Source organism: Uliginosibacterium sediminicola, assembly GCF_039631295.1.
In the GTDB taxonomy this organism is placed as follows: Bacteria; Pseudomonadota; Gammaproteobacteria; order Burkholderiales; family Rhodocyclaceae; genus Viridibacterium; species Viridibacterium sediminicola.
On record NZ_JBDIVE010000002.1, the window covers coordinates 394,913 to 507,928 of the forward strand.

The 113,016-nt window shown below is 61.7% G+C and carries 106 protein-coding genes and 4 tRNA genes (2 of these 110 only partly in view); 53 read left to right on the top strand and 57 right to left on the bottom strand.

Translation table 11 applies throughout. From position 1 onward, the window contains the following. From ABDB84_RS05695 to ABDB84_RS05710, 4 genes are all read left to right on the top strand, one after another. Positions 1–319: the 3' end of an amidohydrolase family protein gene (locus ABDB84_RS05695; RefSeq protein ID WP_345918729.1), read on the top strand. 1,205 nt of this gene lie to the left of the window's left edge; 319 of the gene's 1,524 nt are visible here — the last part of the coding sequence; its start codon lies beyond the left edge, outside the window; it ends in the stop codon at positions 317–319. A 61-nt stretch (positions 320–380) separates the two neighbouring features. Next, on the top strand, positions 381–1,439 hold the full coding sequence (locus tag ABDB84_RS05700; RefSeq protein WP_345918730.1) for a TRAP transporter substrate-binding protein: 1,059 nt from the start codon (positions 381–383) through the stop codon (positions 1,437–1,439). A 159-nt stretch (positions 1,440–1,598) separates the two neighbouring features. Then, positions 1,599–2,216 (top strand): TRAP transporter small permease subunit, encoded by a 618-nt coding sequence (locus ABDB84_RS05705; protein ID WP_345918731.1) that lies wholly within the window; start codon positions 1,599–1,601, stop codon positions 2,214–2,216. Beyond that, the gene (locus tag ABDB84_RS05710) at positions 2,213–3,517 is read left to right on the top strand and encodes a TRAP transporter large permease (protein ID WP_345918732.1); all 1,305 of its coding nucleotides are present in this window, start codon (positions 2,213–2,215) and stop codon (positions 3,515–3,517) included. Before ABDB84_RS05705 ends, ABDB84_RS05710 begins: the two co-directional genes overlap by 4 nt. A 51-nt stretch (positions 3,518–3,568) precedes the next feature. Here ABDB84_RS05710 and ABDB84_RS05715 read toward each other — a convergent pair whose 3' ends face one another. From ABDB84_RS05715 to ABDB84_RS05725, 3 genes are all read right to left on the bottom strand, one after another. Next, entirely contained in the window at positions 3,569–5,161 is a 1,593-nt protein-coding gene (locus tag ABDB84_RS05715; RefSeq protein WP_345918733.1) for a DUF4139 domain-containing protein, read from the bottom strand. Positions 5,162–5,209: 48 nt separating this feature from the next. Next, the gene (locus ABDB84_RS05720; RefSeq protein WP_345918734.1) at positions 5,210–6,283 is read right to left on the bottom strand and encodes a LacI family DNA-binding transcriptional regulator; all 1,074 of its coding nucleotides are present in this window, start codon (positions 6,281–6,283) and stop codon (positions 5,210–5,212) included. A gap of 247 nt (positions 6,284–6,530) precedes the next feature. Further along, a complete protein-coding gene (locus tag ABDB84_RS05725) occupies positions 6,531–9,080 on the bottom strand; it encodes a hypothetical protein (RefSeq protein WP_345918735.1) in 2,550 nt (849 codons plus the stop codon). Between the two features lie 383 nt (positions 9,081–9,463). On the opposite strand from ABDB84_RS05725, the gene ABDB84_RS05730 reads away from it, so the two are divergent. Further along, the gene (locus ABDB84_RS05730; RefSeq protein WP_345918736.1) at positions 9,464–10,219 is read left to right on the top strand and encodes a spermine/spermidine synthase domain-containing protein; all 756 of its coding nucleotides are present in this window, start codon (positions 9,464–9,466) and stop codon (positions 10,217–10,219) included. 24 nt (positions 10,220–10,243) lie between these two features. Here the strand turns inward: ABDB84_RS05730 and ABDB84_RS05735 are convergent, their stop codons facing one another. The 5 genes from ABDB84_RS05735 to ABDB84_RS05755 form a co-directional block, all read right to left on the bottom strand. After that, on the bottom strand, positions 10,244–11,362 hold the full coding sequence (locus tag ABDB84_RS05735) for an ROK family protein (protein ID WP_345918737.1): 1,119 nt from the start codon (positions 11,360–11,362) through the stop codon (positions 10,244–10,246). 322 nt (positions 11,363–11,684) lie between these two features. After that, on the bottom strand, positions 11,685–12,143 hold the full coding sequence (locus tag ABDB84_RS05740) for a 3TM-type holin (RefSeq protein WP_345918738.1): 459 nt from the start codon (positions 12,141–12,143) through the stop codon (positions 11,685–11,687). Further along, positions 12,140–12,655 (bottom strand): glycoside hydrolase family 108 protein, encoded by a 516-nt coding sequence (locus tag ABDB84_RS05745; RefSeq protein ID WP_345918739.1) that lies wholly within the window; start codon positions 12,653–12,655, stop codon positions 12,140–12,142. Before ABDB84_RS05745 ends, ABDB84_RS05740 begins: the two co-directional genes overlap by 4 nt. Before the next feature lie 114 nt (positions 12,656–12,769). Next, positions 12,770–14,560 carry a M61 family metallopeptidase gene (locus tag ABDB84_RS05750; RefSeq protein ID WP_345918740.1) on the bottom strand — a complete coding sequence of 597 codons (1,791 nt, stop codon included), beginning with the start codon at positions 14,558–14,560 and terminating at the stop codon, positions 12,770–12,772. Between the two features lie 52 nt (positions 14,561–14,612). Beyond that, positions 14,613–15,332 (bottom strand): ABC transporter ATP-binding protein, encoded by a 720-nt coding sequence (locus tag ABDB84_RS05755; protein ID WP_345918741.1) that lies wholly within the window; start codon positions 15,330–15,332, stop codon positions 14,613–14,615. Between ABDB84_RS05755 and ABDB84_RS05760 the strand changes: the two genes are divergently transcribed. From ABDB84_RS05760 to ABDB84_RS05770, 3 genes are all read left to right on the top strand, one after another. Further along, on the top strand, positions 15,331–15,936 hold the full coding sequence (locus ABDB84_RS05760; protein WP_345918742.1) for an arylesterase: 606 nt from the start codon (positions 15,331–15,333) through the stop codon (positions 15,934–15,936). The genes ABDB84_RS05755 and ABDB84_RS05760 overlap by 2 nt on opposite strands. A gap of 32 nt (positions 15,937–15,968) precedes the next feature. After that, a complete protein-coding gene (locus ABDB84_RS05765) occupies positions 15,969–17,612 on the top strand; it encodes an electron transfer flavoprotein-ubiquinone oxidoreductase (protein ID WP_345918743.1) in 1,644 nt (547 codons plus the stop codon). Positions 17,613–17,800: 188 nt separating this feature from the next. Then, positions 17,801–18,154, top strand: coding sequence for a hypothetical protein (locus ABDB84_RS05770; RefSeq protein ID WP_345918744.1), 354 nt, complete (start codon positions 17,801–17,803; stop codon positions 18,152–18,154). A 63-nt stretch (positions 18,155–18,217) separates the two neighbouring features. Here ABDB84_RS05770 and pnp read toward each other — a convergent pair whose 3' ends face one another. The 5 genes from pnp to ABDB84_RS05795 form a co-directional block, all read right to left on the bottom strand. Further along, positions 18,218–20,320, bottom strand: coding sequence for a polyribonucleotide nucleotidyltransferase (gene pnp, locus ABDB84_RS05775; protein WP_345918745.1), 2,103 nt, complete (start codon positions 20,318–20,320; stop codon positions 18,218–18,220). A gap of 233 nt (positions 20,321–20,553) precedes the next feature. Continuing rightward, positions 20,554–20,823: a 30S ribosomal protein S15 gene (gene rpsO, locus ABDB84_RS05780; protein WP_345918746.1), complete on the bottom strand. Its 270-nt coding sequence runs from the start codon at positions 20,821–20,823 to the stop codon at positions 20,554–20,556. A 101-nt stretch (positions 20,824–20,924) separates the two neighbouring features. Next, positions 20,925–21,458, bottom strand: coding sequence for a peptide deformylase (gene def, locus ABDB84_RS05785; RefSeq protein WP_345918747.1), 534 nt, complete (start codon positions 21,456–21,458; stop codon positions 20,925–20,927). Beyond that, positions 21,455–22,198, bottom strand: coding sequence for an S-methyl-5'-thioinosine phosphorylase (locus ABDB84_RS05790; protein WP_345918748.1), 744 nt, complete (start codon positions 22,196–22,198; stop codon positions 21,455–21,457). Before ABDB84_RS05790 ends, def begins: the two co-directional genes overlap by 4 nt. Before the next feature lie 529 nt (positions 22,199–22,727). Continuing rightward, positions 22,728–22,994, bottom strand: coding sequence for a hypothetical protein (locus tag ABDB84_RS05795; protein ID WP_345918749.1), 267 nt, complete (start codon positions 22,992–22,994; stop codon positions 22,728–22,730). Here ABDB84_RS05795 and ABDB84_RS05800 point away from each other — a divergent pair. Beyond that, the gene (locus ABDB84_RS05800) at positions 22,978–24,411 is read left to right on the top strand and encodes a pectate lyase family protein (protein WP_345918750.1); all 1,434 of its coding nucleotides are present in this window, start codon (positions 22,978–22,980) and stop codon (positions 24,409–24,411) included. The two genes, ABDB84_RS05795 and ABDB84_RS05800, sit on opposite strands and share 17 nt — an antisense overlap. A gap of 145 nt (positions 24,412–24,556) precedes the next feature. Here ABDB84_RS05800 and ABDB84_RS05805 read toward each other — a convergent pair whose 3' ends face one another. Genes ABDB84_RS05805 through ABDB84_RS05835 form a run of 7 tightly spaced genes read right to left on the bottom strand, consistent with a single transcriptional unit; the run spans position 24,557 to position 33,238 of the window. Then, positions 24,557–25,297, bottom strand: coding sequence for an energy transducer TonB (locus tag ABDB84_RS05805; protein ID WP_345918751.1), 741 nt, complete (start codon positions 25,295–25,297; stop codon positions 24,557–24,559). Further along, complete coding sequence (locus tag ABDB84_RS05810) at positions 25,297–29,607, bottom strand: pilus assembly protein (RefSeq protein WP_345918752.1); 4,311 nt, start codon at positions 29,605–29,607, stop codon at positions 25,297–25,299. Before ABDB84_RS05810 ends, ABDB84_RS05805 begins: the two co-directional genes overlap by 1 nt. Positions 29,608–29,653: 46 nt before the next feature. After that, positions 29,654–30,277 carry a hypothetical protein gene (locus ABDB84_RS05815; protein ID WP_345918753.1) on the bottom strand — a complete coding sequence of 208 codons (624 nt, stop codon included), beginning with the start codon at positions 30,275–30,277 and terminating at the stop codon, positions 29,654–29,656. A gap of 14 nt (positions 30,278–30,291) precedes the next feature. Continuing rightward, a complete protein-coding gene (locus ABDB84_RS05820; RefSeq protein WP_345918754.1) occupies positions 30,292–31,551 on the bottom strand; it encodes a PilW family protein in 1,260 nt (419 codons plus the stop codon). A gap of 53 nt (positions 31,552–31,604) precedes the next feature. Further along, the gene (locus ABDB84_RS05825; protein WP_345918755.1) at positions 31,605–32,087 is read right to left on the bottom strand and encodes a type IV pilus modification PilV family protein; all 483 of its coding nucleotides are present in this window, start codon (positions 32,085–32,087) and stop codon (positions 31,605–31,607) included. Beyond that, entirely contained in the window at positions 32,087–32,725 is a 639-nt protein-coding gene (locus ABDB84_RS05830; RefSeq protein ID WP_345918756.1) for a prepilin-type N-terminal cleavage/methylation domain-containing protein, read from the bottom strand. Before ABDB84_RS05830 ends, ABDB84_RS05825 begins: the two co-directional genes overlap by 1 nt. A gap of 9 nt (positions 32,726–32,734) precedes the next feature. Next, on the bottom strand, positions 32,735–33,238 hold the full coding sequence (locus ABDB84_RS05835; protein WP_345918757.1) for a type IV pilin protein: 504 nt from the start codon (positions 33,236–33,238) through the stop codon (positions 32,735–32,737). A gap of 319 nt (positions 33,239–33,557) precedes the next feature. Between ABDB84_RS05835 and ABDB84_RS05840 the strand changes: the two genes are divergently transcribed. Beyond that, positions 33,558–33,633 (top strand) — tRNA-Thr (locus ABDB84_RS05840). Positions 33,634–33,716: 83 nt separating this feature from the next. Here ABDB84_RS05840 and queF read toward each other — a convergent pair. Genes queF through yaaA form a run of 3 tightly spaced genes read right to left on the bottom strand, consistent with a single transcriptional unit; the run spans position 33,717 to position 36,483 of the window. Further along, positions 33,717–34,556 (bottom strand): NADPH-dependent 7-cyano-7-deazaguanine reductase QueF, encoded by an 840-nt coding sequence (queF, locus tag ABDB84_RS05845; RefSeq protein WP_345918758.1) that lies wholly within the window; start codon positions 34,554–34,556, stop codon positions 33,717–33,719. Beyond that, the gene (locus ABDB84_RS05850; RefSeq protein ID WP_345918759.1) at positions 34,553–35,698 is read right to left on the bottom strand and encodes a M14 family metallopeptidase; all 1,146 of its coding nucleotides are present in this window, start codon (positions 35,696–35,698) and stop codon (positions 34,553–34,555) included. Before ABDB84_RS05850 ends, queF begins: the two co-directional genes overlap by 4 nt. Next, entirely contained in the window at positions 35,695–36,483 is a 789-nt protein-coding gene (gene yaaA / locus ABDB84_RS05855; protein WP_345918760.1) for a peroxide stress protein YaaA, read from the bottom strand. Before yaaA ends, ABDB84_RS05850 begins: the two co-directional genes overlap by 4 nt. Before the next feature lie 124 nt (positions 36,484–36,607). On the opposite strand from yaaA, the gene bioA reads away from it, so the two are divergent. Next, positions 36,608–37,927 carry an adenosylmethionine--8-amino-7-oxononanoate transaminase gene (bioA, locus tag ABDB84_RS05860; RefSeq protein WP_345918761.1) on the top strand — a complete coding sequence of 440 codons (1,320 nt, stop codon included), beginning with the start codon at positions 36,608–36,610 and terminating at the stop codon, positions 37,925–37,927. A gap of 92 nt (positions 37,928–38,019) precedes the next feature. Further along, the gene (locus tag ABDB84_RS05865) at positions 38,020–38,208 is read left to right on the top strand and encodes a hypothetical protein (protein ID WP_345918762.1); all 189 of its coding nucleotides are present in this window, start codon (positions 38,020–38,022) and stop codon (positions 38,206–38,208) included. A 68-nt stretch (positions 38,209–38,276) separates the two neighbouring features. Here ABDB84_RS05865 and flgJ read toward each other — a convergent pair whose 3' ends face one another. Genes flgJ through flgB form a run of 9 tightly spaced genes read right to left on the bottom strand, consistent with a single transcriptional unit; the run spans position 38,277 to position 45,543 of the window. Then, positions 38,277–39,233: a flagellar assembly peptidoglycan hydrolase FlgJ gene (flgJ, locus tag ABDB84_RS05870; RefSeq protein WP_345918763.1), complete on the bottom strand. Its 957-nt coding sequence runs from the start codon at positions 39,231–39,233 to the stop codon at positions 38,277–38,279. A gap of 24 nt (positions 39,234–39,257) precedes the next feature. Continuing rightward, positions 39,258–40,361, bottom strand: coding sequence for a flagellar basal body P-ring protein FlgI (locus ABDB84_RS05875; RefSeq protein ID WP_345918764.1), 1,104 nt, complete (start codon positions 40,359–40,361; stop codon positions 39,258–39,260). 51 nt (positions 40,362–40,412) lie between these two features. Next, positions 40,413–41,078 carry a flagellar basal body L-ring protein FlgH gene (locus ABDB84_RS05880; RefSeq protein ID WP_345918765.1) on the bottom strand — a complete coding sequence of 222 codons (666 nt, stop codon included), beginning with the start codon at positions 41,076–41,078 and terminating at the stop codon, positions 40,413–40,415. Positions 41,079–41,096: 18 nt separating this feature from the next. Further along, complete coding sequence (gene flgG / locus ABDB84_RS05885; protein WP_345918766.1) at positions 41,097–41,879, bottom strand: flagellar basal-body rod protein FlgG; 783 nt, start codon at positions 41,877–41,879, stop codon at positions 41,097–41,099. A 30-nt stretch (positions 41,880–41,909) separates the two neighbouring features. Then, on the bottom strand, positions 41,910–42,641 hold the full coding sequence (flgF, locus tag ABDB84_RS05890) for a flagellar basal-body rod protein FlgF (protein WP_345918767.1): 732 nt from the start codon (positions 42,639–42,641) through the stop codon (positions 41,910–41,912). A 57-nt stretch (positions 42,642–42,698) separates the two neighbouring features. Beyond that, positions 42,699–43,973 carry a flagellar hook protein FlgE gene (gene flgE, locus ABDB84_RS05895; RefSeq protein WP_345918768.1) on the bottom strand — a complete coding sequence of 425 codons (1,275 nt, stop codon included), beginning with the start codon at positions 43,971–43,973 and terminating at the stop codon, positions 42,699–42,701. 15 nt (positions 43,974–43,988) lie between these two features. Further along, entirely contained in the window at positions 43,989–44,708 is a 720-nt protein-coding gene (locus tag ABDB84_RS05900) for a flagellar hook assembly protein FlgD (protein WP_345918769.1), read from the bottom strand. 14 nt (positions 44,709–44,722) lie between these two features. After that, complete coding sequence (flgC, locus tag ABDB84_RS05905; RefSeq protein WP_345918770.1) at positions 44,723–45,130, bottom strand: flagellar basal body rod protein FlgC; 408 nt, start codon at positions 45,128–45,130, stop codon at positions 44,723–44,725. Positions 45,131–45,141: 11 nt separating this feature from the next. Beyond that, positions 45,142–45,543, bottom strand: a complete 402-nt coding sequence (gene flgB / locus ABDB84_RS05910) for a flagellar basal body rod protein FlgB (protein WP_345918771.1) — start codon at positions 45,541–45,543, stop codon at positions 45,142–45,144. Between the two features lie 369 nt (positions 45,544–45,912). Between flgB and flgA the strand changes: the two genes are divergently transcribed. Further along, positions 45,913–46,593, top strand: coding sequence for a flagellar basal body P-ring formation chaperone FlgA (gene flgA, locus ABDB84_RS05915; protein WP_345918772.1), 681 nt, complete (start codon positions 45,913–45,915; stop codon positions 46,591–46,593). A gap of 30 nt (positions 46,594–46,623) precedes the next feature. On the opposite strand, the gene infA is transcribed toward flgA, so the two are convergent. The 3 genes from infA to ABDB84_RS05930 form a co-directional block, all read right to left on the bottom strand. Next, positions 46,624–46,890 (bottom strand): translation initiation factor IF-1, encoded by a 267-nt coding sequence (gene infA, locus ABDB84_RS05920; RefSeq protein ID WP_345918773.1) that lies wholly within the window; start codon positions 46,888–46,890, stop codon positions 46,624–46,626. Between the two features lie 99 nt (positions 46,891–46,989). Then, positions 46,990–47,193, bottom strand: a complete 204-nt coding sequence (locus ABDB84_RS05925; protein ID WP_345918774.1) for a cold-shock protein — start codon at positions 47,191–47,193, stop codon at positions 46,990–46,992. 236 nt (positions 47,194–47,429) lie between these two features. Further along, positions 47,430–48,479 (bottom strand): asparaginase, encoded by a 1,050-nt coding sequence (locus tag ABDB84_RS05930; RefSeq protein ID WP_345918775.1) that lies wholly within the window; start codon positions 48,477–48,479, stop codon positions 47,430–47,432. Positions 48,480–48,736: 257 nt separating this feature from the next. Between ABDB84_RS05930 and flgM the strand changes: the two genes are divergently transcribed. Continuing rightward, a complete protein-coding gene (flgM, locus tag ABDB84_RS05935; protein WP_345918776.1) occupies positions 48,737–49,045 on the top strand; it encodes a flagellar biosynthesis anti-sigma factor FlgM in 309 nt (102 codons plus the stop codon). After that, entirely contained in the window at positions 49,042–49,521 is a 480-nt protein-coding gene (locus ABDB84_RS05940; RefSeq protein WP_345918777.1) for a flagella synthesis protein FlgN, read from the top strand. The genes flgM and ABDB84_RS05940 overlap by 4 nt, the downstream gene beginning before the upstream one ends. A gap of 11 nt (positions 49,522–49,532) precedes the next feature. Here ABDB84_RS05940 and ABDB84_RS05945 read toward each other — a convergent pair whose 3' ends face one another. The 4 genes from ABDB84_RS05945 to ABDB84_RS05960 are packed head-to-tail and all read right to left on the bottom strand — an operon-like array spanning position 49,533 to position 53,174. Next, positions 49,533–50,897, bottom strand: coding sequence for a sigma-54-dependent transcriptional regulator (locus tag ABDB84_RS05945; protein WP_345918778.1), 1,365 nt, complete (start codon positions 50,895–50,897; stop codon positions 49,533–49,535). Next, on the bottom strand, positions 50,894–52,417 hold the full coding sequence (locus tag ABDB84_RS05950) for a sensor histidine kinase (protein ID WP_345918779.1): 1,524 nt from the start codon (positions 52,415–52,417) through the stop codon (positions 50,894–50,896). Before ABDB84_RS05950 ends, ABDB84_RS05945 begins: the two co-directional genes overlap by 4 nt. 14 nt (positions 52,418–52,431) lie before the next feature. After that, positions 52,432–52,677, bottom strand: coding sequence for a PP0621 family protein (locus ABDB84_RS05955; protein ID WP_345918780.1), 246 nt, complete (start codon positions 52,675–52,677; stop codon positions 52,432–52,434). 32 nt (positions 52,678–52,709) lie between these two features. Next, complete coding sequence (locus ABDB84_RS05960; protein ID WP_345918781.1) at positions 52,710–53,174, bottom strand: LEA/WHy family protein; 465 nt, start codon at positions 53,172–53,174, stop codon at positions 52,710–52,712. A gap of 57 nt (positions 53,175–53,231) precedes the next feature. Between ABDB84_RS05960 and ybiB the strand changes: the two genes are divergently transcribed. Then, positions 53,232–54,143 carry a DNA-binding protein YbiB gene (gene ybiB / locus ABDB84_RS05965; RefSeq protein ID WP_345918782.1) on the top strand — a complete coding sequence of 304 codons (912 nt, stop codon included), beginning with the start codon at positions 53,232–53,234 and terminating at the stop codon, positions 54,141–54,143. Here the strand turns inward: ybiB and ppa are convergent, their stop codons facing one another. Beyond that, the gene (gene ppa, locus ABDB84_RS05970; protein WP_345918783.1) at positions 54,144–54,692 is read right to left on the bottom strand and encodes an inorganic diphosphatase; all 549 of its coding nucleotides are present in this window, start codon (positions 54,690–54,692) and stop codon (positions 54,144–54,146) included. A 71-nt stretch (positions 54,693–54,763) separates the two neighbouring features. Further along, positions 54,764–54,976, bottom strand: a complete 213-nt coding sequence (locus tag ABDB84_RS05975) for a heavy-metal-associated domain-containing protein (RefSeq protein WP_345918784.1) — start codon at positions 54,974–54,976, stop codon at positions 54,764–54,766. Positions 54,977–55,089: 113 nt separating this feature from the next. Here ABDB84_RS05975 and ABDB84_RS05980 point away from each other — a divergent pair, with 113 nt between their 5' ends. After that, entirely contained in the window at positions 55,090–55,539 is a 450-nt protein-coding gene (locus tag ABDB84_RS05980) for a universal stress protein (protein WP_345918785.1), read from the top strand. A 199-nt stretch (positions 55,540–55,738) separates the two neighbouring features. On the opposite strand, the gene ABDB84_RS05985 is transcribed toward ABDB84_RS05980, so the two are convergent. After that, a complete protein-coding gene (locus ABDB84_RS05985; protein ID WP_345918786.1) occupies positions 55,739–56,056 on the bottom strand; it encodes a DUF2322 family protein in 318 nt (105 codons plus the stop codon). Positions 56,057–56,183: 127 nt separating this feature from the next. On the opposite strand from ABDB84_RS05985, the gene ABDB84_RS05990 reads away from it, so the two are divergent. Next, positions 56,184–56,864, top strand: coding sequence for a cytochrome b/b6 domain-containing protein (locus ABDB84_RS05990; protein WP_345918787.1), 681 nt, complete (start codon positions 56,184–56,186; stop codon positions 56,862–56,864). Between the two features lie 64 nt (positions 56,865–56,928). Here the strand turns inward: ABDB84_RS05990 and ABDB84_RS05995 are convergent, their stop codons facing one another. Both ABDB84_RS05995 and queG read right to left on the bottom strand, forming a co-directional pair. Continuing rightward, positions 56,929–57,381, bottom strand: a complete 453-nt coding sequence (locus ABDB84_RS05995) for a c-type cytochrome (protein ID WP_345918788.1) — start codon at positions 57,379–57,381, stop codon at positions 56,929–56,931. A gap of 114 nt (positions 57,382–57,495) precedes the next feature. Next, entirely contained in the window at positions 57,496–58,590 is a 1,095-nt protein-coding gene (gene queG, locus ABDB84_RS06000; protein WP_345918789.1) for a tRNA epoxyqueuosine(34) reductase QueG, read from the bottom strand. Positions 58,591–58,632: 42 nt separating this feature from the next. Here queG and tsaE point away from each other — a divergent pair, with 42 nt between their 5' ends. From tsaE to ABDB84_RS06030, 6 genes are all read left to right on the top strand, one after another. Continuing rightward, positions 58,633–59,100, top strand: coding sequence for a tRNA (adenosine(37)-N6)-threonylcarbamoyltransferase complex ATPase subunit type 1 TsaE (tsaE, locus tag ABDB84_RS06005; protein WP_345918790.1), 468 nt, complete (start codon positions 58,633–58,635; stop codon positions 59,098–59,100). Then, complete coding sequence (locus tag ABDB84_RS06010) at positions 59,067–60,449, top strand: N-acetylmuramoyl-L-alanine amidase (protein ID WP_345918791.1); 1,383 nt, start codon at positions 59,067–59,069, stop codon at positions 60,447–60,449. Before tsaE ends, ABDB84_RS06010 begins: the two co-directional genes overlap by 34 nt. Positions 60,450–60,553: 104 nt before the next feature. Next, a complete protein-coding gene (locus ABDB84_RS06015) occupies positions 60,554–61,390 on the top strand; it encodes a C13 family peptidase (protein ID WP_345918792.1) in 837 nt (278 codons plus the stop codon). Positions 61,391–61,497: 107 nt separating this feature from the next. Continuing rightward, the gene (locus ABDB84_RS06020; RefSeq protein ID WP_345918793.1) at positions 61,498–61,905 is read left to right on the top strand and encodes a GNAT family N-acetyltransferase; all 408 of its coding nucleotides are present in this window, start codon (positions 61,498–61,500) and stop codon (positions 61,903–61,905) included. A gap of 134 nt (positions 61,906–62,039) precedes the next feature. Beyond that, on the top strand, positions 62,040–62,960 hold the full coding sequence (locus tag ABDB84_RS06025; RefSeq protein ID WP_345918794.1) for an alpha/beta hydrolase: 921 nt from the start codon (positions 62,040–62,042) through the stop codon (positions 62,958–62,960). 3 nt (positions 62,961–62,963) lie between these two features. Next, positions 62,964–63,170 carry a hypothetical protein gene (locus ABDB84_RS06030; protein WP_345918795.1) on the top strand — a complete coding sequence of 69 codons (207 nt, stop codon included), beginning with the start codon at positions 62,964–62,966 and terminating at the stop codon, positions 63,168–63,170. Positions 63,171–63,454: 284 nt separating this feature from the next. Here ABDB84_RS06030 and ABDB84_RS06035 read toward each other — a convergent pair whose 3' ends face one another. The 3 genes from ABDB84_RS06035 to ABDB84_RS06045 form a co-directional block, all read right to left on the bottom strand. Beyond that, complete coding sequence (locus tag ABDB84_RS06035; protein ID WP_345918796.1) at positions 63,455–63,880, bottom strand: organic hydroperoxide resistance protein; 426 nt, start codon at positions 63,878–63,880, stop codon at positions 63,455–63,457. A 111-nt stretch (positions 63,881–63,991) separates the two neighbouring features. Then, positions 63,992–64,495: a MarR family winged helix-turn-helix transcriptional regulator gene (locus ABDB84_RS06040; RefSeq protein ID WP_345918797.1), complete on the bottom strand. Its 504-nt coding sequence runs from the start codon at positions 64,493–64,495 to the stop codon at positions 63,992–63,994. 89 nt (positions 64,496–64,584) lie between these two features. Then, positions 64,585–66,198 (bottom strand): methyl-accepting chemotaxis protein, encoded by a 1,614-nt coding sequence (locus ABDB84_RS06045; RefSeq protein WP_345918798.1) that lies wholly within the window; start codon positions 66,196–66,198, stop codon positions 64,585–64,587. Between the two features lie 229 nt (positions 66,199–66,427). On the opposite strand from ABDB84_RS06045, the gene ABDB84_RS06050 reads away from it, so the two are divergent. The 10 genes from ABDB84_RS06050 (at position 66,428) to ABDB84_RS06095 (ending at position 77,140) form a co-directional block, all read left to right on the top strand. Then, positions 66,428–66,559, top strand: coding sequence for a hypothetical protein (locus tag ABDB84_RS06050; RefSeq protein ID WP_345918799.1), 132 nt, complete (start codon positions 66,428–66,430; stop codon positions 66,557–66,559). A 159-nt stretch (positions 66,560–66,718) separates the two neighbouring features. Then, a complete protein-coding gene (locus tag ABDB84_RS06055) occupies positions 66,719–68,428 on the top strand; it encodes a tetratricopeptide repeat protein (RefSeq protein WP_345918800.1) in 1,710 nt (569 codons plus the stop codon). Between the two features lie 51 nt (positions 68,429–68,479). Beyond that, complete coding sequence (locus ABDB84_RS06060) at positions 68,480–69,613, top strand: metallophosphoesterase (RefSeq protein ID WP_345918801.1); 1,134 nt, start codon at positions 68,480–68,482, stop codon at positions 69,611–69,613. Between the two features lie 108 nt (positions 69,614–69,721). After that, positions 69,722–70,126: a PilZ domain-containing protein gene (locus ABDB84_RS06065; RefSeq protein WP_345918802.1), complete on the top strand. Its 405-nt coding sequence runs from the start codon at positions 69,722–69,724 to the stop codon at positions 70,124–70,126. A 212-nt stretch (positions 70,127–70,338) separates the two neighbouring features. Next, the gene (locus ABDB84_RS06070; RefSeq protein ID WP_345918803.1) at positions 70,339–71,844 is read left to right on the top strand and encodes a pectate lyase family protein; all 1,506 of its coding nucleotides are present in this window, start codon (positions 70,339–70,341) and stop codon (positions 71,842–71,844) included. 151 nt (positions 71,845–71,995) lie between these two features. Further along, positions 71,996–72,703, top strand: a complete 708-nt coding sequence (gene folE, locus ABDB84_RS06075; protein ID WP_345918804.1) for a GTP cyclohydrolase I — start codon at positions 71,996–71,998, stop codon at positions 72,701–72,703. Between the two features lie 14 nt (positions 72,704–72,717). Then, entirely contained in the window at positions 72,718–73,146 is a 429-nt protein-coding gene (locus tag ABDB84_RS06080) for a BLUF domain-containing protein (protein ID WP_345918805.1), read from the top strand. Between the two features lie 75 nt (positions 73,147–73,221). After that, positions 73,222–75,030, top strand: coding sequence for a DNA mismatch repair endonuclease MutL (gene mutL, locus ABDB84_RS06085; protein WP_345918806.1), 1,809 nt, complete (start codon positions 73,222–73,224; stop codon positions 75,028–75,030). A gap of 77 nt (positions 75,031–75,107) precedes the next feature. Beyond that, the gene (locus tag ABDB84_RS06090; RefSeq protein ID WP_345918807.1) at positions 75,108–75,845 is read left to right on the top strand and encodes a pseudouridine synthase; all 738 of its coding nucleotides are present in this window, start codon (positions 75,108–75,110) and stop codon (positions 75,843–75,845) included. Beyond that, on the top strand, positions 75,842–77,140 hold the full coding sequence (locus ABDB84_RS06095; protein ID WP_345918808.1) for a pseudouridine synthase: 1,299 nt from the start codon (positions 75,842–75,844) through the stop codon (positions 77,138–77,140). The genes ABDB84_RS06090 and ABDB84_RS06095 overlap by 4 nt, the downstream gene beginning before the upstream one ends. Positions 77,141–77,397: 257 nt before the next feature. Here the strand turns inward: ABDB84_RS06095 and ABDB84_RS06100 are convergent. From ABDB84_RS06100 to ABDB84_RS06110, 3 genes are all read right to left on the bottom strand, one after another. Then, positions 77,398–77,474: transfer RNA gene (locus ABDB84_RS06100), tRNA-Arg, on the bottom strand. 52 nt (positions 77,475–77,526) lie between these two features. Next, positions 77,527–77,619 (bottom strand) — tRNA-Ser (locus tag ABDB84_RS06105). A 59-nt stretch (positions 77,620–77,678) separates the two neighbouring features. Then, positions 77,679–78,908, bottom strand: coding sequence for an aspartate kinase (locus tag ABDB84_RS06110; protein WP_345918809.1), 1,230 nt, complete (start codon positions 78,906–78,908; stop codon positions 77,679–77,681). Positions 78,909–79,333: 425 nt separating this feature from the next. Between ABDB84_RS06110 and ABDB84_RS06115 the strand changes: the two genes are divergently transcribed. After that, entirely contained in the window at positions 79,334–79,627 is a 294-nt protein-coding gene (locus ABDB84_RS06115; protein ID WP_345918810.1) for a helix-turn-helix domain-containing protein, read from the top strand. A gap of 129 nt (positions 79,628–79,756) precedes the next feature. Beyond that, entirely contained in the window at positions 79,757–80,200 is a 444-nt protein-coding gene (gene queD, locus ABDB84_RS06120) for a 6-carboxytetrahydropterin synthase QueD (protein WP_345918811.1), read from the top strand. Positions 80,201–80,208: 8 nt separating this feature from the next. Here queD and ABDB84_RS06125 read toward each other — a convergent pair whose 3' ends face one another. Beyond that, a complete protein-coding gene (locus ABDB84_RS06125; protein WP_345918812.1) occupies positions 80,209–80,919 on the bottom strand; it encodes a winged helix-turn-helix domain-containing protein in 711 nt (236 codons plus the stop codon). Next, a complete protein-coding gene (locus ABDB84_RS06130; protein WP_345918813.1) occupies positions 80,916–82,316 on the bottom strand; it encodes an ATP-binding protein in 1,401 nt (466 codons plus the stop codon). The genes ABDB84_RS06125 and ABDB84_RS06130 overlap by 4 nt, the downstream gene beginning before the upstream one ends. A 152-nt stretch (positions 82,317–82,468) precedes the next feature. On the opposite strand from ABDB84_RS06130, the gene ABDB84_RS06135 reads away from it, so the two are divergent. The 4 genes from ABDB84_RS06135 to ABDB84_RS06150 all read left to right on the top strand — a co-directional run bounded on the left by ABDB84_RS06135 (position 82,469) and on the right by ABDB84_RS06150 (position 89,548). Further along, the gene (locus ABDB84_RS06135) at positions 82,469–83,614 is read left to right on the top strand and encodes an efflux RND transporter periplasmic adaptor subunit (protein WP_345918814.1); all 1,146 of its coding nucleotides are present in this window, start codon (positions 82,469–82,471) and stop codon (positions 83,612–83,614) included. A 12-nt stretch (positions 83,615–83,626) separates the two neighbouring features. Further along, positions 83,627–86,755 carry an efflux RND transporter permease subunit gene (locus tag ABDB84_RS06140; protein WP_345918815.1) on the top strand — a complete coding sequence of 1,043 codons (3,129 nt, stop codon included), beginning with the start codon at positions 83,627–83,629 and terminating at the stop codon, positions 86,753–86,755. Next, positions 86,752–88,206 (top strand): efflux transporter outer membrane subunit, encoded by a 1,455-nt coding sequence (locus ABDB84_RS06145; protein ID WP_345918816.1) that lies wholly within the window; start codon positions 86,752–86,754, stop codon positions 88,204–88,206. The genes ABDB84_RS06140 and ABDB84_RS06145 overlap by 4 nt, the downstream gene beginning before the upstream one ends. A 556-nt stretch (positions 88,207–88,762) precedes the next feature. Then, positions 88,763–89,548 carry an Arm DNA-binding domain-containing protein gene (locus ABDB84_RS06150; RefSeq protein ID WP_345918817.1) on the top strand — a complete coding sequence of 262 codons (786 nt, stop codon included), beginning with the start codon at positions 88,763–88,765 and terminating at the stop codon, positions 89,546–89,548. Between the two features lie 334 nt (positions 89,549–89,882). Here the strand turns inward: ABDB84_RS06150 and ABDB84_RS06155 are convergent, their stop codons facing one another. Further along, the gene (locus ABDB84_RS06155) at positions 89,883–91,187 is read right to left on the bottom strand and encodes a hypothetical protein (RefSeq protein ID WP_345918818.1); all 1,305 of its coding nucleotides are present in this window, start codon (positions 91,185–91,187) and stop codon (positions 89,883–89,885) included. Between the two features lie 222 nt (positions 91,188–91,409). Further along, positions 91,410–91,497: transfer RNA gene (locus ABDB84_RS06160), tRNA-Ser, on the bottom strand. Between the two features lie 202 nt (positions 91,498–91,699). Between ABDB84_RS06160 and ABDB84_RS06165 the strand changes: the two genes are divergently transcribed. The 4 genes from ABDB84_RS06165 (at position 91,700) to ABDB84_RS06180 (ending at position 96,343) form a co-directional block, all read left to right on the top strand. Continuing rightward, positions 91,700–92,392 (top strand): Bax inhibitor-1/YccA family protein, encoded by a 693-nt coding sequence (locus tag ABDB84_RS06165; RefSeq protein ID WP_345918819.1) that lies wholly within the window; start codon positions 91,700–91,702, stop codon positions 92,390–92,392. A gap of 156 nt (positions 92,393–92,548) precedes the next feature. Next, on the top strand, positions 92,549–93,571 hold the full coding sequence (locus tag ABDB84_RS06170) for an extracellular solute-binding protein (RefSeq protein WP_345918820.1): 1,023 nt from the start codon (positions 92,549–92,551) through the stop codon (positions 93,569–93,571). Beyond that, complete coding sequence (locus tag ABDB84_RS06175; RefSeq protein ID WP_345918821.1) at positions 93,561–95,285, top strand: ABC transporter permease; 1,725 nt, start codon at positions 93,561–93,563, stop codon at positions 95,283–95,285. Before ABDB84_RS06170 ends, ABDB84_RS06175 begins: the two co-directional genes overlap by 11 nt. Next, positions 95,282–96,343 carry an ABC transporter ATP-binding protein gene (locus ABDB84_RS06180; RefSeq protein ID WP_345918822.1) on the top strand — a complete coding sequence of 354 codons (1,062 nt, stop codon included), beginning with the start codon at positions 95,282–95,284 and terminating at the stop codon, positions 96,341–96,343. Before ABDB84_RS06175 ends, ABDB84_RS06180 begins: the two co-directional genes overlap by 4 nt. Here ABDB84_RS06180 and rlmD read toward each other — a convergent pair whose 3' ends face one another. Further along, complete coding sequence (gene rlmD, locus ABDB84_RS06185) at positions 96,344–97,639, bottom strand: 23S rRNA (uracil(1939)-C(5))-methyltransferase RlmD (protein ID WP_345918823.1); 1,296 nt, start codon at positions 97,637–97,639, stop codon at positions 96,344–96,346. Between the two features lie 54 nt (positions 97,640–97,693). Between rlmD and ABDB84_RS06190 the strand changes: the two genes are divergently transcribed. From ABDB84_RS06190 to ABDB84_RS06200, 3 genes are all read left to right on the top strand, one after another. After that, positions 97,694–98,815, top strand: a complete 1,122-nt coding sequence (locus ABDB84_RS06190; protein ID WP_345918824.1) for a JmjC domain-containing protein — start codon at positions 97,694–97,696, stop codon at positions 98,813–98,815. 390 nt (positions 98,816–99,205) lie between these two features. After that, a complete protein-coding gene (locus ABDB84_RS06195; protein WP_345918825.1) occupies positions 99,206–99,979 on the top strand; it encodes a FadR/GntR family transcriptional regulator in 774 nt (257 codons plus the stop codon). After that, positions 99,976–101,436: an NAD-dependent succinate-semialdehyde dehydrogenase gene (locus tag ABDB84_RS06200; RefSeq protein WP_345918826.1), complete on the top strand. Its 1,461-nt coding sequence runs from the start codon at positions 99,976–99,978 to the stop codon at positions 101,434–101,436. The genes ABDB84_RS06195 and ABDB84_RS06200 overlap by 4 nt, the downstream gene beginning before the upstream one ends. A 19-nt stretch (positions 101,437–101,455) precedes the next feature. On the opposite strand, the gene ABDB84_RS06205 is transcribed toward ABDB84_RS06200, so the two are convergent. After that, a complete protein-coding gene (locus ABDB84_RS06205; RefSeq protein WP_345918827.1) occupies positions 101,456–103,657 on the bottom strand; it encodes a 3'-5' exonuclease in 2,202 nt (733 codons plus the stop codon). A 173-nt stretch (positions 103,658–103,830) separates the two neighbouring features. On the opposite strand from ABDB84_RS06205, the gene ABDB84_RS06210 reads away from it, so the two are divergent. The 6 genes from ABDB84_RS06210 (at position 103,831) to ABDB84_RS06235 (ending at position 112,717) form a co-directional block, all read left to right on the top strand. Then, complete coding sequence (locus ABDB84_RS06210) at positions 103,831–106,644, top strand: ATP-binding protein (protein ID WP_345918828.1); 2,814 nt, start codon at positions 103,831–103,833, stop codon at positions 106,642–106,644. An 86-nt stretch (positions 106,645–106,730) separates the two neighbouring features. Then, positions 106,731–109,373, top strand: a complete 2,643-nt coding sequence (leuS, locus tag ABDB84_RS06215) for a leucine--tRNA ligase (protein ID WP_428715078.1) — start codon at positions 106,731–106,733, stop codon at positions 109,371–109,373. Between the two features lie 324 nt (positions 109,374–109,697). Beyond that, positions 109,698–109,988 (top strand): MerR family DNA-binding transcriptional regulator, encoded by a 291-nt coding sequence (locus ABDB84_RS06220; RefSeq protein WP_345918830.1) that lies wholly within the window; start codon positions 109,698–109,700, stop codon positions 109,986–109,988. An 84-nt stretch (positions 109,989–110,072) separates the two neighbouring features. Beyond that, positions 110,073–110,579, top strand: a complete 507-nt coding sequence (locus ABDB84_RS06225) for an LPS-assembly lipoprotein LptE (RefSeq protein ID WP_345918831.1) — start codon at positions 110,073–110,075, stop codon at positions 110,577–110,579. A gap of 18 nt (positions 110,580–110,597) precedes the next feature. Then, entirely contained in the window at positions 110,598–111,620 is a 1,023-nt protein-coding gene (gene holA, locus ABDB84_RS06230; RefSeq protein WP_345918832.1) for a DNA polymerase III subunit delta, read from the top strand. A gap of 65 nt (positions 111,621–111,685) precedes the next feature. After that, on the top strand, positions 111,686–112,717 hold the full coding sequence (locus ABDB84_RS06235; RefSeq protein WP_345918833.1) for an extracellular solute-binding protein: 1,032 nt from the start codon (positions 111,686–111,688) through the stop codon (positions 112,715–112,717). Between the two features lie 9 nt (positions 112,718–112,726). Here the strand turns inward: ABDB84_RS06235 and ABDB84_RS06240 are convergent, their stop codons facing one another. Next, a protein-coding gene (locus ABDB84_RS06240; protein WP_345918834.1) for an MFS transporter crosses the window boundary here: on the bottom strand, positions 112,727–113,016 show its final stretch. The gene runs 952 nt beyond the window's last position; only the last 290 of its 1,242 coding nucleotides appear in the window; its start codon lies beyond the right edge, outside the window — the gene reads right to left on this strand; its stop codon occupies positions 112,727–112,729.

Genomic DNA, 113,016 nt, shown 5'->3' on the forward strand with positions numbered 1-113,016 from the left:
CGCCGATTTGAATCTGCTCGACCTCGACACCCACGCCTTCACACCGCTCAACGACCTGCGTCGCCAACTGGTGTTCTGCGAAGACGGCAGCTCGGTGCGCGCCACCATCGTCAATGGCGAAGTGGTCTGCGAGGGCGGCGTCGCCACACAAGTGAATGCCAAGGCCCTGCGCGCCGAAGCACGCGCACTGATGGCCGACTACAGCACAAGTCTGCAACACGCCAGTGGCGAAGCGGCACAGCTGGCCCCCGCCTATCGCGAGATGTTCCTGCGCGCCGCACAACGCGACGTGGGCCTCAAGCGCCGCCTAGACAATTGAAAAGCGCCCTCTTCCTGCACCCGCGTTCACGCACCTCACCCCAGCCCTCAAGGAGTCATCGATGAAATTTCCGCTCGCCCCCCTCGCCTCACTCAGCATCGCCGCAGCGCTGAGCCTGGGCAGCAGCATCGCGCTTGCCAACCCGAATGCCATCCGCATCGCCGGCAACTTCTCGTCGAACACCAAGCATGTCGACAACATCGAGCGCCCCTTCTTCACCAATCTGCCCAAGATCCTCGGCCTGCCGCTGAGCGTGAACTACAACCCCATGGACGCCGTCGGCGTGCAGGCAGCTGACGCGCTGCGCATGCTGCGCTCGGGCACCTTTGACGTGATGAGCGTGCAGATCGGCATGGCCTCGCGTGACGACCCCTTCTTCGAAGGCGTAGACCTGATCGGCGTGTCGACCAATCTCAAGGATCTGCGCGCCGCCGTGGAGGCCTATCGACAGGTATTCGACGAGCGCCTGCAGAAGCGCTTCAACGCCAAGGTGATGACGCTGTGGCCCTTCGGCCCGCAGGTGTTCTATTGCAACAAGCCGATCAAGACCCTCGACGACATCAAGGGCCTCAAGGTGCGCAGCTTCACCCCGTCGATGGCCGCGCTGATCCAGAGCCTGGGCGCGACACCGGTGACCCTGCAGTTCTCCGAGGTTTACCCGGCCCTGCAGCGCGGCGTGGCTGACTGCGGTGTGACCTCGCCGACCTCGGGCAACGCCGGCAAATGGCCGGAAGTGACCAGCTACTTCCTGCCCCTGTCCGTCTCCGGCTCGGTACAGGGCCACTTCATGAACCTCGACTACTGGAACAAGCTCAGCCCCGAGGTGCAGAAGAAAACGCTGGCCGCTTTCAAGAACATGGAAGACCAGATGTGGGCGCTGGCTGAAACCGCCAATGCCGATGCCATGAACTGCAACGTCGGCGCCGAGCCCTGCAAGGAAGGCGTGAAGTTCAAGATGAACATGGTCAGCGTCTCGCCGGCCGATGCGCAGAAGGTCAAGAACGCCGTCGGTTCGGTGGTGCTGCCGCTGTGGAAGGAGAGCTGCAACAAGGTTGATCCCAAGTGTTCGGAAATCTGGAACAACACGGTCGGCAAGGCACGTGGCTACAAGATCAACTAGGCATGCCTAACAAGCGGGCAGCGCCCAGCGCTGACCTGGTTGGCCTGCTCGCCGTGCTTAAGCACTGCGCCAGGCGGGCCCACAGCTGACAACCGCCGTCAGCGGCGGGCTCGCCCCGCTTGTTAAGCATTCCGCTTCCGACCCACAACGAGAAAAGCCATGCCCCCCAATCTCTTATCCCGCTCCCTCACCCGCCTCGTCGACACGCTGGTCATCAGCGTCGGCTGGTGGCTGGTGCTCCTCTCCATCCTTAGCTGCATCGAGATGGTCACGCGCAAGCTGTTCAACTTCAGCCTGCAAGGCATTGACGAGGTTGGCGGCTACACCCTGGCCGTCACGGCTGCAATTGGCTATTCCTACACCCTGATCACGCGCGGCCACACGCGCATCGACTTCCTGGTCGGCAAGCTGCCCGCCAAGGCCCGTGCGCTGCTCAACACCTTGGCGATGCTCACGCTGGCCGCCATGGCGGTGTTCTGCATCCTGCGCGGCTGGGTCGTGCTGTCCGAGTCCATCGAGTTCCAGAGCCACTCGACCACGCCGCTGCAGACGCCGATGTGGATTCCGCAGAGCATCTGGTTCGTCGGCTGGGTGCTCTTTGCAGTGATCTGCATCTACCTGGCGCTGCACGCCCTGTGGCTGCTGCTGCGCGGCGAGACCGATGCACTGAACCGCGCCTATGGCCCGCAGACCCTGGAAGAGGAAATCGAGAGCGAGGCCGGCGAAGTACTGGAGCAGTTGCGCGAAGAGCAGAAGCACGAAGGAGTGAAAGCATGATCGGCCCTGTCGAAATCGCGATCGGATTCCTCATCATGCTGGTCCTGATGTTCATCGGCCTGCATGTCGCCACCACCATGTTCATCACGGCCATCCTTGGCGCGGTGCTGTACCTGGGCATGCCGGCGGTGAATGCTGTCGGCAACCAGCTGTGGGCGGCGAATGAAGACTACGTACTGCTGTCCATTCCGCTGTACATCCTGCTTGGCGAGATCCTCGTGCGCAGTGGCACCACCGACAAGATGTACAAGTCGCTGGCCGACTGGCTCAACTTCCTGCCTGGCGGCCTGTTGCACACCAATATCGGCGCGTCTGCACTGTTCTCGGCGGTGTCGGGTTCGTCGGTGGCAACGGCAGCAACCATCTCGACCGTTGCACTGCCGACCTTCAAGACGCGCAAGTACGACGTGCGCATGGTGCTCGGCTCCATCGCTGCGGGCGCCAGTCTGGGCAACCTGATCCCGCCGGGCATCGCCTTCCTGATCTATGGCGCGATGACCAATACCTCGGCCGGACGCCTGTATTCGGCTGGCATCATCCCCGGCGCACTGATGACCCTGATGTTCATGGGCACCATCCTCGCCATCAGCCTGTACAAACCGGAGCTGACCGGCGACAAGGAAGCCGAGGCGCCGCTGCGCGAAAAGCTCGGCCGCCTCAAGCACCTGCTGGCGCCCCTTATCGTCTTCGGCGTAGTCATGGGCTGCATCTACACCGGCTGGGCCACGGTGACCGAGAGTGCCGCGCTGGGCGTCGTCGTCGCCTTGCCGATTGCCTGGGCCTACGGCCAGCTGACGGTGAAGATGATGCATGAGGCCTTCCGCGCCACCCTGCGCCTGACCGCCATGAGCGTACTGATCCTGACCATGGCCTTCTACCTCAACTTCGTGCTGGGCCTGCTGGGCGTCACCCAGTCGCTGGCCTCGGTGGTACAAGCGCTGGATGTGTCGGCCGTGCAGCTGCTGTGGGTGCTGGCGGTGTTCTACCTGTTGCTGGGCATTTTCTTCGAGACCCTGCCGATGCTGGTCGGCACCGTGCCGCTGGTGTTCCCGCTGATCACGGCGGCGGGCATCGACCCGGTGTTCTTCGGCGTGTTCATGGTGCTGATGTGCGAGATCTCGCTGATCAGCCCACCGGTCGGCATGACGCTCTACGTGATTCAGGGCGTACGCGGCGAAGGCACGATCAAGGAAGTATTCGACGGCACGATTCCGTTCTTCCTCACCATGATCCTGATGACCGCGCTGCTGATTCACTTCCCGCAGATCGCGCTGTGGCTTCCCAATCTGTCGTTTGGTTGAGCTGCCATGCGGACGCCTCGCTCCTGCCAGAGCGAGGCGTCTTGCAGCGGCTCAGGGCAAGCCGATCACCGCGCTGTCCTTGGGCCAGCTGATGCGGTAGTCAACGCTGAACTTCTGCGTCGCGCCAGCCGCCAGACGCTGCTGCCAGGCGATCACGCCGGGCAGATCCTGCCAGTTCTCCTGTGCCGGCTTGGGTTCGAAGCGCTTGTCGACGCTGATCGATTCCGCCGTGCTGACTGGCGAGGCTTCGAGCAACAGCAGCTCAACCGCCTGCTTGTGCTGATTGCTGACGGTATAGACATCAAGAATCTGCCGCTCGCCACGTTGCGCGATGAAGCCCGACTCGCCCGACATGACTTTGGGATGCGTCACCGTGATGCGGACCAGATCGTCGCGGCCGAAAGGCAGTTCGAATTTTTCGCCCGCCTGCGCGTTCCAGCGCGTGGCGCCGACGTATGAACGGTCACGATAGAGCTGGATCTCGCCACTGAGCCACACACCCTGCGGCCGCTCCGCTTCGGCCACGACATAGGCAGTGCTGTCCTGGCGCGGCAGGGCCTGCACGCGCAGCTTGACCGGCAGATTCTCGCGACCGAGCAAGACTGTCAGTTTGCGGCCATCAGAGGGCACGCTGAGCCTGCCCGGCACCTCGAACTCGGTCGAAAAGGCCGTCTGCAGCGCGCTGACATCGAACAAGGGCGCCTCTTCGCGCGCATCGGCTTGTCGTATGGCGCGCAGCATCAGTTCGGGGGCTGCCTTGGCAGCTGGCGCGGGAGCCGGCGCTGCCGGCATGCGTACCGTCACCGGCGGCCGCAAGGAGAGCTGCCAGGGCCGCGGCGTGGCGCCCTGCGGCGTATTGCGCGGCTGATCGGTGGACAGGCGGATCAGCGCGCCCGTCCAGTCCTCACCAGTGTTCTGTGCAATCTGCGCCTGACGTTCCAGCTCGACCCTGGCATTGGCCGAATCCAGCGATGCGCGGTACAGCGGCTGCCAGCCCGGCCCCTTGATCTGGTAACTGACGCGGACTTCGCCCGCCCGCTCGGCGGCGAGCTGCACACTGAGTGTGCGCGTATCGCGCGAGCTGCTCGCCAGGCGTTCGATCTCGCGCTGCAGGGCGTCGCGCTGCGCCTGCAGGCTGCGCTTTTGCACCAGCACCCGCTGGATGCGCCCGTAGGCATCGCTGCCGCCACGGCGGATCGCTTCCAGCGCGGTGGCCAGCGTACGCGCATCCAGCGGCGCCGCCTGTGCGGCCGATTCGCCACCGCCCAGGCCCTGCAGATAATGCGTCACCAGTTCGGCGGACTGACGTTCGACATCGAGCATCGCCAGCTGATCATCCAGCGCCTGCAGCTTGGCTTCAAGCTCGGCCTGACGCGGATTGACCGCCTCGGCACTGCTCACGTCCTGCGTTGTGATGTCGCCGATGCGAATGCCCGGATCGCCCTCGACACGCAGGCTGCTGACATCGAGCCCGGCCGGCAGCCCCGCCAGCACCAGGCGCGTGGCGCCTGCAGCAAGGCTGGCGCTGCGCTCGACCATGGCACTACCGGGATAAAGTGTGACGCGCGCAATGCGCGAGGCGTTCTGCGCCTGCGCCACTCCGTTGATGAACAAGCCAGCAAGCAGGATATATGCGGATCTCATGGCAACTCATCGATCAGGACGGGCCACCATTGTAGCGAGACGCAGCCGTCAAGCGGTGCTTTTGCCGAGCGTGCTTTCGCGTGCGATGAGCTCGTGGGTGAGGACCGTCGCCTCGGCCTCGGCGCAGGCGGCCGGATAAGGCTCGTCGCGGCGCTCGCTGATCCGGCGCACCAGCAGGCGCAGCGCCACTTCAGCCATCAGCACGGTATTCTGGTGCATGGTGGTCAGCGGCGGCATGAAGTAAGCACTCTGCGGATCGTTGTCGATGCCCATCACGGCAATATCCTCCGGCACCCGCAAACCCATGCGGTGGGCTTCGTGCAAGACGCCCAGGGCCATGCGGTCGCTGCCGACGAACACCGCGTCAAGCTGCGGACAAACATCCAGCAGGCGACGCAGCGAAGGCCCGCCCGAAGTCACTTCCCAGTCACCCTCGACATAGCAGGACTGTTCCTCGGCCAGCCCGGCCTCTTCCAGCGCGGCCCGCCAGCCCGCCCAGCGCTGCTGGCTGACCCAGCGCTGCATCGGCCCGCTGATGTGGCCGATATGGCGCCGCTGCAAACTGAGCAAATGCCGCGTGGCATTCTTGCCGGCGAGAAAGTTGTCGAACCCCACGGTGTCCACACCGGCACGCGGATGCGCATTGATCACCACGATGGGCATGGGCAGATCGTCAATCGGGTAATCATTCATCCAGGCATGGCTGTCGCCGATCTCCGGCCCCGCCCAGATGATGCCATCCACATGCCGCTCGATCAGATGGTTAAGCATGATGTCCACGCTGGAACGCGAGAACTCGCGCATTTCCTTGCTCAGCAAGGCGTAGCCAAGCTGGTCGGCCTGGCGCACCATGCCGACATAGGCGGCGCCATTGGTGAGATAGCCGATCTCGGCATTGGCCACCACGCCCAGCGTATAGCTACGGCCGCTGTTGAGCTGGCGCGCCAGCGCACTGGGACGAAAGCCCAGCACCTCAATGCACTTGAGCACGCGCGCGCGCGTCTCTTCCGTCACCTGTGCACTGTCATTGACGACCCGTGAAGCCGTCTGCTTGGAGACGCCCGCCATCTTGGCGACGTCCGCCAGCGTCACCCGCTGGCCCTGTGTCTTTTTCCTGTCCAACTCATCCCCGCTTCGTTTTGGCCGATACGCCACGCGTGCAAAGCGGGTGACGCAGGCGAGATGTTACCGATGACATTGCATTTGAATTTGATTTTTCTATAGGTGCAATGTTGCCACGACAAGCAGGGCATGACGCCCACTCATGCGTAGCTTTGACAATAGTTTGTGTAAAAAAAAGGGTGGCTTGCGCCACCCTTTCAAAATGACCCGGAACATGGCTCCGGGCGCGATCAGACTCGTCCCCGGATCAGGGCACCGGCGACCAGCCTGCACCGCTATTGAAGGCGGAGAAGATGGCTGCACGGTTGGCGTAGCTGGCCGTGATTTCAGCATCTGTCATCTGACGGCTATTGCTGGAGCGCCCGCTGACATCGAGCAGATTGCCCGCCATATCGGTGCTCTTGTATTCACGCCAGCCGCTGCTTGCCGTTGCGGTTGAAGGATTCGGCGCAGGATTGCCGGAAATATTGGCAGCCCAGCCCAGTGCGGTGATATGCGTATCCATCTTGCAGCTGATGAACAGGATGTTATCCACCCAAGTGCCTGCCGCAGCACGCGCCAGGTAAGTGGACGCTGCCGTTCCCACCGCCACCGTATTGCCGCCAGGGCCTACGCCATAGGTCAGCGAGCTGTTGAGGAACACGAAGCCCTTGTCGCTTGCCGAGGTCGTACGCGATTGCAGGATGTAGCCACCGGACGGCGTGGTCCCGCTCTGCGAATCGCCAAGGGTACGGATTTCGCTGTTCTCGAACAGGGCAACACGGTTCTGGCCCCAGATGTAGTCAACGTTGCCGGCAACCAGCGTGTTGTAGAACCAGGTGTAGCCGCGCAGTTGCAGAGTGTCCTGCTCGCTGTAGAACTCGGCATTCTTGGCGATCAGGCGACCTGCGTCGTTGTTGAAGTAGATCGTCTCGGCCTGGTTCGAATACACCGTGGAACGAATATGCGTGTTCTTCAGCGTCAGCGTGTCGAGGGTCAGCAAATCGCTGCCTTCAACCAGGAACACGGCACGTCCACCACCCGAAGTCGAAGTTCCGGAGGCGCTGGCGCCACTGCCCGAGTTAAGGGTTTCGTAGTTGTCGTACTGAATCACCACACCGGTACGGCTCTCACCCTTGATCGTCAGATTGTCCTTGTTGCGCAGGAACATGAGCTCCTCGTAGGTTCCGTTCTTGACGTTGACCGTGAAGGCCGTTGTCTGCGCCACATTCTTCATGGCGTAGTTGAGCGCACCTTGCACGCTGCGGAAGTCCGCCGTGCCATCGTCATCGACCGTGACAGCCGTCAAACTGGTTGAAGGCGCCGCCTTGGTAGTGAAGTTCCAGTTTGCGGTCTTGCCCAGACCAACAAAGTCAGTCCCACCGATCTTGCCGGTCAGCACGCCATTGGCGATCGCCACATAGTAGTTCGTGCCATAAGCCAGAACATTGTTGTGCGGCGTGATCGTGACCGTGTTGCCGGAGATCTTGATCGGATTGGTGGCAACCCCACGCGTCTGGCTGGCCATGTTGAGACCGATGCTGTCGGTATTGCCCGATGTCTTGATGACATCAACCAGAGAGTTGTCGCTGGTCTTGAAGATGCGGATCGAACCCGAGCTCCCCAGTACCGGCGTCGCGTCAAAGGTAAGCGTCAGCTTGCCGTCGATGTACGCAGCCGTCTCACCCACCACAGGCGAAGTCTTACCGGTCAGCGTGTAGGTGGCCGTTGGCTGCACGAACTGCGCCGCGATGGTAGCGACAATCGTACGCGTCACGGTGGCATCCGAACCGCTGGTGAAGACGATATTGGCCGTCCCTGCACCAACCGGCGTAATGGTCACGACATTACCCGTCGTGCTCACGCTCACCACGTTCTTGTCACTCGACACGGCCGTAAAGGTGTCTGCCGTCACGCCGTCGTTCTTGGTCGCCGTGATAGTCACCGCATAGGCCGCATCGCCCGCCTCTGCCGAATAGGTCAGGGTAGAGGGAGACAGGGTCAGCTGCACCGGCTTGACCGAGGGGTCACCCACCTTGATGTCGTCGATGAGGAAGGACTTATTGGCGGTAAACAGACCGATCTTGCCGCTGGCAAAGGCCGAATCCGTCACCGTACCGATCTTCTCACCGTCCAGATAAACCACGCCTGTGCTGCCGATCATCTCGTAACGCACGGTGTACCACTGGCCATCGTTGCTGCCCTGGTTGCCCATGATGATGGCGCGCTTGGCCTGCACCGTACGCGAGATCGTGCCTGCCTTCATATAGCCGGCTTCGACCTGGGTGCTGCCGGTCGAGTTCTGCACATTGAGGCCGCCCAGATACCAGTTGGTGGCATCCTGATAACGACCGATCAGGAACAGTTGCTTGTTGCCGGTCGTCGAGTTGATTTGCGGCTTGATGCGGGCTTCAACGTAGTAATCAGCCTTGTTGGTGACCTTGGTCCATTCGCTGTCCTTGAGCAGGGCGATCACGTTGCCATTGGTCGAGCCTGCGGTGTATTGCAGCACCTTGTTGCCGCTCACACCGGGGTCATCGACCACAGCGAAAGAGCCGGTGCCCGGGGTCAGGTCCCATTTGTCGGAATTGCCGGCCTGGAAGTCGTCACAGAAATAAAGCCCGGTCGTCGGGCAGACGCTGGCCGTCGCACTTGAGCTGCTCGAACTGCTGGAGCTGGCTGCACTGCTTGTCGCACTGCTACTGCTGGCCGACGTGGTGCCGCTTGATGAATCTGACCCATTCCCGCCGCAGGCGGCGAGCATGGGCAGCAAAAAGGCCGACAGCACAATGCTGCGGACTGAAGTCCCTATTCTCATGTCTCACTCCTCGTTTTTACCCGCGATGCAAAAAAACGCATCACCCAGGCGCGCTGCCTCCTTCGAAACTTCTGTTTTCGGGCAGCGCTGTGCGAAGAATGTTACCGGTAACGATGCAGTCAGTGCAAACAAAATCTAACAAAACTAACCCGCATCAGACTTCTTTCTCTGCTCAGCAAGCAATGTCGGTCCTGACGAAGCAAAACCGTGCGGCTGATCGCGGGAGCATAGATATTATCGGCAACAGCGCAATAGGTAGAAACGGCAGTGGCGGCGACAAAATCAGCGCCTATGCCCCGCATGCTCTGTCGTCACCCGCCCGGCCACGTACAATCGCCGACCAGGCCCGCAAGCAGCGCGCGCCATAACTTGGACACAACGGCATGAGCAGTTCGATCGACATCAGCGAGGAAGCAGGCGTCCGCTACCTGCATTTCGGTTCAGAATGGGTACAGGGCGCCATGCGCATCCGCCGCCCGATTGATCTGGAGCTCGCCTATACGCGCGAGATGATGGCAGGCCTGCTGCTCCGTGACAGCGCACGCTGGCCGCGCCGCATCCTGCTGATCGGCCTTGGTGCCGCCTCGCTGAGCAAGTTCTGCTACTGGAAGCTGCCGCAATCGACCCAGCAGGTGGTGGAGATCAACCCCGGCGTAGTGGCTGCCGCGCGCCAGTTCTTCAAGCTGCCTGAAGAAGACGCACGGCTGTCGATCAAGATCGACGACGGCGCAGATTTCATTTGCAAGAAAGGCCCGCTCTACGACTACATCCTGGTCGATGGCTATGACGAGAACGCCCGCGTCGGCGCACTCGACACCCTGCCCTTCTACCAGGCTTGCCACGCGCGCCTGACCGAATCCGGCCTGCTGAGTGTCAATCTGTTTGGTCGCTCACGCCGTTACGGCCCCAGCTTGCAGCGCATCAGCGAAGCCTTCGATCAGCGCAGCCTGGCTTTTCCGTCCTGTGAGAGCGGCAATGTCGTCGCTTTTGCCGCGCGCGGCGAAGCCATCGATATCGATGCCGCCAGTCTGCAAGCGCGCGTGCTCGCGCTACGCAGCGAAACCGGCCTCGATCTGCGCGCCACGCTCAAGCGCCTGCAGCAATCGAGCCTGCTCAGCGAGGGACGCTTGCGGCTCTGAGGCTCCGCAGGGCAAGTCGACCAATCAAACCGGCCTGACCAGCTGATTGAAGACCAGGGCCGTCGCACCAATGGCCACTGCGCGTGTGCCGAAACGCGCCACGCTGACCGGTGGTGGCTGCAGACGACTATTGGCGGTGCGCTCCTGCAAAACTTGCAGGGCAAGGCCGACATAGTCACTGCCCAGGCGACTGGCAATCCCGCCCAGCACGATCTGCGCCGGATCGAAGGTCAGCCACAGCTGGTGGATCAGACTCGCCAGATAGGTGCCCCCCTCACGTGCTACCGCACAAGCAGCTTCGTCACCGGCCAGCACGCGTTCGACGAACTGCTCGTCGCTCACGCCAAGCCGTGCGGACATGGCGGACAGACTGGTCAGCGTATCGGCACAGCCACGACGTCCGCATATGCACTGCGGACCATCCGACACCAGCTGCAAATGGCCGACATCGCCGGCAAAACCGCCGTGGCCACTGAGCAGACGCCCGCCGACGAACACCCCGGCGCCAATGGTCTTGCCCAGGTGGATGAATAGCAGCGGCTCATCGACCGTGGTGGTCGCGAACTCCACTTCACCCAAGGCCGCCGAAGCTGCTCGCCGCTGCAGGAAAACAGGCAGCTCCGGCCAGCCCAGCTCGCCCAGCGCGTGCTGCAGCAAACTGCGCACCGGCACGTTATGCCAATCGAGATTCGCGGCATAGTGCAGCACGCCACTTCCCTCGTGCACCGGTCCCGGCACACCGATGCCCAGGCCCAGCACGCGCCGCCCCTGTCCTGCACTGACCTCGGCGATCACGCCAGCCGCACACTGCGCAACCGCTGCAATGACATCGGCCACCGCGCTGCTCGCCAGCTTCTGCTCACTGCTGGCGATCACCTCGCCGGTCAGCGCCGTCGCCACCACCTGAATCGAGCCCAGCGTGAGATCGACACCAATCATCGCCAGGCGCTTGTCGTCCAGACGCAGCGGCGTCGGACGGCGGCCGATGCTGCCGGTGACGAGCGCATCGTCCTCGGCCAGCCAGCCTTCATCGATCAGCTCTTGCACCAGCTGGCTGACCGTAGACTTCGTCAGCCCGGTGCATTCCGCCAGATCGGCACGCGACCAGCCCGGCCGCCCGCGAATCAGTCGGATCAATGCCATGCGGTTGATATGCTTCAAAAAACTTTGGTCGCCTGTAATGGCCATGGACTCCTCGCCCTCGTCATCTCAACACGTCTTGCCAAACCCTAGAGGGCATGCAGACGGAATTCTTATGGCACCCAACGCGCGCAACAAAAGATTGCTGCATCAAGACGTTAAGTGAATGTAGGCAAATTGTAACGCGCCGCAACACCAGTAAGCGTCCGTTTGGCGGAAAAGACCTTGATGGCAAACAAATGGCCACCAGCGAGCGCTGGTGGCCAGAGCTAAAACAACGCTGGCATTCCAACCACTTGGTGCGCCGCGCGGTGTGTCACCGCGCTCAGCCAGGCTCGGCCTGACTTGCCTTGCCGGCCATGCGCTGGGTCTGCGTGCCTTGCAGCTTGTCAAAGCTGCGCAAACCGGCAATCCCCAGCATGCCGGTGAGAATCACCCACAACTCCTGCGCATCCAGCACTGGCGGTGGCTGCAGGTCGGACGGCACCCAGCCTTTGGCCTGAAACAAGGCCCAGCCCCAGATCAGCAGCGGATAGAGCAGGAACTGGTAGGCCATCGCCGCCGCGCCAATCCAGCCGATGGCGGGCCGCCAGCCGGCAACGAAAAGGCTGGGGTGAGAGGCCTCGGCCTTGTTGACATCCAGTTGCCCTTTGACCAGATCCGCCTCGATCTGCTTTTCCTGTTGTGCAATTTTCAGGCGTTCTTCGTCCGAGGTGAACAAATCGTCTGCGACCTTGCCCACGCCTGTCACGATCTCGCCAATTCCCAGCAGATTGAAGCTCATGCCAGCCCCTTCATGGTCCGATTGATCCAGCCCAGCAGGAACTTGCTCTGGCTACGATCCTTGTTACAGATTTCGGCATAGCGTGCGACCTTGGCGATGGCGTACTTGAGCACGAACACGCCTTCTTCCAGCGCGTTGAGTGCGTCGAGCGTCTTGGGGCCGATGCGCCCATCCGGCACCGCGCCGACCACCAGCTGAGCGAGCTTGGCGGCTACCGCCGGGCCGGCATTCACCGCAAAGTCGAAGATGCTCTCGGCGATGGCCTGGCGACTGATGCCGTCGCCGCTCACGCGGTCCCAGTAGTTGGCCTTGTAGAAGTCGCGCACCAACTGCGAGAGTTCGAGATTGCCCATGTCACCACGATCAATGATGCGCCAGCCCGGCCACTCGGGGTGCATGTTGCGGGCGATGCCGGCATAGGTCTGGCCGCCACGGTCGCCGGCCACATTAGTGAGCTGGTAGCCCCCCTCGTTCCTGATCATGATGTCAAAAGCGGGATTGAAGTCCGCCATGCAGCACCTCCCTGTCTTGGCCGGCCAGTCAGCACGAAGCCCCGGCAAGCATAGACAGGCAAATGATCTGGCGCGAGCGTCCTTACGGGCAAGCGCAACCGAGAGGCGCGGCGCCTATTCTTGCCCCAGCCAGTCGTCACGCAGACGATTTGCGGTAGCGCTGCTCTTGGCATTGCGCACCAGCGCGCACTCGTCCATGCGCGGGGCAACAAAGCGCAGCTGGGTAGCCATCAGCTCGTCGCGCCGGAAATAGCTCAGCGCGAGCAGATCGCCCTCGCTGTAGCGCAGCAGCAAGCTCTCCAGATTGCTGGCGCTGACGCGCAAACCTTCGAGGGCGATCAGCTCATCGCCCGCCGACAGACCTGCCGCCTGTGCGCTGCCACCATCGAGCACATGGCTGATCTTCAGCGCGGCGCCCTCGGCCCGCGTGCGCAGCCCGAGGCCGGACAGCAGGTTGCCGCGTTTGCGCTCCAGGCTGATGCCGAAGGGCTTGAGCAGCTTGTCGAAGGGGACGTCAGCAAAGCCCTCGGCCCAGGCCGCAATTTCGCGCGACACATCGACGCCCGTAGCGGCCTTGATCAGCGCCGGCATTTCGCCCTCGGCAACGCCACGGCCGGCCTGGAAGCACACCTGCCACAGATGGCGCATCACATCGTCAAGCGAGCGCTTGCCATGCGTGGCGGCGCGGATCTGCAGATCGAGGCCGGCGGCGATCAGCGAGCCCTTGGTGTAATAGCTGACGATGGCATTCGGGCTGTTCTCGTCCTGGCGGTAATACTTGATCCAGGTATCGAAGGAGGACTCGGCCACGCTTTGCTTCAAACGCCCGCTCTGGCGCTCGACGCCGGCGATCGTCTTGGCGAGGATGGCGAGGTAATCGGCCTGCGAGATGCTGCCACTGCGCACCAGGGCGATGTCGTCGTAGTACGAGGTAAAGCCCTCAAACACCCACAACAGGCGTGTGTAATTCTCGCTTGTAAAGTCGTAGGGCAGAAAGGCTGCCGGCTTGATGCGCTTGACATTCCAGGCGTGAAAATACTCGTGGCTGCACAGTCCGAGAAAGCCGCGGTAGCGCTCGTCGATGCTGGTGGTGCCGGGCACCGGCAGATCATTGCGCGAGCACAGCAGCGCGGTCGAGGCACGGTGCTCCAGCCCGCCATAGCCCTCGCCGACCGCCATCACCAGAAACAGAAAGCGCTGGAACGGCGCCTTGCCACCGAACAGATCGATCTGCCATTGGCATATCCGCTGCAAATCATTGACCAGGCGCTTCTCGTCAAAGCGCGTGCGGCCGGTGACGGCGACCTGATGCGGCACGCCACCTGCAGTGAATTTGAGCAGCTTGAAAGTGCCCAGCTCAACCGGGTGATCGACCAGCTCATCGTAATCGGCGGCACGATAAACACCGAAACCGCCGAGTTTGGCGGCGCCCGCGACACCGCGTGCCGGACTCAAGCTCGTCGCAACCTTCCAGTCGACGAACGTCTCACCCGCCGGGCGGCGAATCTCCAGCTCGTGCGGCAACTGCTCACGCCCGGCCACGCGGAGGAACAACTGCGTCCCGTTGAAAAAGCCGTGGCTCTGATCCAGATGTGCGCAGCGCACCGAGAGATCCCAGGCGTAGATTTCGGCCACCACTTCGAGCGGCATATTGGCCGCCAGCTTGCCGGTCTGCCAGCTGTGCTTGTCGAGCTTGTCCAGCGCCACGCGCTGCTTGCCCTGCTGTGCGCTGAGGCTGACGATGTTCTTGGCGAATTCGCGGATCATGTAGCTGCCGGGAATCCAGGCCGGCAGGCTGAGCTGCATGCCGCCTGCATCAGGCTGCGGAATCTGCAGCGTGACGCGGAACAGATGTGCGGCGGCGTTGGCGATTTCGACGGTGTAACGCAAAGGTGCTGGCTTCATGCAGAACTGCCCATCAGTAAAAAAGGTGAGACGCTGGCTGGCACAGCGCGGATCAGGCGGCGCGCGCGAAATCCTCGACGATGCGCCCCTGCTGCAAACGTATCACGCGCTGGCAAGCCTTTGCGAGCTGTTCGTCGTGGGTCACCAGCAGCAAGGTGGTGCCGCTCTCGCGATTGAGTTCGAAAATCATTTCGATGATCTGTCGCCCGGTCGCCGCGTCGAGATTGCCGGTCGGCTCGTCGGCCAGCAAAATCGCCGGCTCTGCGGCGAAGGCACGTGCCAGTGCCACGCGCTGCTGCTCGCCGCCGGAGAGATGCTTGGGGTAGTGACCGAGCCGCGCGCCCAGACCCACGCGCTGCAGCCAGCGCTGCGCAGTCTCGCGCGCACCGGCCCGCCCTGCCAGCTCCAGCGGCATCATGACGTTTTCCTCAGCGGTGAGCGCTGGCAGCAGCTGGAAAGACTGGAACACGAAGCCAAGACTGGCGCCGCGTGCACGTGCGCGCTGGTCCTCATCGAGCGCGAAAATGTCCTGCCCGAGTAATTGAACCGAACCGCTGCTGGGCCGATCCAATCCGGCAAGCAGCGCCAGCAGGCTGGATTTGCCGGAGCCCGAAGCACCGACGATGGCGAGGGTTTCGCCACTGGCGACGGCAAAGGAAATGTCCTGCAGAATGTCGAGCTGTCCGCCCGATGCAAGCGCCACACTTTTGTTCAAGGCTCGCGCCTGCAACACCACTTTATCGCTCAAACCCTTGTCCTCATTGATGATCATGCTTCGCACACTGCTCCTGATCCCGTTTTTACTGCTCGCCTCGATCTGCCATGCCGAAGGCATTCTGGTGTTCGGCGACAGCCTCTCTGCCGGCTACGGCATCGATGCACAAAGTGCCTGGCCCAAACTGCTTGAACAACGCCTCCGTGAAGAAGGCTACCGCTACCCCGTGCACAACGCCAGCATCAGTGGCGAAACCACCGCCGGTGGCCGCGCTCGCCTCGATGAGGCACTCAAACGCACGCAACCGCAAATCCTGATCCTCGAACTGGGCGCCAACGATGGCCTGCGCGGTCTGCCGATCAGTGCCATGCGCGCCAATCTCGATGCCATGGTCAGCAGCGCACAGAAAGCCGGCGCCAAAGTCCTACTGCTGGGCATGCGCATGCCACCCAGCATGGGCCAGGCCTACACGGAAAAGTTCCGCAGCACCTTCGAGGACGTCGCCAAAACACACAAAACGGCACTGCTGCCCTTCTTTCTCGAAGGTGTCGCCACGCGTCGCGAGCTGATCCAGGCCGACGGCCTGCATCCGGTTGCCGCAGCGCAAAAGCTATTGCTCGATAACGTATGGCCACAGTTGAAACCGCTGCTGAAGAAGTAAAATCGCGCCTCTGAACAATGACCGGGAAGAGCATGGAACGCGAATCGATGGAGTTTGATGTGCTGATCGTCGGCGGTGGCCCTTCCGGGCTGGCTGCGGCGATCCGTCTCAAACAGCTGGCGGCCGCAGCAGCACGCGAAATCAGCGTATGTCTGATTGAAAAAGGCAGCGAGCTGGGCGCGCACATTCTCTCCGGCGCCGTCATCGACCCCAAGGGGCTGAGCGAATTGCTGCCCGACTGGCAGGCGCAGGGTGCGCCGCTGACGACCCCGGTGACGGAAGATCGCTTCATGTTCCTCAGCCGCGAAGGCAGCTTCCGCGTGCCGGATTTCGCCTTGCTGCCAGCGCTGCGCAATCACGGCAACTACATCGGCAGCCTGGGCCAGCTGGTCCGCTGGCTGGGCGAGCAAGCGGAAGCGCTGGGCGTGGAGATCTACCCCGGCTTTGCCGGCAGCGAAGTGCTCTACGATGAGGATGATCGCGTCATCGGCGTAGCCACCGGCGACATGGGTCGTCTGCACGATGGCAGCGAAGGCCCCAACTTCCAGCGTGGCATGGCGCTGCTGGCGCGCTACACCTTGTTTGCCGAGGGCTGCCGTGGCCAGCTGGGCAAGCAGCTGGAAGCGCATTTCAATCTGCGCGCGGGCGTCGATCCGCAAACCTACGGACTGGGCATCAAGGAATTGTGGGAAGTCCCCGCCGCCCAGCACCAGCCCGGCCTGGTGATGCACACCGCAGGCTGGCCACTGAGCAACGACACCTATGGCGGCAGCTTCCTCTATCACTACGGTGAAAACCGCGTGGCGGTGGGCTTCGTGCTTGGCCTCGGCTACAGCAATCCGCACCTCTCGGCCTTCGAGGAATTCCAGCGCTACAAAACGCATCCGGTGATCCGCCCTCATCTTCAAGGCGGCAAGCGTCTGGCATACGGTGCGCGCGCCCTCGCCGCTGGCGGCCTGCAATCGCTGCCCAAGCTGACTTTTCCGGGCGGCGCACTGATCGGCGACGATGCCGGCTTCCTGCATGCTGCGCGCATCAAGGGCACGCACACCGCGATCAAATCCGGCATGCTCGCGGCGGAGGCGGCTTTTGCAGCCATCGGCGCAGATCGCCGACAGGACGAACTAAGCGCCTACCCCGCAGCCTTCCGCAACAGCTGGCTGCATGCAGAGCTGCGCAGCACGCGGAATTTCAAACCCTGGATGAGCAAGGGCCTGGTGTGCGGCACACTCGCCTTCGGCATCGAACAAAAACTGTTCGGCGGCAAAGCGCCCTGGACCCTGCACAACCACGCCGATCACAGCCAGCTCAAGCCGGCAGCGCAGAGCAAGCCAATCGACTACCCCAAGCCGGACGGCGTTCTCAGCTTTGATCGCCTGTCTTCAGTCTTTCTCTCCAATACCCATCACGAGGAAGACCAGCCCTGCCACCTGCAGCTGCGCAATCCCGCCGTGCCGATCGGCATCAACTACGAACAGTTCGATGCGCCCGAGCAACGCTATTGCCCGGCCGGCGTCTATGAAATCGTGCGCGACGGTCAGCCGACGGCGCCGCGCCTGCAGATCAATGCGCAAAACTGCGTGCATTGCAAAAGCTGCGACATCAAGGACCCGACGCAGAACATCACCTGGGTCAGCCCGCAAGGCGGCGAAGGACCGATCTACAGCGAGATGTGAGAAGCGGGCGGACGCCGTGAGCAAGGCCCCAAGTTCATCAAATCCGTGAAATTCATCGCGGAACAGGCGATTCCCTGACTGCTCTTTTCCCCTGTTCGATGCAAGCATCCATAAGGACCGCGCGCGCCCAAGGCGCCGCAGGCTTGCTCTGTCTGGCGCAAGCCAAGCCTCAGGGAGCTGAAACAAGCATGGATCGGAAAGACGCGAGATTCTTCATCGAAGTAACCAGCCATTGCCGTGACGGCAAGTTCCCGCGCTGGTCATTCTGGGTGCAGTGTTTCGGCAGCAACACGCAGCAAGCGATGCTCGGCACCGACAAGCACGGCTGCGGGCTCTATCAGTACGCACGACAACTCGATCAGCTGAGTGCCAGCCGCGAGCTGCTCGCAGCCGATGCCTTCAGCATGCCTGATACGCTCAGCCGCCAGCAAGCCAATGCGCTGCTCAGCGCTGCGCTGGAACAACTGGGCTGGGGCAAGCCGGCGGTGCGCATGCCGAATCTGGCTGAGCCCGCCCTGCGCATGCGAGCCAACGCACGCTAGTACGTCCGAACGACAAAAAAAGAGGACGCCGCAGCGTCCTCTTTTTACATCCAGCCCGGCGACTTACTGCGCTGCGGCGGATTCGTCCAGCAGAGCCTTCATCGACAGCTTGATCTTGCCACGCTCGTCGGTCTCCAGCACCTTGACGCGCACGACCTGACCTTCCTTGAGGTAGTCGGACACGGCGTTGACGCGTTCCTTGGCGATCTGCGAGACGTGCAGCAGACCGTCACGACCCGGCATGATGTTCACGATGGCGCCGAAGTCGAGGATGCGCACCACCGGGCCTTCGTAGACCTTGCCGATTTCGACTTCAGCAGTGATCGCGTCGATGCGGCGGCGAGCTTCGTCCGACTTGGATTGGTCGGTCGAGGAGATCGTCACCGTGCCGTCGTCCTGGATGTCGATGACGCAGCCGGTCTCTTCGGTCAGCGCACGGATCACCGCGCCGCCCTTGCCGATCACGTCACGGATCTTTTCCGGATTGATCTTGAAGCTGGTCATGCGCGGGGCATAGGCCGACAGTTCAGCCGGAGCTTCCTGGGCTTGTTGCATCAGACCGAGGATGTGCAGACGACCTTCCTTGGCTTGCTCCAGTGCCTTGTGCATGATGGCCGGGCTGATCGAGTCGATCTTCAGGTCCATCTGCAGCGCGGTCACGCCGGTCGCGGTACCAGCCACCTTGAAGTCCATGTCGCCGAGGTGATCTTCATCACCGAGGATGTCGGTCAGCACGGCGAAACGGCCGCCGTCCTTGATCAGACCCATGGCGATACCGGCCACCGGCGCCTTGATCGGCACACCGGCGTCTTGCAGGGCCAGCGAGCCGCCGCAGACCGAGGCCATCGAGCTGGAACCGTTCGATTCCATGATTTCCGACACCACGCGAATGGTGTAGCCAAATTCCTTGGCGTCCGGCAGCACGGCAGCCAGGGCGCGCTTGGCCAGACGACCGTGGCCGATTTCGCGGCGCTTGGGCGAACCGACACGGCCGGTTTCACCGGTCGAGTACGGGGGGAAGTTGTAGTGCAGCATGTAGCGCTCTTTGTACTCACCCGTGATCGCGTCGATGATCTGCTCGTCACGACCGGTACCCAGCGTCGCCACCACCAGCGCCTGCGTTTCGCCACGCGTGAACAGCGCCGAACCGTGGGTACGCGGCAGCACGCCGGTACGGATGTCGATCGGGCGCACGGTACGCGTGTCGCGACCGTCGATGCGCGGCTCACCATTGAGGATGCGGCTGCGCACGATGGCCGATTCGAGTTCAAACAGCACGTTCTTGACGTCGTTATCCTTCGGCGCACCTTCTTCGCCAGTGACCAGCGTGGCAATCGCCTTCTTGGTCGCGTCCTTCAGCAGGCCGCTGCGCTCGGACTTGCTGGTGGTGCCGAAAGCGGCTTCCAGATCAGCCTGGGCAACTTCCTTGACGCGGGCCACGAAGGCTTCGTCCTTGGCCGGTGCGCTCCAGTCCCATTCCGGCTTGCCGGCGATCTCGACCAGCTCGTTGATCGCCTGGATGGCCAGCTGCATTTGTTGATGACCGAACACGACAGCGCCGAGCATCACGTCTTCCGGCAGTTGCTGGGCTTCGGATTCCACCATCAGCACGCCCACTTCGGTACCGGCCACCACCAGATCCATCTGGCTGCTTTGCAGCTGGGTGGTCGTCGGGTTGAGGATGTATTGACCGTCGATGTAGCCGATGCGCGCAGCGCCGATCGGGCCATTGAACGGGATGCCGGAGATCGCCAGCGCGGCCGAGGTGGCGAGCATGGCGGGGATGTCGCCATCGACTTCCGGGTTTTGCGACAGCACGGTCGCCACGACTTGCACTTCGTTATAGAAGCCATCCGGGAACAGCGGGCGGATCGGGCGGTCGATCAGGCGCGAGGTCAGCGTTTCCTTCTCGGTCGGACGGCCTTCACGCTTGAAGAAGCCACCGGGGATGCGGCCGGCTGCGTAGAACTTCTCCATGTAATCGACGGTCAGCGGGAAGAAATCCTGACCGGGCTTGGCATCCTTGGCGCCCACAACAGTGGCCAGCACAACGGTGTCGTCAATGCTGACGATCACAGCACCGTGCGCCTGGCGAGCGATCTCGCCGGTTTCAAAGGTGACGGTATGCTGACCGTACTGGAAGCTTTTCTTGATAGCTGTAGGCATTACAAATCCTTTCGTTCAGTTCAGACGTGCGCGGGCCACACATGCGGCAGGCGCAGGGACTGCAAAAACGAGCTGGGGGCTGTGCGAAGCAGGGAGGGTTGCCGAGGCAGGCCGGCGGAATCCGCAAATGCAAAAAGCCGGCGTACCCACACGGGCCGACGCCGGCTTGGCCTGCCTGATGGAGTGAGGCCCTGCTACGCGAGCAGCCAGGGCTTCACAACAGGCAACGAACATTACTTGCGCAGGCCCAGACGCTCGATGAGGCTGCGGTAACGGTCGTATTGCTTGCCCTTGAGGTAGTCCAGCAGCTTGCGGCGCTGGCTCACCATCTTGAGCAGACCACGACGGGAGTGGTGGTCCTTGGTATTGGCCTTGAAATGATCGGTCAGGCCATTGATGCGGGCCGTCAGCAGTGCAACTTGCACTTCGGGGGAACCGGTGTCGCCCTGGGCTTGTTGGAACTCGCCAACGATCTTCGCCTTGTCTGCAGCGGTGATTGCCATAATCTCTACTCGTGGTCTCACTTTGGTAAGTCCGCGATTGTAATACGTCATCGCGACTGGATGCAAGCCCGAGTATTCAGCAGGCTTGCAGAAACGGCGATTCAGTCGTCGGGCTGCCCAGCCAGCTCGGGAAACAGCACATCGGTGAAACCGAACTGGGTCAGATCACGGATGCGGCGCGGATAGAGGATGCCGTCCAGATGATCACACTCATGCTGAACCACACGCGCATGAAAGCCGCTGGCCTCGCGCACAATGGGCCGCCCCTGCAGGTCGAAACCGCTGTAGCGCAAAGCACGATAACGCGGCACCAGGCCACGCATGCCGGGCACCGAGAGGCAGCCTTCCCAGCCCTCTTCCAGCTCATCCGACAAGGGTTCGAGCACAGGATTGAGCAACACCGTCTCCGGCACTTCGGGCGCTTGCGGGTAGCGCGCATTGCTGCTGAAGCCAAAGATCACCAGGCGCAGGCCGACACCGATCTGCGGCGCAGCCAAACCCACGCCATGCTCGTGACGCATGGTGTCGAACATGTCATCGACCAGCGCATGCAGGGCGGGCGTATCGAATTCGCGCACTTCTTCGGCACGTTGCAAGAGGCGTGGGTCGCCCATGCGCAGCACTTGGCGAATCACACAGCCTCCGCCGGAATGTTCTGCAACACGGCGCGCACGCGGCCCATGGCCTGATGCAGTGTGTCTTCAATATCGTGCATGGCAATGCCGTGCAGGCTGGCGCCACGCCCGGCCGCATAATTGGCGACCACCGCAATCGCTGCGTAAGGCAGATCCAGCTCACGCGCCAGCACCGCCTCGGGCATGCCTGTCATGCCGACAATATCGACACCATCACGCTCCAGACGATTGATTTCAGCCGCCGTCTCCAGGCGCGGACCTTGTGTGGCGGCATACACGGCGCCATCAAAGACCGCTTCGCCAGCGCGTTGCGCCGCCGCCAGAATGCGCTGACGCAAGGGCGCGCTATAGGGATCGGTGAAATCGACGTGCACGACCTTGGAGTCATGGCCGTCAAAATAGGTCGCCGCGCGACCCCAGGTGTAATCGATGATCTGGTCCGGCACGACCAGCGCGCCCGGCACCAGATCGGCACGAATGCCGCCCACCGAGGCAACCGAAACGATACCTTCCGCCCCGACCTGCTTGAGCGCCCAGATATTGGCGCGGTAATTGACCTTGTGCGGCGGAATGGTGTGCCCATAACCGTGGCGCGCCAGAAACACCATGGGCTCGTTGCCGATCCGGCCAAACAGCAAGGCGCCGGAAGGATCGCCGTACGGCGTGCGCACGACCTCGCGACGTTCGATATCCAGACTCGAGAGCTGGCTCAGACCACTACCACCAATGATTGCAAGCATGTGAAGACGGCATTAAAAACGTGCATCGATCTTAGCACGCATGCGAGATCGCGCCACTGACCCCGCTTTGCCGCATCGCACCAGCGCTATAACACAGTGCAGACCTCAGACACCTCTGAAATGTGCCGAACAATGCGGCGGCGCACCATGCAAATCAAATACACGAAGCACGCCAATCAGCTAAAAATCAATATTTTAAGTGTGAATAAATCGCTGCAAATGTAAATTTCTACGCGTGCAAAAAACGCCGTCGTTGTAGTATCGCGTCGGCCGCAAGCGCATCCAATCGCCCGCAGAGGCGTCACGCTCGTCCATACGGCAGCCGCCGCGCTGCCACATCAAACCAATAACACAAGCAAGGAGACACCATGCTTCGCAACACAATAATCGTTGCAGCCATGGCGCTAGGCAGTGCCAGCGCTTTCGCTGCAGACGCACCTTCGGGCTGGACCAAGTGCGCCCAGCTGGGCAGCACCTGCACGATGACGGGCACGCATGAGGCGGCCATCGGTAAATCGGGGACCTTTGCCTACAAAACCTTCACCGGCAGCTTTGCCTGCACGCTTGCCAACTTCCCCGGCGCGCCGAGCAATTCAACCTGGTGCTCGTACAATCCGGCCGCCGCCAGCAGCGCTTCTTCGAGCAGCAGCGTCGCCTCGTCCTCCAGCAGCAAATCCAGCAGCTCTAGCGTAGCTGCCAGCAGCGCCGCATCGAGCAGCTCTTCAAAGTCCTCAACAGCCTCTAGCAGCAGCGTTGCGTCCAGCGCGGGCAGCAGCAGTGTGGCCAGCGGCACCATCGATGCCCGCACCCTGACTGGCGCCAGCACCCCGTTGCAAAACGTGACCGCCGCCGGCACCTATGGCGTGCGCACCTACTCGGCTCCGGTGACCATTGACGGCCTGCACAATCCTTCCAATTACAAGGCCGCTCCGGTCCTGCCAACCTGGCAATTTGCCACGTCCGACCCCACCGGCGGCAAGCTCACGTTTGAACGTGAAGTGGCGCCCGCCAATGGCTGGCACACCTGGTCGCGCAAGGGCAAGGTCACCGTCACCGGCGGTTCCGCCGCGACCGCCAGCCGCGTCTACACGGTGTTCAACGGACAGCAGCTGGTATCTGCGCTCGCCGATGCCGGTCTGGACCCGAAGATCGTGCGCATCGTCGGCCACATCGATCTGCGCTGGAGCAGCAACAACACGGTATTCAAGGAATACACCAGCTACCTCGACCAGAAGTACGGCGGCTCGATCATGATCCCGTCCAACACCACTCTGGTCGGCATCAATGATGCGCAAGGTCGTACGGCGCGCATCACCGGCACCTCGATCCTCATCGGTGGCGAACTGGCCAATGGCGCGGCGGATGCCGAGACCGGCTACAAAGCCTGGATTGCGGCAGGCAAGGACAGCGAGGACTACCCGACCTGGACGCGCAACATCATCATCCGCAACCTGCAGATCGATGCGCCCTGGGACGTCAATCCTGAAGACTCGGCCAATGCCTACGCTGACGGCATGACCCTATCGCGCGCGCAGAACATCTACATCGACCACATCTCGATGGGCGATGGCGATACGCCCGACTCGCTGGCAGGCGACACCCGCCACGACGGCCTGCTGGACATCGTGCGCGGCACCGACTACACGACGGTGACCAACAGCTACTTCTTCAAGCACCACAAGACCACGCTGATCGGCAACGGCGACTCGGGTCGCGCCTGGAGCGATGAAGGACGCTTGCACGTCACCCTGTCCAACAACTTCTATGACCGGCTCGAATCGCGCCTGCCGCTGAACCGTTTCGGCCAGGTACACATGTTCAACAACTACATCTATGGCCTGACCGACAGCAGTGTTTCAGCGGACCTCAAGTTTGGCAGCGGCGTCGACCCGCGCTACCAATCGAACATGCTGTTGGAAAACATGTTCTTCGAGATCACCGAGCTGGCTGAAAGCAGCTTCTGCAAGAAGGGCATTGATGGCGGCAACGGCACCAAGCCGCTGGGCTTCCGCTCATCCGGCCACCTGATGCTGTCGAACAAGAAGGTGAACAACGTCCCCAACACCACGCCCGTGGCATGGGACGGCCAGTGCGGCTACGCAGTCCCCACCGGCGCAAACGTCTGGACCCCGCCGTACAGCTACACCCTGCTGACCGCAGCGAACGCCAAGACATCGGTGCAAGCCAACGCGGGAGCGGGCAAACTGAAGTAATTCATCACTTCTACGCACGACATCAAAGCAGGCCTTCGGGCCTGCTTTTTTTGTTGCCCGGCAGGAGCCGCATGCTTTGGCGGTAAGCACGGAGAGCCACTACGCGCAAAAAAGCAAGGCGAGCCAAGGGTCTGGAACAGAGGACTCAGCGAAGCGGAGGGAAATCCTGCACGCCCTGAGTCGCCGGCTCATCCACGAAGGCAAACTCGATATCAATATAGGCAGCGACATCACGCCCCTGAAATCTTCCGGGAATAAACGCCGTGCGCAAAAACATCACACGAACCTGTTCTGCAAAGTCTCGATCTACGGGACTGGCACGCAGCACATCAGCACTTTGCACGTCTCCGCGCTCATCAACATACAGGCGCAAGCGGATGGGCTCACCACTGGGGGTTAGGCTTCTCAGCAGACTATAGTCGGGTGAGGACAGCGCAACCGGCTTGCGCTCAAGCAGTGAAGAAGCCATGTAACGCGAGGCGGGCAGCATCACGCCATGACCATCCTGGGCGCGCAACGCGCCTTGCGCATGTCCGGATGAAAGCCCGCCCCAGGGCGCAATCTGGCTCAATACTGGGTCAGGAGGGCGACTGATTTCGCGCCGCTCAAGCGACAGCCCAGCGAGCCAGAGGCCATCCCCAAGTGCAGATTTGGCAACTACACTCGTGTCTGACGCACGCAGCAGCCTGGCCTGCATCGGAGGCCGCAAGCCTGCGCCCGCGAATCCTGAAGTTTCGCCATTACGCGTGGCGGCATAATCCGCGCAGACCCAGAGCAACAAAAAGTGTGCCGCTGACGAAACCCCCAGCGCCCAGCGAATGCGTGGGCTCAGATGCAAACCATCGCAGCCCACACGAAGGCGGCCATACATCCGCAACCCGAACATCAGTCAGCCGATGGCACTTCTCGCCAATTGATCTGTTTAAGCCCCGCGGATGTTGAGAAATTCCCCGAGATATTACGCACAGGAGCGCTCACGCTCGTACTCCCGAGCAACAGGCGCAGTCTCCCGCCGACATTCAAGAATGAAATGCCTGTTGAAAAACCCGCCCCCCAGCCACTCGAAACGACGATATTCCCGGCGCCATCGGTCAACACACTCTGACCAGTCGAAAAGTTCAACGCAACGGAGATACTCTCGCCCAGAGAATTACAAGGATCTCCTGTCGTACGATCAATCGCCACCGCCACAATGCCATTATTGGAGGTCATATCTGTAATGATGCGCGGCGCATAATAGCTGGTCGCAGAGGATGAACTGGACGAACTGGAGCTGCTCGAACTACTCGAGTTACTCGCAGAGCTTGACGAACTTGACGCGTAAACCGAGCCAAGCGTCGTCGCATTCAAATTAACGTACCAGCCGCCCATGGATGACGCCGAGCTCGACACCCCTGTCGTCAGACTGGAAACCTGCAGCAGGTTTGAACTGGTCACAGGAAAGCCTGCGGGCGCTGTCGTAGAGGAGTAAAAAGTTCCGAAGCTCTGCGTTCCATCCAGAATCGCATACAGAGATTGGGTGTTCAAAGATGCGGAATCCGTGTCATCCAGCAAACGCCCGGTACCAACAAACACATAACGCTTGAGCGTATCTGGTGCCACTTCGATCATCGGCCGCACGGTGACGGGTTGGTACACCGTTCCAGCAACACTACTGCTACTACTGCTACTCGACGATGAATTACCCGGAATCTGGGAGTTGTTACTCAGACTGGCAATCTTGAGTATCGAATAAGCCGCCGACGTAGACGTGAGATCGACACGCCAGACATTGCCTTGCAAATCACCCGCATAGACAGCATCAGCTGTGCCGTCAGTGTAATCCGGCACAAAGGCCGTCTGACCGCCCAGATTGATAGGCGAGGTCGTTGAGCCACTCGTTGTAGCAACCGATTCATACAAAGCACCCGTTGCAGGGTTCAGAAAGTAGAAATAACCAATACCATTATCATTGTTGTAGCCGGACGTGACGATAACAGTCCAACCATATTTCTTGGTCTTGACAATCGAGGGTTGGGCATAGGTATAACCCATGTGCACATCAGTAAACTCCCAGAGCAAAACATTGCGTGAAAGCGTGCTCTCGGTGTCGGTCGCCCAAGTCGAGGGGTCCGTAATATTCAGGGCATAATAGCCCTTACCACCTTTGCCGAGCCCCCCGACCAGAATACTGCCCCAATTCCGAGTCGTCTGATTCGCCCAGGTCGTCCCCGTACGATTGAAATCAACGTCCGCATACTGCGGCGTGGCGTCCACAAGATAGTGATGCGAGAAGGTACTTGGCGTACCAAGCGATGCCAGCCCTGTTGTCGCGGCAGAAGAGCTGTTGCCATAGGCAAAGCTGGGGATATACGCAAACAGCTCGTAGCCACATTGACCGCCACTGGCGCAACTTGATACAGACGACGAGGCGCTGCTCACACTGCTGCTCGAAGAAGAGCCCGTGCTCGAAGACGAACTCGACACCGCCCCCTCGAAGACATGCAACATACCGTCATTCGCACCAACATAGACAATCGTTTGGCGGTCCTTTTTGTCCCGCTTGAATGCGGAATAACCCGGATTGGCTGAATCGTAATAAGGGAAGTTCGGTGCCGCAACCGGCACGGCCTGGCTATTCACCGAATCACCAAGCAGATAGGTCCGTTTGCGATACTTGCCCGAACTTGAACTAGCGGACAACTCCCTGCTACGGTCCCCACGCAGATAGGCCACATAATCCGTAAGGCTCTGTGCCGACGTACTCACACCGGAAATACTCGAAAACGAAGCATGATTTGTTCGCGCAAAGGTAGTGCCACTCAAATTCGTCGCGGTGAATGGCATGCCAGCCTGATTACCGGTCGTGCTCGATGCCGAGGCAGAAGTCACGCAACAGGTGATGACCTTTCGGTTGGTCGCAGTTCGCAACTCCAAACTATCTCGAGCGTTCCAGATCTGCGTATAGCTGGGGGCCCCAGTAGTCGCGTCGTAGCTAACCCGCGATGCAACGACACTCCCGGTCCAGGTTTTAGGATCGTATGTCGCTGAATAGCTGACATTATTGGAAACCTTTTGACGGGGAGATGGTACCGAAAATGCGGTGGAATTCCCGCTTTGAGCATCCGCCGCAATTTTGGCAAATGCCGTCTGAAGGCCGGACTTCATCTTCGCGGGCGTATTGCCAGGAAAGTAATTATCCGGCCGTGCATCGACCAAGTCCGTCTCGCCCGCGGATGTGTTGTTGGCAAAAGTCAAGCCTGCCGCACCACCATTTGGGTAGCTTGGGCTGGTTGGGCGAGGATCCTCAGTCAGCGTTCTGCGCGTCAGCGTATCGCTATTGGTGCGCCAAGTCGTAACATCCGTAGGAAATGAACTGGTATAGGGCGAAAATCCATCTGGCACGGTGAAGCCACCATACTTGGTTGCCAGCCAATACGGATTTTTGTGCCAGTATTTCTCACTCTCAAGCACATCAACCCAATAGGTATCTATCGTCTGTATTTTGGGAGTATTTGGCAAGTCAGGACGAATATCCTTGGTATGAGCCTCATAAGCCAAACCTGCAATGTAATACGTTGCGCAACCTTGGTCCGCATCCGCGCATGTTTTTTCGCCGGGGAATACGAATATATTGCCGAGCGTCTGAGAGTTACTCAGCCCTTCCAGCACACCTACCCTATCCGTCGCCGTTTTGACGTTCACTGTTGTATCGGCGGAAACCTGTGAATTCAAGGCGCCGGAGGGATAATCAAGAGAGCTGAGCTTGTTTGCCACGGTACCCGCGAGCGTACTGCCAGGCAAATCCGCATCGCGCCAAGTATTCACATCCCCAATACCCAGAATGTAATTTTTCTGACATGAATAAGCGATTGGGTCAGTCCACGTCAGCGCCGCAGGAAAACCATCAAGCCAAATTGTTTTCTCCGAGCTTGATCCACCCGACAGATCGGAATAAGCCGTAACGTTACCAAGATTGCGAAAATAGCGAGTTGCCGCGTAATACAGCTCTGAAACAGGATCCTTACTCTTGTAGTCTTGGGATGACAGACCAAATTTGTTGATGTAATTCATTGCCCCGCTATTGCTGATAGTCACTCCGGACGCACTCGTAATGCTTGTCGCCAGGGCACTATCCGGGTTGGAGACCATGGTCCCATCAGTACGGTATTCTGCGGAAGTATTAGTTACCGGCAAAGAGCCTGGCACTGGCTGTGTCGGCAAAATGTATTTCATCGGCGCCCTTAAAACCCCCCCGTCGCGCTGCTGCGTCGAGTCGCCGTCATGATTGTAATAACCAAAAACAGCGTAGCGAAGCTTGGACGCATAGGTCTGCATCAAGCCCTCTGGCTTATAGTAGTTGCCATATTTTACGCAATTTGACTCTTTATAGGTTTCATCCTTGCAGACCTGAACATTGATATAGATTCTGTACTTCCCATTACTGGTCGTACTGCCATCCCAATTGGTCGGCGCAGTCGGCACAGTCCCGTCTGTCCCTACCGAAAATGTCGCATTACTAAAATCCAGCGCTATCCCTCGCCCCCAGATGCCAGCATAAAAGCTGCTCCAGCCAAATGGTGTTGCATTCGCAATTGTTGTCGAGTTTGAAACGTTTTTAAGCGGGACACGGGACGTGCCATTCACAGCATAGGCATAGGTTTTTGTAAGAATCGTCGTGCCTGCTGTGTTGTAAGGCGCGCTACTAGGCACAGTTTCCGATGTCGGCTTAAGCGACTGATCTGATTTGTTGGTTCCTGATGCATCGTTATCAACGCGTCGATATCCACCCGTCAACACCCAGCGAAAGGTATCCAGAGTTTGCATCGAAATATAATTCAGGAAGTTTCCGCTCCACTCCGTGCTTCCTGAACAAGTACGGCTACTTGCGAAGCTGCTAGGCGAAAAATAACTGAACGTTGGCGCACCGGTAAGGTAGTTATAAACGTAACATTTATCAGGATCAAAATAACCAATAAACTCTGTGGTCGATGCGTAAGCTGTCGTACTGAGATAACCCGGCGTGGTGGCTGTCGGCCATTCCACCGAGAGCGTCAGCGCCAAATTGCCTGGCACGGTATAAGTCGAAAAAATCGGGGCGTCCGCCAGATTGATGTCGGCAGCCCTAACCACTCCGCCTGTCATGCATACCCCAAGCAGCATGCAGCACAGTAAGTTTCTGCTTTGGTGGATGATATTTTTCCGGATCGTGCTCATACGATATTCCCTCTCGACGGAAAAGCCAGGACAAGCCTCACGCCATTCATTTTGCTACGGTCGACTGCAGGTAAGCGACCGTGCCACGCGCACCTGTAACGCGCACACTGATACGATAAACCGGAACCATTTCAATCCCAGCGCGACGATTCAGCAAATAATCACTCCCGCCTGTTGCATTGGTGGAGTAGGAGTACATGACGCAATTTTCCAGCGATGGCTCGCCCGTAGCCGTGCACAAACGATCCACGATGTAGCGGACGGTGATATCTCGGTCCGTATAATCATTGGACGTTGAGCCGACCGTCGCAAAAGTCGTATCGTTCCCCATCAGAACCTTCGGTACGCCACTGACTGGGTCTGTTTCCAAACGTGTTGCTGAGTAATTTTTAGTGGTACTGCTTGTCAAACGATTCGCTGCCGAAGCAAGACCGCCCGCACTGGATGCAGTAGACGAAAAGGCTGCACGCGCAGTCTGCAAACCAATGTCTCCTCGATTGACGAGATCTCGCTTGAACGCAACGTTACCTGCAATGGCAAGCGTAGTTTCCAAAGAGCGGATCAGCGCCATGCCGGAAAACAAAAGGGCCAACAGTGCAATCAAGGCGATGACTATTGTCGCCCCACGCTCCCGCACGCCAATATATTGGACAATAGGCCGGTTTTTCATTGCAGCTCCATTGTTCATAGATTGCGCAAAGGCACTGTGAAGTCCAGCACTCGATAGCGATAGTTGCGCTCACTGGTACCCAGACAGCGCGTATAGCGCAAAGCGCCCGTAGAAGTCAGCACAGAACCATTTTGCGCGCTATCCGAACAAGTGCTATTACCGGCCGCCTCCAGATCAGAAAACAGTGTCAATGAAGCTGGAGCGACATAGGCTGAGCCCCCCGCGCTTGAGGCGGTCCGTTCTGGCAAAGATGTACGCATGATAATGCCGACCCGCACGGCACGGATCTGACGCAAGGTGTTTGTCGCGGCAGTAGTACCACCAGACAGTGACGAATACGAATAACTACTGGTCGTTGTATCTGGCGCGATCCAAGTATTTACCGCAGTACCCGCCCCGCCGGACGCCAAACCATATCGCGCATGGATTTCGAACACCCCATCAGCTATCGCCTGCTTTGGGCTCGCCGTTGTCTGCAGCAAATCATAAGAAAACAGTGTGTTATTCGCGCCAACCCCGATGACCAGAAAATTCGGCGCGCGACCAGCGCTGATATTACCAAGGTTAAATGCACCGCCTTGATCCGACATGTCGATCATGTTTCTCGATGCAATGGTCGCCGCTGCGTAACTTCCGCCGAGACTCAGCGTCGTACTGCCCGAACCATTGGACTGAACCTGCTGCACCATGCAAGGCAGGACATAGTTGGCGGAAGCAGTACTGCTACTGCTGGCCTGAGGCTGTATTTCGGATAGCAATACCAGATCATTCGCCGAAAAATCGACGGTATTGAGCAATTCGGCCGTGTTTGCTGTGGGGAAACCCGAAAAAGCCGTCGCCATTTCAGAAGCCCCTGCACTGCCCGCCATGATGACCAAAACATCAGACGGCTGGCCGCTGACACCGGGCGTTGTGCCATTAGGGATGATCAGCACAGGGGTCAGACGGAAGGTCTGACTAATACTCGCAAAAGGAGCCGGCAATTGATTGGCTGCCGGCAACAGCTGCCCTGCACTCGAATTGGCTGCGTAGAGTTTGCAACCGTAAGGATATACCGTTGACGAACCATTCATTGTCACGCCGGATGCGAAGCCACTCCCGGCGCTGCGCAACCAACGATCAAGAATATATTGGACATAGGAGCCCCCCTGATTGATATCGTTAACCGACGTGGTCGTGCGCTTGCGCCCCTCGGCACTGACCAACACGGTATAGATGGCCAGAGAAACCACGACGCCAACGATGACTGCAACCAGCAGCTCGATCAGGCTCATGCCGCGTAACAGAGACCTGGGCATGCGCAAAAGGGGACGGGGAAATCGCTTCATCAGGGGATCACGAATTTGGTTTTGTAAGCACTATTGGTGTTCGCGGGCAATGCAACGTCGCAGGACGATGCGGCACTAGACGTGGCAGCCGTCGTCTTGTTGATCGCCTTCCAAGCCACCTGCACGATGATCACATTACAGTTAGTTGGAGTCGCAACCGTACCAACCCCGCCGGGGACTCCCAGGTTGCCGGTATCGCTAACCCGCGCCTGCCAAGCACTTAGATCCGCACTGGAAACCGAGCTAGCGTTGGTGTTCCACATCAATGCCACCATGTCATTGGCCAACGCCGCTGCGCGTGTACGATCTTCGGAACCAATCGACATCTGGGTCGCACGCGCCTGCAGTGCCACCATTCCCAACAAGCCGATCGAAAACAAGACGATCGCGATCAGCGCCTCAAGCAAGGCAAAGCCGGCTCGGCGCTGACGGCGCAAAGCACCGACTTTCATCAAGCTGCGTACTCTGATTCTCGACTTCATCAACAACCATCCGGATTTGAAGAAGAAAGTGTTTTCGCGGGGTCACACATACGAATCTGCCCTCCCAGACTGACCGTCACCTTGAGCGAACGTACCGAACTGGTGGCACCGCTTAGGGTATAGGTCAAGGGAGTTGCTGCATCAGCAGGAGCCGTACAAGCCAAGTTATACGTCCCCCCCGATGGTAAGTTAGCTGCCGACGAATTGGTCACGGGGCGACCAATGGAGTTAAAACAGACCATAGCGGTCGAAGCGGACATCGAAACGCCGTAGTTGGCGCCAATAGTTGAAGCCCCCAGAAAATAACTCCCCCCAACAGTCGCATCGCTCGTCGATTCACTCGAATTAGCGTTGACCACACGCATGAACCAATTCCCCCCCGTAGTGGAGCCGGTTGCATTAAGTGCCGAGAGTGATGAGGTGCTCGCCGTCAAGATCAATGCCGTCTGGTGATTACGCCGCACAGCTTCTGCCTGGGCTTTACGCAAGTCGTTTTGTAGCGTATCGGCCACCAAGCGCACCCGCGAATTGGACATCCAGGCGTGAAAACTGGGAATGGCTGCCGCCAGCAAAAAACCCAGGATTGCCAAGGTGATCAACAACTCGATCAGCGAAAACCCACGCGCACGCATCATCATTATCCCGGCTTAACAGCTGCTGCCGCGATTGATCAGCCAGCAAGTAGTACTGGTCACAGAGCCCCAGGCTGACGGACTCGTCGAGCTCTTGCTGCCATCCTGATCAATCCTATAGGAGCCACCGGCCATGTCGGTTCCGGCAACCCCGGCAGCAGTCAGCGTATAGCTCGTTGCAGACGGGGCACCGCAGTTAATCGAAAAATGTGCGCCGCTGGTCAAGCTGGAATTAATCGCGGAAAGTTCGCTAGTGGCACATGGCCAGACGCCTACATCCGCAGAAGCATAAGTCCGGTTGTCTTGGTAGTTCTGTTCCATTTTGACGCGCAAGGTGGTCAAGGCATTGGTCATGTCGACCATACGCCCACGCATGAGGTAATCGCGATAGGCAGGCAACGCGACACTCGCAAGGATGGAGATGATCGCGATCACGATCAAAAGCTCAAGCAAGGTAAAACCACGAGCAAGGCTATCTAAAACCCGAAAACGAGAAAAGCGATGGACCGGGAAGTTCATTGTTTAGCACCTGTTGATCATCTCTGGATTGCTGCTTCACCCACGGCGCAAGCCGCCTGAGCTTGGAAGTATATAGCCGCCCAATGCCAACTCAGCGTTTACCTCGCATGCCGCGAGACAGACGCCGGACATCCGTTTGCCGCAGCAGCAATTCGAAGACTTTCGATCTCGCTCTACATGCGACTTGATCGGCCGATTGGCCAAAAGACTCTACTCAATTCGACAAAAGGCTTTTTTACAAGAACAAGCGGCAGGTTGGTAATAAGAGCTCTCGAGCATTTGCCCTTCTCCGCGCTTACATGTATGATTCGCCCCCTTCGCTGCTGTAGCTCAGTCGGTAGAGCAACTGATTCGTAATCAGTAGGTCACCAGTTCGATTCCGGTCAGCAGCACCAGTATTTTCAAGGGCTTAGTCGCAAGACTAAGCCCTTTTTGCATTCTGGCGGGACAAATCCAGTCGGCGTCCGACCGGCGGCGCTTACTGGCGCGCTTCCGCGAGGTTGCCGATTTCTTCAGCCCAGGCGATGTCACTGGCTCGCAGCGGGTTGATGTCGAGGCCGCCGCGGCGGGTGTAGCGCGCCCATACGGCCAGGCGTTGCGGGGCGCATTGGCGCTGGATGTCGCAAAAGATGCGCTCGACGCACTGCTCGTGAAACTCGTTGTGCTGGCGGAACGAGATGAGGTAGCGCAGCAGGGCCTCGCGATCGATGGCCGCTCCGCTGTAGCGGACGGCGAGCAGGCCCCAGTCGGGCTGACCGGTGACCAGGCAGTTGGATTTGAGCAGATGCGAGTACAGCGTCTCGTCCTCCAGCTGCCGGCTCGCATCGGCGCACAGCAGGCCCGGCGCCGGCGTATAGCCGGTGATGTCGATATCCAGATCATCAATGCAGACGCCCGCTGGCAGCGCGAACACGCGCTGCGCCTGGCGCACATCAACCACCTGCACGCCGACCGGCGCACCGGCGCCAGCGCTCAGATCGCGGCGCAGGTACTCGGCCACTTCGTCGGCGCCCGCAAACTGCGTCTGGTTGAAGCTGTTGAGGTAGAGCTTGAGCGATTTCGATTCGATCAGGCGCGGCGAAATGGCCGGCACGCTGAATTCAGCCAAGGCCACCACCGGCTTGCCGCGCGGATTGAGCCAGGAGAGCTCGTAGGCATTCCAGATGTCGCGGCCGACAAAGGGCAGCGCCGCATCGCTGATGCCCAGCTCGGCACGCTTGCCGGCCCGTGGAATCGGGAACAGCAGCGCCGGGTTGTAGTCCTCGCAATAGCTGACGGCCTTGCCCAGCGGCGACGCGCTGACCTCGTTGTGGCTCATGCCGCCTCTCCCAGCGCACGCAGATGCTTGCTGATCGGCGCCAGCAACGCAGCACCGACTTGCTTGCTGCGTGCAGCACTCCAGCCTGTGCGTGCATCAGGCGCGTCAGCATTGTCCTTGAAGGGCATTTCCAGGGTCAGGGCCACACAATTGAACTGATGAGCCACCCATTTGGAAGCCAGGCTCAACAATTCATCGCTGAAGCGGTTGTCGGCATAACCGTGCACGGTCTGGAAGTCGCTGCAGGCAAGCTTGAGTTCGTCGAGAAACGCCGCCTGCAAGACCTGATTACGCGCGCCGTAGTTGGGCACCATGTGGCTGCCGTCGATGAAGACATAGGGCAGCGTTTCATCGCCATGCAGATCGATGAACAGATCGACACCGCTCTGCAGCATGCCCTCGCGCACGGCCAGCACTTCAGGGCTGCGCTCGCGGCTGGGTGCGAGCCACTCGCGATTGAGATTGGCGCCGGCAGCATTGCTGCGCAGATTGCCGAGGAAGCTGCCATCCGGATTGACGTGCGGCACAACATGCACGGTGGCCTGCGCGAGGATCTCGCGGGCCAGCGGGTTCGCTGCATCCAGCAGGCTGTCGAGCAAGCCTTCGGCGCACCACTCGGCCATGCTCTCGCCCGGATGCTGACGGGCAATCACCCAGACCTGACGCGCGCCATTGCCGACACGCAGCACATCAACACTGCGCCCCTGCACCGACTCCCCCAGCTGCGCAAGCTTGACGCGCGGATCCTGCGCGCAGCGCGCGAGCAGATCGTAATGCCGCTCCAGCGAGTAGGGCTGGAAATAGGCCAGCCAAAGGCTCTCGCCGGGCATGGTGAGAGTCATGCTGAGCTTTTCGCCGTCGTAACTCGTCGTGGCGATGCGGTACCAGTCCTGCCGATCAAGGCTGGCCACGCACTGGTAGCCGTACCAACCATCGGCATAGCTGCACTCGCCAGCATTTTCGATCACCAGACGCAATTCGCTGCCTGTCGGCGCATTGAGACGGAAATGGAACCACTGGAAGAACTCGGAATTGCTGTCCGGGCGGATGCGCAGGCGCAGATTTTGCGGATCGCTCACCGAGATGATTTCGATATTGCCACTGTCGAACTGACTGAGAATCTGGATCGGGGACTGACTCATGCTGTGACCTTGCGACGGAAATACCACTGATCTGCGGATGAGGCTGCGGCATCGAAAGCGTAGCCCTCCACATCAAATGCTTTGAGCTGCTCGACATCCTCGATGCGATTGAGGATTACGTAACGGCTCATCAAACCACGCGCACGCTTGGCGTAGAAACTGATGATCTTGTAAGCGCCGCCTTTCCACTCCTGGAACACCGGCGTAACGATGCGCGCCTTGAGGCGGGCCGGACGCACCGACTTGAAATACTCCTCGGAGGCGAGATTGAGCACGATATCCGCGTTCTGCTCAGCCAGGCTGGCATTGAGCGCTTCGGTAATCGTGTCGCCCCAGAAAGCGTAAAGATCCTTGCCGCGAGCATTGGCCAGACGCGTGCCCATCTCCAGGCGATAGGCCTGCATCAGATCGAGCGGCCGCAGCACACCATAGAGGCCGGAGAGAATGCGCAGATGCTGTTGTGCCCAAGCCAGGTCCTCGGCCGACAGCGTTGGCGCGGCCAGCCCCTCATACACATCGCCATTGAAGGCCAGAGCAGCGCGGCGAGCATTCGCCTCGGAGAACGGCGGCGACCACTCGGCGTAACGCGTGACATTGAGCACCGCCAGCTGATCGGAAATATCCATCAGCCGGCTGATCTCGGCTGGCGAGCGCTCGCGCAGGATGTCGATCAGCGCAGCCGAGTGATCAAGAAAATCCGGCTGGGTGTGTGGCAAGGCGCTCAGCGCAGCAGGCAGGGGGGACTCGAAATCCAGCGATTTGGCGGGAGAAATGGTGATCAGCATGGGCAACTCGACATGGGAAGCGCAAACGAGACGCCAGATAGTGGAAGTCGGGAAAATCGGGCGAAGATCGTTTGCAGCGCTGGCGGCGCTATTATCGCATCCGAAACCACGCCCGTAAAAATCCATGTCCCTGCTCCAGCGCTCCCTCGCCGCCGTCTGGCACCCCTGCACCCAGATGAAACAGCACGAAACCCTGCCCTTGCTCGCCATCGCGCGCGGCGAAGGCGCCTGGCTCATCGACAGCGAGGGCAAGCGCTACCTGGACGCGGTGAGCTCCTGGTGGGTGAATCTCTTTGGTCACTGCAATCCGCACATCAACCAGCGCCTGCGCGAGCAACTCGACAAGCTCGAACACGTGATGCTGGCCGGCTTCACCCACGAGCCGGTGGTCGCACTCTCTGAAAAGCTCAGCGCGCTGACCGGCGGCGTGCTCGGCCACGCCTTCTACGCATCGGATGGCGCATCGGCCACCGAAATCGCGCTGAAGATGAGCCTGCATTACTGGCGCAATCTGGGGCGCAGCGACAAGAACCGTTTTGTCTGCCTGGCCGGCAGTTATCACGGCGAAACCGTCGGCGCTCTGGCGGTCACCGACATCGCGCTGTTCCGCGACGCCTACGCGCCCCTGGTGCGCAGTGCCGACACCGTGCCCTCACCTGACTGGCGACAAGCCCGCGATGGCGAGACGCGCGTCGATGTCGCACGCCGTGCGGCTGCAGGACTCGAAGCCTGGCTGGAGGCACATCACACCACCACTGCCGCGCTGATTGTCGAACCCCTCGTGCAATGCGCAACCGGCATGGCCATGTACGACGCCGAATACCTGCGCCTCGCACGTGCGCTGTGTGATCGTTACCAAGTGCATCTGATCGCCGACGAAATCGCCGTCGGCTGCGGCCGCACGGGGACGTTTTTCGCCTGCGAGCAAGCCGGCATCTGGCCGGATTTTCTCTGCCTGTCAAAAGGCATCTCGGGCGGCTATCTGCCGCTCTCGCTGGTGCTCTCGCGCGATGCGATCTATCAGGCCTTCTACGCCGATGAAGTCAGTCGCGGCTTCCTCCACTCGCATTCCTACACCGGCAACCCCCTCGCCTGCAGCGCTGCGCTAGCGACCCTGGAGCTCTTCGAGCGCGACGAGGTACTTACAAATAATCGCACGCGCGCACGCTTGATGAAGGACGCGGCAGACAACATCGTCACCCACTCTGCCGTTCATCACCTGCGCCAGCACGGAATGATATTGGCATTTGACGTACCTAGCGCTGCGCCGGGCTTCGCACGCCGCTTCGCCGAACACGCGCTGCAGCAAGGCGTACTGCTGCGGCCGATCGGCAACACGGTTTACTGGATGCCGCCTTACATCGTCGAAGCTGCCGATATCGAGACACTTGCACAGGCCAGCATGAGCGCCTTGCAACACGCACTAGATGTAACAAAATATTAAATTGTAATTCTTGTCATCGCCCCCTCAGAGCGCTGCGTTGATGGTCTTGTCCGGGGACATCCCGGCTCATTCGACAAGTTGAGGAACTGAAAATGAACAAGCTGCTGACCGCCCTGATTGCTGGTGCTTTCCTGTCTACCGCTGCTTTCGCTGCTGACGCAACGTCCGCACCGGCCGCTACGGCCTCCAGCTCGGCTCCTGCCAAAGCTGCGAAGAAGCATGTCGCCAAGAAAGCACACAAGGCAAAGGCTGAAGCCTCGGCCCCTGCTGCTGCCAAGTAAGTTCTGCCCAGGCAGAAAAAAGGCGCTTAGCGTGAGCTAAGCGCCTTTTCATCTTCGACAAATGACAATCAGGTATAGATCGTAGTGTTCATTGCAGTCGTGATGACGCCCTGACGCATCACCGCGCTATTGATCACACGCGTCAGCTTTTCTGCGTAAGCCGGATCGGTGGCGTAACCTCCCGCCTGCAAAGCCTGCGAGAAACTCAGCGCATCGGCCTGCCCCTGCGCGGCAGCGTAACGCGGCGATTGCTGAATCAGGCGCGCGTAATCCTGAAAGGCTTCGGCGTACGAGCCGTAAGCACGGAAAGACTCTGTGCGTGCCTGTGCGACACCCTCTTCGTACTCGGTGGTCTTGGCGTTGACCGTACGCCCCTTCCAGTTCTTGCCGGCTTTGATATTGAACAGGTTGTAACTGGGGCTGCCATCGGCCATGCGCAGTTCGGCCTTGCCCCATCCAGTCTCCAGCGCTGCCTGCGCGAGCAGGAAGTGTGCGGGCACACCCAGCTGACGCGCAGCATCGGCCGCTTGCGGCCACAGCGCGCGGATGAACTGTTGCGGGTCACCGTTCAGGCCTGCAGCGTCTGCAGTCGCCTGCACGCCCGAGCTCGTGTTCGCTGCATTCGCGTTCGTCACCTGTGCGCTGATCGCTGCAGCAGCTGCCGGGACAAGCGGTGTCGCTGGAGCCTGCGGCGTGGTGGCGGCGCTACTGCCTGCCGGCGGCGTATTACCGAATGCCTGCAGCATCAGCTGACGCTCCAGTGCCGCGCCCAGCCCGATGCCGCCTTTTTGCGCCAGCACACCGGCCATCTGCTGGTCGCTCATGCCTTGGTAGAAACGCGTTGCATCGCTATCGAACATGCCGTCTTTCGGCGAGGCATCGCGCATGGATTTGAGGATCATCTGCAGGAACAGCGCCTCGAATTGCTTGGCCGTCGCCTTGATCGACTCAGGGGTGTTCTCGCGCGCAGCGCGCTTGAGCGCGCTGAGCGCATTGACGTCGAATGTGTTGACCTGGTCGATCATGTCCTAAAGTCCTCTGGAATGGGCTCAGATCACTTCGAGCTCGGCGCGCAGTGCGCCCGAAGCCTTCATCGCTTGCAGAATGTTGATCATGTCCAGCGGATTGGCGCCCACCGAATTGAGTGCCTTGACTACCTCGGCCAGATTCGCGCCCGGCTTGAAGCGCACGAAGCCACCGCCGCCCTGCTTGATGTCGACGCTGCCGTTGTTGGTTATCGCGGTAGTGCCGCCAGAGAGCGCATTGGGCTGGCTGACTTGCGGATTGTCACTCACCGTCACGGAAAGATTGCCATGCGCAACAGCGCATTCCTGCAAGGCCACGGCCTGATTCATGACCACCGAACCAGTGCGTGAATTGATGATCACGCGCGCAGCGCCAGACAAGGGCACCACTTCCAGATTTTCGATCTTGCCGATGAAGGCCACGCGCTCATAAGGCAACTCAGGCGCGCGCACCTGGATGCGCCGGCCATCCAGCGGCCAGGCGGTATTCGGCTGGGTATTAGCATTGATCACCTCAGCCACGCGTTGTGCCGTGCCAAAGTCGGAGGCGCCAAGTTCGTACATGATCGAGTCGCCCTGGCCGACCTGCATCTCGACCGGGCGCTCAACCGTCGCCCCCGCCGGCACACGACCGGCGGACAGATGATTGATGGTGACGGTCGTACCACCCGCCTGGCCGCCGGCGCCGCCGACGATCAGACTGCCTTGAGCTACGGCGTAGACCTGCCCGTCAGCGCCCTTGAGCGGCGTCATCAAGAGCATGCCGCCCTTGAGACTTTTGGCATTGGCGAGCGAGGAGACGTTGACGTCGAACTGTTGCCCGGGCTGGGCAAACGGTGGCATCTGCATGGTCACCATGACCGCCGCAACGTTCTTGAGCTGCAGAGTCGTTCCGGTCGGAATGCTGACGCCGAGATTGCCGAGCATGTTGATCAGGCTCTGCGTGGTGAAGGGCGCCTGCGATGTCTGGTCCCCCGTGCCATCGAGGCCGACAACCAGACCGTAGCCGATCAGCTGGTTGTTGCGCACGCCGGAAATGGTCGCCAGATCCTTGACACGCTCAGCCTGTGCCAGTGCGCTTGTCAGCACCACCAATACGCCGAGGGCAAGACGCACAACTGCATTCATGATCAACTCCGCAAATCGAAAGCGCTACGCCAGGTGACGCAGACCAGATACTCAGAACGGCAGCACGTTGAGGAACACGCGCTGCAACCAGCCCATGGTCTGGGCTTCGTCGATATAACCGCTTCCCTTGTACTCGACGCGTGCATCCGCGACCTGCACGGACTGGACAGAGTTGGAGCTTGTCACATAGGCCGGATTAACAACGCCGGAAAAACGTATGAATTCCTGCCCTTGATTGATGGCTATCTGCTTCTCGCCGGAGACCAGCAGATTGCCGTTCGGATAAACCTCGATCACCGTCACGGTGATCGTGCCGGTAAAGGCATTATTGGCCGCCGCCGCACCCTTGCCAGAGAACGAAGTATCGTCAGTGCCCGCGACCGACAAGGGCGAGAGGAATTTGCCCGGCACGCCGAGCGCCGTATTGAAGCCGACATTGGTACTGCCGCTGCGCGTGGCATTGGCGTTGGCGTTCTTGCTGGCCTGGGTCCTCTCGACCAGATTGATGGTCAAGGTATCGCCCACCAGACGGGCACGCCGATCTTCAAACAAAGGACGGGTTGCCAAACCGAAGATCGAGCCGCCGCTCACTGCTGCCGGAGCCGGTTCGGGGCGCGCCGTCATCGGCTGATGCACGGCCGTCGTCGGCGTGATCAAGGCACATGCCGAGCAGAACATGGGCAACAGGCAGACCAGCTTGTGAAAATAAGCCTTCATGATGGCCTCAAGCGATTCTTACAGTGAGCTGAGTTTGCCCAGCATGGCATCGGCGGTCTGCACGATGCGCGAATTGAATTCATAGGCGCGCTGCGTCTGGATCAGGTTCACCAATTCTTCCGCGGTATTGACGTTGGAGGTTTCGACATAGCCCTGATTCACCGTACCCGAACCATTGGTACCGGGCGTTGAGGCGGTGGCCGTGCCACTGGCCGTAGTCTCGACAAAGAGGTTTTCACCGAGGCTTTGCAGACCTGCCGGATTGACGAAGGTCGCCAGTTGGATGGCGCCGATTTGCGTTGTCGCGGTGGAACCCGGCTGGGTCACACTGACCGTACCATCCTTGGCCACGGTAACGCTCAGCGCATCTGCGGGAATGGTGATGGTCGGCTGCAAAGGGTAGCCACTGGATGTCACCAGCTGGCCTTGCGAATCCTTCTGGAATGAGCCATCACGCGTATAAGCCGTCGTGCCATCAGGCATCAGCACCTGGAAAAAGCCGGCCCCCTGAATGGCCAGGTCGTTGGTATTGGTGGTCTGTTGCAGATTACCCTGGGACTGGATGCGTTCGGTCGCCACCGGACGCACGCCAGTGCCGATCTGCAAGCCGGTCGGGATGGTCGAGCTCTGCGAGCTTTGCGCGCCGGGCTGACGCAGGTTCTGGTAGAGCAGATCCTCGAAAATGGTACGCGCACGTTTGAAACCGTTGGTACTGGTGTTAGCAAGGTTGTTGGAGATAACGTCCAGCTGGGTTTGCTGTGCGTCGAGTCCGGTTCTGGCCACCCACAATGCGTTCATCATTTCAGCTACTCCTTATGTTGGTGCCAGTGCTCAGCGACTGATGATCGCCGTCGCAGCCTTGTCGTCTTGCTGTGCGGTATCCAGCATCTTGATCTGCATTTCGAACTGCCGCGCCAGCGACATCATGCTGACGATTTGGTCGACGACATTCACATTGCTGCCTTCCAGATAGCCGCCAGAAACACGTACCGAATCATCCTGCGCCGCTGGCGTCTGCGTGCGAAACAGACCATCCTCGCCGCGCACCAGATCAGCGGCCGCCGGATTGACCAGCTTGAAACGAGCGATCGCGCTGGCGCTGGTCTTGGCGCCGGTCAGCGGCGTGGTGGTGATGGTGCCGTCCTGACCCACTTCAATGCTGTTGTCCGGCGGAATGGTGATCGGCCCGCCATCGCCCATCACGGCCAAACCGGAGGTCGTCCGCAACACGCCTTCCGGATCAATCGTGAAGTGGCCATTGCGCGTATACGCTTCCTTGCCATCAGCGCCCTGAACAACGAACCAGCCATTGCCATTAATGGCCACGTCATAAGGCGCCGAAGTGCGCTCCAACGGACCCGTGCTCAGATCGTTCGACACACTGGCATCCACGGCGAAAGCACGCGTCGGCAAAGCCGGCGTCTGCACATTCACCGCACGGAAGCGATGCAGCTCGGCGCGAAAACCGGTCGTCGTGGCATTGGCCAGGTTGTGCGCCACCGAGGTCTGTTGAGACATCGTGGCTTTCGCGCCGGACATTGCGGTGTAGATCAGTTTATCCATGATCGAAGCATCGTGATTCGCGTGGGTTGATCGGCAATCAGCTCGGTCTAATCAGGTTTAACGCAGATTGACGAGGGTCTGCATGAGCTGATCCTGCGTCTTGATCGACTGCGCATTGGCCTGGTAGTTGCGCTGCGCCGTAATCATGTTCACCAGCTCAGCCGTCAGGTCCACATTGGAGTCTTCGAGAGCACCTGACTGAATCGCGCCAAGCTGACCGGTACCCGGCGCGCCGACCTGCGGCTGACCCGATGCGGCAGACTCCGACCACAGATTGCCGCCGGCAGATTGCAGCCCACCCGGATCAGCGAAGTGGGCCAGCACCACCTGACCCAGATTGGTCGTCTGGCCGTTGCTGTACTTGCCTTTGACCACACCCGTGGCATCGATTGCGATACCGGAGAGCTGACCTGCGGCGTAACCATCCTGCGTCGAACTATTGACGGCATAGGAACCGCTGTACTGCGTCGAGCCCGTGAAGTTGAGCGGAACACCGGTCATGTCAGGCGCGGTATAGACGGACTGATCGATGTCGATACCAATCGACAGCAAGCCAGAGCCACTGACCTTGCCCGTTGTATTGTCGAAGGTCAGCGTTTGCGCCGTCGTACTTGCAGTCCCTCCGTCAACCGAGGTGTAAATCTTCCAGTCGGTGGTACTGGTACCCGGGAACTGCTTCTGGAAGAACAGCCCCAGACTGTGCTGCGCGCCACTCTGGTCATAGACGCTGACCGAAGTCGAGAAGTTATAGGTGGTGCCGTCCGCCTGATTGAAGGTCGCCACGGCAGTACCGGCGCTATCGGTCTTCACTTCATCGGCCGCGTTGAAGTTCATCTGGATCTCGATACCCGTGCCCGCAGAGCTCTGGCCGGTCGCAACCGGCGGCAGGATCGCGTTATTGACGCGAATGTCCGACAAGGGGCCGGCGACGATCTTGCCATTGGCATCCACGCCATAGCCGGTCAGGTGCAGCCCGGAAGAGCTCGACACATAACCATTCTTGTCCAGCTGGAACTGACCATTGCGGGTGAAGCTGATGGTGCCTGCATCGGACAGACGGAAGAAGCCGTCGCCATTGATGGCCATATCGAGCGGATTGCTACTCGTCGAGATATTGCCTTGCGAGAACTGCTGCGCCACCTTGCTGATCGAGGTACCGATACCCACCTGGGTGGAGGATGCCGCACCATTGATCGCCGAGGCGAACAGATCCGAAAACACCGATGACGATAGCTTGAAACCAACCGTGCTGCCGTTGGAAACGTTATTGCTGATGACGTCCAGCGATTTTGCTGCGGCGTTCAGACCGGAAAGACCACTTTGCAATGCCATTTTGATATCTCCAGACTAGAGGATACGGACAACATCGGTGAGAGCGAGTTTGCTGAACCGCCCCGCATCGATGCTTGCGCCAGAATCCGAATTGATCACGCTCGTGACGGTGGCCATCTCCAGAGCGCTGGACTTGATCGTGTCCTTGCCTGCAGTAGCCGTAATCTTCATGGTGTAGGTGCCATCCTTGGCCGTCGTCCCGTCGGTGCTCAGACCGTTCCAGACGAAGTCGTGCGAACCCGCGTCCTGCTTGCTCATGGTTTCGCTGGCAACTTCCTTGCCGCTCGAATCCAGAATCGAAATGACCACCTTGTCTGCCGCTTCTTCAAGCGTGAAACCGCCGACGGCCATACCGCTGGACAGATTGAGCTGATCCCCCTTGACCAGCACCGAGTGCCCCAGCAAGGCTGAAGCCGCTTGCAAGGACTCGCTGGACTTATAGCCGGAGAGCAGCGTGTTCATTGTTGTATTGAGCTTTTCCATACCGCTGGCGGTATTGATCTGCGCAATCTGCGAGGTCAGCTCGGCGTTGTCCGTCGGATTCATCGGATCCTGGTTTTGCAACTGCGTGGTCAGCAGCTTCAGGAAGCTCGCCTGCGAGGTTGCAGTAGAGTCCTTCGTCGTCGAGCTGCTCGAACTGGTCGAGCTCGACGAACCCGATGCAGTATTCGCCGCATTGATGGCAGCGTAAATATCCGCTGTCGTGCTCGAATTCGTGGAAGTAGTGGTGGTCATGATGGGAACCTCGATCAGGAGCCGATGGTGAGTGCTTTTTGCAGCATTGTTTTAGCGGTGTTCATCATTTCAACATCCGTCTGATAAGCCCGCGAAGAAGAGATCATGTTGGTCATTTCCTCCACCACATCCACATTGGGCATCGAGACATAGCCATCCTTGTTGGCCGCCGGGCTCTTCGGGTCGTACACCATGCGCAAGGGCGCAGCGCTTTCGACCACCTGCAAGACCTGCACGCCCTGAGCATAGGGGTTGTTGCCTTGCTGACGCGCCTGGAACACCACTTGTTTGGCGCGATAGGGTTGGCCATCAGGCCCCGCTACGCTATCGGCGTTGGCCATGTTGCTCGCCGTGGTGTTCAGACGCAGCGACTGCGCATGCATGGCCGAACTGGCGATTCCGAAAACATCAAACAGGCTCATGATGCGACTCCTCAGCCCTGACCCGTAATCGCCGCCTGCATGCTCTTGAGCAGGCCATTGATGAATGAAATGCTGGCTTCATAGTGCAGCGTGTTTTCAGCCATTGCGGCGCGCTCCACATCCATATCCACGGTGTTGCCATCAACACTCGATTGCGTCTCCGGGCGATATTGCAGATTCGGCGCAGTGGCAACGCCGGCAGCGGCCACATGGTTGGCTGCAGTGGTCGACAAAGCCAGCGGAGCAACGCGGCCGGCCAAGGCGCCATGCAGCGCGCTGCCGAAGTCGATGTCGCGTGCCTTGTAGTTCGGCGTATCTGCGTTGGCAATATTGGAAGCAATCAGCGCCTGACGCTGGGAACGCAGATCCAGCGCGGTCTGATGAAAGCGCAATGCGTCGTCAAGTCTGCTCATTTGCTCTGCTCCAGAATTCTTGTTGTTCACCAGCACCGGACCTTGATCAAGCTTGGGCTCTGCAAAACGCTTGCCTTGTTTCCTGAACATTTCCGTCTCCCGAATCCAGCGGCAATGGACCGCGTGCTCGACAGGCATATCGCAGCTTCCGTGCCAGCGCCAAAACGATCGAAAAACGGCCAAATACCACTTACAAAGCGGCAAAACGGCAGCTCGCCCCGGCAGTGCGGCGGCAGGCAACGGCAAACATTGCCGGTCAATGGAAGTAGGGTGTTTTGGTGGATCTGTTCTGCGCCCGAGCGGCACTTGATCCGTGTTTGAATCGGGCTAGCGCCCAATTCCGGCGAGCACTGTTCTGCCAGTCAAACCATGAAGCCCGTCATCACCGCCCTGCTCTGCGCGCTCCTGCTCTCAAGCACCGCCCAGGCTGCAACGCCCGAGGCTTTGCGCGAGCTGGCCGAGCGCTTTCTGCGCGAACGTGCTCAGGGACTTGCCGGACAAGTGAACATCAGTGTGGCGACGCCCTCGGCGCGCAATCCCCTGGCCAACTGCAAACAGCCGGAAGCCTTTGTCCCGGCAGCGCAGAAGAACTGGGGGCGCATCACGGTCGGGCTGCGCTGCAGTGAAACGCCGGCTGCCTCGCTCTATCTGAGCGCCAGGGTTTCAGTCATTGGAAGCTATGTCGTGATGGCGCGGCCTGTCGCAGGCGGACAGGCGATCGGCATTGACGATGTGCGCCTGGTCGAGGGTGAGCTGAGCAGCATGCCCAGCGACATCCTGACTCAGCTCGACAGCGTGATCGGTCGCCATGCGCGACAAGCACTGAACAGCGGGCAGAGCTTGCGCAGCGTCTATCTGCTGGCAACGGTCAACGTACGCGCAGGTCAGGAAGTGAAGGTCATCGCACGTGGTAAAGGCTTCACGGTCGCCAATGGCGGTCGCGCGCTCAATACCGCCATGCAGGGAGAAGTTACACGCGTCCGCCTCGATAACGGCCGCGTCATTGTGGGTGTGCTCGGCGCAGACGGCATCGTCGAAGTCGCCGAGTAGAGCCGCCGGCCAGCAGACCGGGCAGCCAGATCAGTTACGTCTGCGCGGTGCCGACTGTGGTGCGGGACCACCACGTTGTTCGATGTGGCGGAAAGTGATACGGCCCTTGCTGAAATCATAGGGCGACATCTCCAGCGTCACCTTGTCACCGGCGAGGATGCGGATATGGTGCTTGCGCATCTTGCCCGAGGTGTAGGCGATCAGCGGGTGGCCGTTTTCCAGAGTCACGCGAAAACGTGAGTCCGGCAGCACTTCCGCGACAACGCCCTGCATTTCAAGGAGTTCTTCCTTAGCCATGATGAGTGTCCGAGTAGGCAGGACCTGCAACAGGTCTTGCAAAAATGAAAAGCGCAAAGCCCGGCTCACGCCGGGCTTTGCGCTGACTGACAGCAATAATCAAGCTGCTGTGATGTTCGAAGCTTGCTGACCCTTGGGGCCATTGACGAGCTCGAAATTGACGCGCTGACCTTCGGTCAGGGTCTTGAAACCTGCGCTCTGAATTGCAGAGAAATGTGCGAAAAGGTCCTGGCCGCCATCATCCGGCGTAATGAAACCAAAACCCTTAGCGTCGTTGAACCACTTGACTGTACCGATTGCCATGCCTATCTCCTGAAACGTGTTTGGGCTATGCCCCGAGGGACGATTCAAGATGACAGGGAGATGAAGGGCGGAATACCGGAAAACGGCGGGTACTGACCAGACAACAGGACTGACTTAATGATCGCTGGGCGCACTGTGCACTGCTTCGCCTGCGCTGGCAAGCTTTATCGCAATTCAATGCGTAACTTAGCCGCCCGCCGCCGCACCCGCCAATGACAAAAACATCTCAACGCGACTCACACGACAAGCTCACCCGCCAGCGGCTGCAGCATCGCCTGCAGCAAGGCCTGGCCTCGCAAACCACGCGCCTGCAGCAGGACCAATTTGGCCTGTGCTGCCGGCAGGCAGAGGTCCGCACCGCCCACCACGCCGACGGCAGCCAGACTGCTGCCGGCCTGATAAGTCATCATCTCGACCCGGCCATGCTCGCACTGGCTGATCGCCAACAGGGCAATGCCACGCGCCTGTGCAGCGGCCAGGGCCGCGAGGAAGGCCTCATCCTGCGGCGCATTGCCGCTGCCATAACAGACCAGTAACCAGGCTGCCGGCGGCGCCGGCAAGCTCAAGGCCGCCTGCAGCATGGCGACCGGAAAGCCCGGATGCACGCACAGCACCCAGACTGTGGCGGCGGCCAAGCCCTTCTCCAGCTCCACCAGCTCGGCCAGCAGCGCAGTGCGCCGTTCCGAGAGCGCCTGCTCCGCGCGGCGCGCCGGCAACAAGGCTTGCGCGTCCAGCTTGACGACACCGTCCTCCACCCGTGCCAAAGGCGAACAACGCGGCGAGACAAAGGCTTCCAACGCCTGGGCGCTGCGCTTGATCGCGCGATTGCCACGCAACACCTGACCGGCAAAACACACCATGACTTCCTGCAGCTGCGCGGTGGCGGCCACGGCCAGCGCATCGCTGAAATTGCGTGGTGCGTCAGAGTTTTCATACGCCAACGGATACTGTGATCCCGTCAGCACCACCGGCTTGTCGATACCCGGCAGCAAATAGGACAGCGCTGCGGCCGTCCAGGCCAGGGTGTCGGTGCCATGCAAGACTACGAAACCATCGAAGTGCGACCAGGCTGCCAGCAGGCTGCGTGCGATCTGCCCCCAATCGGCCGGCTGCATGCTGGCGCTGTCCAGCGGTTTATCCAGTGCGCGCAACTCACAGTGTGCGGCGGGCGGCAACAAACCGCGCGTGCGCAGCACCTCGGCAAACAGCGCGACCGGCATGGGCGCCAGCGGCTGACCGGCCGAGGCAATCGTCCCGCCGGTATACAAGATCAGAATACGACTCAAACCAGCCCCTTCTCAGACATATCCATTTCCACTTCGTAGCGTATATCACGCCTTTCGTCGTCAGGCGCTCAAGCAGGCCTGTCGATCTTCCGCTAAACCAGACAGGGCCGACGGCAGACTTTCCCGGCAAGCATGGCTCAAACGCTGAAAAAGCGCTAAAGTTTGCATCACTTTGCCCGTTATGCCCGGTGTGAAGGTGGATCCAGAATACTGGACTGCCCTATCCTTGAGTTCATATCGAATGATTGGGGAACGCTTTGAAAATCGATAATTCAATAAAATCATCTGGCCAGGTAACTGGCGAGAACCGAACGCGCAGCGCGCGCGAGAGCGGCTCATCGAGCACCTCGTCAGCGTCCGCCGCGACGACCCAGGTTGCCCTGTCTGGCGGCTTGCAGCGCTATAACGAGATCCTCTCGCAAGCGCCGATTGTCGACAACGGCAAGGTGGACGAAATCAAGCAAGCCATCAGCAATGGTGATTTCCAGGTTGATCCGGAAAAAGTCGCTGACGGTCTGATTGAAAGTGTCCGTCAGATGCTGGCTGCGCAACCTAGTGCCGCGTGAACACGGCTAACGACCTAGGCGCCTTGCGCCAGCGTCTGCTCGCCCTGCTGGGCGCCGAGCGTGAGCTGGTCAAGAAATTCATCGAGCTTCTCAACGAGGAGCGCGAGATTCTGCTGCAACCGGACATGGAACCACTGTTCGGCCTTGCAGAGCGCAAAGGTCAGTTGGCGCGACAGCTTGACCAGCTGGCGACCGTGCGTAGTGGCATCCTGACCCAGGCGCGTGTCACAGCAGACCGCGAAGGCATTGAGCAGTTTGTCGGCAAGGCCCACCTGGCCACCTGGCAGGACTTTCTTGCCGTGGTCACCCAGGCGCGCGACCTCAATGTGGCCAATGGCCGCATCATCACCGAGCGGCTCAAGCACAATCACCAGGCCCTCGCCTTCCTGATGGCGCACGCCGATCAGCCGGCCACCTATGGGCCGGATGGTGTGTCGCGCATGCGTCCGGGCTCGCGCATCCTCGGCAGCGTCTAAAGCCGCCTGTTTCAGGCGTCTTTCATGCCCAGGCGCTCCATCCGGTAGCGCAGGGAGCGGAATGTCACGCCCAGCAATTGCGCCGCGCGCGTGCGATTGCCCGCGGTTTTCCCCAGCGCTTCGATGATGGCCTGCTTCTCGACGCGATCCAGATAGTCCTGCAGATTGCCATGCACGCTGCCGCTCTCCTCGCTGGGCCCGCACTCGGGCTCCAGACGCAGATCGGGCTCATCGATGGTATCGCCCAGCGCCAGCGCCATGGCGCGCTCCAGAATATTTTCCAGCTCGCGGACATTGCCGGGGAATGAATAGCGCTGCAGCGCCTGCAAGGCGCCGGAGGTCAGCATCGGCGCAGCCTGGCCGGAAGCAGCCGACATGCGCTCCAGAATGTTGTGCGCCAGCGCTGGAATGTCTTCACGCCGCTCACGCAGCGCCGGCATCTGCAGTTCGATTACGTTGAGGCGGTAGAACAAGTCCTGGCGAAAATGCCCGGCATCGACCTGCGCCTTGAGATTCTTGTGCGTGGCCGAGATGATGCGCACATCGACAGCCTGCTCCTGCGTATCGCCAACGCGGCGCACGCGGCGCTCCTGGATCACGCGCAAGAGCTTGACCTGCATGGCCAGCGGCAGATCCGCCACTTCGTCGAGAAACAGGGTGCCGCCGTGCGCAGCCTGGAAGAAGCCGTCCCGATCCCCCTCAGCACCGGTGAACGCACCTTTGCGGTAACCGAAAAACTCGGACTCCATCAGGTTTTCTGGAATCGCGCCGCAGTTCACCGCCACAAACGGCGCTGCCGCCCGCGGACCCAGGTGGTGGATCATGCGTGCCGCACGCTCCTTGCCGCTCCCCGACTCGCCCGCCACATAGACCGGCGCCAGGCTGCGCGCCAGGCGCTCAATCATGTTGCGTACCTGCTCCATGGCCGCCGAATTGCCGGTGATGTTGGGGCTGTTCTCGCGCAGCACCGCCTTGCCCGGCACATCCAGAGCCGATTTGACGAGGGTGCGCAGCTGATCGAGCGACACCGGCTTGGCCAGGTAGTCAAACGCCCCAGCCTTGAGGGCGGCAACAGCGTTGTCCATGCTGGCATGGGCGGTGATCACCGCCACCGGCAAATCCTGGCAATGCGCCGAGACGTGACGCACCACATCCAGCCCCTCACCATCGGGCAGGCGCATATCGGTGAGACACAGGCGGAATTTCTGCGTCGACAGCAGCGCGCAGGCCTCGCTCACGCTGCCGGCACTGCAAGCCCCCAGGCCCATGCGCAGTAAGGAGAGTTCAAGCAGCTCGCGGATATCGTCCTCGTCATCGACGATCAATACATCTGCACCACGCCCGCGTACGCGACGATCTGCGTCGGCCTCGCTCATTCCACACTCCTCGCAATCAATTGAAACGCTGCGCCGCTCTCGCTGTCGAGCAAAGTCAGGCGGGCAGCATTGGCATCGGCCAGCTCGCGCGCAACATACAGCCCCAGCCCGGTTCCCTTGGGATCGGTGGTGTGAAAAGGCTCGAACACCTGTTCGCGCTGCGCCGCCGGAATGCCCGGTCCGTCATCCCTGATGCACAGACTCACCCGCTCGGCGTCCAGCGCGGTAATGCTGATCTCGACCGAGCCCGGTTGGCGCCGACAATAGCGCAAAGCATTCCCCAGCAGGTTGCCGAGAATCTGCGCCAGATGCATCCTGTCGAATCGCAGCTGCGGCGCTCCGCTCACGCTCAGCACGACGCATTCGCTCACCGCGGGACTGTGCAAGGCGAATTCTTCGAGAAAATGGGTCACGAAAGCGCGCGCATCGAGTAGCTCCGGCACCGTGCGATCACGGCGCCCCACTTCCAGCACATCACTGACGATACGCGCAATGCGCGCCGCATTGTCCTGCACGATGCGCGACAGACGCTGCTGCATCTGCGCCCGCTTCTCATCGACCAGCAACTCAGCCGCCTGGGTGATCGAGGCCAGCGGATTGCGGATTTCATGCGCGATGTTGGCAGTCAGCCGCCCCAGTGCCGCCAGTTTGATCTGCCGCGCCTGCGATTCAATCCGCGCAAAGTCCTCCAGGTAGATCAGCTGATCGCCCTCATCCCCGGTCATCATGCGACGCAGATGCAAGGTCTTGCCACTGCGCTCGACGCGTACCCGGCTCTGCTGCAAACGCAGCGCAGCATCGAGTTCAGCCGCTCGGTGCGCAATGTGCTCGCCTTCCACCAGGGAGCAACCGAGAAACTCTGCGGCGCGCGGATTGCACATGCGCACCCGCCCTGCTGCATCCAGCACCACCACGCCATCGAGCAGATCCGCAATGATGCGCGCATTGATCTCGGTCTGGCGCTGCAGGGCAGCACCGCGCTGCCGCGCCAGCGCCTCGTGCTCCAGCGCCCGGCGCGCCAACATACGGGTGAGCAAGGCCACGGCGAAATAGCCCATGCAGATCACGCCGGTACGCGTCAGCTCCTCAGTCTGCACGCCGCGCAACAGGATGCGCACCAGCAACTCGGCCAGCACGGCCAGCGTCGTCATGGCGGCGAAGCCGAGCACCATGCGTCCCTCACCCACCAGCGCCGCACCCGCCAGGGTGGTCATCAGCAAATACGGCACCGAACTGCTCTGCGCGCCGCCGATATACATGCCGGAGGTGAGCACCAGCACATCGAAGGCGACCTGCCCCATCAGCATCGCATTGAACTGCTCGCGCGTCTTGGGCGTCATCAGCAAAAAGCCGACCGCCGTCAACCAGTAGCCCAGCATCAAGGCCGTGTAGAGGTGCGAAGAAGCGTCCCCCACGCCACCGACAATGCTAAACAAGCTCAGCAAGCTGGCGATAACCAGACGATAGAAGCCGAAGTAGCGGATCGAGACGCTACGCGGCGTATCTCCCGGCAGGAGCATGGCGCGGCGCATGTTCAGCCCGCCGCCGGTCCTTGCTGCGCGTGCTCGGCCGAGCAATAGAAGCGGCCATGCGACTCGACGCCCTCGCTGTGCGGCACCAGCACGCCACAGTGCGCGCAGGGCAAAACCTGCTCAGCCTCGCGCACAGCCGGCGGCGCCACCTGCTCGGGCTGGGCGGGTCGTGCCGGCCCCGCCGCGAACTTGCGGCGCAGGAAATACACGACAAAGAGCAGCAGAAGAAACAGCAGCAGACTACGCATGGATCAAGCCTTGATTCAGAGGGTCGACAAGCTTACTTCGCCAACAGGCTGCGCGGTACGACAAAGCTGTCGCGGTGCTCGAAAGGTATCGCGCCGCGATCGCGCAACACCACTTCACCGCGCAGGACATAAGGCACCCGACCATCGCTCTGCACCGCAGCGGCTACCCGCCGCAGCAGCTCGAAGGTACGTGCGCGTGCTTCCAGCGCAAGCGGCGTAGTCGCCTCACGGCTGACCACCAAGGGCTCGCTGCGTGCGCCGCTGGCCATCACTTGATCGTCGATCAGCAGATCAAAGCGCAAGCTGTCCACCGTGATGTCGATTGCGTTGTCATTCTTGACGCTCAGCTTGAGCAAGAGCTTGCTCTCGAGCAGATTGCCCCCCGTGACTGCCACATCGCTGAGACTCACCTGCGGCTTGTGCCATTGCAGGCTGCTGCAGGCGGACAGCGTCAGCAGCAGGATCACCAGACATAAACGTTGCCAAAGGGTTTGCAAGGGCTGCTCCTGTTTTGCGCTATTCAAAATTCGCCAGCGCGCGGATAATCGCCGGCCATGGAATACGCTCGAATCATCAAGGAAATCGGTCGCGGCATCAAAGGCGCACGCCCACTCTCGCAGCAAGACGCCTGCGCACTGTTCACCGCCATCATCGACGGTATTGTGCCTGACATGGAGCTGGGCGCCATCTTGCTGTCACTGCGCATCAAGGGCGAAGAGCTCGATGAACTGCTTGGCTTCAAGGCGGCCATGGATGCGCGCGGTGCCTGCATCCAGGTGCCAGAAGGGCCGCGCTGCGTGATCCTGCCGACCTACAACGGCGCGCGCAAGCAAGCCAACCTGATGCCCCTGGTCGCCAGCCTGCTGGCCCGGCGCGGCGTGCCGGTGCTGATTCAGGGGCGCCACGATTTCGACTCACGCGTCAGCCCCTTTGCCTTGCTGGAAAAACTGGGCATCGAGACCTGCAGCGATCTGCAGCAAGCCAGCGCGCAGCTGGCGCGTGACAAACTGGCCTGTGTGCCGCTGGCCAGCCTATTGCCGGGGCTGGACCGCTTGCTGGCGCTGCGCCCGCGTCTGGGCTTGCGCAACAGCGGCCACACCCTGGCCAAGCTGCTTGATCCCTGCCCGGGGCGCAGCGTTCGCGTGGTCGCGGTGACGCACCCGGAGTACCTGGAGCGGATGGAGCAATTCCTGATCGCGGAAAAAGCCTGCGCCTTGCTGATGCGCGGCACCGAGGGAGAAGCCTACGCCAGCCCGCGCCGCCGCCCGCGTTTGCTGGGCTTCAGTGAAGGTCAGGCAAGTGAGCTGTTCGAACAGGCCAGCGCGGAAGCGCCGCCGATTGGCGAGGCAGAGTGCGAACTCGACAACAATGCAGAGAGCATTTGCCGCATGCTCAGCGGCGAACTGGAGACGCCGCAACCTATCCTCGATCAGGTCGCGGCGCTGGCGCAGCTGGCGCAGGCCTGATCAGTCGGTCGAACTGGCCGAGGTGGCCTGATAGGCGGCTACGCCGGCATAGATTTCCTGCTTGGCGGCATCTGGCCCTTCCCAGCCGGTGAGCTTGACCCACTTACCCTTTTCCAGATCCTTGTAGTGCTGGAAGAAGTGCTCGATCTGGCGGATCAGCAGCATCGGCAGATCGGTGTAAGTGTTCACGTTCTCGTACAGCGGCGAGATCTTGGGGATCGGCACAGCCAGCACCTTGGAGTCCTCGCCCGCCTCGTCTTCCATGCGCAGCACGCCCACCGGACGGCAGCGGATGACCACGCCGGGGATCAGCGCGAAAGGCGCTTCAACCAGCACGTCCACCGGATCACCGTCGCCCGCGATGGTCCCCGGCACATAGCCATAGTTGCAGGGGTAGTACATCGTGGTGCCCATGAAGCGATCCACGAAAACCGCACCGCTGTCCTTGTCGACCTCGTACTTGATCGGGTCGGCACGGGCGGGGATCTCGATCACCACGTGAATATCATTGGGCACATCGACACCGGGGGTGACGTAGCGGAAGCTCATGAAGCGCTCTCTGTCTGGGTTCTGATGCGCTGCATTATATCGACAGCCGGCTTACGGCAGGCTTGCGGAAACTACGCATCCGGAACCTCAAAACCGGCATTGCGCACCGCCTCGGCAAGGACTTCGCGCGAACTTTGCGCCGGATCGAGCTGTACGCTCGCCTCACCCTTTTCAAGCGACACCGCAACCTGACTGACGCCCGGCAAGGCCGCCAGCACGCGTTCGACCGAACGCACGCAACCGCCACAGGTCATGCCCGCAACAGGCAACACGAGTGCTTCCATGAGAAATCCTTTCGCTGATGAATGATCACGGTCAAGGCGAAGACCGCCCGCCAAGCAAGCTGCACGGCCTCGCCTACAATCAAAGCAGGAACATAACAGCACGGAGGCTCATCATGTACAAGCATCTTCTGGTTCCTGCCGATGGTTCAGCCCTGTCCGAGCATGCGGCACGCAGTGCAATTGCCCTGGCCGCGTCGATTGGCGCGCAGATCACCTTCTTGTATGTGCAGCCGGACTATCCACGACCGATCATCGGCGAAGGCGCCCTGATCGCGCCAGAGAGTCGCGACGAATTCCTGCGCGACACCGCCGCACTTGCCGATGTCATCTTGGCGAAGTTGCAGCAACAAGCGCAAGAAGCAGGCGTCAGCGCGCAAACGCGCACCGAGGTCAGCGACATTCCCTGGGAGGTCATCACCCGACTGGCCGTTGCCGAAGCCTGCGATCTGATCTTCATGGCCTCACACGGCCGCCGCGGTCTGGCGGGCTTGCTGATCGGCTCGGAGACACACAAGGTGCTCACCCACGGCACGATTCCGGTCCTCGTCTATCGCGAGGCCTGATACGCCACATGGCCCGCTCAGGGGCCAGAACGTGGACGAAAAAAAAGGGTGCGACATGCGCACCCCCAACCCCAACAGAGAGACTGCACAGATCGGAGATTCCGATCTGTCGCCAGCGCTTGCACTGGCATGGCTCCACTATGCCTGCCAACTTAGAGGCAAGCCTTGACTACCATCAACTCTCGTGTGGTCTTTGTTTTCAGAGCGCAAAAACCTGTTTGACGCGCAAGGTTTCGCCGCGCTCGATGAGGCCGAACAGGCGATCGATGTTCGGATGCTTGCCCACGTTGGCCTGGGCATCAACGGTATGCTCGGCATACAGCTCCAGCCCGCGCTGCGCCGCTTCCGGCGTGATCGCGCCAAAGGTCTGCGCCAGATGGTTATAGACCACCAGCGAACCGGCCTGGCCGGGCTTGTTCTCGATGGTAGCCAGCACCTGATCGTCTGCGCCGATCAGCTGCAAGGCAGCCAGATGCGAAACACCGGGAAGTTGTTTAAGCGTGTCAGAAAATGCCATGATCCGGACCTGGATTAAAATGGGATGCGCGAGTTTACCGTAAGCGATAGGCTCAAACCTCCGCTCACGCACTGCGCAACAGGCCCGCAACGCTGTCGTGTGCACTTTTGAACCAAGGATCCTGGCAATGAGTACTCAAACCACTACAAAATCCGTACGCGTCTGGGATCTTCCCTTGCGTCTATTCCACTGGCTGCTGCTCGCTGCCGTTGTCACTGCCTTCGTCGCGATCCAGACCAATAACATCGAGCTGCATGCCAAGGCCGGCTACGCGGTACTGGCGCTGCTGATTTTCCGCATCGTCTGGGGTTTTGTCGGTGGCACGCACGCACGCTTCTGCAGCTTCATCAAGGGGCCGGCCGCCATCAAGGCCTATCTGGCCAATGCCAAGGCCGGCAAGCACGATCCCTCGCAAACCGGCCACAATGCGCTGGGTGCTCTGTCGGTCGTGGGTCTGATCGGCGTGCTGCTGTTGCAGGTCACGACCGGCCTGTTCAACCATAGCGACGACTTCTTCTTCGATGCGCCGCTCTACAAATTCGTCAGCAGCGCCGTGGCCGGCAATCTGGCCGAGCTGCACGAAACCTTGCCGGGCCTGATCCTCGCGCTGATCGGTCTGCACATCGCTGCGATCCTGTTCTATCGCTTCGTCAAGCGCGATAACCTGGTCAAGCCGATGATCACCGGCAGCAAGGACATCCCGGCCGAGGCCACCACGCCTGATGCCAAGGGCGGCAACCCGCTGCTTGGCACCGTGGTGCTGGCGATTGCCGTAGCCATCGTCTGGTACATCACGACGCAAGTCTGAGCCAGGCCACAGCCGTAAAAAAAGCCAGCGCATGCGCTGGCTTTTTTGTGCTCCGAGGCGTCGCTCAGTGATAGCTGCTGTCGCGGAAGCTATCGTGACAATTCTTGCAGCTACCCTGCACTTCGCCGATGGCTGCGCGCAAGCCCGCCACATCATTCACGCTATTGAGCTTCTTGCTGGCCACACTGAGCTTCTCGACGGCAGCCTTGAAGGCTTCCGGCTCGGACCAGATCTTAGCCGAAGCACGCGTCGGCAGCCCCTTGTCGGAACCCGGCGCAAAGCCAGCCGCGGCCAGATCAGCGACCAGTGCGTTGATGTATTCAGCGCGCTGTTGCACAGCGTCCTTGTTGAAAGCCACGTCGCCCTTGGCCACTGCGCCCAGGGCGCCAACATTGCGTGCCAGCAGCTGGAAGCCGCCTTGGCGCAAACGGATCTGATCTTCCGGCTTGGACTGGGCAAAGGCGCTGGACGCGCTGAGGGCGGCCAGAGCCAGCAAAGCGAGGCTACGAAGTTTCATCTTTTATTCTCCTGTGGGTAAAAGTCGGGATGCGGATAGGGCACTACAGACGATAAACACGTGGTGTGAGGATTTATTCCCCGGCCTGGGATACCCCTCACTAGATTGTGGATGCTACGCGAAAGTTCCGTGTCCATGCTGCGCCAGCGCCCAGGCGACGTGTTCGCGGACCAGCGGCGAATCATGCTCGCGGCGCGCCTGCAAGGCGGCCAGGATTTCCGGGGTACGCGGCGCATTGCCCAGCCCGACCGCCAGATTGCGTAGCCAGCGCTCGTAGCCGATGCGATAAATGGCGCTGCCCGCCATACGCGCGTTGAATTCGTCCTCACTCCAGGCAAACAGTTCGACCAGGGAGGCGGTATCGAGTCCGTTGCGCACAGCGAAATCCGGCTGATCACTGCTGCGCGCAAAACGGTTCCAGGGGCAGACCAACTGACAATCGTCACAGCCATAAATGCGATTGCCGATCAGCGGGCGGAATTCCTCCGGAATGGCGCCTTTGAGTTCGATGGTGAGGTAGGAGATGCAGCGCCGCGCATCCAGCTTGTAGGGCGCGACGATGGCCTGCGTCGGGCACACCTCGATGCAGCGCTGACAATCGCCGCAATGCTCAGTCACCACTTCGTCAGGCGGCAAGGCCAGATCGGTGTAGAGCTCGCCGAGGAAGAACAGCGAACCGGCCTCGCGCGTCAGCGTCAGCGTGTGCTTGCCGCGCCAGCCCAGACCCGCGCGGCGCGCCAGCTCGACTTCCAGCACCGGCGCTGAATCGACGAAGACGCGGTGGCCAAAGGGGCCGATCTGCGCGGTGATGCGCTCGGCAAGCTGCTGCAGGCGCGCGCGCAGCACCTTGTGATAGTCACGCCCCATGGCGTAGCGCGAGATATAGGCGCGCTCGCCATCGGCCAGCACCGCATCGGCAGCGCTCAATGCGGCTTGCGCCACATAGGGCATGCGCAGCGAGATCACGCTCAGCGTGCCCGGCACAAGTTCAGCCGGGCGGGCGCGCTTTAGGCCATGGCGCGCCATATAATCCATCTCGCCGTGAAAGCCGGCGGCCAGCCAATCTGCGAGGCCTGTTTCAGCCTCGCCCAGATCGATACCGGCCACGCCGGCCGCAGCAAAGCCCAGTTCGCGCGCCCAGTCCTTGATCAAGGCCTTGAGCGCGGCGCCATCCACCCCAGCAGCGAGAGAGTTTTCGTGTCCAGTCACGCCGCGGATGATAGTCCGCCCCAGCCGCCAGCGGCCATCGTCTTGGAACTTCCTGATGAAGCGGCGACCGAAGCCTTCGGCGCTGCGCTGGCGCCGCTGGTGCAGGCTGCAGCAGACAGCGGCCTGGTCATCTGGCTCAGTGGCGACCTGGGCGCCGGCAAAACCACCACCACGCGTGGCCTGCTGCGCGCCCTGGGCCACACCGGCTCGGTCAAAAGTCCGACTTACAGCTTGCTCGAACCTTATGTTGTTTCTAGAATTGCGTTATATCACTTTGATTTTTATCGATTCAATCACCCGGACGAATTCCTTGAAGCAGGCCTGGACGAATACTTCTCTGGCGCTGGCATCTGCCTGGTCGAATGGGCCGACAAAGCCCTGCCCTACGTCCCGCAGCCGGACATCGACATCCAGCTGCGCGTCGCGGGTTCGGGCCGCGTGGCCAGCGTTCAAGCCTGTAGCGAACGGGGGCGGGCATGTCTGAGTCACAGCGCCCTGCGCCGCACATGAACGGCTTGCTGGAGAGCATGTCGCGGCGCAGCCTGCTCAAGGCCGGCGGCGCGCTGATGAGCGTGCTGGTGTCGCCGATTGCGCTCGGCGCCGACAGCAAGATCCTCGCCGTGCGCGTCTGGCCGGCGCAGGACTACACCCGCATCACCCTCGAAGGCGGCGATGCGCTCAAGTACAACGCGCAGGTTGTCAAGAACCCGGAACGCCTGGTCGTCGATCTGGAAGGCGTCGAGTTCGACAGCGTGCTGCAAAGCCTGCCTTCCAAGATCACCGATAATGATCCCTACATCAAGCTGATCCGCGCCGGCCGCAACCGGCCCGGCGTGGTGCGCCTGGTGGTCGAACTCAAGGCCGAGATCCGGCCGCAGATCTTCACCCTGGCGCCAATCGGCAATTACGGCAATCGCCTGGTGCTCGATCTGTACCCGGTGCAGGCGCCCGATCCGCTGCTGGCGCTGATCGAGAAAAGCTCGCCCGAGGCCGCCGCCGTCGGCAATGCGCCTGCGCCCGAGCGCAAGGTGGACAATCTGCGCCTCGACGCCACCATCAACGACGAGACGCGCAAGCCGCCGCCCTCGCTGGACCGCGCGCCGCCCACGGACCGCGATGGCCTGAGCAAGCCCAAGCTGCCGCGCATGATCACCATCGCGCTGGACCCCGGCCATGGCGGCGAAGATCCGGGCGCGGTCGGCCAGGGCGGCAATTACGAGAAAACCGTGGTGCTGTCGATTGCCAAGCGCCTCAAGCAACGCATCGACGACGAGCCGAACATGCGCGCCATGCTCACCCGCGACGCCGACTTCTTCGTGCCGCTCGGCCAGCGCGTGCAAAAAGCCCGCCGCGTGCAAGCCGACCTCTTCGTGTCAATCCACGCCGATGCCTTCATCAAGCCCGAGGCACGCGGCAGCTCGGTGTTCATCCTCTCCGAGCGCGGCGCATCGAGCACCGCCGCCAAATGGCTGGCCAACAAGGAAAACGCCTCCGACCTGATCGGTGGCATCAGCGTCGCCACGCGCGACGCGCATCTGGCGCGCACCCTGCTCGACCTGTCGCAAACGGCGACGCTCAACGACAGCACCAAGCTTGCCAAGGCCGTGCTGGGCGAGATCGGCGGCATCAACACCTTGCACCGCGGCGCCATCGAACAGGCGGGCTTTGCCGTGCTCAAAGCGCCGGACATTCCCAGCATCCTGGTCGAGACAGCCTTCATCTCCAACCCTGAAGAAGAGCGCAAGCTCATCGACGAGGCCTATCAGGACAAGATGGCCGATGCCTTGCTGCGCGGTATCAAACGCTACTTCTCGAAGAACCCGCCACTCGCCAAGTCCAAGCTGGCAATGCTGGATTGATATCGGCCAAGCCCATGCCGGCCGCTATGCATTCATAATGCCGGCTTGGGCAGCCGCGCGCCTGCGCGCAGCTGGATCCGCAACCGGCACCTGGAGAGGCCCGAATGATGCGCAGCTGTCTGTTTATCCTGTGTGCCCTGCTGCTCGCCGCCTGTGCGGGCCCTGCCGCAACACTGCAAAAAAGCGAGATCGGCTATTCGCTTGACACAGACGGCGGTGTCTCGCCCCACGCGGCAACGCGCTGGAATGCCCTGATCGTCGCCACCGGCAACGAAGCCGGCGTGTTTGGCCATTTCGTCAGCGACTTCAGCAAAGCCTTGCAGCAAACCAGCAGCCTCAACAAGCTGACGCCCATGCTGGCGATTCCGGTCGATAAATTCCCGCAGCTGCTGTCGACCGACAGCAATATCGACAAAGCCATGGCGCGCCTGGCGCCGCGTGAAGGCGAAGGCTGCCTGGTGTATCTCACCGGTCACGGCAGCCCGGCCGGCATCGCGCTCTCGGCCATGCCGTTCAAACCGACAATGCCTCCCGGAAGGCTGGAGAAAATACTCGGGCGCTGCGCCGGGCACCCGACCATCGTCGTGGTCTCGGCCTGTTACAGCGGCGTGTTCATGAAACCCGGCATTGCGAGCAAGGAGCGCATCGTCTTTACCGCCGCCGATGCAAAGCATCCCTCATTCGGCTGTTCAGACGATACGCATTACACCTATTTTGACGGCTGCTTCCTCGACAGCTGGAAGAAGGGCGGCACCTGGCAAAGTCTGGCGCGCGAGATCAATGCCTGCGTGAGCCGCAAGGAAGCCGCGCTGCATGCGCTACCTTCGTCGCCGCAGTTCTTCTTCGGCCGCGAGATGAGCAATCTGCCGCTCCCCGCACTGAAAGTGCCGGACGGCAGCAGCCCAATCGCCGCAAGCCAGGAACCCCCACCAAAACCCTGATGCTTGACCCACGGCAAGCCGGGCCAAAGGCAAGACGCCGACAATGCAATTGTTGTTTGCAGCCATCACATTGTCAGCAGATGCCATCAGTTTCAGTCATGAAAGGCGTGGAGTTCAGTCTCCGTTACGCACAGCGCGAAGCACATTGGGCGTGCACGGATGCCAGCCGGCTGATGCAGGCACGCCTGGCTTTCTATGCGCCGGAACAGATCAAGCATCAGCTGCTGTTCTTCATCGAACAGGACGCGGAAGTGGTGGCGCTGTGCAGCTGCGAAGCCTCCAATTGCGGCGAGCTGATCAGCCTGATCGGCATGTCGGTCGACCCGCGCTTCCAGGGACAGGGCTACTGTTCCTGCCTGGTCCAGGCCATTGCCCGCTTCATGCATGACGGCGGCTACCGCGCCCTCTGCGTCAGCCGTTACACCCGCGCCGGTCTGCGTCAGCTGCGGCCCTGCCTGTTCAAACACATGCAAGACATCGAGATTCTGGACGACACCATCGCCCAGGCCGCCTGAGCGAGCGCCTTCGGTCAGCGCACAGCCCTGCCGCAACACAAGCGCAGTAGACTGCAGCCCGCTATGCTTGCGGCGGGGGCCGACAGGCAGCATTGCCTGAACACGATGAGAGCGCCATGGCGATAACCGAGACAATGAAAGCAGCCGACACCTCTGGCAAAGCCAGCCTGCGCAGCGAGGAGATCGCGCTGTGGGCGCCGTTCAGCCCGCCCGGCAGCGAAGGCCTGGATTTACAGGAGCAGGTGATCGATCGCGGTCAGCCGGGGGACCCGCGCCGCACGCTCTCGGGCATCGCCACCCCGAGCCTCACTGCGTATTTCCCGCAGCAGCCCAATGGCACGGCAGCCGTGCTGATTGGCGGCGGCGGTTACACCTCCCTGGTCATCGACACTGAAGGCACCGATGTCGCCCGCTGGCTCAACACCCTGGGCGTGACCGCCTTCGTGCTCAAGCATCGCCTGCCCGGCGAGGGACATGCCGAGGGCCAGCTGGTGCCGCTGCAAGACGGCCAACGCGCGCTACGCCTGGTGCGCCAGCGCGCCGCCGAATGGGGACTGGAGACGGCACGCATCGGCGTCGTCGGCCTGTCTTCCGGCGCGCATCTGGCTTCGATGATGGGTACTTCTTTCGCCGAACGCGTGTATGCGCCGCGCGATGCAATCGACGCGGCCGATGCCCGCCCGTCCTTCATGGTGCTGGGCTACGGCCCCTACTCGGCCAATGCGCGGCACTGCCTGATCAATCCGCAACAAGCACCGATGCTGCCGGTGGAAAAACAGGCGCTGTACGACCGTTTCCCGACCGACCAGCAGATCCACGCCGATACGCCGCCGTGCTTCCTGATGCACACTGACAACGATCCGCGCGTCAACCCGCTCAACAGCATCCGCTTCTATCTGGCGCTGAAAGCCGCCGGCCTGCCAGCCGAGCTGCACATTTTCCAGGACGGCGGTCACGGCGTGGCGATCCGCAGCTCCGCGGGCTATCCGGTCGCCAGCTGGCCCCAGCTGTGCGCCAACTGGCTGCAGCAGCAAGGCTTCCTGCCCGCCGCCTGAGTCATGCCAGAACCGGCACTGCTGTTCGCGTCCTTGCTGTTCGGGCTGGTCGGCTTGCTGGCCTTCCGCTTCGGCAAGCGCAATGCCAACTGGGCGCAGTTGCTGATCGGCATCGCCCTGATGGTTTTTCCCTACTTCGTCAGCAGTCTTGTGCTGAGCTACCTGATCGGCGCTGCGCTCTGCCTGGCGCTCTACCTCTGGCGCGATTGAGGCACTGACGCGAACAAGCCACGATGGCTGCAGCCATAAAAAAGGCCGCTCACGGCGGTAATGCAGTTCAGTTAAGACCTATTCAGTTTTTTGGGCGACGGATTTTCAACGCAAAGGACGCGAAGAAAGACAGAAGGTCCGCAAAGGAAACCAAAAAATCGTTTTCCTTTGTGGACCTTTGCTTTTCCTTTGCGCCCTTTGCGTCAAAACCCAGCGCATCAAACATGCGCATAGCCTAACTGAACGGTATTGCGCTCACGGCGCCTCTTGGCGTGCTGCGCTGATTACACCAGGGTCAGCGTGACGTCGATATTGCCACGCGTGGCATTCGAGTACGGGCAGACGATGTGCGCGGCGTCGATCAGCTTTTGCGCTTCGGCCTTGTCCATGCCCGGCAGCGAAATCTTCAGCTCGACTTCGATACCGAAACCGTTCGGGATCTGGCCAATACCCACCAGACCGGTGATGCTGGCGTCCGCCGGCATCTTGTAACCATCGCGGCCGGCGACGAACTTCATCGCGCCGGTGAAACAGGCCGAGTAGCCCGCAGCGAAGAGCTGCTCCGGATTGGTTCCGCCAACGCCCGAACCACCGAGTTCCTTCGGCGGCACCAGGCGCAGGTCAAAACTGTTGTCGGACGACACAGCGCGACCATCACGACCGCCGGTGGAAGTGGCTTCTGCACGGTACAGCACTTTTTCGAGTTTCATCTTGGCTTGCTCCTGTAATTAAGTGTTTGGCAATTAAATTGCGCGCAATATTTTTGCCGCGCTGCGGGTCGTGCCAAAAAACGACCCTCAAATTCATGTTCAAAATCTGCTTCAGTCGCTGCGCCCGGCAATGAGATTGCTTCGCAGCGCGTGCAGTTCGGTGGTCAGCGCCTGGATCTGCTCCAGCGAGCAGGCACTGGCGCAGGCCACCGCGTACGGCACTTGCACAGCCGTCGTACGTAGATCGCGCCCTGCCTGCGTCAGGCTGACAATCACCTGGCGCTCATCCTCGGCGCTGCGTGCGCGGCGCAGGAAACCCTGTGCTTCGATGCGCTTGAGCAAGGGCGTCAGGGTGCCCGAGTCGAGAAACAGGCGCTCGCCCAAGGCCGATACGGTCACCCCGTCCTCTTCCCACAGCACCAGCATCACCAGGTATTGCGGATAGGTCAGACCCAGCTTGGCCAACAGTGGCTTGTACAGCTTGGTCATCGCCAGCGAGCTGGAATACAGCGCAAAGCACAGCTGCTTGTCGAGCCGCAGCGCCGACTCGTCCAGCGCGGCAGGCGCTGCGGACGGAAGGCTGGACGACAGTGAGGTGGCGTTGCGCTGATTCATGATGGTTTGAATTCTATACAGCACAAAATTAAATTGCAAACAATTTAATTAAGAAAAAATGAGCCCGGCTATCCACCGGGCTCCAATGCTTACAGGCGGAAACGCGTAACCGAAGCTCGCAGCTCGCCAGCCAGACTCTCCAGCGACTGCACATTGTCATTGGCCGCCCGCACCGACTCGGCCGATTCTTCAACCATCTGCGCGATGCGCTCGACATTGCGCGCCACGCTCATGCTGGCCTCGCTCTGTTCGGCGGTGGCCCCCGCCACATCGCTGACCTTGGCAAAAGTGGCGGCAGCCCCCGCATTGATCTGGCGCAGCGCCGTCGCCGCCTGGGTCGCCATGTCCACGCCCAGCGCCACTTGCGGCGTCACCGCCGTCATGCTGTCGACGACCGAGCCGGTGTCGGACTGGATCGCGTTGATCATGCTGGTGATCTGTCCGGTGGCATGGGTGGTGCGCTCGGCGAGCTTGCGTACCTCGTCGGCGACCACGGCGAAGCCGCGCCCTTGTTCGCCGGCGCGCGCCGCTTCAATCGCCGCATTGAGCGCCAGCAGATTGGTCTGGTCGGCGATCTCCTTGATCACACTGGCAATGCCGCCGATTTCGCGCGAGCGCTGCAGCAGGCCGGCAATCAGCGTGGAGGCATCGACAATCTGCTGCGAAACCTGCTCGATGGTGCCCGACGCCTGATTGACCAGGGATTCGCCCTGCGCGGCCAGGGTACTCGAACGCGAGGAGTTCTCCTGCGACTCGCGCGCACTGGCCGAGATGTGGTCGATGCTGACCGAGAGTTCCTCAATCGCCGCAGCGGTCGACGAGGTGGCATCCGACGTATGGCGCGAAGCCTGATTGATATGTTCCATCTGCAAGGTCAGCCCGGCCGCGGCCTGACCCAGCTGCTGCGCACCGTGCTGGATGCCTTCGATCATCTGACGCAGGCTGGCCTGCATCTGTGCCACCGCCGAGAGCAAGCTGCGTTCGCCGCTACGCACATCGAGGCGACGGCTCAAATCACCGCCCGCAATGGCCAGCGCAACCTCGGCCGCGTAATCCGGCTCACCGCCCAGACTCTTGTAGATGCTGCGCGACATGCTCAGCGCCAGCGCCACCACCACGCCCAGTACCACGCAGCCCAGGCCCATCGAACGCCAGACCAGTTGCCAGAACGCAGCGTCGATATCGTCGACGAAGATGCCGAAACCGATCAGCCAGTCCCAGCCGTCGATACGCGTCACGCCATTGATCTTGGGCACCGGCGTATCGGTGCCGGGGCGCTTGGTCATGTCGTCAAAATAGGCGAAAGGGGTATTGGCCAGGGTGTCCAGGTAGTTCTGGAAATTGCTCTTGCCATTGGCCAGCGTGGCGCCGAAATCCACCTTGCCGATCACATCCGGATTCGGATGCACCAGGCCCAGCGCACCGGTGGTACGCGCCCAGAGGTAGGAGCTCTTGCCATCGCGCAGGCTGGACAAGCCCTCGATGGCGCGCGCCTGGGCTTCTTCGCGGCTGAGCTTGCCGCTCTTCTCAAGCTCCTGAAAATAGGCCACTTGCTTGGCGGCCAGATTGAGCACCGTATGGATCTCGTTGCGGCGGTCCTCCAGCATGGTCGAGCGCAGATCGTGCAGCGCGAAGCCGGCGGTCAGCAGCAGGCCGATCACTGAGCAAACGACAATCCAGCCCAAGCGGTGGGATAACTTCATGGTAAACGTTCTCCGGATGATGTGTGGCAGCCCTCGGCAAGCGCATGGCATGCGTCGGGCACTCATCTCCTTTACGGTCGCCAGCAACGATACTTGAATAGCCGCGTCGCCGGCCCCTGCGAAATAAGCTCCTAGCGGCGGTTTGCGGCGTGCCATGCGCCTATACTGGGTCGGCGTCTGGGGCTGCCAAGAGCTCAGCGATTGTCCTCACAGCGATAAGGAGCACGACATGAGCAAGGCACAGAAGACGAATAAAGAAGGCAAGAAGCAGCCCCTGCTCAACCCCAAGGAAAAGCGCGTCGCCAAGCAACTCAAGAAAGACGGCAAGGACGCAGTGCACACGCCCTTCCTTAGCCGCTAGCCGCTGCGCGCAACAGCCCGCATCGCCCCGGCATACGCTGCGCAACGGGGCGCAGAGCCGTGTCCGACGCGCTCACCAGACAGCTCCGCCATGTCCGTGTGACAATTGCGCGCCCGGGGTCAGCAGACCCCGCCTTTGTCATCGCGCCAGGATTTTTCGATGCAGTTCTCATTCACCGCCCGGCAACCGGATGCGCTGCTGCTGCAAGCGCTGGACAGCCTGCAACACGGCCAGCCTGAGGCCGCCGAACGCCTGGCGCGCAAGCTCCTGCGCAAACAGCCGGCGCATGTCGATGCGCTGTGCCTGCTCGGCTGGCTGGCCTTGCAGCAGAATCAATGCGCGGCCGCCAAACCCCTGCTCGAACGCGCCCTGCGCCTGGCGCCGGAGTCGATCTTCGCCCTGGCCAGCCTGAGCGAAGTCGAGGCCGAGCTGGGCGCACCGACTGCCGCGCTGGACTACGCCCGCCGCGCCTTGACGCTGGCGCCGGACAATGCCGAGCTACTCTTGCTGCTCGGTAATACGCTGAGCGAGCAGGATCCGACCGCGGCCATCGCCCACTACACCCAAGCCATCGCCCGCCAGCCCGATCTGCTGGCCGCCTGGCGCAATCGCGGCATCCTGCAGTTGCAGCAAGGCCAGCTCGACGCAGCCGAACAGAGTCTGCAACACGCCCTGACGCTCGACGCGGCAGATTTCTCCAGCCACTTCAATCTGGCCAAGCTGCAGCTCTCCCGCCAGCAGCCGGCCGCCGCCCTGCAATCGCTCGACCAGGCGGTGCGTCTGCGCGCGGACAGCGCCGAGGGCCACAATCTGCGCGGCATCGCCCTGCAAGCCCTGCAACGCCATGCCGATGCCCTCGCCAGCTTTGCGCTGGCCAGCACCCTGGCGCCGCAATTTGCCGCCGCCCACTGGAACGAGGCGCTGTGCGCCCTCTCGCAAGGCGACTGGCGCAGCGAGGTGTGGCAGAAATTCGAAGCCGGCTGGGCCATTGGCCAGCGCCAGCCACGCGAGCAATTCAGCATGCCGCTGTGGCTGGGCGATAGCGAGATCGGCGGCAAGACCCTGCTGGTCCATGACGAGCAAGGGCTGGGCGACACCCTGCAGTTCGTGCGCTTCGTGCCGCAGCTGCTGGCGCACGGCATCCGCGTGGTGCTGCGCGTGCAGGCCGCGCTGAAGTCGCTGCTCAGCTCCTTGCACGGCACATTCCCCGGCATAGCCCCCGACCTGCTGCAGATCATCGCGCATGACGAGGCTGCGCCGCCGAGCGATTACCACTGCCCCCTGCTCAGCTTGCCGCTGGCGCTGCGCAGCACCCTCGCCGAGCTGCCCGCCGACACGCCCTATCTGCACGCGCCCGCCGCGCAGGCCGAGCGCTGGCAAGCCCGCCTGGCCGATGCGCGGCGGCCGCGCATTGCGCTGGCCTGCTCCGGCAACCCCGATCACCCGAATGACCGCCAGCGCTCGATCGCGCTGGAACAGTTCCGCCCCCTGCTCACCGCGCTGCAAGATCGCGCCAGCCTCTTCCTGCTGCAAAAAGACTGTCGCAGCAGCGATCTGGCCAGCTGGCAGAGCCTGCCCTGGCTGCAGGATCTGCGCAGCGAACTGCACGACTTTGCCGACACCGCAGCGGCACTGGCTCACTGCGATCTGCTGATCAGCGTCGATACATCCGTGGCCCACCTGGCCGGCGCCCTCGGCCGCCCGTGCTGGCTGCTGCTGCCCTTCGCCGCCGACTGGCGCTGGATGCACAGCCGTGAGGACAGCCCCTGGTACCCGCAGATGCGCCTGTTCCGCCAGCACCAAGCGGGCGACTGGGCTGAAGTCATCGCCCGCGTGCAACAGAGCTGGCTGACCCAACACAGCACTTGAAGCGCTGCGGATCGGCCGCATCTGCAAGGCTTCGCCTGCTGCGCTAAAACCATGCCGCCCCGCAAATTCCTGATCGTCGTCACCGTCCTGCTGAGCCTGCTGCACCTGTATCTGGGGCTGCGCCTGCTGCCCGCCCTGCCCGGCGGCCCGCTCACCCATCTGCTCGGCATTGGCTGGCTGCTGCTGTCCTGGCTACTCTTGCCCAGCGCCTTGCTCGCGCGCTTCATCCCGCAGCGCTGGCTGGCCGACGGCGTGGCCTGGGTTGGTATGCTGGCGATGGGTTTCTTCTCCTCGTTGCTGCTGCTGACCCTGCTGCGCGATCTGCTACTGCTGGCCGCCAGCCTGGGCGGGCTGTCTTCGCCGAGCCTGGCGCAGGACTCTGCGCTGGCCGTGATCGGCCTGGCCGCGCTGATCAGCCTGATCGGCTTTGTCAATGCGCGACGCCTGGCGACGGTGGTCGAGGTCGAGGTGCCGCTCAAAGATCTACCGGCGGCGCTGCACGGCTTCAGCATCGTGCAGATCAGCGACATCCACGTCGGGCCGACGATCAAGCGCAACTACCTGGCGCGCATCGTCCACCGCGTCAATGCTCTCGATGCGGACCTGGTGGCGATCACCGGCGATCTGGTCGATGGCCGTGTGCGCGAGCTGCAGGCGCACACCGCGCCGCTGGCCGAACTGCGTGCGCGCCATGGCAGCTTTTTCGTCACCGGTAATCACGAGTACTACTCCAACGCCGCCGAGTGGATCGTCGAACTGCGGCGCCTGGGCCTGCGCGTACTGCTCAACGAGCATGTGCTGATCGAGCACGCCGGCGCTACGCTGCTGCTCGCCGGCATTACCGATTACAGTGCCGGCCATTTCGATCCGGCGCAGGCCAGCGATCCGCAGGCCGCGCTGCGCGGCGCACCTGCAGCGCTCACCAAGGTGTTGCTGGCGCACCAGCCGCGCTCGGCTGAAGCCGCCGCCTCTGCCGGTTTCGATCTGCAGATCTCCGGCCACACGCATGGCGGCCAGTTCTTCCCCTGGAATTATTTCGTGCCGCTGCAACAGCCGTGGACGGCAGGTCTACATCGCCTGCGCCAGATGTGGGTATATGTCAGCCGCGGCACCGGCTACTGGGGGCCGCCCAAGCGCTTCGGCGCGCCCTCGGAAATCACCCGCCTGCGCCTGATGAGGGCCTGATCCGGCGCTGCAGCACGGCGGCATTCAAGTTGCCCGCCAGGCTGCCGACAAAGCTGAAGACGAGGTATCCGCTGTCTGTACAGCGCGCTTTACACAAAGGATGAGCCGATGAGTGACGAGTATCAGGAAAAGCGCAAGCGCCAGCGCTTCATTGCCAAGCGCGGCGACACCACCTGCTTCTGGCTACTGCAGGAGGGCGAGCGCATTCCGCTGATCGATCTCTCGCTCGAAGGCTTCAGCATCCCCGCGGCCGCGCAGCATCCTGTCGGCACCCGTTTCCCCTTCACCTTGAGCCTCGAAGGCATCCCGGACAAGATCCGTGGCACCGCCGAAGTCGTCAATGCCTTCAAAGACCAAGCGCAGGCACTCAATGGCTGCAATTTCGTGAGCATTGATGGCGATGGCGCCAGCCAGCTGCGCGAATGGCTCACCGTGCATGTGATCGCCAATGCCTCGATGCGCATCACCGCGGTCGAAGCCGAGAAAATCGTCGACGGGCCCTCGCTTATCTGAGCGTGCATCATCACCAAGCGCCTGAAGCCATTCAGCGATGAATGAATCGCAACAGATTGTGAGCGTTCGTATTACACTTTTTGCTCATCGTTGAACCTCGCGCAAGCCCGCTTGTCCATGAGGCACGCATGATCGGTCCAATAAGATTGCGGAGTGCTGCGGTCGCGTCGATGCCCAGCCCTGATGTTCTACATTCTGGAGACAACACAACAATGAAATTTCCCGCCTTAAAGACTTCTGTCGTACTGCTGGCCCTCGCGCTGGCAGCCTGCGCCAGCAACGAGTCGATCAGCGACAAGCCCGTCCAGGCTGCTGCATCCAATGACATCGGCCGCCAGGCTTTGCCGGCCGGCGACGGCTGGGCCTCGGTCGGCCCGGGCACCGATGGTGGCGCCAAGGCCACGGCTGCCAATGTATTCACCGTGTCCACGCGTGCCGAGCTGGTCAAGGCGCTGGCGACAGCAGGCAATGCAGCCAAGATCATCTACATCAAGGGCACCGTCAATCTCTCGACTGACGACAACAACAAGGAGCTGTTCGAGAAGGACTACGCCGATCCGGCCTATAACTTCGACGCCTATGTGAAGGCCTATGCGCCCGCCGTGTGGAACACCAAGCTGGAAAAAGGTCGCCCGGTGCGCGACCTGACCGGCCCGCTTGAAGAAGCGCGCAAGAATTCGGTCGAGCGCCAGCGCAAACAGATCACCATCAAGCTCAACTCCAACACCTCGATCATCGGCCTGGGCAAGGATGCCAAGATCATCAAGGGTAATCTGTGGATCGGCCCGGAAGCCGAGAACATCATCATCCGCAACATCACCTTTGAAGACTCCTTCGACTACTTCCCGGGCTGGGATCCGGGTGATTCCTGGAAGGTCGACAAGAGCTATCCGGGTTGTCAGGAAGCCTATGTCGATGCCAACACCGGCCCGCAGAAATGCCCCGGCGGTCGCTGGAACTCCGAATACGACCTGATCTCGATCAACGGCGGCAAACGCGTGTGGATCGACCACAACACCTTTACCGATGGCCAGCGTCCGGACAAGCTGTTCCCGCCGAACTTCCCGTTCCCGCAGAACGAGATCACGCAGAAGATCCAGCACCATGACGGCCTGATCGATGTGACCAATGGTGGCGATCTGGTCACCATCAGCCACAACATCTTCAAGGATCACGACAAGACCTCGCTGATCGGCGGCAGTGACAGCTCCAAGATTGATACGGGCAAGCTCAACGTCACCTATCACGACAACATCTTCGACAACAGCGGCCAGCGCCTGCCGCGCGTACGCTTCGGCAAGGTGCACTCGTACAACAACTACTTCTCGGGTGATGCGGCTGGCGCTGACGATCCCAAGCTGTCGGTGTACGAAAACCACCTCAAGGCGATCAAGGAACATGGCGGCAACAACGTGTTCCGCGGCGCCTTCGGCATCGGCAAGGAGTCGGCGATCTACTCGGAGAACAATTACTTCGAAGTGAAGAATGCCGACGCCAGCGCTGTCGGCGTCATTCAAGGCGGTACCGTGTTCTTCGATCAGGGCAGCTATTTCAATGGCAAGCCGGTGGATGCCGTCAAGGCAATCAACGCGGTCGATCCGAAGAAGCAGGTCTCGCCCAATGTCGGCTGGAAGCCCACGCTCTACGCCCGCAAGCCGATTCCTGCGACGGAAGTGCCGGCCTACGTCAAGGCCAATGCCGGCGCCGGCAAGCTTTAAGCAACGCCAGCAAAACAGCAGCACCATGCCCCGCCCCCGGCGGGGCATTTTTGTTTGTGCGACGATGCACTGGGCCACGCGCCAGAGCCCCATCGCGCGCCGATTTGGAGGATAGTGCACACCTCCGCTTAACGAATCCATCCATCAGACGATGAGCGAAAACAAATCCCCAGCAGCTTATCTCGCGGCGCCAAGCGTCTCGAGCACCATCCGCCAGCGCCTCCAGCAGGCCAAGCACCGCTTTCATGCCAATGACAATATCTCGGCCTTCATCGAGCCGGGCGAGCTTGAACTCTTGCTCGACGAAGTCGCCGGCAAGATGAAAGGCGTGCTCGAAAGCCTGGTCATCGATACCGAGAGCGACCACAACACCCACGACACCGCGCGCCGCGTGGCCAAGATGTACCTCAACGAGGTTTTCCGTGGCCGCTATGTGCCGCCGCCGCCGGTGACCGAGTTCCCCAATGCCGAGCGCCTCAATGAATTGATGATCGTCGGCCCGATCACCGTGCGCAGCGCCTGCAGCCATCACTTCTGCCCGATCATGGGCCGGCTGTGGATCGGCGTGATGCCCAATGAGCACTCCAACCTGATCGGCCTCTCCAAATACGCGCGCCTGGCCGAGTGGATCATGAGCCGCCCGCAGATCCAGGAAGAAGCAATCACCCAGATGGCCGAACTGCTGATGAGCAAGGTCAGCCCCGACGGGCTCGCCGTGGTCATGGAAGCCGACCACTTCTGCATGCACTGGCGCGGCGTCAAGGATGCCGAAACGAAAATGGTCAACAGCGTGATGCGTGGCTCCTTCCTCAAGGATGCCAGCCTGCGCCGCGAATTCCTCTCCCTCATCAAACTGTAAGCCGAGGCCCGCCCATGCTTGTCCGCCTGCTCTACGCCAGCCGCGCCACCACCCCACTGACCTGTGACACGGTCGATGCCATCCTCAAGCAATCCCGCGAACGCAATGCCGCGCTGGGCATCACCGGCCTGCTCTGCTATAGCGACGACCTCTTCATGCAAGTGCTTGAAGGCGGCCGTGACGAAGTCTGTGAGCTCTACAACACCATCGTCTCCGACACCCGCCATGCCGAAGTGCGCATCCTCAGCTACGAGGAAATCAGCGAACGCCGCTTTGGTGGCTGGACCATGGGCCACGTCAATATCGCCAAGGTCAATCCGGGCCTGCTGCTCAAATACGCCAAGAAGCCGGTGCTCAACCCCTTCAATTGTTCCGGCCACGCCTCGATGGCCTTGCTCAACGAATTGATCGCCACCGCTTCGGTGCTGACGCGTTCGGCTTGAAGCGGTACGCACAAGGCTGGGAACACCGGGCGGCGCGCCTTATAATCAGCGGTTAATCACCTGGTTTTCCGCCGCATGCCCGTCATCCGCAAGCTTCCCGAAGTCCTGATCAACCAGATCGCCGCCGGCGAGGTGGTCGAACGGCCCGCTTCGGTGCTCAAGGAATTGCTGGAGAACAGCATCGATGCGGGCAGCCAGAGCATCGAGGTGCAGCTGACTCAGGGCGGCATCAAGCAGCTGCGCATCAGCGACGATGGCTGCGGCATCGACAAGGACCAGCTCGCCCTCGCCCTGGAGCGCCACGCCACCAGCAAGATCAGCTCGCTCGAAGACCTCGAAGCAGTCGGCACCATGGGCTTTCGCGGCGAAGCGCTGGCGGCGATTGCCTCGGTCGCGCGTACCCGCATCACCAGCCGCGCGCGCGACGCAAGCCACGCCTGGCGCGTCTCCGAGCGCGAACGCGAGCCGATGCCCGCCGCGCTCAACGGCGGCACCGTGGTCGAGGTCGAAGATCTCTACTACAACACCCCGGCACGGCGGAAGTTCCTCAAATCCGACGCCACCGAATACGGCCATTGCGACGATGTGTTCCGCCGCATTGCGCTGGCGAAGCCGGAAGTCGGCCTGCAGATCAGCCACAACGGCCGCGTGAACATGCGCCTTGCTGCCGGCGACGCCGAGCGGCGCACGCGCGAGATCCTCGGCGATGACTTCATGGCCCAGGCGCGGCCCCTGCTCGCCGAGTCCGGCCTGCTGCGCCTGTCCGGCTACGTCTCGCTGCCCGCTTATGCGCGCAGCAATCGCGACGCGCAGTACTTTTACGTCAATGGCCGCTTCGTGCGCGACAAGCTGATCCAGCACGCGCTGCGCGAAGCCTATGCCGATATTCTGCACGGCAGCCGTCACCCGGCTTTCGTGCTGTTTCTCGATCTGGACCCAGCCGGCGTCGACGTCAATGTGCATCCGGCGAAGACCGAAGTGCGCTTCCGCGAAGGCCGGGCGATCCACCAGTTCGTGTTCCACGCCGTCACCCGCACGCTGGCCACGCCGGTGCAGGCCGCCGTCAGCGCCGCGCCGCCGCTGGAAGCCTATGCCGGACCGCGCGAACAGCACGCCCTGCTGGTCGAAGAGCCCGGCACGCACAGTTTCTCGCCGGATAACTACGCCTACGCAGCCAGCGCCAGCCGTGGTTTCAGCCCCAGCAGCTTCGAACGCAACGGCCGCCCGCCCAGCCTGGATTCGCTGGCGGCGCTGTCGCCGCGCTTCAACACGGCGCCAACGGAACTGCCGCAGACCACCCAGGGCGCGCCGCTGGGCTATGCCATCGCCCAGCTGCACGGCGTGTACGTACTGGCGCAGAACGAGCGCGGCCTGGTGCTGGTGGATATGCATGCGGCGCACGAACGCATCCTCTACGAACAGCTCAAAGCCGTGCTCGAAGGCACGCCCGGCGTGCAGCGCCTGCTCATCCCCGCCGTCTTCAATGCCAGCCAGACCGAGATCGCCACCGCCGAAGAGCAGGCCGATGTGCTGCTGCGCATGGGTTTCGATGTCGCTGCCGCCGGCCCCAACGAGCTGGCGGTGCGCAGCGTGCCGGCCTTGCTGGCGCGGGCCAATACTGCCGAGCTGCTGCGCGCCCTGCTCGCCGAGCTACGCGACTTCCCGGCCAGCGAGGTGATCGCCGCGCGGCGCAACGAACTGCTGGCCACCATGGCTTGCCACGGCGCGGTACGCGCCAATCGGCAGCTGACCACGCCGGAAATGAATGCCTTGCTGCGCGACATGGAAGCGACCGAGCGCGCCGATCAATGTAATCATGGTCGCCCGACCTGGGTCCAGCTGTCGATGGGCGAACTCGACAAGCTCTTCCTGCGCGGCCAGTAAGCCGCCACCCACCGCTTCAGCGCGCGGGCGCCGCCAAGGCCGCCCGCCCAATCAGGAACACGAGAGAACGGATACACATGCAACTCGACAGAATCATCCAGTCACAAGGCTTCGGCTCACGCAAGGAATGCCGCGCGCTGATCCGCGCCGGCGGCGTCAAGGTTGGCGGCGCGGTCATCACCGATCCCTTCGTCGAATACGCGCCGCAGGGCTTCCAGTTCGAGATCGACGACTGGGAATGGGAATACAGCGAGAAAGTCTATCTCGCCCTCTACAAGCCGGCTGGCTACGAGTGCTCGCACAAGCCCAAGCATAACGAGAGCATCTATTACCTGCTGCCGCAGCCGCTGGTGACACGCGGCGCGCAAAGCGTGGGGCGACTCGATGTCGACACCACCGGCCTGCTGCTGTTCTCCGACGATGGACAGTTCATCCACGCCATCTCCTCGGCCAAGCGCCAGGTCACCAAAACCTACCGCGCCACCACCGCCGAGGACGTCACCGATGAGCAGATCGAACAACTGCTGGCCGGCGTTCAGCTGATCGACGAACGCGAACCGGCCTGCGCCCTGCAAGCGCGCCGCGCCGATACGCGGGTGATTGAGCTGGTCGTCGATCAGGGCAAGTACCACCTCGTCAAACGCATGATCGCCGCCGCTGGTAACCACGTGGCCCAATTGCATCGCACCGCAGTCGGCGCGCTATCGCTGGAAGACGGCAGCCTGCCCGAGCTGGAATCCAGCGACTGGTGCTATCTGCGCCCCAAACACCTCGCCCTGCTGGGCTACAACGCAACGGAAGCGAGCAGCACATGACCGACGACACCCCGAAAAAAACGCTGTCCCTGCCCCAGGGCGAGCGCAGCAAGCCTGCCACGCGCCGCGCCCCGGTGCGCAGCTCAAGCATCGCCACGCCGCGCATCAAACCTGCCGCACCGGCGGCTGAGGACAAGAAAGCCGCCCGCCCGCCACGCGCCGAACAGGAACGCACCCCGCGTCGTCCGACCGCTGACGAGCGCCCGCGCCGCAGTGGCGAATCCTCTCCCCCGTCACGCGCCCCGCGCAGCGGCGCCGATCCCGCCGAGCGCAGCTTCAAGCCCCGCCCGGCCACACGCCCGGCGGCGGAGGGCACGCGCGATGCAGAACGCCGTCCGCCGCGCCGCAGTGACGAAACGCCGCGCCCGCGTCCGGCACGCCCCGCCGAACGCTTCGCCGATGCGCCGGCGCGCGAAGAGCGCGCTCCGCGCATTCCGTACGCCGAGCGCGACGTGCCGCACGAGCGCCGCTCGCGTGGCGCCGATGGCGTCACCAAGGCGCCCGGCTTTGGCAAAGCAGGCGCCGCGCGCCGCGCCGCACCCGCAGCGGAGCCCAAGGACGCCCAAGGCGCCGTGCGCCTCTCCAAGCGGATGACCGAGCTGGGCATGTGTTCGCGCCGCGAAGCCGATGAATACATTGAGCGCGGCTGGGTCACGGTCGATGGTGTGGTCGTCGATGAGCTGGGCAGCAAGATCCTGCCCGACCAGAAGATCGAGCTGACGCGCCAGGCCGAAGCTACGCAGAACCTGCGCATGACGGTCATCCTCAACAAACCGGTCGGCTACGTCTCCGGCCAGGCCGAGGACGGCTACGAGCCGGCCAGCGTGCTGATCACCGCCGAGAATCACTGGGAAGAAGACCCGATCAAGCGCCGCTTCGAAACCCGCCACATGAAAAAGCTGGCGCCCGCCGGCCGCCTCGACATCGACTCGACCGGCATGCTGGTGCTGACTCAGGATGGCCGCATCGCCAAGCAGCTGATCGGTGAGAACAGCGACATCGAAAAGGAATACCTGGTGCGCGTCGAAGGCCCGCTGTCCTACGACAACCTCGCCCTGCTCAACCACGGCCTGGTGCTCGATGGCGTCGAGCTGCAGCCGGCCAAGGTCAGCTGGCAAAACGAGCACCAACTGCGCTTCGTGCTGCGTGAAGGCCGCAAACGCCAGATCCGCCGCATGTGCGAGCTGGTCGGCCTGACCGTCACCGCGCTCAAGCGCATCCGCATCGGCTCGATCCCGCTGTCCAAGCTGCCGCCCGGCAAATGGCGCTACCTGGGCGACCACGAGAAGTTCTGAGTCGCTGATCCCGCCCGGCAAACGCGAAGGGCCGCACAGGAAGTCAAAATGCTTCCTGTGCGGCCCTTCTGTCGTCTAGGGTCTGGATCTCTCACCAGCGCCCCGTCTCGCAGCCCTGGGCGGTGAGACGCACTGCGCGCTTGGTTTGCTGGCGTTGCTTAGCGGGCGGCCTTGCCTGCTGCGTGCAGGCTGTATTGATTTGCGGCGGACGCAGAAAACAAAAAAGCCAGTCTTTCGACTGGCTTTTCTGCTGAAACTGGCGCGCCCGGAAGGATTCGAACCTCCTACCCCTTGGTTCGTAGCCAAGTACTCTATCCAGATGAGCTACGGGCGCTAAAGGAGCGACATTATATGCACAACACACAAATCTCGCAAGCTTTTTTTCTTGGCGGAGAGCAAGGGATTCGAACCCTCGAGACAGGTTTTGCCCGTCTGCTCCCTTAGCAGGGGAGTGCCTTCGACCACTCGGCCAACTCTCCGCGAGAAGAGCGCGCATATTATATGCAGCGCCTTCCCTCGTCAATGCAAATCGTGCGATTTAAGCGACAACTTGATCCAGTTCGAAGGCCTTGTGCAGCACGCGCACGGCCAGCTCGAGATACTTCTCGTCAATCGCGACGGAAATCTTGATTTCCGAGGTCGAGATCATCTGGATGTTGATGCCCTCTTCGGCCAGCGTACGGAACATCTTGCTGGCGATGCCAACGTGCGAGCGCATGCCCACACCGACCACCGACACCTTGGCCATCGAGCGGTCTGCACGCACTTCACGTGCGCCGACGTGCGCCTTGACCTCATCGAGGATCTTCAGCGTGCGCTCGTAGTCGTTGCGATTGACGGTGAAGGAGAAGTCCGTGGTGCCGTCGAAGCTGACATTCTGGATGATCATGTCGACGTCGATATTGGCTTCGGCAATCGGGCCCAGGATCTGATAGGCGATACCGGGGCGGTCGGGCACGCCGAGCACGGTGAGCTTGGCTTCGTCGCGATTGAACGCGATGCCGGAAATGATAGGTTGTTCCATCTTGAGATCATCCTCGAAAGTAATCAGGGTGCCTTCGCCACCTTCCTGGAAGCTGGAGAGCACGCGCAATTTGACCTTGTACTTGCCGGCAAACTCGACCGAGCGAATCTGCAGCACCTTGGAGCCCAGGCTGGCCATTTCCAGCATTTCTTCAAAGGTGATGCGATCGAGCTTGCGTGCCTCGGGCACGATGCGGGGGTCAGTCGTATAAACACCATCAACGTCGGTGTATATCTGGCACTCGTCGGCGCGCAAGGCAGCCGCCAGCGCAACGCCGGTGGTGTCCGAACCACCACGCCCCAGCGTGGTGATGTTGCCCGCGTCATCGACCCCCTGGAAGCCAGCCACGACGACAACGTGCCCCTCATCCAGATCCTTGCGCATGCGATCCTCGTCAATCTTGAGGATGCGCGCCTTGGTGAAGGAACTGTCGGTCAGGATGCGCACTTGCGCGCCGGTGTAGCTGCGCGCCTTGACGCCTTGCGCCATCAGGGCCATGCACAGCAGGCCGATGGTGACTTGCTCACCGGTCGATACCACGACATCCAGCTCACGCGGATCGGGCGTTGACTGAACTTCTTTGGCCAAACCGATCAAACGATTGGTTTCACCACTCATTGCAGACACGACCACCACGATCTGGTCACCCGCGGCTTGCGCGGCAGCGACACGCCGCGCCACATTCTTGATGCGCTCGGGGTTGCCCACCGAGGTGCCGCCATATTTTTGAACGATCAAGGCCATCTTCTAGACACTTGCCAAGGTTGAAAAGCTGATCATTTTAGCCGAATCCGGCTTCGCCCTGCCAAACATGCGTTTGTACCAGGGGGTTATATATGGCCGCTAGCTCCGTCATTTTTACAATTCCTTAACAAAGGCCTCAAAACACAGGCGCAGCATGGTTGTATGTTGTAGAAATATTGATCTATACTGCATCCAGCTATCACTAAAGTTATAGCCAAACAGGCTCGCCGCGCTGCAACACCACTTCACATGGCAGTAGCGTAGTCATAAACAGGTCATAGAAAGGACGGATTTCATGCAGTTCAGCCCAGGCATGCAGCACGCATGGGCAGGCAGCAGGCTTTCCGGCCAATCAATGCGGGCACCCCGGGGTCAAGAGGCGTTTGATTGAATCTTCAGCATTGCATTCACAGGAACACATAGACATGAAAACACTTGAAAACGTAGATGTTCGCGAAATCCGTCGCAAGCTGGGTCTGAACCAGTCCCAGTTCTGGTCCAAGATCGGCGTCACCCAGAGTGGTGGTTCGCGCTACGAGAGCGGCCGCAATGTGCCGCGCCCCGTGCAGGCGCTGCTGCGCATCGTTCACATCGAGCAAATCGATCTGAACAAGATCCGCAAGGACGATTTCGAAGTCATCGAATACCTGCGTGCGCACAAGTCCGAGCTGTACAAGACGCTGAAGAAGGAAGCCAAGGCCAAGAAGAAGGAAAAGTAATCTTTTCCGGCTCAAGCTTTGTCAGGGGGCCCATGTGGCTCCCTGTGCGTTTTTGAGACCGACAACGCGCATCCCGCTACAATGACGCCCTTTCCGGCGCCTCCTACGCTGCGCAAGCAGAAACTCCCCGTGCTTATTACCAGACGACTTGAATTCGACGCGGGTCACCGCATCCCCGACCACCGCAGCCTGTGCCGCCATTTGCACGGCCATCGCTACGCCATCGAGATCAGCGTCAGCGGCGACATCACCGCGCAGGACGGCAATCCGCGCAATGGCATGGTGCTGGATTTCTCGGAGATCAAATCGGTCCTGCGCGCGACTATCGTCGATGTCTGGGATCACGCCTTCCTGGTCTATCGCGGCGACAGCGCCATCCTCGAATTCCTCAACAGCCTGCCCGATCACCGCACGGTCGTGCTCGATGTCGTGCCGACGGCCGAGAATCTGGCCAGCGAAGCCTTTCGCCTGCTCGAACCCAGAATTGCAACAATTTGCGACAAGAGCCTGCGCCTGGAAAACGTCCGCCTCTACGAGACGCCCAATTGCTGGGCCGACGCCAAGCGCGGCTGAGCAGCGCGTCAAGACGTCTCAAGCGCCTTGTGCGCCAGCCACTGGAAGCGATAGCCGACCCCGTAGATCGAGTGGATCGGATCTTTGCCGCAACTGGCGCTGAGTTTGCGGCGCAAGTTTTTGATATGGCTATCGACGGTTCGGTCAGTGACCGCGCGATGATCGTCATAGAGCTGATCGAGCAGCTGCTCGCGCGTGAAAACACGGCCCGGTGCGGCAGACATTACACGCAGCAGGCGGAACTCGGCCGGCGTCAGCTCCAGCCTTTGCCCGTCGAGACTGGCCTGCCAGCTCAGATCATCAATCTGTAACTGCGGCTCAGCCGCGGCCATGACCCGCCCTTGCGCACGGCGCAACTGTGCGCGGACGCGTGCCATCACCTCGCGCGGGCTGAACGGCGTCTTGCAGATGTAATCATCCGCACCACCATCGAGCCCGGCCAGGCGGTCGGCCTCCTCGCTACGCGCCGTGAGCATGATGATCGGCGCAGCGCAAAAGGTTCGCAGCGCACGACACACGGCCAGACCATCCAGCCCCGGCAGCATCACATCGAGCAGGATCAGGTCCGGCGCCTTGGCACGCACGGCGGCCTCGACCGCCGCGCCATCGGCCAGATGCCGCGGCTGATGACCCTCGGCGCGCAGATAGTCGAGCAGCAGGCTAGCCATCTTGGGTTCGTCTTCCACGACGAGAATATCGGCACTCACCGCAGCGCTCATGTCTTGCTCGGCGCCAGCGGCAGACGGATCGTGATGGCAATGCCACCCAGTTCGGCTGCTGCAGCCTCAATCTCGCCGTCATGGGCCAGCACGATGTTGCGGCAGATCGCCAGCCCCAGCCCGGAGCCCCCGCTGGCACGGTTACGCGAGAGTTCGGCGCGATAGAAGCGGTCGAACAGACGGGGCAACACCGCCACAGCCACCCCTGGTGCAGAGTCCTCACAGCTCAGCACGGCTTGGCGCAGCGCGTTGACGCTCAGCTGGATGCGCACCATGCCGCCTGGGTCCGTATACCGACAGCAGTTTTCCAGCAGATTGTGCAGCAGCTGGCGGATGCGTCCGGCGTCAGCAAAAACCGGCAAGGGCTGCTCAGGCAGCACGCACTGCAGTTGCAACTGGCATTGCGCCAGACGCGGCGCAATGCGCTCGAGCACCTCGGCCACGCAGCGCACCAGATCCATATCCTCCTTGCGATACGCCAGCGCGGCCACATCGGTCAGGGCAAGATCATTGAGGTCGGTGACCAGCTTGCTCAACTGCGCCACTTCGCCCTGCAGCGAAGACAGCGCCTCGCGCCCGAAGGGCCGGATGCCATCTTCAAGCGCTTCCAGTTCGCCGTGCAGGATGCCCAGCGGCGTACGCAGTTCATGGGCGATATCGGCCATGAATTCGCGACGCATCGCCTCGTTGCGTTCCAGCGTAGCGGCCAGATGATTGAAGTCATGCGCCAGCTGGCCGACCTCGTCCTTGCCGAACTCCGGCACGCGACGCGCATAGTTGCCGCCCGCCAGTTCGTGGGTGGCGCGGGCGACCTGACGGATCGGCCCCATCACCGCATGCGAGACCCACCAGGCAATCAGTCCGGCAAACAGGATCACCAGCAGAACGATCAGCCGATGAGCGCTGAGCTGGTCTGCAGCAAAACGCTTGGCGCCCATTTCGGTGACATTCTGGAAGGGCATCAGGGTCAGCCAGCCGACCGTCTGCTCGCCGAACTTGACCGGCAACTCGATGCGATCACCCTCATCGCTGCCGTGATAACCGATCACGAACCGTCGATCAGCATCCAGCAAGGTCATGCGCAGGAAGGCCCCCGTCAAATCCGACTCCGGCGGCGCGGTGTCGTCGCGAAGATCCGGACTCAGCCCACGCAACATGACGCGTATCCACAAGCGCGGCTGCTCGCGCAGGAAGTCCCAGCTACCGCGCTCCTGATATGCCACCGTGAGGCGCGGCAGCGCCTGATTCATGCCGTCGACCGCCAGCTGATTCAGATAGCCCACGAAACCATGTTTGAAACTGTGATGCGAGCCGATTCCGGCCGCGATGACGGCGGCGGCGGAGACCGCCAGCACGGCAATGAAAAGACGCGTCGAGACGGTGATGCGGGCGAGCATGGACATAGGCGCCATTGGAGCGCTGCAGGCCGCGCTTGGCAAGCGTGATCGTCACCCGCCATGCAGATCGCCGTCTGCAGCCTTCTTCAATTTGTCTCCACATTCGTGGTCGATGATCACCAACATCCCTGAAGCCTAGGAAGTGAACACCCATGAAAAAGCAGAGCTATCCCCTTCTGGCCAGCATGCTGCTGTGCATCCTGCTCAGCGCATGTGACAGCAACGAACCGGCCACCCAAAGCCCATCCGCCCCGCCCAAAGTCGGCGTGTACGTCGTCACCAAGGGGACGGTGCCGATCAACGTCGAGCTCTCCGGTCGGGTCGCTGCCAAATCAGTGGCTGAAATCCGCCCGCAAGTCGGCGGCATTCTTGAGAAACAGCTGTTCACTGAAGGCGCAGCGGTCAAAGCCGGCCAAGTGCTGTATCAGATCGACGCGTCCAGCTACACAGCCGCCTACGCCAGCGCCAAAGCCGCGCTCGTGAAGGCAGAAGCGACCTTGCGCGCTTCGGAAGTAACCGCCAAGCGTGATGCCGGCCTGGCCAAGATCGAAGCGATCAGCCAGCAAACGGCTGACGACAGCCGCGCCGCTGTCGAAGAAAATCGTGCGGCCCTCGAAGTTGCCCAAGCGGCGCTCGATACCGCGCGCATCAATCTTGAACACACCCGCATCACGGCGCCGATCAGCGGCCGCATCGACATTTCCGCGGTCGTCCCCGGCGCGCTGCTCAGCGCCGCGCAAACCACGGCACTGACCACGGTACGCCAGCTCGACCCGCTGGTGGTCGACGTCAAGCAATCGAGCACCGAGCTGCTCCGCCTGCGTCAGGAGCTCAAGGCCGACGCCCGGCGCAAGCCTGGCGAGGAGGTTCCGGTCAAGCTGGTGCTGGAAGATGGCAGCGAATACGCGCATCCGGGCCGCCTGCAATTTGACGGTGTGAGTGTCGACGAGAGCACCGGCATGGTGACCCTGCGCGCCATCGTGCCCAACCCCGAAGGCGTGCTGCTGCCGGGCATGTACGTGAAGGCACGGGTGCAGGAAGGGCATCTGGACGACAGCATCCTGGTGCCGCAAGAAGGTGTGACCCGTCGTCCCTCGGGCGATGCCATCGCAATCGTCGTCGGCGAGGATGGCCGTCTGGCCGAACGCAAGCTGACACTGGGCCGCGCGATGGGTAACCAATGGGTGGTGACCGCAGGCCTGCAAGCCGGCGACAAAGTCGTTGTCGAGAGCCTCAAGCGGGCAGCGCTGGGCGATATCGTCACCGCCGTGCCGGCTGGCGGCGCCAGCAAGCGCTAAGGGGATACGGTCATGGCACGTTTTTTCATAGATCGCCCAATCTTCGCCTGGGTCATCGCCATTGTCATCATGCTGGCCGGTGGCGCGGCGATCATGAGCCTGTCGCTCGAACAATATCCGGATATCGCTCCGACCAAGGTCACCATCCGCGCCACGTATAGCGGTGCATCGGCCGAGACCATCGAGAATTCGGTGATCCAGGTCATCGAACAACAGATGACCGGCCTGGACCACCTCACCTGGATGACCTCGAAAAGCCAGTCCGACGGCTCGGCCCGCGTCGAGCTCACCTTCGACGCAGGCACCAACCCCGATGTCGCCCAGATGCAGGTGCAGAACAAGCTGCAGCAGGTGCTCACGCAACTGCCTGAATCGGTACAGGACCAGGGCGTCACCGTCGCCAAAGCCAGTACCGACACGATGATGGTGTTTAACCTGATTTCCGACGACGCCTCCGTCACCTCGACCGACATCGCCAACTACATCGCCAACAATCTGAAGGACACCATCAGCCGCGTCGATGGCGTCGGTGACGCACAAGCCTACGGATCGGGTTACGCCATGCGCATCTGGCTCGACCCGAACAAGATGCTCAAGTACTCGCTGATGCCCTCGGACATCTCCAGTGCCCTGAGTGCGCAAAACACCGAAGTCTCCGCCGGCCAGGTCGGCGCACTGCCGGCCGCCGCAGGGCAGAGCCTCAATGCCACGATCACTGCGCGCAGCAAGCTCAAGTCGATTGAGCAGTTTGAAAAGGTGATCGTCAAATCGGCGGCCGACGGCTCGGCCGTGCGCCTCGCCGATGTCGCCCGCCTGGAGCTGGGGCGCGAGAGCTATACCATCAGCACGCGCTACAAGGGCAATCCCTCGGCAGGTCTGGCCATCTCGCTGGCCTCCGGCGCCAATGCCCTCAAGGTAGCCGAGGCGGTACGCGCCAAGATCAAGGAAATGGAGCCCTATTTCCCGGCCCACATGAGCTCGGTGATCGCCTACGACACCACGCCCTTCGTGAAAATCTCGATCGAAGAAGTGGTCCGCACCCTGGTCGAAGCCCTGGTGCTGGTGGTGCTGGTGATGTACCTGTTCATGCAGAACCTGCGCGCCACGCTGATTCCTGCCGTGGCCGTGCCGGTGGTTCTGCTGGGCACCTTCGGCATCCTGTCGGTCTTCGGCTACTCGATCAATACCCTGACCATGTTCGGCCTGGTGCTGGCCATCGGCCTGCTGGTTGACGACGCCATCGTGGTGGTCGAGAACGTCGAACGGATCATGAGCGAGGACGGTCTGTCGCCGCGTGAAGCGACGCGCAAGTCGATGGACCAGATCACTGGCGCGCTGATCGGTATCGCTCTGGTGCTCTCCGCGGTGTTCATCCCGATGGCGTTTTTCGGCGGCGCCACCGGCATCATCTACCGCCAATTCACGATTACCATCGTCTCGGCCATGGCCCTCTCGGTGCTCGTTGCGCTGACCCTCACGCCGGCGCTGTGCGCCAGCTTGCTCAAGCCGATCGAACAAGGCGGACACCCCAGCAGCGGCGTGCTCGGACGCTTCTTCAAGCGCTTCAACCAAGGCTTTACCGCAGGCACCGCACAGTACGGCCGTGGCGTCAGCCAGCTGCTCAAACGCCGTGCCATCAGCGCCCTGGTCTATGTGCTGCTGTTCGCGGCCACCGCCTTCATTTTCAAGAACCTGCCGACCTCCTTCCTGCCCACGGAAGACCAGGGCTCGCTGATGGCGCAGATCAAGCTACCGGCCGGCGCGACCAATGAGCGCCTGACGCAATCGCTGAAAACCTTCGAAACCTACCTCTCCAAGCAAGCCGAAGTACGGGCCTTCATGACGGTGAGCGGCACCGATGGCGACCAGGCCTCGGCGCGTGCCTTCATCACCCTGACCGACTGGAGCAAGCGCAGCGGCGCGGAACAGGATGCTGAAAGCCTGGTTCATCGCTTCTCCAAGGAGCTCTCTGGCCAGCTGCGCGATGCCACGGTGTTCGTCATGCAGCCACCGGCCGTGCGCGGTCTGGGCTCGAACTCCGGCTTTGATGTGCAGATCGAGGATGTGGGCGGCCTGGGTCACCAGGCACTGAGCGCCGCACGCGACCAGTTCCTGCGCCTGGCACGGCAGAGCAAGCTGCTCACCCAGGTGCGCACCAATAATCTGGATGACACGCCGCAGCTGGAGATCAGCATCGACGACGCCAAGGCCACGGCGCTGCGTGTGTCGGCCAGCGACATCAACAGCACGATGTCCTACGCAATGGGTGGCAAATACGTCAATGACTTCATCTATGGCGGACGCGTCAAGAAGGTCTACATCCAGGGTGACGCGCCCTTCCGCATGTCGCCCGACAGCTTCAAGAACTGGTACGTGCGCAACGCCAATGACGATATGGTGCCCTTCTCGGCCTTTGCCAGCGCCAAGTGGAGCTATGGCTCGCCGCAGCTGATCCGCTACAACGGCCTGTCCTCCTATGAAATGGTGGGCGAACCGGCCAAGGGCGTCAGCTCGGGCACGGCCATGGCTGAAGTGGAGCGCCTCATCAAGCAGCTGCCCGCCGGCATCGGCTATGAATGGACCGGCGCCTCCTATCAGGAACGCCTGTCCGGCCAACAAGCGCCGCTGCTCTACGCAGTGTCGGTGCTGTTCGTGTTCCTCTGCCTGGCCGCGCTCTATGAGAGCTGGTCGGTGCCTTTCTCGGTGGTGCTGGTGGTGCCACTGGGCGTGCTCGGCGCCGTGCTGGCCACCTGGTTGGCGGCACAGAGCAACGATGTGTACTTCCAGGTCGGCCTGCTGACCACGGTCGGTCTGTCGGCCAAGAACGCGATCCTCATTGTTGAATTCGCCAAGACCCTGGAGGAGCAAGGCATGCGCCTGGTCGAGGCGACGCTGGAAGCGGTACGCCTGCGTCTGCGCCCGATCATCATGACCTCGCTGGCCTTCATGTTCGGCGTGCTGCCGCTGGCATTGTCCACCGGCGCCGGCTCGATGAGCCGTCGCGCAATCGGTGTCGGCGTACTCGGCGGCATGATCTCGGCAACGCTGCTCGGCGTGCTCTTCGTGCCCCTCTTTTACGTCCTTGTGCGCAGCATCTCCGGCCCGCGCAAGGCCACCAGCTCCGCTGTGGAGAATGAATGATGAATACCCCTCCCCTGCCACTCAAACACACGGCCATCCTGGCCTGCCTGCTGCTCTCGGCCTGCGTCAATCTGGCACCGACCTATGAACGCCCGCAGGCGCCCGTCGCCGCCAGCTGGCAGACGACAAGCCAGGCAGGCGACGCCAAGCTCGCAGCCAAGGAAGCCCCGGCGCGTGACTGGGAAGAGATCCTGGTCGATCCACGCCTGCGCGAAGTCATCCGCCTGAGCCTGGCCGAGAACCGCGACCTGCGCGTGGCCATTGCCAATGTCGACAAAGCCCGCGCTGCCTACCGGGTGACGCACGCGGCCGAACTGCCGACCCTCAATGCCAGCGCCAGCGAGTCCCGCGAGCACACCTCGAACCGCGCCAGCAGCTCGGGCGTCGGCTCGACCAGCAGTTCATGGAAAGCGCAGCTGGGCGTGAGCAGCTTCGAAATCGATCTCTTCGATCGCCTCGCCAATCTCAGTGAAGCGGGCTTGCAAAGCTACTTCCAGCTGGCGGAAACGCAGCGCAGCGTGCGCCTGTCCCTGGTGGCCCAGACCGCCATCGCCTGGCTGACCCTGGCCGCCGATCAGCAACAACTGCAGCTGGCGCGCAATACGCTGGAGAGCCGCGAACGGACCCTCAGTGTGACCGATCAGGCGCGCGCCCTGGGCGGTCTGGCCGCAGCCGACGTCGCCACCGCACGCGGCAGTCGCGATTCGGCACGCGCCAGCGTCGCCAGCTACAGCAGTGTCGTCGAACAGGATCGCAATGCACTGGAGCTGCTGGTCGGCAAGAAATTGCCTGATGCACTGCTCCCGCCACTGGACCTGCTCGGCAGCGAGAAGCCGGCGGCGCTGCTGGTCGACATCCCCAGCGATCTGGATTCCAGCATCCTCCTCAATCGCCCGGATGTGCTGGCCGCCGAACACACCCTGATCGCCGACAACGCCAATATCGGTGCCGCACGCGCAGCCTTCTTCCCGAAGATCACGCTGACCGCCAGCGGCGGCAGCACCAGCCGCAGCCTGGATGATCTGTTCGCTTCCGGCAGCGGCGCCTGGAGCTTTGCACCGAGCATCACCCTGCCGATCTTCGACGGCGGCGCCAACCGCGCCACCCTCGATAGCCGCAAGGCGCAGCAAACGGCCGACATCGCCACCTACGAGAAAACCATCCAGACGGCCTTCTCCGAAGTGGCCAATGCACTGGCCGTACGCAAAAACCTCAGCGAGCAGATCGACGCCGTGCGTGGCGTGGTTGCCGCCGGCACGCAAAGCCTGGCCTTCGCCACCGCCAGCTACAAGGAAGGACGCGGCACCTACCTTGCTGTGCTGGATGCACAACGCACTTTGTACACCGCGCAGCAAAGCCTGATCACCCTGCAACTATCCGAGCAGAACAATCGCATCACCCTGTTCAAGGCACTCGGCGGCGGCACCACGGAAAAAACCGCGCCGCGCTGAAAACGCTACATCGGCTGACGCGCCCGCTGCACGGTCCCACCTTGCAGCAGGCGGACGATCAGGCTACACGCAGAAGCTTGGGATCGCGTTCAAACAGCTGCGTAGAAACAGCTTGCGAGCGCGCCAGCGCAGCCCAAGAAAAAGCCCGTCCTGGCAAAGCAGTGACGGGCTTGTTCGCGGATTGCCTGCAACGCAACGGTCGTGGCCTTGAAAGGCCAGCGTCAGACAATAAATCCTGGCGGAGGCTGTGAGATTCGAACTCACGGACGCTTGCGCGTCGGCAGTTTTCAAGTTTCCCGGAGCCGCGCTTTACGCCACTTTGAATTGCCATTGTAAGCCGTAAGACCCTTTTCAGGTCAAACACTTAGCGGCGTTTTCCATTTTTCGTAACTTGTCGTAGCTTTATGCCGCGTGCTTACGAGCCGCTTATGAGTGCCAGAATGGATGCGGCCGGCGACTGCGCTAACAGTCCCGACCGCGTGGCCAACTCCCTTGCTTACAAAGGAAGCCGACGTGAAGATAGTAACCACAACCGCCAAAGTCAGCGAGGTGCAGCATGCCTAAGCTGACGAAGACCTATATAGACAAGCTCACTGCACCCGCGGATAAAGAGGCGTTCCACTGGGACACCGAGATCAAAGGCTTTGGTCTGCGCGTTACCCCTACCAGCAAGATCACCTACATCGTGCAAGGGCGCGTCAATGGCAGTTCACCCCGCATTAGCATTGGCCCGCATGGTGTCTTCACTGTGGATCAAGCCCGCGAGGTCGCCCGCGAGCATTTGCGCAGCATGCGCATGGGCATCGACCCGCGCGCCGTTGCCAAGAAGGAGGCTGCGCAGCGCGTCAAGGACACGGAAGAAGATGCCGGGCGTGCGCTCGACCAGAAGATGACCACAGTGTCACAGGTGATAGAGGCACTGGTGCAGGCAGTTCATGTGACGCATGCAGGCCAAGACGTGACCCGCGACATGGTGCATAGCGTGCTGAATCGAGTGGCGAATGGTCGCCGCTGGAAGGATGTAGATGACATGCTCCGCATGGCTCAGTTCCAATACCGAATCGACGTGGTGCGCGGGGCTAACAATCAGGTGCTTTACTGGCGAGCACGGCACGCGGCCTGTAGCGGCATCACTCGTCAAAACCTGAGTCGTCGTCTTCGCAATCTTGTGTTTCGAACTCAGGTTCGCTATGAACCGTCAAGCCATCAGGGACGGTTACTACTTCAACACTCTCAACTTGGTGACCATCCATGCCTAGCGAATAGGTTACATGTGCTTCGACCACCCCTTGGTCTATCTCGCCCCGAAATACTACCGACCTTTCCTCTCGGTCTTCCTTGAATTGGGGCTTGCTAACGACCTCGTGGTCGCCGACCTCCTTTAACTCTCCCGGCTGAACCTCAATAATCTCTTGGTCTTTGCCATCTTCAATGATGAGCACTAAGGGGCTGATTTGTTCGATTGAGAAAGGCATTGAGTCTCCTTGGAAGTTGTAACGCCGACGGTGGGCAAGTTGCCGTTTCCTGCATATGGGGGCATGGACGCATAATTCAACTTCGCCTCTATGGAACGCCAAACACAGGATTAGGCGGGCTTGCCCGCTAAAGGCTTGGAGCCCTTGCGGTTAGACTGGTAGCGCATGAGCGACGTAAGCACAGCGTAAGACCGGCTTCGCTTACTCGTCGTCCTCTTGCGCGGGCGCTGGTTTGGCTTTTGCTGCGGATCGGGCTTTTGCTGGAGTTACAGCGACAATCGCTTTTCCTGCCAAATCTTTCACTTGTTCCGCGAAACCGGGCACCGCTTTCATCGCCTGCTTTACAACGTCCGATGATGCTAGCTCGTGCCATGGGCTACCGTGACTAGCTGTTTCCACCAGTCGGAGAGGAAGTTCATCAAGGCGGGTCAGTGCGGATGTAAGCAGTTTGGCCTCCATGTCCTTGTCGAACCGGGCAGCCTCGCGCCGGAACCCTTCATAAGCACGCGAGATTGACGCTTTGAATGCGTAGTCCTCCGCAAGCCGGAAACGTTGGCCGATCTGTTTTGTCGATAACCATGCAAACCACACCGGGGCACCAACTGACAGTACTGAAAGCACGAGGTTAAGAACAATCACTGATGAGGGGGCATTCGGCACCTTGAACAGTTCGGAGAGTGCATTCAACTGTGCCGAGCCAAAGTAGCTTCCCGCAGCAAGGGCGATAACAAGGCCTGCGACCCATATCCACATTGACTTTGACAATGCGTCCGAGCGTTCGTTGAATGCTGCGGCCAACCCCACGCTGGTTGCGGCAGAGTATGCTGTCTCGCAACGCTCAAGCACCGCCTTTGCGTCGTCAGCACTCTTGTTCAGCTGCTTATCAAGCTCGTTTGCAGCCTCTCGGATGCGGGATACGTCACTTTGATCTCGCGTCGCATCTTTCGCGAGATCAGCAATCTTCTGCCGTGCCTCAGACAGCGTTTCCAAGTCTGCAGGAAGTTGGTCTGCCGCGGTGTAAGCGTGCTCAATCCGCTCAACCATTGTGGCAAGCGAGGCGGTGCGAGGTTCCAGTCCGTTCAGGGAGGCTTCCATTCCCCGAAGTTGGCGGGTGATTTTCCTTAGTGCAGCGACAGCTTCCGCTCGGTCATCTCGAACCAAAACAGGTGTGAGCGCCTTGCGTAATCCATCAAGAGTGAGCACATATGTAGGAACCGCCCGCCCAGCATTGCCCCACAAGTTGGGAATGGTGCTCTCCCGCAAATAACTCAAGCGGCGTGCGTAATCTTTGATCCGTGCTTCCGAGTCCCCAAGCTCATCAACCTCATTGGAGTCGATCATATCAATGATCGATTGGGCATCTTCAACTAGCTCAGATCTCGTTAGCCCAGGGAAAGACCAATTATTGTGCGCGTTCCCAAAAGGCTCGTCACTCCCGACAGATGCCCTTAGCTGTGCAATGACTTGTGTCAGTTGCTCCTGAATCGCTTCCAGCGCCTGATGCATTCGACCTCCCCGTCAGCCTATTGATGTGTAATAACCCCATTTTATATGGGGGCGCTAGACGAAAGGTAAATAGGTCCCGACGGTTGAGAGGGTATAACCTGCTTATGCTGTGCTTACGGGCTGATTTTTCTACACAGCAAAGCCCCGGCTGGCGGGGCTTTTTTGCTACTACTGCAAGCACTTTGCATGCTGGCCCATGCTTCGTAAGTGCTTGTTTTTTATTGGCGGAGGCTGTGAGATTCGAACTCACGGACGCTTGCGCGTCGGCAGTTTTCAAGACTGCTGGTTTAAACCACTCACCCAAACCTCCGGACTTTTTAGCCGGCCACTCGACGCTACGCCCGACGGCATGAAAACCTGCCGCGCCGCATCTCAAGCAGCAAACCGGGCGCGAGTGTACGTCGGGTAGATCGACCAGCGCAAGCGCTTGCAATCGACGGGAACCACAAGCATGATTCGCGTGTCTTATTCACGTGCGCAAATTTTGCGCGGTTCAAAGGAAAGAAAGAGCCATGGAAAACCGTCTATACACCGTCAACACGAGCAGTACTGCGGGTGGCGTGCGCAATAATGTGCTGCGCAACACTTACAACCTGTTGGCCCTGTCGATGCTGCCGACCATCGCTGGCGCCTGGGCTGGCCTCCAGTTCAACTTCTCCATGCTGTTCGCTGGCAGCCCGATCATGGGGCCGCTGCTGATGCTGGCCGTCATGTGGGGGCTGATCTACGCCATCCAGGCCAATCGCAACAGCAGCACCGGCGTGGTCCTGCTGCTGGGCTTCACCTTCGTGATGGGGCTGATGCTGTCGAGCACCCTGGCCTGGACGCTGCGCTTCTCGAACGGCGCCTCGCTGATTGCGCTGGCCGCTGGCGGCACCTCGATCGTCTTCTTCGGCATGTCGGTGCTGGCGCATACCATCAAGCGTGACCTGTCGGGCATGGGCAAGTTCCTGTTCATCGGCACGCTGTTGCTGTTGGCGGCCAGCATCGCCAACATCTTCCTGCACATCCCGGCCCTGCACCTGACCATCGCGGTGATCAGCTGCGGCATCTTCTCGGCCTGGCTGCTGTATGACCTGAACGATGTCGTCAAGGGCGGTGAGACCAGCTACGTGTCGGCTACGCTGCGCGTCTATCTGGACCTCTACAACATCTTCACGAGTCTGCTGCAGATCCTCGGCATCTTCGGCGGCAACCGCGACTGATCAGCATTGCGTATGCCTGAAAGCCCGTCCGACGCAAGTCGGGCGGGCTTTTTGTTGCTCGTTCACGGACGACAATAAGAATAGATCTCATTTACAAAATAGACTTCACTCGGTATTGTTTGCATGGATTTACAATCAAACAAAACAGGAGTCTGTATGACACGCACCACCCTATTTCGCCGCCTGACGCTCAGCAGCCTGGGGCTTTTGCTGCTTGGCGCGGTCCAGGCCAGTGAGGTCAATCTTTACACGACCCGGGAGGCCGGCCTGATCAAACCCTTGCTTGATGCCTACACCAGCAAGACCGGTATCAAGGTCAATACGGTGTTCATGAAGGATGGCCTGCCCGAACGTGTGGCGGCCGAAGGCAAGCAATCGCCTGCCGATCTGCTGATGGCCGTTGACGTCAATGCGCTGGTCGAACTGAGCGAAAAGAACGTCACCCAGGCAATCAAGTCCCCGGCGCTGGAAGCAGCCATTCCCGCCAATCTGCGCGATGCAGGTGGCCACTGGTTTGCACTGTCGGTCCGCGCACGCACGCTCTACACCGCCAAGAACATCACGCTCAGCAGCTTCACGTATGAAGACCTTGCTGATCCGAAATACAAGGGCAAGATCTGTATCCGCGCAGGTCAGCATGCCTACAACACCGCCCTGATCGCCCACATCATCGCCAAGGACGGCGAAGCCAAAGCCGAGCAATGGCTGCGCGGGCTCAAGGCCAATCTGGCACGCAAGCCCGGTGGCGGTGACCGTGATGTGGCACGCGACATCATGGCGGGCATCTGCGATATCGGCCTGGGCAACTCCTATTACGTTGGCCTGATGCGCAGTGGCGCGGGCGGCCCGGAACAACAGAAATGGGGTGACGCCATCAATGTCGTGCTGCCAAGCTTCGCCAAGGGTGGCACGCATGTGAATGTGTCGGGCGCTGCCGTCGCCAAATACGCCCCCAACAAGGACAATGCGGTCAAGCTGCTTGAATTCCTGGTGTCCGATGAAGCTCAGGCGCTGTACGCCAAAGCCAACTTCGAATACCCGGTCAAGAAGGGTGCGGCGCTGGATCCGATCATCGCCAAACTGGGCACCCTCAACATCGATAGCCTGCAACTGGGCGACATCGCCAAGTACCGCAAGGCAGCAAGCCTGCTCGTTGACAAGGTCGGCTTTGACAACTGAGTCACTCGCACTGGCGCGCACGCCTCATCCCTGGGGCGTGCTGCGTCTGCGCCAGTACTTCAGCGCCCGGCATCTGGGTGTCGGCTGGCAAGTCGCCAGCCTGGCGCTGGTCCTCGCCGTGTTGGTGCCGCTGCAATCCTTGCTCGGTCACGCCATGCGGGGCTCGGGCGAACTGTGGCCGCATCTGCTGAGCTATGTCTTGCCGCAGGCGCTGCAGGATAGCGCCTTGCTGCTGCTGGGGGTCGGCGTGCTGGTCATCGCACTGGGCAGCAGCCTCGCCTGGCTGGTCAGCGCCTACGATTTTGTCGGCCGCCGCGAACTCTCCTGGGCCCTGCTCCTGCCCCTGGCAATTCCGAGCTACATCATCGCCTTCGCCTATCTGGATCTCTGGCATCCGGTCGGCATCCTGCAAAGCAGTCTACGCACGCTCTTGGGTTTCGACAGCCCGCGCGATTTCAAGCTCCCGGATATCCGCAGCATGTGGGGCTGCATCCTGCTGCTGGGTCTGGTGCTCTATCCATACGTCTATCTGCCCGTGCGTGCGGTGTTCAGCATGCAGGCGGGCAACCTCATCGAAGCTGCACGCACCTTGCAGGCGGGGCCGCAGCGGATATTTTTCGGGCTGGCCTTGCCACTCGCGCGGCCCGCCATCGCGGTCGGCACCAGTCTGGCGCTGATGGAAGCGCTCAATGACCTGGGCGCCAGCGAATTCCTGGGCGTGCGGACCCTCACGGTATCGATCTATTCAACCTGGCTGAATCGCTCCAATCTGCCCGGCGCCGCGCAGATTGCGCTGCTCATGCTGTGCATCGTACTGGCGCTGATCAGCATCGAGCGCTGGGCGCGCCGTCATCAACGCTACACCCTGGCGACACGCCGCATGCAGCCGCTCGCACGTCGCCGCCTGACTGGCTGGCGCGGCGTCCTCGCATTGACGTATTGCAGCCTGCCGATCACGCTGGGCTTTGTCATGCCCGCAGGCTACCTGGTGGGTGAAACCTACAAGCGCTTGAGGTTCAGCGGTCTCGAATCGAGTCTGCTCAGCGAACTGCTGAACACGCTGCAGCTGGCGACCGCCACCACGCTACTGGCGGCCCTGCTGGCCTTTCTGCTGAGCTTTGCCCAGCGCATGGCGCGCACGCCGCTGAACCGCCAGATCCTGCGCTGTGCCAGTCTGGGTTATGCCATCCCCGGAACCGTGCTCGCCATCGGCCTGCTCGGCCCGCTGGCCCAGTTCGATGCCTGGATCAACAGACTGTTCGAATTATCTGGCCACGCGCCCATCGGCTTGCTTCTGTCGGGCTCCAGCGTCGCCCTGATCTACGCCTATCTGGTGCGCTTCCTGGCCATCGCCAATGGCAGTCTGGAAGCGGGCTTCAGCCAATTACCCACTTCGCTCGACGACGCGGCACGCACACTGGGCAGCTCGCCGACACGCCTGGCCTGGCGCATCCACCTGCCGCTGTGCCGCCCCGCCTTGCTCAGCGCCATGCTGTTGGTCTTCGTCGACAGCATGAAAGAACTGCCCGCGACCCTGCTCCTGCGTCCGATGAATTTCGAAACCCTGGCCACCCACCTGTATGGCGAAGCTGCGCGCGGCACCTATGAAAGCGGCGCCATTGCCGCCTTGCTGATCGTACTGGCCGGACTATTACCCATCATTGCGCTGTCACGCCTGGCCGAGCGCCGCGACAGCCACGGTTCCTCACCATGAGTGTGCAAGCCCCCAGCATCCAGCTACAGATCCGCGAGCTCAGCCATCATTACGGTAGCAAGCAAGTGCTCGACGCGATCCAGATCGAGCTCATGGCGGGCGAGATCCTCGCCCTGGTGGGCCCCTCAGGCTGTGGCAAGAGCACCCTGCTCCGGCTGATCGCAGGCCTGGAGGAACTGCAGACGGGCGAAATCCGCCTCGACGGCGAGGTGGTGGCCGCCCCCTATCGCCAGCGAGCTGCGGAGCAGCGCCAGATCGGCATGGTGTTCCAGGACTTCGCGCTGTTTCCCCACCTGAGCCTGCTCGACAATGTCGCCTTCGGCCTGGGCAAGCTCCCCGCCGCCCAGCGGCGCACGCAGGCGCTGGCCATGCTGGCGCGCGTCGGCCTCGCCGAGCGCGCCGCGGATGCCCCACACATGCTCTCCGGCGGACAACAACAACGCGTCGCCCTGGCCCGCGCGCTGGCCCCGCAACCGCGCCTGCTGCTGCTCGACGAACCTTTCTCGAATCTGGACGTGCGCCTGCGCCACCGCCTGCGCCAGGAGACCCAGCAATTGCTGCGCGACATGCGCTGCGCCAGCATTCTGGTCACGCATGATCCGGAAGAGGCCATGTACATGGCAGATCGCATCGCGCTGCTGCGTGATGGGCGGATCATCCAGATCGGCAGCCCGGCCTCACTCTATTTCGCCCCGCAAAGCCCTTTCGCCACCGAATTTTTCGGCGACGTAAACATCCTGCATGGCGAGCTCAGGCAACACACCGTAGACACTGCGCTGGGGCGCTTTGCTGCGCCATCGCTCGGTGAAGGACAAGCGGTGCAGATCATGATCCGTCCCGAAGCGCTGCAACTGAGCAGCCAAGCCAGCGCCGACAGCCGGACGGTGATCGTCCAGGCCTGCCATCATCTGGGCGCCTACAGCCGTATCGATCTGCGCGTCGATGACGCCGCGGCGCTGAGCCTGCAGGCCGAGGTTCCGGGCGCGCCGGCCTGGCCGCCTGGTACGCGCCTGCAGGTACGCTGCGAGACGCGTGGCGTATTCATTTTCGCCGTCTGATCAGACGCGCTCGAACAGCGCAATCGACTCGACATGTGAGGTGTGCGGGAACATATTGGCCACGCCAGCGCCGCGCATCACATAGCCTTTGTCGTGCACCAGGATGGCCGCGTCGCGCGCCAGCGTGGCCGGATTGCAGGAGACATAGACGATGCGCCGCGGCGACTGCGCGTCGAGCGCCTTGACCACCGACACCGCACCTTCGCGCGGCGGATCGATCAGCATCTTGTCGAGCGGCCCCAGCGCGCGCAGGCTGTGTGGGGTGGCGTCGAACAGGTTGGCGACCTCAAACCTGCTGCGTGCGCTCAAACCATTGAGCGCTGCATTGTCGGCTGCACGGGCAACCAGCGCCTGGCTGCCCTCGACGCCGACGACCTGGGCGCCCAGACGCGCAATCGGCAAGCTGAAATTGCCCAGGCCGCAGAACAGATCGGCAATCCGCTCACCCGGCTGCGGATCGAGCAATTGCATGGCGCGGCGAATCAGCAAGCGGTTGATGTCGACATTGACCTGGGTGAAATCGGTCGGCCGGAACTGCAGGCGCAGATCGAACTCCGGCAAGGTGTATTCAAGAAAACGCGATTCATCGGCGCGCAGCGGCATCACCGTCTCGGGACCTCCGGGCTGCTGCCACATGCAGACGCCATGCTGCTCGCCAAAGGCCAGCAGGAGCGCAATATCCTTTTTCGTGAACGGCAAGAGATTGCGCAGCGCCAACACGATGCGATCGCCCATCGCCAGCTCCACCTGCGGGATGCGATCCGGCGCCGATAACTGAGCAATGAGCACACGCAGGGCCGGCAGCAAGGCCGAGACCTTGGGCGGCAGGATCTCGCAGCTGCTCATGTCGGCAATATAACTGCTCTTCTTTTCGTGAAAGCCGACCAGCACGCCACCTTTCTTGGGAATCGAGCGCACACCGATGCGCGCACGCGAGCGATAGCCCCAAGCAGGTCCGTAGATCGCCGGGTAAATGCTGCCGACCGTGACCTTGGCGATGCGCTTCAAAGCATCTTCGAGTACGCGCTGCTTGGTCGCGACCTGGGCGCCCAGCTCGGCGTGCTGCATGCTGCAACCACCGCAGATGCCGTAGAACTTGCAGGCCGGCTCGGCGCGCTGGGCGCTGGCGCGCAGCACGCGGCTCAGGCTGGCCTGCTCGAAGCTGCTGCGTTTGCGGTAGCTGGAGAACTCGACCTTTTCACGCGGCAAGGCGCCTTCAACAAAAATGACCTTGCCGTCGACATGTGCAACGCCGCGCCCTTCATGGTCCAACGACTCGATAATCGCGACGGGCATGCCAGTCTCCACGCAAAAGGCGCGAATTTTACAACGCGCAGCTACAATCCGCAGATGATTACAAAACTCCTGGGCGGCCTCTCGCCGCAACAATTCCTCGACGAATACTGGCAGAAGAAGCCGCTGCTGGTACGCAATGCCGTGCCTGGCTTCAATGGTCTGCTGTCCCCTGGCGAAGCACGCAAGCTGGCCGCGCAAGAAGATGTCGAAGCACGTCTAGCCTACCGCAAGGACGGCGACTGGGCGCTGCACTACGGGCCGCTCAAGCCACGCGACTACCCGAAAAGCGGGCCCTGGACGGTGCTGGTCCAAGGTCTCAACACTTTGTTGCCGGAAGCCGATAGCCTGCTGCGCCAGTTCAACTTCATTCCCTACGCCCGCCTGGACGACCTGATGGTGTCCTACGCCACCGATGGCGGCGGCGTCGGCCCGCATTTCGATTCCTACGACGTCTTCCTGCTGCAAGGCATGGGCCAGCGCCGCTGGCAGATCAGCGCACAGACCGATCTGACCCTGATCGAAGACGCGCCGCTGCGCATCCTGCAGAACTTCAAGGCCAAGCGCGAATGGGTGCTCAATCCGGGCGACATGCTCTACCTGCCGCCCAAGTACGCGCACGACGGCGTGGCGCTGGGCGAATGCATGACCTATTCAATCGGCTTCCGGGCGCCCTCGGCACGCGAGCTGACTTCGGCCTTTCTGGGCTATCTGGAAGAAAAACTCGCGCGCGAGGAAATGTATGCCGACCCCGACCTGCAAGCGACGGACAGCCCGGCCAAACTGCCGGCGCAGATGAGTGCCCGCGTTGGCAGCATGCTCTCGCGCATCCGCTGGGCGCAGAAGGACGTCAGCGAATTCCTTGGCCAGTACCTCTCCGAACCCAAGGCGAATGTCTATTTCGACCCGCCCAATGAAGAGCTGGGCCTCGCCGCGTTCCGCCGCGCCTCGCTCAAACAAGGACTCAAGCTGGATCTGCGCAGCCAGATGCTCTACACCGGCAGCAAGTTCTTCCTCAATGGCGAAGTCGTGGTTGCGCCGGCGGAAGATGCGCGCCTGTTCCGTCGCCTAGCGAACGAACGAACCCTCAGTACACCGGCTACACTGTCCTCGGCAAGTTGGCGCTTGCTGCACGAGTGGTACGAAGAGGGTTTCCTCCACTTGCGTCCGCTTAACTGATCCACAGAAGCAAACTTCCATTCAGTGGAATTGAATGTTAGAATTCGGAATCGGCTGCTGAAGCCGATTAATATTTTGGCTTACTGCACTCACTGCATTTTTCGCAAGGGAATTCAACAATGAAACAGTCTCTCCTCGTTGCTGCCCTGATCGCTCTCGCTGCTGCTGGTTGCAGCAAGAAGGAAGAAGCACCGGCTCCCGTCGAGCAATCGGCACCGGCTGCAGCTCCCGTTGAGCAATCGCCTGCTGCTGACGCTTCGGCTCCGGCTGACGCTTCTGCTCCGGCTGATCAGTCCGCTGCCAAGTAAGTTTTCTTGGTAGTCGTAAAAGCCGGCCATTGGCCGGCTTTTTCGTTTTGTGCGCGCTTAACAAGCATCCGGAGACCAAGACATGCCCGGCACCAGCCGTCTCAAAGCACGTCATCCGCATGAAAGCCTGGCCAGTTCGCTGGCCGGTGATCTGATGCAGCGCATCGAACGCGGCGAATTGAATCCCGGCAGCAAGCTGCCGAGCGAACGCGAGCTGATGGCCAGCTATGGCGTCAGCCGCTCGGTGGTGCGCGAAGCGACCTCCAGCCTGCGCTCGGCCGGCCGTGTCAGCACCCAGCAAGGTCGCGGCGCCTTCGTACTGGCCAAGGCCGGGCCCAGTTCCCGCCCATTGAGCGACGCTCCTGCGCGCGCGACCTCGCAGCGCACGCCGATTGAATTACTCGAAGTACGGCTTGGCCTCGAAGTCCAGGCCGCTTCACTCGCCGCCCGGCGACGCACGCCCGAAAGCCTGCTCGCCATCGAGCATGCCTGGCAGTCGCTGTCCATCGTGCTCGAAGGCGGCGGCAGCAACGTCAGCCGCAAGGACCGCGAATTTCATGCGGCCATCGCCCGCGGCACGCAAAATCCGTATTTCGCCGACACGCTCTCCAGCCTGGTCCAGCTGCGCCCGGAGCGCACGCAACGCCAGTTCAGCAGCGAGGCCGCACGCAAGGCACACATGCAGCAAGTACGCGCCGAGCATGAGCAGATCTTCCTCGCCATTGCACGTGGCGACGCGGACTCGGCCGCCGCCGCCATGCATTTGCACCTGGCCAACAGCCTGCAGCGACTCAGCCAGGGCATGCCGGCCGATGTCGTCGACAGCAAACCTGTGCGCAAAGGAAACCATTCATGACCCATCCCGCCATCGCGCGCGTCGGCGCCCTGTTGAAAACCTCCGCCCTGGTCGGCGGCCACTGGCTGGCCCACGCCACGCGCTTTGAAGTGCGCGACCCGGCCAATGGCCAGTTGCTGGCCGAGGTCAGCAATCTCGACGCGCATGAGGCGGATCGCGCCATCAATATCGCCGCCAATGCGCTGCCGGTGTGGCGCAATAGCACGGCCAACGAGCGCTCGGCGATCCTGCGGCGCTGGTACGAACTGATTCTCGAACACCGCGAAACGCTGGCCGTGCTGATCACCGCCGAGCAAGGCAAGCCGCTGGCGGAAGCGCGCGGTGAAGTGGTGTATGCCGCCTCCTTCGTCGAATGGTTCGCCGAAGAAGCGCGCCGCATCTATGGCGACATCATCCCCAGCCCGAGCAATGACCGGCGCGCGCTGGTCCTGCGCCAGGCGATCGGCGTATGTGCGGCGATCACGCCGTGGAATTTCCCGGCCGCGATGCTGACCCGCAAGATCGCCCCCGCGCTGGCCGCCGGCTGCACGATCCTGCTCAAGCCTGCCGAACAAACACCGCTGACCGCGCTGGCGCTGGCCGATCTGGCCATGCAGGCCGGCATGCCGGCGGGCGTCTTCAATGTGCTGACTGCGGATGGCCGCAACTCGGTCGCCATCGGCAAACGCTTGTGCGAGCACCCGCAGGTGCGCCATCTCTCATTTACCGGTTCGACCGAAGTCGGCCGCCTGTTGATGGCGCAATGTGCGCCGACGCTCAAGCGCATGTCGCTGGAACTGGGCGGCAATGCGCCCTTCATCGTGTTTGACGATGCCGACATCGACGCGGCCGTGGACGGCGCGCTCTTCGCCAAGTACCGCAATGCCGGGCAAACCTGCGTCTGCGCCAATCGCTTCATCGTACAAGCCGGCGTGCATGATGAATTTGTCGCCCGCCTCGCCGAGCGCAGCGCACAGATTCGCGTCGGCCATGGTTTCGAGGAAGGCGTGCAGCAAGGCCCGCTGATCGATGACGTAGCGGTCGCCAAGTTCATGCATCACCTGGACGATGCCCGCCGCAAGGGCGCGCGCCTGCATGTCGGTGGCGTGGCGCCGAAGGGCCGCTTCGTCGCGCCGACGGTGCTCAGCCAGGTGAATACCGACATGCTGGTCGCCCGCGAAGAGACCTTCGGCCCGCTCAGCGCGGTGATGAAATTCAGCGATGAGGAAGAAGCCATCGCGCTCGCCAATGCCAGCGAATCCGGCCTCGCCGCGTATTTCTACACCCGCGACATCAGCCGCGTGTGGCGCATGGCCGAAGCGCTGGAATGCGGCATGGTCGGCATCAATACCGGCGCCATCTCCTACGCCAGCATGCCGTTTGGCGGCGTCAAGCAATCGGGCTTCGGCCGCGAGGGCTCACGCTACGGCATCGACGAATACGTCGACCTCAAATACCTCTGCATGGCCGGGCTGTAAAAGCCCCGGCGCTTGTCGCCTACTCCGCCTCCAGCTTGGCCACGCCCAGCGCCAGCAGCTTCATGCCGACGCCAGCGCCGAAATTGACCTGCACCCGCGCATCGGCGCCGCTGCCCTCGGCGGAGACGATGACGCCGGAGCCGAACTTGGCATGGCGCACCGACTGGCCGATGCGGAAGCCGCCCAGATCGCGATTGGCCTGCCGCGGCGCATTGGCGCGTGAGCCGGCGTAAGCCTCGTTGCGCGTCGGCGTATGCACGGCGCCGAAGCCTTGCTGCACGCGCGGCGTCAGCCACTTGAGCAGTTCAGCAGGAATCTCCTCGAAAAAGCGCGACTTGATCGCAAACCGCGTCTGCCCGTGCAGCATGCGGCTTTGCGCCAGCGACATGTACAAGCGCTTGCGCGCGCGCGTCACCGCCACGTACATCAGGCGCCGCTCTTCCTCCAGACCATCCAGTTCGGTGATGCTGTTCTCGTGCGGGAACAAGCCGTCTTCCAGGCCGGTGATGAACACCACATCGAATTCGAGACCCTTGGCGGCGTGCACGCTCATCAGCTGCACGGCTTCCTGACCAGCGTCGGCCTGGTGCTCGCCGGCTTCCAGCGAGGCGTGGGCCAGGAAACGCGAGAGCGGATCGCCGGCGACGACTTCCTCGCCCTCGGCTGGCGTGCTGTCTTCGCTGATGAAATTGGTCGCCGCGTTGATCAGTTCGTCGAGGTTGGCGAGGCGCTCCTCGCCCTCGCGCTCGGCCTTGTAATGCGCACGCAGACCGGAGGCATCGAGGATGTGGTCGACCATCTCGGGCAGGCGCAGCTCGCGCGTCGTCAGGCGCATTTCTTCGATCAGGCGGATGAAGGCTCCGATCGCCTGCGCCGGCTTGCCGGCAAGCTGCGAGACCGCCGCGTACAAGCTGGTGTTGTAGGTGCGCGCCGCGTCCTGCAGCTGTTCGAGCGAACGCGCGCCGATGCCGCGCGTCGGGAAATTGACCACACGCACGAAGGCCGTATCGTCATCGGGATTGGCCATCAGGCGCAGATAGGCCAGCGCGTGCTTGATTTCCTGGCGCTCGAAAAAGCGCAGGCCGCCATACACACGATACGGAATGCCCAGCGAGAACAGCTGGTGTTCGAGCACGCGGGATTGCGCATTGCTGCGGTAGAGCAAGGCGATGTCGCTACGCGCGGCGCCCTCGCGTACCAGTTGCTGGATCTCTTCGACGATCCAGCGCGCCTCGTCCAGATCGGCCACCGCTTCATAAACGCGGATCGGCTCGCCACTGCCCTGGTCGGTCCACAGATTCTTGCCCAGGCGCTTGCTGTTGTTGGCGATGATGGCATTGGCTGCATCGAGGATATTGCCGTGCGAGCGGTAGTTCTGCTCCAGGCGGATCACCGCCGGTACCTGGAACTCGCGCTCGAAGTCGCGCATATTGCCGACCTCGGCACCGCGAAAGCCGTAGATGCTCTGGTCATCGTCACCGACCGCGAACACCGCCGCCGGCGTCGGCGTGGCGTGGCCGGCAATCAGCTTGAGCCACAGGTATTGCAGGCGATTGGTGTCCTGGAACTCATCGACCAGCAGATGGCGGAAGCGCGCCTGGTAATGGCGGCGGATCGGCTCATTGCGTTCGAGCAGCTCATAAGCACGCAGCAGCAGCTCGGGGAAATCGCAGACGCCTTCGCGCTGGCATTGCGCATCGTATTCGGCATACAGCTCGACGCGGCGCCGCGTGTAGTCATCCCAGGCCTCGACCGCATGCGGGCGGAAGCCGGCTTCCTTATTGCCATTGATGAAGTGCTGCAGCTCGCGCGGCGGGAATTTCTCGTCATCGACATTGAGCACCTTGAGCAGGCGCTTGATCGCCGCGAGCTGGTCCGCCGTATCGAGAATCTGGAAGGTCTGCGGCAGCGCCGCCTCGCGGTAATGCGCGCGCAGGAAGCGGTTGCACAGCCCGTGGAACGTGCCGATCCACATGCCGCGCGTATTGATCGGCAGCATCGCGCCCAGACGCGTGAGCATCTCCTTGGCCGCCTTGTTGGTAAAGGTCACGGCAAGAATGCCGGCCTGGCTGACCTGGCCGGTTTGCAGCAGCCAAGCGATGCGCGTGGTCAGCACGCGGGTCTTGCCGGAACCGGCCCCCGCGAGGATCAGGCCGGACTGCGCCGGCAGCGTGACAGCCGCCAGTTGTTCTGGATTGAGGTTTTCGAGCAGACGGGACATTGAAAGGCACGGCCAAAGAAGAACCCGCATTTTACGTTGCAGCGTGACTTTTCCGGCATTTGTCTGGCACTTGCCCGCCGATGCCGCTCAAGCCCGCGGCCTGGCATGACGTTAGCTGTCGGATTGCCGATAGATTCGTTCGGTTTTCGTTCAGAGTGAAGGCGCCATCGCTGATGCACAGACCACGCACCGTGCTGCTCACGACCTGCTGTGTTGCGCCGCTTCTGGCCAGTGGGCTGGCCGTGCTGTTGCCGCTGCCGCCACTGATCGCCCTCCCGCTCGGCGCACTGGCCGGCAGCCTGCTGCTGTGGCCGGCCCTGCGCGCCCTGCAAGCGCAGGCCGCGCACAGCTTCTGCGAGCGGGTGCTCGACGAGATTCCCTATCCCGTGGCGATCAAGGATGCCGACAGCCGCCTGCTGCTGGTCAATCGCGCCATGCTCGACTACAAGAATCTCAGCCGTGATGCGCTGATCGGCAGCCTGGGGCGCTGCCCCGCAGAGAGCGAGGACTTCCACCGCCAGCGCCTGGCAGAAGATCAGCAAGTGCTGGCCGGCCGACCAGTGCGCAAGGAGGAACGCCTGCCGCCCAGCTTCAGCCACAACGGGCGGGAGATCAGCCAGATCGTCGTCAAGCGCCGCACGCAAAGCCTGCAGGGTCAGCCACTGGTGGTCTGTTCGCTGTTCGATATCAGCGAGCAACGGCTCAGCCAGCGCCGTGCCGAGGAAGCGCTGGCGCGCGAAGTCCTCACCCGCGAGCACATTGCCGACTTCACCCAGCGCCTGATCGATGTGATCCCGCAGCCGGTCTACATCAAGGACGCACACTCACGCTACCTGCTGGTCAATGCCGCCTTCTGCCGCTACCGCATGCTGTCGGCCGGCGAGCTGATCGGCAAAAGCCCTTTCGATCTGGCCAAGGACCCCGCACACGCGGCGATGGTAGTCGCCGAAGACGCCACCGTGCTGGCCGGTGGGAGCGTCTCCAAGGAAGAGGAATCGCGTCACCCGGTCACCGGAGAGTCGATTTTCCGCTGGCTGGGCAAGGAACGCTGCCAGGACGCCGATGGCCGGCCGATCATCGTCGGCGTCAATTTCGACCTGACCCCCTGGCGCCTTGCCGAACGTGAGAACCAGCAAGCCCTGGCTCGCGAAAAGACCTTGCGCGAACGCGTGCAGGCTTTCATGCAGCGTCTGATCGATGTGATTCCGCAGCCGGTGTACGTGAAGAACGCCGCCAGCTGCTACATCATGGCCAACAAGGCGATGCTCGAAGACATGTGCAAAAGCAGCCCGGCCGAGCTGCTCGACAAGACCCCTAGCGAACTGGGCTGGAGCGCCGACTACGCCGCTCACATCGTGGCTGAAGACCAGCGCATCGCGCTCGGCGAGATCGTCTATAAGGAAGAGCACATCACCCACCCGTCCAGCGGCAAGGCGGTGCATCGCATCATCTCCAAACGCAGCTGCCTGGACGCCGAGGGCCGTGCCGTGATCGTCGGCGCCAACTTCGACATCACGCCGCTGCGCGAAGCCGAGCGCTCCGCCGCCCGCGCCAGCGAGGCCAAATCGCTGTTCCTCGCCACCATGAGCCACGAGATCCGCACCCCGCTCAATGGCGTCATCGGCATGCTGCGCCTGGCCCTCAAGCGCCCGCTCGACAAGGCCACCCGCGAACAGCTGGGGGTGAGCCTGCGCAGCGCCGAATCGCTGCTGACCATCATCAATGACATCCTCGACTTCTCGAAGATCGAGGCCGGCCATCTGCAGCTGGAAGAAATCGATTTCGAACTGCGGCAAACCATCGCCGACGCCCTGCAGAGCTTCCGCCTCAGCGCCCAGGAGCGCAGCATTGCCCTGGTGGTGGATATCGACGAGCGCTTGCCGCGCTACGTGCGCGGCGACCCGACGCGACTACGCCAGGTACTCATCAACCTGACCGGTAATTCGCTCAAATTCACGCGGCGCGGCAGCATCACCGTGCGCCTGCGCGAACATCCCGCCGGCCTGCAGGTCGAGGTCGAAGACACCGGCATCGGCATCGCCGCCGAGGCCCTGCCGCGCATCTTCCAGCGCTTTCAGCAAGCGGACAGTTCGACCACGCGCGTCTTCGGCGGCACCGGCCTCGGGCTGGCCATTTGCAAGCAGCTGGTCGAAGCCATGGGCGGCGAGATCACGGTGCGCAGCACCGAGGGCGTGGGGTCGGTGTTCAGCTTCAGCATCGCGCTCAAAGCCGGCACAGCGCCGACCGAAAGCGCCGACGCCAGCGAGCAGCAGGCGCTACGCAGCCTGTCCATCCTTTGCGCGGAAGACTCGCCGACCAACCAGATCATCATCGAAGCCCTGCTCGACGCCCTCGGCCATCGCGTCAGCATGGCCAGCGACGGGCTCGAAGCGCTGGAACAACTCGCTGCGCACGACTTCGACCTGGTGCTGATGGATGGGCGCATGCCCAAACTCGACGGCCATGCCACCACGCGTGCGATCCGCGCCGGCGAATATGCCGGCCTGCGCATCCGCAACCCGCAGATCAAGCTGGTCGCGCTCACCGCCAATGTCTCCGAGATCGACATGACGGAGTTCCGTGCCGCGGGCGCTGACGAATTCCTCGCCAAGCCCATCGATGAGCAACAGCTTGCGCGCCTGCTCGCCCGCCTGAGCCGGCAGATTCCGCCCGCGCCGACCGCGCCCGCTGCAAGCCCAGCGGCCAAACCCGCGCTCAATGAGCGCATCCGCGCCAAAGTCATCGCCTCCCTGCCCGCGCGCATTGCCGAAGTCGAGCAAGCCTTGGCGGCGGCCGACTTGGAGACCCTGACGCGGCTCTTCCATGGCTTCAAAGGCAATATCGGCTTTGCGGGCGATCCGGCCCTGACGGCGCAAGCGGCCACGCTTGAAGCGCAGGCAGCGTCCGCCCAAGGCGAGGCGCTGGCCCGCGACTGGCCAGCTTTCCGCGCCGCGCTGCAGGCCTTGCAGACCGTCCGGCCAGACTGAGCCGGCCGCATGCATAGCGGAAGAAGCGGCGCGGCCTGCTAAAATGGCGGATTCCCGAATTCAAGCCCTAAGCCACCATGTCGTCGTTGCCCGAGAAGTACGATCACACCGCCACCGAAAAAACCGCCCAGGCCTTCTGGGAGCGCAGCGCTGCTTTCAAGGCGGTGGAAGACGCCACCAAGCCCAAGTACTACTGCCTGTCGATGTTCCCGTACCCCTCGGGCAAGCTGCACATGGGCCATGTGCGCAACTACACCATCGGCGATGTGCTGACGCGCTTCCACAAGATGCGTGGCTACAACGTCATGCAGCCGATGGGCTGGGACGCCTTCGGCCTGCCCGCCGAGAACGCGGCGATTGCCAACAAGGTACCGCCGGCCAAGTGGACCTACGACAATATCGAGTACATGAAGGGCCAGCTCAAGTCGCTGGGTTTCGCGATTGACTGGAGCCGCGAGCTGGCGACCTGCAAGCCCGAGTACTACAAGTGGAACCAGTGGCTGTTCCTGCGCATGCTCGAAAAAGGCATCGCCTACAAGAAGACGCAAGTCGTGAACTGGGACCCGGTCGACCAGACCGTGCTCGCCAACGAGCAAGTGATTGATGGCCGCGGCTGGCGCACCGGTGCGGTGGTCGAGAAGCGCGAGATCCCCGGCTACTACCTCGCCATCACGCAATATGCCGACGAACTGCTGAACGACCTCGACACCTTGGACCAATGGCCAGAGCGCGTGCGCCTGATGCAGGCCAACTGGATCGGCAAGAGCACCGGCGTACGCTTTGCCTTCCCGCACGAGATCAAGGACGAGACGGGCACGCTGATCAACGACGGCAAGCTGTGGGTGTTCACCACCCGTGCCGACACCATCATGGGCGTCACCTTCTGCGCCGTCGCCGCCGAGCACCCGCTGGCCACGCATGCCGCCAAGAACAATCCCGAACTCGCCGCCTTCATCCAGAAGTGCAAGAGCGGTTCGGTCATGGAAGCCGACATGGCAACCATGGAGAAGGAAGGCCTGCCCACCGGCCTCTTCGTCACCCATCCGCTGACCGGCGAACAGGTTGAAGTCTGGGTCGGCAACTACGTGCTGATGAGCTACGGCGATGGTGCGGTGATGGGCGTGCCCTCGCATGACGAGCGCGATTTCGCGTTTGCCAAGAAATACGGCCTGACGATCAAGCAGGTCATCGCGGTGGCCGGCAAGGAATTCTCCACCGAAGCGTGGCAGGAATGGTATGGCGACAAGGAAAACGGCGTCTGCATCAATTCCGGCAAGTACGACGGCTTGAGCTATAGCGCCGCCATCGATGCCATCGCCAGCGACATCAAGGCCCTCGGCCTCGGCGACAAGAAGCTGCAATGGCGCCTGCGAGACTGGGGCGTCTCGCGCCAGCGCTACTGGGGCTGCCCGATTCCCATCATCCACTGCGATGACTGCGGCTCGGTGCCAGTGCCCGACGATCAACTGCCGGTCGTGCTGCCCGAAGACTGCGTGCCGGATGGCTCCGGCAACCCGCTGCACAAGCGTCCGGACTTCCTCAACTGCGCCTGCCCCAAGTGCGGCAAGCCTGCACGTCGCGAGACGGACACCATGGACACCTTCGTCGATTCGTCCTGGTACTACGCGCGCTTTGCCACGCCGGGCAATGACACGGCCATGGTCGACGAGCGCGTCAATTACTGGCTGCCGGTCGACCAGTACATCGGCGGCATCGAGCACGCGATTCTTCACCTGCTCTACTCGCGCTTCTGGACCAAGGTGATGGGCGATCTCGGCCTCGTCAATTACCGCGAGCCCTTCAAGCGCCTGCTCACGCAAGGCATGGTGCTCAATCACCTGTTCTCGCGCCGCTCGGACAAGACCGGCATCGAGTGGTTTGCCCCCGAAGAGATCGATCTGGTGAAGGACGAAGCCGGCCGCGTCACCGGTGCCACCGCCAAGCGCGACGGCAATCCGGTCGATTACGGCGGCTACGGCACCATGTCCAAGAGCAAGCGCAACGGCGTCGACCCGAACGCGATGATCGAGCAGTACGGTGCCGACACCTCGCGCTTCTTCATGATGTTCACCGCACCGCCGGAGCAGACGCTGGAGTGGAGCGATGCCGGCATCGAAGGCTCTTACCGCTTCCTCAAGCGTGTGTGGGCGTTCGGCCATGTCTTCGCCAGCCAGATCAAACCGCAGCTGCCGGCCAGCCGCACGCTGGCCTCGGCCAAACTCAATGACAAGCTCGGCAGCCTGCGTCGCGAAATCCACCTGCTGCTCAAGCAGGCCAATTACGACCTGGGCAAGCAGCAGTTCAACACCGTGGCGTCCTCGTGCATGAAGATGCTCAACGCGCTTGAAAAGGCACCACGCGATTCGGGTATTGCCGCCGAAGTCATCGAAGAATGCTTCGGCATCCTGCTGCGCGTGCTCTCGCCGATCACACCGCACATCACTCACACGCTGTGGGCCGACCTGGGATACGTGAAAAACGAGGGCGATGACATTCTGTCGGCGCCGTGGCCGGAACCGCTGGAAGCTGCACTGGTGCAGGACGAGATCGAGCTGGTGCTGCAGGTGCTGGGCAAGACGCGTGGCTCGGTGAAGGTGCCGGCCGGCGCCGACAACAAGGCCATCGAAGCGCTGGCGATTGCATCGGAAGCGGCGCAGAAGTTCATGGAAGGCAAACCCGCCAAGAAAGTCATCGTGGTGCCGGGCCGCCTGGTGAATATCGTGGTTTGAACGAAGCGCTGAAAAAATAAAAGAGGAGTCCTTGCGGCCAATACCGTTCAGTTAGGCTATGTGCATGTTTGATGTGCTGGTTTTGGACGCAAAGGACGCAAAGGAAAAGCAAAGGCCCGCAAAGGAAAACGATTTTTGGTTTCCTTTGTGGGCCTTCTGTCTTTCTTCGCGCCCTTTGCGTCGAAAATCCGTCGCCCCAAAGCTGAATATGTCTTAGCTGAACTGCATTAGGGTGTGCGGAGCCTTTTTCATTTCATCGCTTGACCTTGACGCTGCGTCAAACCTGAAACTGGCTGCGAGCAAACGAACTGTGTGGAGCATGGCATGATCCTGATCGGCGAACTGGCCCGCCTGCTGGGCGTGACCAGCCGGACCCTGCGGCATTACGAGCAGATCGATCTGTTCCCGCGCGGTGGCAGGCATTCCACGCGCGCTTTTACGCACCTCGGCCCGGTCAGCACGGCGGTCGACACCTATCGCCAGATCTGGGAGTCGCTTGAGCCTGTGTGGCAACTCAGACACAGCCTTGGCCCGCAGTTCGAACTGCACGACGAGCGCTTCAAGGGCCCGCTGGACCCTGCCTCGGAAGTGGATATCCACATCCCGGTGCTGTAAGGCGCTGCGGCCGGTCGCGCCGCGCAGGCCAGCCGCGGGGTACAATCGCCAGCGCTAACCGACTCCCAGCCGCTCACGACGCCCATGACTGCCCGAACCTTCCTGCTCCGCCTTGCCGCCTGCCTTTGCATCGCCAGCCTCACGGCGTGCGGCTTCCAGCTGCGCGGCCCGAAGCCGCTGGCGTTCAAGACCATTTATCTGGGCATCAACCCCTACAGCGAGTTGAATGCTGCGCTCAAGCGCCAGATCCACACCAGCGGCACCACCGAGGCTGTTGCAGCGGCGACCGAAGCTGAAGTCATGCTGCAGGTGGCCAATGACAGCCAGGAAAAGGTGATCCTCTCGCTGGCGACCGACGGTACGGTGCGCGAATACCAGCTGCGCCGCAGCTTCAGTTTCCGCGTGCAGGACCGCAAGGGCCGCGAAGTGCTGTCGCTGGCGCAGATCAATCTGACGCGCGACATGACCTTCAGCGACAACGTGCGCCTCGCCAAGGACCAGGAAGAAACCCAGCTGTACCGCGACATGGAAGACGATCTGGTGCAGCAGATCATGCGCCGCCTGGCCGCGATCCGCCCCAGCGCGCCCTGAAGCCGCTGCCGCGCACGCATGCCTAATCTGCGCCCCGAGCAACTTGCCGCGCATCTGCAAGCCGGGCTCTCGCCGCTCTACCTGATCCACGGCGACGAGCCGCTGCTGAGCATCGAAGCGGGCGACGCCATCCGTGCCGCCGCGCGTGCTCAGGGCGTCAGCGAGCGCGAGGTACTGGTCGTCACCCAGCATTTCAAATGGAACCAGTTCGATCTGGCCGGCGGCAATATGTCGCTGTTCGGCGACCTCAAGCTGGTCGATCTGCGCATTCCCAGCGGCAAACCCGGCCGCGAAGGCGGCGAGGCGCTCAAGCGCTTTGCCGAGGGCATCGATCCGCGCGCCGGCCTGCAAGGCGGTGTCGTCACCCTGATCACCCTGCCGCTGATGGATTGGGCTGCGCGCAAGACCAGCTGGTTCGTCGCCCTCAGCGAGGTCGCCGTCACGCTCGAATGCAATGCGCCGGAGATGGCCGCCCTGCCGCAATGGATCGCCGCCCGCCTGTCACGCCAGCAACAAAGTGCATCGCGTGAGGCGCTGCAATTCATCGCCGAACACGTCGAAGGCAATCTGCTCGCGGCGCACCAGGAAATCCAGAAACTGAGCCTCTTGCATGGACCCGGTGAATTGAGCCTGGCCCAGGTTGAAGACGCCGTGCTGCATGTCGCCCGCTATGACACCGAAAAGCTGCGCGCCGCCTTTCTCGACGGCGATGCCGCACGCTGCGCGCGCCTGCTCGAAGGCCTGCAGGGCGAAGGCGCCGCACCGCCGTTGCTGCTGTGGACCCTGGCCAACGAGATCCGCGCCCTGGCCAATCTGCGCAGCGCCCTCGACAGCGGCCAGCCGCTGGATACCGCGATGCGCAATGAACGCATTTTCGGCCCGCGCCAGCAGGCCATGAAGCGCGCCGTGCAACGCCTGCGCGCCCCGCTCTTGCGGGCATCACTGATGCATGCGGCACGCATTGACCGTATGATCAAGGGCCTCAGTCAAGGCGATGTGTGGGACGAATTCCTGCAACTGAGCCTGCGCTTGCGCGCCTAGCCCGAACGCCGGACCTCCTGGCAGGGTGGCGCAGCACCTGAGGCTGACCACATTTGCCGCGTCCCATGCCGATATTCCGTCTCTGTTTGCTCCTGGCCCTGCTGCTGCCCACCCTGACACAGGCTGAAGTCCTGCGCGTGCTGAGCTGGCCCGGCTATGTCACCAACGAAGCGACGCACGCCTTCGAACAACAATACGGCGTCAATGTCGAACTGGTGATCATCAGCTCGGACGAGGAACTATGGAAACGCGCCAGTCTCAACGAAGGACGCAATTTCGACCTTATCGCGCTCAATACCGCCGAACTCAAGCGCTACATCGAGGCGAATCTGGTCCAGCCGCTCAACATGGCGCGCATTCCCAACGCACGCAATCAGATCGCACGCTTCCGGCATGCGGCACGCATTCCCGGCTTGGTCAGCGGCGGCAAGCAATGGGCGGTGCCCTTCACCTATTCTGCGATGGGCCTGATCTACAACCGCAAACTACTCGCCAAGGCGCCAGACTCGATGAGCGCGCTGTGGGATCCGGCCTTCCGCGGTCGCATCCTGCTGCACGACAGCGCTTCACACAACTTCAGCCTGACCGCGCTGAGCCTCGGCATCCGCACGCCCTTCCAGCTTGATCAGACGCAGTTCAACAGCAGCCTCAAGCGCCTGCTCGCCCTGCGCGACAATCTGCCGCTGTTCTACAGCACACCGGAAGAAGCAGTCGAAATCATGCGCGCGCAAGACATTGCCCTGCTCTTCGGCAACTACGGCGACCAGCAGGTGCGCCTGTTGCGTCAGGCCGGGCTCGATGTCGCGCAGATCATGCCGCGTGAGGGCGCGCTGGCCTGGCTCGACTGCTGGGCGATGTTGCAGGGGGCCAGTAATCCGCGTCTGGCCGAGGCCTGGATCAATCACATGCTGACCCCGGCCGTCGCCCAGCAGCTGAGCAGCCAGCAAGGTCTCTCCAATACCTTGCGCGAGACGCAGAACACGGCCTTGCGCGACAAGGACAAAATCATCTGGCTCGAACCAGTCGAGGATGCCACGCAGCGCGCCTATTACTGGGAACGCCTGCGCGCCGGCACCCGGCCACCGCCGGGGCGCTGAGCGCAGCGCTCAATCCCGCGGCAGGTAACGCGCGGCCGCCAGCCCCATCAGCAAACAGGCCAGACCGAGACCGATGAACACCGGCACCAGGCCGAAACCGTCGCCCGCGCGACCGATCAGCACCGTCATCAAAGGCGTCGGCAGAATGCTCAGGAAGCGCATGCTGGTCACCACGCGGCCCAGCAAGGCATCGGGCGAAACGGCCTGGCGCAGGCTCAGGTAATTGACGACATAGATGGTGCCGCCGACATTCAACAGGCACAGCGCTGCGCCGGCCAGCCAGGCGACATGCGCCATCT

Excerpts from the sequence above, each read along its gene's own strand:
- ABDB84_RS05700 (WP_345918730.1), top strand. The coding sequence starts at position 381 with ATGAAATTTCCGCTCGCCCCCCTCGCCTCACTCAGCATCGCCGCAGCG.
- ABDB84_RS05820 (WP_345918754.1), bottom strand. The coding sequence starts at position 31,551 with ATGAGCCTGATCGAGCTGCTGGTTGCAGTCATCGTTGGCGTCGTGGTT.
- ABDB84_RS05705 (WP_345918731.1), top strand. The coding sequence starts at position 1,599 with ATGCCCCCCAATCTCTTATCCCGCTCCCTCACCCGCCTCGTCGACACG.
- ABDB84_RS06025 (WP_345918794.1), top strand. The coding sequence starts at position 62,040 with ATGAAAGCAGCCGACACCTCTGGCAAAGCCAGCCTGCGCAGCGAGGAG.
- ABDB84_RS06170 (WP_345918820.1), top strand. The coding sequence starts at position 92,549 with ATGACACGCACCACCCTATTTCGCCGCCTGACGCTCAGCAGCCTGGGG.
- ABDB84_RS05795 (WP_345918749.1), bottom strand. The coding sequence starts at position 22,994 with ATGGTGCCGCTGGCCACACTGCTGCTGCCCGCGCTGGACGCAACGCTG.
- ABDB84_RS05980 (WP_345918785.1), top strand. The coding sequence starts at position 55,090 with ATGTACAAGCATCTTCTGGTTCCTGCCGATGGTTCAGCCCTGTCCGAG.
- ABDB84_RS06035 (WP_345918796.1), bottom strand. The coding sequence starts at position 63,880 with ATGAAACTCGAAAAAGTGCTGTACCGTGCAGAAGCCACTTCCACCGGC.
- ABDB84_RS05805 (WP_345918751.1), bottom strand. The coding sequence starts at position 25,297 with ATGTTCGGGTTGCGGATGTATGGCCGCCTTCGTGTGGGCTGCGATGGT.
- flgJ (WP_345918763.1), bottom strand. The coding sequence starts at position 39,233 with ATGATCGACCAGGTCAACACATTCGACGTCAATGCGCTCAGCGCGCTC.
- ABDB84_RS06030 (WP_345918795.1), top strand. The coding sequence starts at position 62,964 with ATGCCAGAACCGGCACTGCTGTTCGCGTCCTTGCTGTTCGGGCTGGTC.
- ABDB84_RS05790 (WP_345918748.1), bottom strand. The coding sequence starts at position 22,198 with ATGCTTGCAATCATTGGTGGTAGTGGTCTGAGCCAGCTCTCGAGTCTG.
- ybiB (WP_345918782.1), top strand. The coding sequence starts at position 53,232 with ATGGAATACGCTCGAATCATCAAGGAAATCGGTCGCGGCATCAAAGGC.
- ABDB84_RS05850 (WP_345918759.1), bottom strand. The coding sequence starts at position 35,698 with ATGAGTCAGTCCCCGATCCAGATTCTCAGTCAGTTCGACAGTGGCAAT.
- ABDB84_RS06060 (WP_345918801.1), top strand. The coding sequence starts at position 68,480 with ATGCCGCCCCGCAAATTCCTGATCGTCGTCACCGTCCTGCTGAGCCTG.
- queF (WP_345918758.1), bottom strand. The coding sequence starts at position 34,556 with ATGAGCCACAACGAGGTCAGCGCGTCGCCGCTGGGCAAGGCCGTCAGC.
- ABDB84_RS06125 (WP_345918812.1), bottom strand. The coding sequence starts at position 80,919 with ATGAGCGCTGCGGTGAGTGCCGATATTCTCGTCGTGGAAGACGAACCC.
- ABDB84_RS05735 (WP_345918737.1), bottom strand. The coding sequence starts at position 11,362 with ATGGCATTGATCCGACTGATTCGCGGGCGGCCGGGCTGGTCGCGTGCC.
- ABDB84_RS05750 (WP_345918740.1), bottom strand. The coding sequence starts at position 14,560 with ATGAAGCCAGCACCTTTGCGTTACACCGTCGAAATCGCCAACGCCGCC.
- flgE (WP_345918768.1), bottom strand. The coding sequence starts at position 43,973 with ATGGCATTGCAAAGTGGTCTTTCCGGTCTGAACGCCGCAGCAAAATCG.
- ABDB84_RS05985 (WP_345918786.1), bottom strand. The coding sequence starts at position 56,056 with ATGGCATTTTCTGACACGCTTAAACAACTTCCCGGTGTTTCGCATCTG.
- holA (WP_345918832.1), top strand. The coding sequence starts at position 110,598 with ATGCCTAATCTGCGCCCCGAGCAACTTGCCGCGCATCTGCAAGCCGGG.
- flgB (WP_345918771.1), bottom strand. The coding sequence starts at position 45,543 with ATGAGCAGACTTGACGACGCATTGCGCTTTCATCAGACCGCGCTGGAT.
- ABDB84_RS06050 (WP_345918799.1), top strand. The coding sequence starts at position 66,428 with ATGAGCAAGGCACAGAAGACGAATAAAGAAGGCAAGAAGCAGCCCCTG.
- ABDB84_RS05865 (WP_345918762.1), top strand. The coding sequence starts at position 38,020 with ATGAACAAGCTGCTGACCGCCCTGATTGCTGGTGCTTTCCTGTCTACC.
- ABDB84_RS06210 (WP_345918828.1), top strand. The coding sequence starts at position 103,831 with ATGCACAGACCACGCACCGTGCTGCTCACGACCTGCTGTGTTGCGCCG.
- ABDB84_RS05975 (WP_345918784.1), bottom strand. The coding sequence starts at position 54,976 with ATGGAAGCACTCGTGTTGCCTGTTGCGGGCATGACCTGTGGCGGTTGC.
- ABDB84_RS06135 (WP_345918814.1), top strand. The coding sequence starts at position 82,469 with ATGAAAAAGCAGAGCTATCCCCTTCTGGCCAGCATGCTGCTGTGCATC.
- ABDB84_RS06080 (WP_345918805.1), top strand. The coding sequence starts at position 72,718 with ATGCTTGTCCGCCTGCTCTACGCCAGCCGCGCCACCACCCCACTGACC.
- ABDB84_RS06095 (WP_345918808.1), top strand. The coding sequence starts at position 75,842 with ATGACCGACGACACCCCGAAAAAAACGCTGTCCCTGCCCCAGGGCGAG.
- ABDB84_RS06045 (WP_345918798.1), bottom strand. The coding sequence starts at position 66,198 with ATGAAGTTATCCCACCGCTTGGGCTGGATTGTCGTTTGCTCAGTGATC.
- ABDB84_RS05765 (WP_345918743.1), top strand. The coding sequence starts at position 15,969 with ATGGAACGCGAATCGATGGAGTTTGATGTGCTGATCGTCGGCGGTGGC.
- folE (WP_345918804.1), top strand. The coding sequence starts at position 71,996 with ATGAGCGAAAACAAATCCCCAGCAGCTTATCTCGCGGCGCCAAGCGTC.
- flgA (WP_345918772.1), top strand. The coding sequence starts at position 45,913 with ATGAAGCCCGTCATCACCGCCCTGCTCTGCGCGCTCCTGCTCTCAAGC.
- ABDB84_RS05900 (WP_345918769.1), bottom strand. The coding sequence starts at position 44,708 with ATGACCACCACTACTTCCACGAATTCGAGCACGACAGCGGATATTTAC.
- rlmD (WP_345918823.1), bottom strand. The coding sequence starts at position 97,639 with ATGCCCGTCGCGATTATCGAGTCGTTGGACCATGAAGGGCGCGGCGTT.
- ABDB84_RS05835 (WP_345918757.1), bottom strand. The coding sequence starts at position 33,238 with ATGAACTTCCCGGTCCATCGCTTTTCTCGTTTTCGGGTTTTAGATAGC.
- ABDB84_RS05880 (WP_345918765.1), bottom strand. The coding sequence starts at position 41,078 with ATGAAGGCTTATTTTCACAAGCTGGTCTGCCTGTTGCCCATGTTCTGC.
- ABDB84_RS05955 (WP_345918780.1), bottom strand. The coding sequence starts at position 52,677 with ATGCGTAGTCTGCTGCTGTTTCTTCTGCTGCTCTTTGTCGTGTATTTC.
- ABDB84_RS05810 (WP_345918752.1), bottom strand. The coding sequence starts at position 29,607 with ATGAGCACGATCCGGAAAAATATCATCCACCAAAGCAGAAACTTACTG.
- ABDB84_RS06235 (WP_345918833.1), top strand. The coding sequence starts at position 111,686 with ATGCCGATATTCCGTCTCTGTTTGCTCCTGGCCCTGCTGCTGCCCACC.
- ABDB84_RS06225 (WP_345918831.1), top strand. The coding sequence starts at position 110,073 with ATGACTGCCCGAACCTTCCTGCTCCGCCTTGCCGCCTGCCTTTGCATC.
- ABDB84_RS06015 (WP_345918792.1), top strand. The coding sequence starts at position 60,554 with ATGATGCGCAGCTGTCTGTTTATCCTGTGTGCCCTGCTGCTCGCCGCC.
- ABDB84_RS05950 (WP_345918779.1), bottom strand. The coding sequence starts at position 52,417 with ATGCTCCTGCCGGGAGATACGCCGCGTAGCGTCTCGATCCGCTACTTC.
- ABDB84_RS05825 (WP_345918755.1), bottom strand. The coding sequence starts at position 32,087 with ATGAAGTCGAGAATCAGAGTACGCAGCTTGATGAAAGTCGGTGCTTTG.
- ABDB84_RS05745 (WP_345918739.1), bottom strand. The coding sequence starts at position 12,655 with ATGGCGGACTTCAATCCCGCTTTTGACATCATGATCAGGAACGAGGGG.
- ABDB84_RS06110 (WP_345918809.1), bottom strand. The coding sequence starts at position 78,908 with ATGGCCTTGATCGTTCAAAAATATGGCGGCACCTCGGTGGGCAACCCC.
- ABDB84_RS06205 (WP_345918827.1), bottom strand. The coding sequence starts at position 103,657 with ATGTCCCGTCTGCTCGAAAACCTCAATCCAGAACAACTGGCGGCTGTC.
- ABDB84_RS06200 (WP_345918826.1), top strand. The coding sequence starts at position 99,976 with ATGACCCATCCCGCCATCGCGCGCGTCGGCGCCCTGTTGAAAACCTCC.
- ABDB84_RS05945 (WP_345918778.1), bottom strand. The coding sequence starts at position 50,897 with ATGAGCGAGGCCGACGCAGATCGTCGCGTACGCGGGCGTGGTGCAGAT.
- ABDB84_RS06190 (WP_345918824.1), top strand. The coding sequence starts at position 97,694 with ATGATTACAAAACTCCTGGGCGGCCTCTCGCCGCAACAATTCCTCGAC.
- ABDB84_RS05740 (WP_345918738.1), bottom strand. The coding sequence starts at position 12,143 with ATGAGCTTCAATCTGCTGGGAATTGGCGAGATCGTGACAGGCGTGGGC.
- ABDB84_RS06070 (WP_345918803.1), top strand. The coding sequence starts at position 70,339 with ATGAAATTTCCCGCCTTAAAGACTTCTGTCGTACTGCTGGCCCTCGCG.
- ABDB84_RS05830 (WP_345918756.1), bottom strand. The coding sequence starts at position 32,725 with ATGATGATGCGTGCGCGTGGGTTTTCGCTGATCGAGTTGTTGATCACC.
- ABDB84_RS05990 (WP_345918787.1), top strand. The coding sequence starts at position 56,184 with ATGAGTACTCAAACCACTACAAAATCCGTACGCGTCTGGGATCTTCCC.
- ABDB84_RS06130 (WP_345918813.1), bottom strand. The coding sequence starts at position 82,316 with ATGCTCGCCCGCATCACCGTCTCGACGCGTCTTTTCATTGCCGTGCTG.
- rpsO (WP_345918746.1), bottom strand. The coding sequence starts at position 20,823 with ATGGCAATCACCGCTGCAGACAAGGCGAAGATCGTTGGCGAGTTCCAA.
- ABDB84_RS05925 (WP_345918774.1), bottom strand. The coding sequence starts at position 47,193 with ATGGCAATCGGTACAGTCAAGTGGTTCAACGACGCTAAGGGTTTTGGT.
- ABDB84_RS05715 (WP_345918733.1), bottom strand. The coding sequence starts at position 5,161 with ATGAGATCCGCATATATCCTGCTTGCTGGCTTGTTCATCAACGGAGTG.
- ABDB84_RS05760 (WP_345918742.1), top strand. The coding sequence starts at position 15,331 with ATGCTTCGCACACTGCTCCTGATCCCGTTTTTACTGCTCGCCTCGATC.
- ABDB84_RS05730 (WP_345918736.1), top strand. The coding sequence starts at position 9,464 with ATGAGCAGTTCGATCGACATCAGCGAGGAAGCAGGCGTCCGCTACCTG.
- ABDB84_RS05770 (WP_345918744.1), top strand. The coding sequence starts at position 17,801 with ATGGATCGGAAAGACGCGAGATTCTTCATCGAAGTAACCAGCCATTGC.
- ABDB84_RS06165 (WP_345918819.1), top strand. The coding sequence starts at position 91,700 with ATGGAAAACCGTCTATACACCGTCAACACGAGCAGTACTGCGGGTGGC.
- ABDB84_RS06150 (WP_345918817.1), top strand. The coding sequence starts at position 88,763 with ATGCCTAAGCTGACGAAGACCTATATAGACAAGCTCACTGCACCCGCG.
- ABDB84_RS05815 (WP_345918753.1), bottom strand. The coding sequence starts at position 30,277 with ATGAAAAACCGGCCTATTGTCCAATATATTGGCGTGCGGGAGCGTGGG.
- ABDB84_RS05725 (WP_345918735.1), bottom strand. The coding sequence starts at position 9,080 with ATGAGAATAGGGACTTCAGTCCGCAGCATTGTGCTGTCGGCCTTTTTG.
- ABDB84_RS05755 (WP_345918741.1), bottom strand. The coding sequence starts at position 15,332 with ATGATCATCAATGAGGACAAGGGTTTGAGCGATAAAGTGGTGTTGCAG.
- ABDB84_RS05710 (WP_345918732.1), top strand. The coding sequence starts at position 2,213 with ATGATCGGCCCTGTCGAAATCGCGATCGGATTCCTCATCATGCTGGTC.
- ABDB84_RS06155 (WP_345918818.1), bottom strand. The coding sequence starts at position 91,187 with ATGCATCAGGCGCTGGAAGCGATTCAGGAGCAACTGACACAAGTCATT.
- ABDB84_RS06115 (WP_345918810.1), top strand. The coding sequence starts at position 79,334 with ATGAAAACACTTGAAAACGTAGATGTTCGCGAAATCCGTCGCAAGCTG.
- ppa (WP_345918783.1), bottom strand. The coding sequence starts at position 54,692 with ATGAGCTTCCGCTACGTCACCCCCGGTGTCGATGTGCCCAATGATATT.
- ABDB84_RS06140 (WP_345918815.1), top strand. The coding sequence starts at position 83,627 with ATGGCACGTTTTTTCATAGATCGCCCAATCTTCGCCTGGGTCATCGCC.
- ABDB84_RS06195 (WP_345918825.1), top strand. The coding sequence starts at position 99,206 with ATGCCCGGCACCAGCCGTCTCAAAGCACGTCATCCGCATGAAAGCCTG.
- flgG (WP_345918766.1), bottom strand. The coding sequence starts at position 41,879 with ATGATGAACGCATTGTGGGTGGCCAGAACCGGACTCGACGCACAGCAA.
- ABDB84_RS05995 (WP_345918788.1), bottom strand. The coding sequence starts at position 57,381 with ATGAAACTTCGTAGCCTCGCTTTGCTGGCTCTGGCCGCCCTCAGCGCG.
- ABDB84_RS06220 (WP_345918830.1), top strand. The coding sequence starts at position 109,698 with ATGATCCTGATCGGCGAACTGGCCCGCCTGCTGGGCGTGACCAGCCGG.
- ABDB84_RS06180 (WP_345918822.1), top strand. The coding sequence starts at position 95,282 with ATGAGTGTGCAAGCCCCCAGCATCCAGCTACAGATCCGCGAGCTCAGC.
- ABDB84_RS06010 (WP_345918791.1), top strand. The coding sequence starts at position 59,067 with ATGTCTGAGTCACAGCGCCCTGCGCCGCACATGAACGGCTTGCTGGAG.
- bioA (WP_345918761.1), top strand. The coding sequence starts at position 36,608 with ATGTCCCTGCTCCAGCGCTCCCTCGCCGCCGTCTGGCACCCCTGCACC.
- mutL (WP_345918806.1), top strand. The coding sequence starts at position 73,222 with ATGCCCGTCATCCGCAAGCTTCCCGAAGTCCTGATCAACCAGATCGCC.
- pnp (WP_345918745.1), bottom strand. The coding sequence starts at position 20,320 with ATGCCTACAGCTATCAAGAAAAGCTTCCAGTACGGTCAGCATACCGTC.
- flgF (WP_345918767.1), bottom strand. The coding sequence starts at position 42,641 with ATGGATAAACTGATCTACACCGCAATGTCCGGCGCGAAAGCCACGATG.
- infA (WP_345918773.1), bottom strand. The coding sequence starts at position 46,890 with ATGGCTAAGGAAGAACTCCTTGAAATGCAGGGCGTTGTCGCGGAAGTG.
- ABDB84_RS06065 (WP_345918802.1), top strand. The coding sequence starts at position 69,722 with ATGAGTGACGAGTATCAGGAAAAGCGCAAGCGCCAGCGCTTCATTGCC.
- yaaA (WP_345918760.1), bottom strand. The coding sequence starts at position 36,483 with ATGCTGATCACCATTTCTCCCGCCAAATCGCTGGATTTCGAGTCCCCC.
- ABDB84_RS06040 (WP_345918797.1), bottom strand. The coding sequence starts at position 64,495 with ATGAATCAGCGCAACGCCACCTCACTGTCGTCCAGCCTTCCGTCCGCA.
- ABDB84_RS06145 (WP_345918816.1), top strand. The coding sequence starts at position 86,752 with ATGATGAATACCCCTCCCCTGCCACTCAAACACACGGCCATCCTGGCC.
- ABDB84_RS05875 (WP_345918764.1), bottom strand. The coding sequence starts at position 40,361 with ATGAATGCAGTTGTGCGTCTTGCCCTCGGCGTATTGGTGGTGCTGACA.
- ABDB84_RS06090 (WP_345918807.1), top strand. The coding sequence starts at position 75,108 with ATGCAACTCGACAGAATCATCCAGTCACAAGGCTTCGGCTCACGCAAG.
- flgC (WP_345918770.1), bottom strand. The coding sequence starts at position 45,130 with ATGAGCCTGTTTGATGTTTTCGGAATCGCCAGTTCGGCCATGCATGCG.
- ABDB84_RS06055 (WP_345918800.1), top strand. The coding sequence starts at position 66,719 with ATGCAGTTCTCATTCACCGCCCGGCAACCGGATGCGCTGCTGCTGCAA.